The 115,343-nt window shown below is 70.0% G+C and carries 99 protein-coding genes (1 of these 99 running past the window's edge); 32 read left to right on the forward strand and 67 right to left on the reverse strand.

Going from position 1 to position 115,343, the window contains the following annotated elements; translation table 11 throughout:
• Positions 1-115 precede the first annotated feature (115 nt).
• Together HALOF300_RS08790 and HALOF300_RS08795 are read left to right on the forward strand one after the other, a co-directional pair.
• The gene (locus tag HALOF300_RS08790) at positions 116-1,900 is read left to right on the forward strand and encodes an ABC-F family ATP-binding cassette domain-containing protein (RefSeq protein WP_156740584.1); all 1,785 of its coding nucleotides are present in this window, start codon (positions 116-118) and stop codon (positions 1,898-1,900) included.
• Between the two features lie 7 nt (positions 1,901-1,907).
• Entirely contained in the window at positions 1,908-2,057 is a 150-nt protein-coding gene (locus HALOF300_RS08795) for a hypothetical protein (RefSeq protein ID WP_156740585.1), read from the forward strand.
• 7 nt (positions 2,058-2,064) lie between these two features.
• On the opposite strand, the gene HALOF300_RS08800 is transcribed toward HALOF300_RS08795, so the two are convergent.
• On the reverse strand, positions 2,065-4,287 hold the full coding sequence (locus HALOF300_RS08800) for an MMPL family transporter (RefSeq protein WP_197522415.1): 2,223 nt from the start codon (positions 4,285-4,287) through the stop codon (positions 2,065-2,067).
• Positions 4,288-4,393: 106 nt separating this feature from the next.
• Between HALOF300_RS08800 and HALOF300_RS08805 the strand changes: the two genes are divergently transcribed.
• Positions 4,394-5,068 carry a TetR/AcrR family transcriptional regulator gene (locus tag HALOF300_RS08805; protein WP_197522416.1) on the forward strand — a complete coding sequence of 225 codons (675 nt, stop codon included), beginning with the start codon at positions 4,394-4,396 and terminating at the stop codon, positions 5,066-5,068.
• Between the two features lie 38 nt (positions 5,069-5,106).
• Here HALOF300_RS08805 and HALOF300_RS08810 read toward each other — a convergent pair whose 3' ends face one another.
• From HALOF300_RS08810 to HALOF300_RS08840, 7 genes are all read right to left on the reverse strand, one after another.
• A complete protein-coding gene (locus HALOF300_RS08810; protein WP_156740588.1) occupies positions 5,107-6,039 on the reverse strand; it encodes a 4-(cytidine 5'-diphospho)-2-C-methyl-D-erythritol kinase in 933 nt (310 codons plus the stop codon).
• Positions 6,032-6,925 carry a 16S rRNA (adenine(1518)-N(6)/adenine(1519)-N(6))-dimethyltransferase RsmA gene (gene rsmA, locus HALOF300_RS08815; RefSeq protein WP_156740589.1) on the reverse strand — a complete coding sequence of 298 codons (894 nt, stop codon included), beginning with the start codon at positions 6,923-6,925 and terminating at the stop codon, positions 6,032-6,034. The genes HALOF300_RS08810 and rsmA overlap by 8 nt, the downstream gene beginning before the upstream one ends.
• Before the next feature lie 84 nt (positions 6,926-7,009).
• Positions 7,010-8,488 (reverse strand): resuscitation-promoting factor, encoded by a 1,479-nt coding sequence (locus HALOF300_RS08820; RefSeq protein ID WP_156740590.1) that lies wholly within the window; start codon positions 8,486-8,488, stop codon positions 7,010-7,012.
• Positions 8,489-8,752: 264 nt separating this feature from the next.
• Positions 8,753-9,802, reverse strand: a complete 1,050-nt coding sequence (locus HALOF300_RS08825) for an aggregation-promoting factor C-terminal-like domain-containing protein (RefSeq protein ID WP_156740591.1) — start codon at positions 9,800-9,802, stop codon at positions 8,753-8,755.
• Positions 9,803-9,963: 161 nt separating this feature from the next.
• Entirely contained in the window at positions 9,964-10,869 is a 906-nt protein-coding gene (locus HALOF300_RS08830) for a TatD family hydrolase (protein WP_156740592.1), read from the reverse strand.
• A 10-nt stretch (positions 10,870-10,879) separates the two neighbouring features.
• Positions 10,880-12,676 carry a methionine--tRNA ligase gene (gene metG, locus HALOF300_RS08835; protein WP_156740593.1) on the reverse strand — a complete coding sequence of 599 codons (1,797 nt, stop codon included), beginning with the start codon at positions 12,674-12,676 and terminating at the stop codon, positions 10,880-10,882.
• A 155-nt stretch (positions 12,677-12,831) separates the two neighbouring features.
• Complete coding sequence (locus tag HALOF300_RS08840; protein WP_156740594.1) at positions 12,832-13,527, reverse strand: winged helix-turn-helix domain-containing protein; 696 nt, start codon at positions 13,525-13,527, stop codon at positions 12,832-12,834.
• A 365-nt stretch (positions 13,528-13,892) separates the two neighbouring features.
• Here HALOF300_RS08840 and HALOF300_RS08845 point away from each other — a divergent pair, with 365 nt between their 5' ends.
• Positions 13,893-18,395 (forward strand): S8 family serine peptidase, encoded by a 4,503-nt coding sequence (locus HALOF300_RS08845; RefSeq protein WP_156740595.1) that lies wholly within the window; start codon positions 13,893-13,895, stop codon positions 18,393-18,395.
• A 103-nt stretch (positions 18,396-18,498) separates the two neighbouring features.
• Here HALOF300_RS08845 and HALOF300_RS08850 read toward each other — a convergent pair whose 3' ends face one another.
• From HALOF300_RS08850 to folE, 5 genes are all read right to left on the reverse strand, one after another.
• On the reverse strand, positions 18,499-19,689 hold the full coding sequence (locus HALOF300_RS08850) for a PQQ-dependent sugar dehydrogenase (protein WP_156740596.1): 1,191 nt from the start codon (positions 19,687-19,689) through the stop codon (positions 18,499-18,501).
• 8 nt (positions 19,690-19,697) lie between these two features.
• Complete coding sequence (locus tag HALOF300_RS08855; RefSeq protein ID WP_156740597.1) at positions 19,698-20,480, reverse strand: pyrimidine reductase family protein; 783 nt, start codon at positions 20,478-20,480, stop codon at positions 19,698-19,700.
• A 10-nt stretch (positions 20,481-20,490) separates the two neighbouring features.
• Positions 20,491-21,438, reverse strand: a complete 948-nt coding sequence (gene folP, locus HALOF300_RS08860) for a dihydropteroate synthase (RefSeq protein WP_331716217.1) — start codon at positions 21,436-21,438, stop codon at positions 20,491-20,493.
• 61 nt (positions 21,439-21,499) lie between these two features.
• Positions 21,500-22,753, reverse strand: coding sequence for an NAD(P)/FAD-dependent oxidoreductase (locus HALOF300_RS08865; protein ID WP_156740598.1), 1,254 nt, complete (start codon positions 22,751-22,753; stop codon positions 21,500-21,502).
• Positions 22,754-22,780: 27 nt separating this feature from the next.
• Entirely contained in the window at positions 22,781-23,455 is a 675-nt protein-coding gene (gene folE / locus HALOF300_RS08870) for a GTP cyclohydrolase I FolE (RefSeq protein ID WP_156740599.1), read from the reverse strand.
• Positions 23,456-23,525: 70 nt separating this feature from the next.
• Between folE and HALOF300_RS08875 the strand changes: the two genes are divergently transcribed.
• Positions 23,526-24,197 carry a helix-turn-helix transcriptional regulator gene (locus HALOF300_RS08875; RefSeq protein ID WP_156740600.1) on the forward strand — a complete coding sequence of 224 codons (672 nt, stop codon included), beginning with the start codon at positions 23,526-23,528 and terminating at the stop codon, positions 24,195-24,197.
• A 15-nt stretch (positions 24,198-24,212) separates the two neighbouring features.
• On the opposite strand, the gene HALOF300_RS08880 is transcribed toward HALOF300_RS08875, so the two are convergent.
• A complete protein-coding gene (locus tag HALOF300_RS08880; RefSeq protein ID WP_156740601.1) occupies positions 24,213-24,983 on the reverse strand; it encodes an SDR family NAD(P)-dependent oxidoreductase in 771 nt (256 codons plus the stop codon).
• 169 nt (positions 24,984-25,152) lie between these two features.
• Positions 25,153-26,343 (reverse strand): aminotransferase class I/II-fold pyridoxal phosphate-dependent enzyme, encoded by a 1,191-nt coding sequence (locus tag HALOF300_RS08885; RefSeq protein ID WP_156740602.1) that lies wholly within the window; start codon positions 26,341-26,343, stop codon positions 25,153-25,155.
• A 60-nt stretch (positions 26,344-26,403) separates the two neighbouring features.
• On the opposite strand from HALOF300_RS08885, the gene HALOF300_RS08890 reads away from it, so the two are divergent.
• Positions 26,404-26,985, forward strand: coding sequence for an isochorismatase family protein (locus tag HALOF300_RS08890; RefSeq protein ID WP_156740603.1), 582 nt, complete (start codon positions 26,404-26,406; stop codon positions 26,983-26,985).
• On the opposite strand, the gene HALOF300_RS08895 is transcribed toward HALOF300_RS08890, so the two are convergent.
• The 3 genes from HALOF300_RS08895 to rsmI all read right to left on the reverse strand — a co-directional run bounded on the left by HALOF300_RS08895 (position 26,982) and on the right by rsmI (position 28,899).
• On the reverse strand, positions 26,982-27,440 hold the full coding sequence (locus HALOF300_RS08895) for a GNAT family N-acetyltransferase (protein ID WP_156740604.1): 459 nt from the start codon (positions 27,438-27,440) through the stop codon (positions 26,982-26,984). The genes HALOF300_RS08890 and HALOF300_RS08895 overlap by 4 nt on opposite strands.
• Positions 27,441-27,509: 69 nt before the next feature.
• A complete protein-coding gene (locus HALOF300_RS08900; protein WP_156740605.1) occupies positions 27,510-27,971 on the reverse strand; it encodes a hypothetical protein in 462 nt (153 codons plus the stop codon).
• Between the two features lie 58 nt (positions 27,972-28,029).
• Positions 28,030-28,899, reverse strand: coding sequence for a 16S rRNA (cytidine(1402)-2'-O)-methyltransferase (rsmI, locus tag HALOF300_RS08905; protein WP_156740606.1), 870 nt, complete (start codon positions 28,897-28,899; stop codon positions 28,030-28,032).
• A 33-nt stretch (positions 28,900-28,932) separates the two neighbouring features.
• Between rsmI and HALOF300_RS08910 the strand changes: the two genes are divergently transcribed.
• Positions 28,933-30,747 carry a dolichyl-phosphate-mannose--protein mannosyltransferase gene (locus HALOF300_RS08910; RefSeq protein ID WP_156740607.1) on the forward strand — a complete coding sequence of 605 codons (1,815 nt, stop codon included), beginning with the start codon at positions 28,933-28,935 and terminating at the stop codon, positions 30,745-30,747.
• A gap of 10 nt (positions 30,748-30,757) precedes the next feature.
• Here the strand turns inward: HALOF300_RS08910 and HALOF300_RS08915 are convergent, their stop codons facing one another.
• The 4 genes from HALOF300_RS08915 to HALOF300_RS08930 form a co-directional block, all read right to left on the reverse strand.
• Entirely contained in the window at positions 30,758-31,543 is a 786-nt protein-coding gene (locus HALOF300_RS08915) for a nucleotidyltransferase domain-containing protein (RefSeq protein WP_156740608.1), read from the reverse strand.
• Between the two features lie 7 nt (positions 31,544-31,550).
• Entirely contained in the window at positions 31,551-32,384 is an 834-nt protein-coding gene (locus HALOF300_RS08920; protein ID WP_156740609.1) for a carbohydrate ABC transporter permease, read from the reverse strand.
• Positions 32,381-33,301 carry a carbohydrate ABC transporter permease gene (locus tag HALOF300_RS08925; RefSeq protein WP_156740610.1) on the reverse strand — a complete coding sequence of 307 codons (921 nt, stop codon included), beginning with the start codon at positions 33,299-33,301 and terminating at the stop codon, positions 32,381-32,383. Before HALOF300_RS08925 ends, HALOF300_RS08920 begins: the two co-directional genes overlap by 4 nt.
• Positions 33,302-33,390: 89 nt before the next feature.
• Positions 33,391-34,704: an ABC transporter substrate-binding protein gene (locus tag HALOF300_RS08930; RefSeq protein ID WP_156740611.1), complete on the reverse strand. Its 1,314-nt coding sequence runs from the start codon at positions 34,702-34,704 to the stop codon at positions 33,391-33,393.
• Positions 34,705-34,972: 268 nt separating this feature from the next.
• Between HALOF300_RS08930 and HALOF300_RS08935 the strand changes: the two genes are divergently transcribed.
• Positions 34,973-37,780, forward strand: a complete 2,808-nt coding sequence (locus tag HALOF300_RS08935) for a family 78 glycoside hydrolase catalytic domain (protein ID WP_156740612.1) — start codon at positions 34,973-34,975, stop codon at positions 37,778-37,780.
• A 120-nt stretch (positions 37,781-37,900) separates the two neighbouring features.
• Here HALOF300_RS08935 and HALOF300_RS08940 read toward each other — a convergent pair whose 3' ends face one another.
• The 3 genes from HALOF300_RS08940 to HALOF300_RS08950 all read right to left on the reverse strand — a co-directional run bounded on the left by HALOF300_RS08940 (position 37,901) and on the right by HALOF300_RS08950 (position 40,019).
• Positions 37,901-38,239, reverse strand: a complete 339-nt coding sequence (locus HALOF300_RS08940; protein WP_156740613.1) for an HNH endonuclease — start codon at positions 38,237-38,239, stop codon at positions 37,901-37,903.
• 193 nt (positions 38,240-38,432) lie between these two features.
• Positions 38,433-39,296, reverse strand: a complete 864-nt coding sequence (locus tag HALOF300_RS08945; protein WP_156740614.1) for an aldo/keto reductase — start codon at positions 39,294-39,296, stop codon at positions 38,433-38,435.
• A gap of 51 nt (positions 39,297-39,347) precedes the next feature.
• Positions 39,348-40,019 (reverse strand): TetR/AcrR family transcriptional regulator, encoded by a 672-nt coding sequence (locus tag HALOF300_RS08950; protein WP_156740615.1) that lies wholly within the window; start codon positions 40,017-40,019, stop codon positions 39,348-39,350.
• A 93-nt stretch (positions 40,020-40,112) separates the two neighbouring features.
• Here HALOF300_RS08950 and HALOF300_RS27305 point away from each other — a divergent pair, with 93 nt between their 5' ends.
• Positions 40,113-41,822, forward strand: a complete 1,710-nt coding sequence (locus HALOF300_RS27305; RefSeq protein WP_231955161.1) for a TIGR03086 family metal-binding protein — start codon at positions 40,113-40,115, stop codon at positions 41,820-41,822.
• 74 nt (positions 41,823-41,896) lie between these two features.
• On the opposite strand, the gene HALOF300_RS08960 is transcribed toward HALOF300_RS27305, so the two are convergent.
• A complete protein-coding gene (locus HALOF300_RS08960; RefSeq protein ID WP_156740617.1) occupies positions 41,897-43,300 on the reverse strand; it encodes a family 20 glycosylhydrolase in 1,404 nt (467 codons plus the stop codon).
• A 128-nt stretch (positions 43,301-43,428) separates the two neighbouring features.
• Here HALOF300_RS08960 and HALOF300_RS08965 point away from each other — a divergent pair, with 128 nt between their 5' ends.
• Genes HALOF300_RS08965 through HALOF300_RS08975 form a run of 3 tightly spaced genes read left to right on the forward strand, consistent with a single transcriptional unit; the run spans position 43,429 to position 45,542 of the window.
• Positions 43,429-44,019 carry a TetR/AcrR family transcriptional regulator gene (locus HALOF300_RS08965; protein ID WP_156740618.1) on the forward strand — a complete coding sequence of 197 codons (591 nt, stop codon included), beginning with the start codon at positions 43,429-43,431 and terminating at the stop codon, positions 44,017-44,019.
• The gene (locus HALOF300_RS08970; RefSeq protein ID WP_156740619.1) at positions 44,012-44,452 is read left to right on the forward strand and encodes an SRPBCC family protein; all 441 of its coding nucleotides are present in this window, start codon (positions 44,012-44,014) and stop codon (positions 44,450-44,452) included. The genes HALOF300_RS08965 and HALOF300_RS08970 overlap by 8 nt, the downstream gene beginning before the upstream one ends.
• A 58-nt stretch (positions 44,453-44,510) precedes the next feature.
• The gene (locus HALOF300_RS08975) at positions 44,511-45,542 is read left to right on the forward strand and encodes a glutathione S-transferase family protein (RefSeq protein WP_156740620.1); all 1,032 of its coding nucleotides are present in this window, start codon (positions 44,511-44,513) and stop codon (positions 45,540-45,542) included.
• A gap of 24 nt (positions 45,543-45,566) precedes the next feature.
• Here the strand turns inward: HALOF300_RS08975 and HALOF300_RS08980 are convergent, their stop codons facing one another.
• Entirely contained in the window at positions 45,567-46,457 is an 891-nt protein-coding gene (locus HALOF300_RS08980) for a glycosyltransferase family 2 protein (protein WP_156740621.1), read from the reverse strand.
• Between the two features lie 148 nt (positions 46,458-46,605).
• On the opposite strand from HALOF300_RS08980, the gene HALOF300_RS08985 reads away from it, so the two are divergent.
• Positions 46,606-48,276: an ABC-F family ATP-binding cassette domain-containing protein gene (locus HALOF300_RS08985; protein WP_156740622.1), complete on the forward strand. Its 1,671-nt coding sequence runs from the start codon at positions 46,606-46,608 to the stop codon at positions 48,274-48,276.
• Positions 48,277-48,293: 17 nt separating this feature from the next.
• A complete protein-coding gene (locus HALOF300_RS08990) occupies positions 48,294-49,127 on the forward strand; it encodes a DUF6630 family protein (RefSeq protein WP_156740623.1) in 834 nt (277 codons plus the stop codon).
• Positions 49,128-49,166: 39 nt separating this feature from the next.
• Here the strand turns inward: HALOF300_RS08990 and HALOF300_RS08995 are convergent, their stop codons facing one another.
• From HALOF300_RS08995 to HALOF300_RS09010, 4 genes are all read right to left on the reverse strand, one after another.
• A complete protein-coding gene (locus HALOF300_RS08995; protein ID WP_197522417.1) occupies positions 49,167-50,351 on the reverse strand; it encodes an MFS transporter in 1,185 nt (394 codons plus the stop codon).
• A 321-nt stretch (positions 50,352-50,672) separates the two neighbouring features.
• Positions 50,673-51,956, reverse strand: coding sequence for an MFS transporter (locus tag HALOF300_RS09000; protein WP_156740625.1), 1,284 nt, complete (start codon positions 51,954-51,956; stop codon positions 50,673-50,675).
• Positions 51,953-52,537, reverse strand: a complete 585-nt coding sequence (locus HALOF300_RS09005) for an ArsR/SmtB family transcription factor (protein ID WP_156740626.1) — start codon at positions 52,535-52,537, stop codon at positions 51,953-51,955. Before HALOF300_RS09005 ends, HALOF300_RS09000 begins: the two co-directional genes overlap by 4 nt.
• Before the next feature lie 53 nt (positions 52,538-52,590).
• Positions 52,591-53,490 carry a LysR substrate-binding domain-containing protein gene (locus tag HALOF300_RS09010; protein WP_231955163.1) on the reverse strand — a complete coding sequence of 300 codons (900 nt, stop codon included), beginning with the start codon at positions 53,488-53,490 and terminating at the stop codon, positions 52,591-52,593.
• Positions 53,491-53,584: 94 nt separating this feature from the next.
• Between HALOF300_RS09010 and HALOF300_RS09015 the strand changes: the two genes are divergently transcribed.
• Positions 53,585-54,646 carry a YeiH family protein gene (locus HALOF300_RS09015; RefSeq protein WP_156740628.1) on the forward strand — a complete coding sequence of 354 codons (1,062 nt, stop codon included), beginning with the start codon at positions 53,585-53,587 and terminating at the stop codon, positions 54,644-54,646.
• Here the strand turns inward: HALOF300_RS09015 and HALOF300_RS09020 are convergent, their stop codons facing one another.
• Positions 54,647-57,106 (reverse strand): FdhF/YdeP family oxidoreductase, encoded by a 2,460-nt coding sequence (locus HALOF300_RS09020; protein ID WP_156740629.1) that lies wholly within the window; start codon positions 57,104-57,106, stop codon positions 54,647-54,649. It abuts the gene before it with no gap.
• A gap of 107 nt (positions 57,107-57,213) precedes the next feature.
• On the opposite strand from HALOF300_RS09020, the gene fdhD reads away from it, so the two are divergent.
• Positions 57,214-58,080 (forward strand): formate dehydrogenase accessory sulfurtransferase FdhD, encoded by an 867-nt coding sequence (gene fdhD / locus HALOF300_RS09025; RefSeq protein ID WP_156740630.1) that lies wholly within the window; start codon positions 57,214-57,216, stop codon positions 58,078-58,080.
• 80 nt (positions 58,081-58,160) lie between these two features.
• Positions 58,161-60,029, forward strand: coding sequence for an ABC transporter ATP-binding protein (locus tag HALOF300_RS09030; RefSeq protein ID WP_156740631.1), 1,869 nt, complete (start codon positions 58,161-58,163; stop codon positions 60,027-60,029).
• Between the two features lie 37 nt (positions 60,030-60,066).
• Here the strand turns inward: HALOF300_RS09030 and HALOF300_RS09035 are convergent, their stop codons facing one another.
• The 8 genes from HALOF300_RS09035 to HALOF300_RS09070 all read right to left on the reverse strand — a co-directional run bounded on the left by HALOF300_RS09035 (position 60,067) and on the right by HALOF300_RS09070 (position 68,556).
• Positions 60,067-61,089, reverse strand: coding sequence for an NAD-dependent epimerase/dehydratase family protein (locus tag HALOF300_RS09035; RefSeq protein WP_156740632.1), 1,023 nt, complete (start codon positions 61,087-61,089; stop codon positions 60,067-60,069).
• Complete coding sequence (locus HALOF300_RS09040; RefSeq protein WP_156740633.1) at positions 61,086-61,757, reverse strand: PIG-L deacetylase family protein; 672 nt, start codon at positions 61,755-61,757, stop codon at positions 61,086-61,088. Before HALOF300_RS09040 ends, HALOF300_RS09035 begins: the two co-directional genes overlap by 4 nt.
• Positions 61,754-62,548 (reverse strand): glucose-1-phosphate cytidylyltransferase, encoded by a 795-nt coding sequence (locus HALOF300_RS09045; protein ID WP_156740634.1) that lies wholly within the window; start codon positions 62,546-62,548, stop codon positions 61,754-61,756. The genes HALOF300_RS09040 and HALOF300_RS09045 overlap by 4 nt, the downstream gene beginning before the upstream one ends.
• Entirely contained in the window at positions 62,545-63,816 is a 1,272-nt protein-coding gene (locus HALOF300_RS09050; protein WP_156740635.1) for a class I SAM-dependent methyltransferase, read from the reverse strand. The genes HALOF300_RS09045 and HALOF300_RS09050 overlap by 4 nt, the downstream gene beginning before the upstream one ends.
• A gap of 15 nt (positions 63,817-63,831) precedes the next feature.
• A complete protein-coding gene (locus HALOF300_RS09055) occupies positions 63,832-64,890 on the reverse strand; it encodes a class I SAM-dependent methyltransferase (RefSeq protein ID WP_197522418.1) in 1,059 nt (352 codons plus the stop codon).
• A gap of 219 nt (positions 64,891-65,109) precedes the next feature.
• Positions 65,110-66,030, reverse strand: a complete 921-nt coding sequence (locus tag HALOF300_RS09060; RefSeq protein WP_231955165.1) for a glycosyltransferase family 4 protein — start codon at positions 66,028-66,030, stop codon at positions 65,110-65,112.
• 215 nt (positions 66,031-66,245) lie between these two features.
• Positions 66,246-67,790, reverse strand: a complete 1,545-nt coding sequence (locus tag HALOF300_RS09065) for an O-antigen ligase family protein (RefSeq protein ID WP_156740638.1) — start codon at positions 67,788-67,790, stop codon at positions 66,246-66,248.
• 145 nt (positions 67,791-67,935) lie between these two features.
• Entirely contained in the window at positions 67,936-68,556 is a 621-nt protein-coding gene (locus HALOF300_RS09070) for a hypothetical protein (protein WP_156740639.1), read from the reverse strand.
• A gap of 390 nt (positions 68,557-68,946) precedes the next feature.
• Here HALOF300_RS09070 and HALOF300_RS09075 point away from each other — a divergent pair, with 390 nt between their 5' ends.
• The 4 genes from HALOF300_RS09075 to HALOF300_RS09090 all read left to right on the forward strand — a co-directional run bounded on the left by HALOF300_RS09075 (position 68,947) and on the right by HALOF300_RS09090 (position 73,479).
• Complete coding sequence (locus tag HALOF300_RS09075; RefSeq protein ID WP_156740640.1) at positions 68,947-70,251, forward strand: polysaccharide pyruvyl transferase family protein; 1,305 nt, start codon at positions 68,947-68,949, stop codon at positions 70,249-70,251.
• A 61-nt stretch (positions 70,252-70,312) separates the two neighbouring features.
• Complete coding sequence (locus HALOF300_RS09080) at positions 70,313-71,227, forward strand: polysaccharide pyruvyl transferase family protein (protein ID WP_156740641.1); 915 nt, start codon at positions 70,313-70,315, stop codon at positions 71,225-71,227.
• Positions 71,228-71,488: 261 nt separating this feature from the next.
• Entirely contained in the window at positions 71,489-72,637 is a 1,149-nt protein-coding gene (locus HALOF300_RS09085; protein ID WP_197522420.1) for a Coenzyme F420 hydrogenase/dehydrogenase, beta subunit C-terminal domain, read from the forward strand.
• On the forward strand, positions 72,634-73,479 hold the full coding sequence (locus HALOF300_RS09090; protein ID WP_197522421.1) for a glycosyltransferase: 846 nt from the start codon (positions 72,634-72,636) through the stop codon (positions 73,477-73,479). Before HALOF300_RS09085 ends, HALOF300_RS09090 begins: the two co-directional genes overlap by 4 nt.
• Before the next feature lie 168 nt (positions 73,480-73,647).
• Here the strand turns inward: HALOF300_RS09090 and HALOF300_RS26975 are convergent, their stop codons facing one another.
• On the reverse strand, positions 73,648-75,081 hold the full coding sequence (locus HALOF300_RS26975; RefSeq protein ID WP_197522422.1) for a right-handed parallel beta-helix repeat-containing protein: 1,434 nt from the start codon (positions 75,079-75,081) through the stop codon (positions 73,648-73,650).
• Between the two features lie 463 nt (positions 75,082-75,544).
• On the opposite strand from HALOF300_RS26975, the gene HALOF300_RS09100 reads away from it, so the two are divergent.
• Positions 75,545-76,432, forward strand: a complete 888-nt coding sequence (locus HALOF300_RS09100) for a glycosyltransferase (RefSeq protein WP_156740643.1) — start codon at positions 75,545-75,547, stop codon at positions 76,430-76,432.
• Position 76,433: 1 nt separating this feature from the next.
• On the opposite strand, the gene HALOF300_RS09105 is transcribed toward HALOF300_RS09100, so the two are convergent.
• Genes HALOF300_RS09105 through HALOF300_RS09125 form a run of 5 tightly spaced genes read right to left on the reverse strand, consistent with a single transcriptional unit; the run spans position 76,434 to position 84,015 of the window.
• Positions 76,434-77,969: a lipopolysaccharide biosynthesis protein gene (locus HALOF300_RS09105; RefSeq protein ID WP_231955192.1), complete on the reverse strand. Its 1,536-nt coding sequence runs from the start codon at positions 77,967-77,969 to the stop codon at positions 76,434-76,436.
• Between the two features lie 19 nt (positions 77,970-77,988).
• Positions 77,989-80,598 (reverse strand): DUF1349 domain-containing protein, encoded by a 2,610-nt coding sequence (locus HALOF300_RS09110; protein WP_197522424.1) that lies wholly within the window; start codon positions 80,596-80,598, stop codon positions 77,989-77,991.
• A gap of 59 nt (positions 80,599-80,657) precedes the next feature.
• Positions 80,658-81,605 carry a glycosyltransferase family 2 protein gene (locus HALOF300_RS09115; protein WP_156740646.1) on the reverse strand — a complete coding sequence of 316 codons (948 nt, stop codon included), beginning with the start codon at positions 81,603-81,605 and terminating at the stop codon, positions 80,658-80,660.
• Positions 81,602-82,777, reverse strand: a complete 1,176-nt coding sequence (locus HALOF300_RS09120; RefSeq protein ID WP_156740647.1) for a class I SAM-dependent methyltransferase — start codon at positions 82,775-82,777, stop codon at positions 81,602-81,604. The genes HALOF300_RS09115 and HALOF300_RS09120 overlap by 4 nt, the downstream gene beginning before the upstream one ends.
• The gene (locus HALOF300_RS09125) at positions 82,774-84,015 is read right to left on the reverse strand and encodes a glycosyltransferase family 4 protein (RefSeq protein WP_231955167.1); all 1,242 of its coding nucleotides are present in this window, start codon (positions 84,013-84,015) and stop codon (positions 82,774-82,776) included. The genes HALOF300_RS09120 and HALOF300_RS09125 overlap by 4 nt, the downstream gene beginning before the upstream one ends.
• Positions 84,016-84,339: 324 nt before the next feature.
• Here HALOF300_RS09125 and HALOF300_RS09130 point away from each other — a divergent pair, with 324 nt between their 5' ends.
• The 6 genes from HALOF300_RS09130 to HALOF300_RS09155 all read left to right on the forward strand — a co-directional run bounded on the left by HALOF300_RS09130 (position 84,340) and on the right by HALOF300_RS09155 (position 88,625).
• Positions 84,340-85,167: a glycosyltransferase gene (locus tag HALOF300_RS09130; RefSeq protein ID WP_156740648.1), complete on the forward strand. Its 828-nt coding sequence runs from the start codon at positions 84,340-84,342 to the stop codon at positions 85,165-85,167.
• Positions 85,168-85,483: 316 nt separating this feature from the next.
• Complete coding sequence (locus tag HALOF300_RS09135) at positions 85,484-85,747, forward strand: PqqD family protein (RefSeq protein ID WP_156740649.1); 264 nt, start codon at positions 85,484-85,486, stop codon at positions 85,745-85,747.
• A gap of 70 nt (positions 85,748-85,817) precedes the next feature.
• Positions 85,818-85,943 (forward strand): lasso RiPP family leader peptide-containing protein, encoded by a 126-nt coding sequence (locus HALOF300_RS09140; RefSeq protein ID WP_133107788.1) that lies wholly within the window; start codon positions 85,818-85,820, stop codon positions 85,941-85,943.
• A 104-nt stretch (positions 85,944-86,047) separates the two neighbouring features.
• Entirely contained in the window at positions 86,048-87,214 is a 1,167-nt protein-coding gene (locus HALOF300_RS09145) for an asparagine synthase-related protein (protein WP_197522425.1), read from the forward strand.
• Positions 87,215-87,216: 2 nt separating this feature from the next.
• Positions 87,217-87,663 (forward strand): lasso peptide biosynthesis B2 protein, encoded by a 447-nt coding sequence (locus HALOF300_RS09150; RefSeq protein WP_269455273.1) that lies wholly within the window; start codon positions 87,217-87,219, stop codon positions 87,661-87,663.
• Positions 87,660-88,625 carry a phosphoenolpyruvate carboxykinase (ATP) gene (locus HALOF300_RS09155; RefSeq protein WP_156740651.1) on the forward strand — a complete coding sequence of 322 codons (966 nt, stop codon included), beginning with the start codon at positions 87,660-87,662 and terminating at the stop codon, positions 88,623-88,625. The genes HALOF300_RS09150 and HALOF300_RS09155 overlap by 4 nt, the downstream gene beginning before the upstream one ends.
• On the opposite strand, the gene HALOF300_RS09160 is transcribed toward HALOF300_RS09155, so the two are convergent.
• The 11 genes from HALOF300_RS09160 to HALOF300_RS09210 all read right to left on the reverse strand — a co-directional run bounded on the left by HALOF300_RS09160 (position 88,589) and on the right by HALOF300_RS09210 (position 100,734).
• Positions 88,589-89,713, reverse strand: coding sequence for a nucleotidyltransferase domain-containing protein (locus HALOF300_RS09160; protein WP_197522427.1), 1,125 nt, complete (start codon positions 89,711-89,713; stop codon positions 88,589-88,591). The genes HALOF300_RS09155 and HALOF300_RS09160 overlap by 37 nt on opposite strands.
• 172 nt (positions 89,714-89,885) lie before the next feature.
• On the reverse strand, positions 89,886-90,563 hold the full coding sequence (locus HALOF300_RS09165) for a class I SAM-dependent methyltransferase (protein ID WP_156740653.1): 678 nt from the start codon (positions 90,561-90,563) through the stop codon (positions 89,886-89,888).
• A gap of 374 nt (positions 90,564-90,937) precedes the next feature.
• Positions 90,938-91,933 carry a dihydroxyacetone kinase subunit DhaK gene (locus HALOF300_RS09170; RefSeq protein ID WP_156740654.1) on the reverse strand — a complete coding sequence of 332 codons (996 nt, stop codon included), beginning with the start codon at positions 91,931-91,933 and terminating at the stop codon, positions 90,938-90,940.
• On the reverse strand, positions 91,930-92,589 hold the full coding sequence (dhaL, locus tag HALOF300_RS09175; RefSeq protein ID WP_156740655.1) for a dihydroxyacetone kinase subunit DhaL: 660 nt from the start codon (positions 92,587-92,589) through the stop codon (positions 91,930-91,932). The genes HALOF300_RS09170 and dhaL overlap by 4 nt, the downstream gene beginning before the upstream one ends.
• 36 nt (positions 92,590-92,625) lie before the next feature.
• Complete coding sequence (locus HALOF300_RS09180) at positions 92,626-93,399, reverse strand: HAD-IA family hydrolase (protein WP_156740656.1); 774 nt, start codon at positions 93,397-93,399, stop codon at positions 92,626-92,628.
• Entirely contained in the window at positions 93,396-94,253 is an 858-nt protein-coding gene (locus HALOF300_RS09185) for a class II fructose-bisphosphate aldolase (protein ID WP_156740657.1), read from the reverse strand. The genes HALOF300_RS09180 and HALOF300_RS09185 overlap by 4 nt, the downstream gene beginning before the upstream one ends.
• A 16-nt stretch (positions 94,254-94,269) precedes the next feature.
• Positions 94,270-95,247, reverse strand: a complete 978-nt coding sequence (locus tag HALOF300_RS09190) for a sugar-binding transcriptional regulator (RefSeq protein ID WP_156740658.1) — start codon at positions 95,245-95,247, stop codon at positions 94,270-94,272.
• Positions 95,248-95,347: 100 nt separating this feature from the next.
• Positions 95,348-97,408: a patatin-like phospholipase family protein gene (locus tag HALOF300_RS09195; protein ID WP_156740659.1), complete on the reverse strand. Its 2,061-nt coding sequence runs from the start codon at positions 97,406-97,408 to the stop codon at positions 95,348-95,350.
• A 24-nt stretch (positions 97,409-97,432) separates the two neighbouring features.
• The gene (locus HALOF300_RS09200; RefSeq protein WP_156740660.1) at positions 97,433-98,278 is read right to left on the reverse strand and encodes an HNH endonuclease family protein; all 846 of its coding nucleotides are present in this window, start codon (positions 98,276-98,278) and stop codon (positions 97,433-97,435) included.
• A 5-nt stretch (positions 98,279-98,283) separates the two neighbouring features.
• Positions 98,284-100,377: an AAA family ATPase gene (locus HALOF300_RS09205; RefSeq protein ID WP_156740661.1), complete on the reverse strand. Its 2,094-nt coding sequence runs from the start codon at positions 100,375-100,377 to the stop codon at positions 98,284-98,286.
• Between the two features lie 117 nt (positions 100,378-100,494).
• Positions 100,495-100,734, reverse strand: coding sequence for a hypothetical protein (locus HALOF300_RS09210; protein WP_156740662.1), 240 nt, complete (start codon positions 100,732-100,734; stop codon positions 100,495-100,497).
• A gap of 242 nt (positions 100,735-100,976) precedes the next feature.
• Here HALOF300_RS09210 and lhgO point away from each other — a divergent pair, with 242 nt between their 5' ends.
• Entirely contained in the window at positions 100,977-102,203 is a 1,227-nt protein-coding gene (gene lhgO, locus HALOF300_RS09215; protein ID WP_156740663.1) for an L-2-hydroxyglutarate oxidase, read from the forward strand.
• A 4-nt stretch (positions 102,204-102,207) separates the two neighbouring features.
• On the forward strand, positions 102,208-102,648 hold the full coding sequence (locus tag HALOF300_RS09220; protein ID WP_231955169.1) for a VOC family protein: 441 nt from the start codon (positions 102,208-102,210) through the stop codon (positions 102,646-102,648).
• 32 nt (positions 102,649-102,680) lie between these two features.
• Here the strand turns inward: HALOF300_RS09220 and HALOF300_RS09225 are convergent, their stop codons facing one another.
• Positions 102,681-104,789 carry an Ig-like domain repeat protein gene (locus HALOF300_RS09225; protein ID WP_156740664.1) on the reverse strand — a complete coding sequence of 703 codons (2,109 nt, stop codon included), beginning with the start codon at positions 104,787-104,789 and terminating at the stop codon, positions 102,681-102,683.
• 224 nt (positions 104,790-105,013) lie between these two features.
• On the opposite strand from HALOF300_RS09225, the gene HALOF300_RS09230 reads away from it, so the two are divergent.
• Positions 105,014-105,391 carry a VOC family protein gene (locus HALOF300_RS09230; protein WP_156740665.1) on the forward strand — a complete coding sequence of 126 codons (378 nt, stop codon included), beginning with the start codon at positions 105,014-105,016 and terminating at the stop codon, positions 105,389-105,391.
• On the opposite strand, the gene HALOF300_RS09235 is transcribed toward HALOF300_RS09230, so the two are convergent.
• The 5 genes from HALOF300_RS09235 to HALOF300_RS09255 are packed head-to-tail and all read right to left on the reverse strand — an operon-like array spanning position 105,313 to position 111,347.
• Positions 105,313-106,779 carry an ABC transporter ATP-binding protein gene (locus tag HALOF300_RS09235; protein WP_197522428.1) on the reverse strand — a complete coding sequence of 489 codons (1,467 nt, stop codon included), beginning with the start codon at positions 106,777-106,779 and terminating at the stop codon, positions 105,313-105,315. The genes HALOF300_RS09230 and HALOF300_RS09235 overlap by 79 nt on opposite strands.
• Complete coding sequence (locus HALOF300_RS09240; protein WP_156740667.1) at positions 106,776-107,576, reverse strand: ABC transporter permease subunit; 801 nt, start codon at positions 107,574-107,576, stop codon at positions 106,776-106,778. Before HALOF300_RS09240 ends, HALOF300_RS09235 begins: the two co-directional genes overlap by 4 nt.
• Complete coding sequence (locus HALOF300_RS09245) at positions 107,573-108,517, reverse strand: ABC transporter permease (RefSeq protein ID WP_231955172.1); 945 nt, start codon at positions 108,515-108,517, stop codon at positions 107,573-107,575. The genes HALOF300_RS09240 and HALOF300_RS09245 overlap by 4 nt, the downstream gene beginning before the upstream one ends.
• Positions 108,514-110,082, reverse strand: coding sequence for an ABC transporter substrate-binding protein (locus tag HALOF300_RS09250; protein ID WP_156740668.1), 1,569 nt, complete (start codon positions 110,080-110,082; stop codon positions 108,514-108,516). Before HALOF300_RS09250 ends, HALOF300_RS09245 begins: the two co-directional genes overlap by 4 nt.
• A complete protein-coding gene (locus HALOF300_RS09255) occupies positions 110,079-111,347 on the reverse strand; it encodes an MFS transporter (RefSeq protein WP_156740669.1) in 1,269 nt (422 codons plus the stop codon). The genes HALOF300_RS09250 and HALOF300_RS09255 overlap by 4 nt, the downstream gene beginning before the upstream one ends.
• A 111-nt stretch (positions 111,348-111,458) precedes the next feature.
• On the opposite strand from HALOF300_RS09255, the gene HALOF300_RS09260 reads away from it, so the two are divergent.
• A complete protein-coding gene (locus HALOF300_RS09260; protein ID WP_156740670.1) occupies positions 111,459-112,334 on the forward strand; it encodes a LysR family transcriptional regulator in 876 nt (291 codons plus the stop codon).
• 7 nt (positions 112,335-112,341) lie between these two features.
• Here the strand turns inward: HALOF300_RS09260 and HALOF300_RS09265 are convergent, their stop codons facing one another.
• The 4 genes from HALOF300_RS09265 to ribB form a co-directional block, all read right to left on the reverse strand.
• Entirely contained in the window at positions 112,342-112,761 is a 420-nt protein-coding gene (locus HALOF300_RS09265) for a PIN domain-containing protein (RefSeq protein ID WP_197522429.1), read from the reverse strand.
• Between the two features lie 20 nt (positions 112,762-112,781).
• Positions 112,782-113,642, reverse strand: a complete 861-nt coding sequence (locus HALOF300_RS09270) for a hypothetical protein (protein WP_156740672.1) — start codon at positions 113,640-113,642, stop codon at positions 112,782-112,784.
• 165 nt (positions 113,643-113,807) lie between these two features.
• Entirely contained in the window at positions 113,808-114,290 is a 483-nt protein-coding gene (ribH, locus tag HALOF300_RS09275; RefSeq protein WP_156740673.1) for a 6,7-dimethyl-8-ribityllumazine synthase, read from the reverse strand.
• Positions 114,287-115,343 carry the 3' portion of a 3,4-dihydroxy-2-butanone-4-phosphate synthase gene (gene ribB / locus HALOF300_RS09280; RefSeq protein ID WP_156740674.1) on the reverse strand. It continues 200 nt past the right edge of the window, so only the last 1,057 of its 1,257 coding nucleotides appear in the window; its start codon lies off the right edge, out of view; it ends in the stop codon at positions 114,287-114,289. The genes ribH and ribB overlap by 4 nt, the downstream gene beginning before the upstream one ends.

Genomic DNA, 115,343 nt, shown 5'->3' on the forward strand with positions numbered 1-115,343 from the left:
CCTCCCCACCTGTGTCTGGCGGCCGAGCGCGCAGTTCCCCCCCGCCCCAACGGCGGTTGGAACGTGGCAACCGCGCGTTCGGCGGTGGGCGCGGGCGCGTCTACCCTTGGTCCTGATGGCGCATCTTCTGGGGGCCGAGGCCCTCCACCTCGAATATCCGACCCGGGTCGTGTTCGACTCGGTGACCGCCGGGATCGACGAGGGCGATCGGATCGGCATCGTCGGTCGCAACGGCGACGGCAAGTCGAGCCTGCTCGGCATGCTCGCCGGAAGGATCCAGCCCGACGGCGGCCGGGTCACCCGCCGGGGTGGCGTGCGGATGGCGGTGCTCGACCAGGGCGACACGCTCGACCCCGCGCGGACCGTCGGTGCGTCGATCGTCGGGACGCAGCCGGAGCACGAGTGGGCCGGCGATGCCCGGGTCCGGGACGTCATCGCGGGCCTGGTCTCGGACATCGGGTGGGACGCGACGGTGGGTTCGCTCAGCGGTGGGCAGCGGCGCCGGGTCGCGCTGGCCGCGCTGCTCGTCGACGACTGGGACATCGTCGCGCTCGACGAGCCGACCAACCACCTCGACGTCGAGGGCATCACCTGGCTGGCCGGGCACCTGCGCACCCGGTGGGCGCCGAACGCCGGCGGGCTGCTGGTGGTCACCCACGACCGCTGGTTCCTGGACGAGGTGGCGACCGCCACCTGGGAGGTCCACGACCGGGTCGTGGAACCGTTCGAGGGCGGCTACGCGGCGTACGTGCTGCAGCGCGTGGAGCGGGACCGGCAGGCGGCCGCCGTCGAGAGCAAGCGGCAGAACCTGATGCGCAAGGAGCTGGCCTGGCTGCGCCGCGGCCCGCCGGCGCGGACGTCGAAGCCCAAGTTCCGCATCGATGCCGCCAACCAGCTGATCGAGGACGTGCCTGAGATCCGCGACCGGGTGGCACTGTCCCGGTTGGCGACCGCTCGCCTGGGCAAGGACGTCGTCGACCTGCTCGACGTGTCCGTGTCCTACGGCGACAAGCCGGTGCTGCGCGGCATCGAGTGGCGGATCGGCCCGGGTGAACGCACCGCGATCCTCGGGGCGAACGGCGCGGGCAAGTCGACCCTGCTGGCCGTCATCGCCGGCACCCTGCAGCCCGACTCGGGCCGGGTCAAGCGCGGCAAGACCGTGCAGCTGGCGATGCTCGACCAGCAGTTCACCGAGCTCGCGGAGATCGGCGGGGACCGGGTCCGCGACGTCCTCGCCCGGACGAGGACCACCTACGTGGTGGACGGCAAGGAGATGACGCCGGCGCAGCTGCTGGAGCGCCTCGGCTTCGCCCGCGAGCACCTGTCCGCCCGCGTCGGCGAGCTGTCCGGCGGGCAGAAGCGGCGCCTGCAGTTCCTGCTGATCCTGCTCTCGGAGCCGAACGTGCTGGTTCTCGACGAACCCACCAACGATGTGGACACGGACATGCTCGCGGCCATGGAGGACGTGCTGGACTCCTGGCCCGGGACGCTCATCGTGGTCTCCCACGACCGGTACCTGCTGGAACGGATCACAGACCAGCAGTACGCGATCATCGACGGCGGGCTGCGGCACCTGCCCGGCGGAGTGGACGAGTACCTGCGGCTGCGCCAGGCTCAGGCTGCCGCGCCGACGGGCGCCAAACAGAGCAGCACGCCCGAAGCGGCCGCGACGCGTCTGTCCGGCGCCGAGGAACGGGCAGCGCGCAAGGAGCTCACCGCGACGGAACGGAAACTGGAACGGCTGGGCGAGCGCATCGCCGGAATCCACGAGCGGATGGCCGCGCACGATCAGGGCGACTACGAGGGTATCGGGCGCCTGAACGACGAGCTGCGCGAGGCCGAGTCGGAGAACGCGGCACTGGAGGAGCGGTGGTTCGAGCTGTCCGAGTTAGCCGGCTGAGCAGGCCATGACGGCCCCGGACCGCTCGACGGGGCTCCCCGCGCAGGCGGTCGCGTTGACGGTGCGGTTCGTGCTGACGCTGCTCGTCGGAGCCGGCGTCCTCGCCTGGCACGCGGTACCCGGCTCGTGGCGTTGGCGCGCCGCCCTCCGAGCCTGACAGGCACTCAGCCCTGACTGGCGGCCGCGGCCGCGGACTCCTCCTCGCGGAGCCCGAACCGGCGGAAGACCGGCGTGAGGGACGCCGGCGCCCACCAGTTGGCGTCTCCGGCGAGGCGCATGAGGGCCGGGACGAGAATGCCGCGGATGACGGTCGCATCGATGACGATCGCAACGGCGACACCGATCCCGATCATCTGCAGATACATGACCGACCCGGTCGCGTAGACGCCGAACGAGACCGCGAGGGTGAGCGCCGCGGCGGTGATGAGCGGAGCACTGCGCTGCAGGCCGGCGAGCACGGCACGGTCGTTGTCACCCGTGCGTTCGTACTCCTCCCGGATCCGGGACACCATGAACACCTCGTAGTCCATCGAGAGCCCGTAGACGACGCAGAACATCAGGATCGGGAAGGCCGGATCGAGGGTGCCGACGGGCGTGAAGCCGATCACGTCCGCGAGGAAGCCGTTCTGGAACACCGCGGTCAGCACGCCGAACATGACCCCGATGCTGAGCAGGTTCAGCACCGTGGCCTTGAGCGGGATCAGCAGGCTCCCCGTGAGCAGGAACAGCAGCACGAAGGTGACGAGCAGGATGAGAACCGCGATGAGCGGAAGCCGTTCCAGCAGGGCCGCTCGGAAGTCGACGAGCTGCGCCGGGTAGCCGCCCACGAGGGTCTCCTCGAACGGGCTCTCCAGCGAGCGCACCTCGCCGACGATCCGGTCCGCATCGTCGTCGAGATCCGCGCGCACGGGAATCGCCTCGAGACGCTGCCGCGACGTTGACTCGAGCCGTTCGTCACCGTCGCCGACCCTGGCTCCGTCGACGAAGACGCCGACCGAGGAGTTCACCTGGGCGATCCCGGCGATCCGGGACATCGCCGCGGCATAGGCCTCCATCTCGGCGCCCGTGGGTGCGGCGGCACCGGCCTCGATCACCTGGAGCGCGTCGTTGGCCTCGGTGCGGAAGTCGGTGCGCAGCTGCTCATAGGTGGCGCGTACCGAGGAGCCCTGGGCGAGCACCCGGTCGTCGGGGACGCCGATCTGTACGCCGAGAGCGGGCGCGGCCAGGGTTGCCAGCGCGAGCAGGGCGACCCCGCCCCAGATGACCGGTCGGCTCATGACCCGCTGACCGAGCCGGTACCAGCGGCCCTGCTCGATCGGCTTCGGCGGTGAGACCGTGATGCCCCGACGCGTCATCCGCTCGCCCAGGACCGCGAGCGCGGCCGGGAGGATGACGAGCGCCCCGACGGCGGCCGTGATGACGGTGAGCACCCCGGCGTAGGCGAAGGAGCGCAGGAACGGGAACGGCAGGGCGAGCAGCACCGCGACCGAGGCGGCCACTGTCAGTCCGCTGAAGACGACCGTGCGTCCCGCCGTGTTGAGCGTCTCCCGTAGGGCCAGGCGGACCGTCGCACCTCGGGCGAGCGCCTCGCGGAACCGGGAGATCACGAACAGGCTGTAGTCCACCCCCAGCCCGATACCCATGACGAGAACGATGTTGGAGGCGAAGCTCGCGATCTCGACGACCGCCGTGAGCGCTCGCAGCCCGGCCAGCGTCGCGATCACCGAGAAAAGGCCCACGCCGAGCGTGAGCAGCGCCGAGCTCACGCGTCGGTAGATGAACACCAACAGGACGAGCATCAGCGGGATGATGATCAGTTCCGCCCGCACGAAGTCCTGCGTGGCCTGGGCGCTGATCTGCGTCGAGGCCGCCTCCGAGCCCGCCACCTGGACGGTGACCGTTGCGTCCGCGCGGGTGTAGTCCGGGATGTACTCGGCGATGGCCGCGCGGGCCGCGGTGGCGTCGCCGGTCACGTGGGCGAGCACCAGCGCGGACGCGCCGTCGTCGCTGCGCAGCGTCACGTCGCCGCCCAGCGACCAGTAGGACCACACGTCCCCGACGGCGCCCTCACGGGCCAGCTCGTCGGCGACGGCGGTCGCGGACTGCACTACGGCCGCATCGTCGACGTCGCCGTCCACGGCCGTGACGAGCAGGATCAGGTTGGAGTTGCCGGTGGCGAACTCCTCCCGCAGCACGTCCTGCGCGGCGACGGACTCGCTCCCAACCGCCTCCCAGCGGTTCAGCACGAACGACGACAGGGCGCCGGCGGCGACCGCGACGAGTCCGGCGAGCACGAGGAGCGAACCGATGAGCACCGGCCAGCGGCGGCGATAGGTGGCCTCGCCGAGGCGTTCGAGGGCGGTGTCGGACGGCGGTACGTCGGTCACGGGGTCATCTCCAGTGGTCTCCGGGTGGCGCAACCGGACGGCGATGCCGCGGCCCACCCCTGCTAACGTTGTGCGAGCAGATGCTCGCGTTTGACAATACGAGCAAATGCTCGTGTTGTACAGGCTTCGAGAGGCGAGAGGGTTCATGGTGGGCGAGGGTGCGGTCTCCGAGGTCACGTCTGCGCAGCCGCGGCGGCAGGCGCGCGGTCAGCAGCGGATCGAGGAGATCCTGCACGCGGCCGCAGCCGTCTTCGGCGAGCAGGGCTACGACGCGACCACCACCAACGCGATCGCGAAACGGGCCGGCATCTCACCGGGCTCGCTGTACCAGTTCTTCAAGAACAAGGACGACATCGCCCGAGCCCTGGCCGATCACTACGCCGCCCAGCTCACCGCTCTGCGCGCAGGGGTGTTCACGATCGAAAGCATCGACGGCGCCGGTCTGGAGGAGCTGGTCGATGCCGTGCTGGGACCGCTCGTAGCCTTCAACCTGGCCCACCCCGGCTTCAAGGCGCTCTTCGCCAGGACGGACATGCCCGCCGGGCTCCGCGAGGCCGTCGCCCCCATCCAGGCGACGATCCATCACCGCGTGGCAGCCCTCATCGCGCTCCTCATGCCGGATCGTGCGAAGGATGACGTCGCGCGCACCGCGACTGTCGCCATTGCGCTGGTGCGCGGCATGACTCCGCTGATCACCGAGGCGGACGAGCCGGAACGCGACGCCCTGACCGCGGAACTCCGCGCGGTCCTCGTCGCGTACCTGCGCGCGCAGCTGGCCTGACGCCCCGGAGTACCCGTGCGGCGCGAGTACCGCCGCGCCTACTCTGAGTCGCGCACGGACTCCACCAGCCTCGCACCGTGCGCCGGGCCACTCACCACGAGCACCTCGTCCGCCACGTCGGCCTGCTCGACTGCGGCGGCGATGGCGAGCGCGGTCGCGTGGTCCGGGGCCAGCGCGGCCACGGTGGGTCCGGATCCGGAGACGAGGGCGCGCAGGGCGCTCGTCTCGTCGAAGGCCTTGAACACCTCCCGCAGCCGTGGCTGCAACTCGATGGCGGGCACCTGCAGGTCGTTGCGCAGGTGCCCGGCGAGGCGGCGCGGGTCCCCCGCGACCAGGGCCTGCATCAGGGCGTCCGAGATCCTCGGCGCGAATCGGGCGCCGGAGTTCAGTTGGTCCCAGGCGCGGAAGACCTCGGGGGTGGTGAGCCCGTCCTCGATGATCGCGAGCACCCAGTGGAACCGGCCGCGAGCAAGCGCCGGGGTGAGCGCGTCGCCGCGTCCGAGCCCGACGGCGGTCTGCCCGGTGAGCGCGAACGGCACGTCCGCGCCGAGCTCGGCCGCGAGGTGACCGAGTTCCTCCCGGGCGAGCCCGGTGCCCCAGAGCAGGTCGCAGGCGAGCAGCGCCGCGGCGGCATCCGCGGACCCGCCGCCCATGCCGCCCGCCGTCGGCACCCCCTTGGTGATCTGCAGGTGCACGCCCGCATCGATGCCGGTGGCCTCGGCGAGCAGCGTGGCCGCGCGGTGCGCCAGGTTGCGGGAGTCGGTCGGGACCCGGTCCGCGTGCCGGCCGGTGACGCTGACCCGGATCACCTCGTCCGGGACCGCGAGCACGTCCTCGTACAGCGTGACCGCCTGGAACACCGTGGCCAGCGGGTGGTAGCCGTCCTCCCCCTTCGGGCCGACGGCGAGGGACAGGTTGATCTTGCCGGGAGCGCGCACGTGCACGGCACCGGCCGGGCGTGGTTCAGTCATCGCCTCGGTCCTTGGCCTGCGGCCGGTGCGCGGCGATCGCGGCGAACTGTGTGATGTCGAGCCGCTCGCCCCGTAGCTCGGGGTCCACCCCGGCGGCCCGGATCGCCTGCTCGGCGGCTGCGGCGGAGCCTGCCCAGGACGCCAACGCCGAGCGCAGCATCTTGCGGCGCTGGGAGAAGGCGGCGTCGATGCAGGCGAACACGGCCGCCCGGTCCACGGTCGCCTCCGGCGGGTCCCGGCGGACCAGCCGTACCAGCGCGGAGTCCACGTTCGGCGCCGGCCAGAAGATGCTCCGCCCGATGGACCCGGCCCGGGTGGCCTCGGCGTACCAGGCCGCCTTCGCCGACGGCACCCCGTAGGTCCGCGAACCCGGCCCGGCGGCAAGCCGGTCGGCCACCTCCGCCTGGACCATCACCAGTACCTCGCGCAGCGTGGGCTGGTGCTCGAGGAACGTGAGGAGCACCGGGACGGCGACGTTGTAGGGCAGGTTGGCCACCATCGCGGTGGGGGGCGTGGGCAGCTCACGGACGGTCATCGCGTCGGCGCCGATCACCGTGAGCCGGTCGGCGGCGTCCGGCGCGTGCTCGGCGATCGTCCTGGGCAGCCGGGCCGCGAGGGCGGGGTCGATCTCGACGGCGGTCACCCGCGCCCCGGTCTCCAGCAGCCCGAGCGTGAGAGAGCCGAGCCCGGGACCGACCTCGACGATCGTGTCCGCGGCGCTCACGTCCGCGACGCGCACGATCCGCCGGACCGTACCGCCGTCGATCACGAAGTTCTGCCCGAGGGTCTTGGTGGGCCGTAGCCCGAGCTCGCCGGCGAGGGCGCGCACGTCGGAGGCCGTCAGCAGCCGCACACCGGAGTCGGCAGGTACCGCTGGCTCAGTCACGACTGAGAGCCTAGGGGAAAGTCCGCAGAACGCGACGCGGGCCGCCCCCGCTGTGCAGGGACGGCCCGCGTCGGTGGACGTGGATCAGCGCAGGCCGAGCACGCTCGAGCAGTGCGGCCACTGGCCCCAACCGGAGCGCGCCTGAAGGATCTGCGCACGCTGGGTCTGCTCGGCCGCCGAGGCCTGGGACGGCAGGCCGGAGCCACCGACCGACTGCCAGGTGCCCACCGAGAACTGGTACAGCCCGTGGTAGAGCCCGTTCGAACTCACGATGGTCGGGTTGCCGCCGGACTCGCACTGGGCCAGGGCGGCCCAGACGTCGCCGCCCACGGTGCTCGCCGGCGGGTCGGGCTCGCTGGATCCGGAGCCCGAGCCGGAGCCGGACGAGCCTCCGGAGGACGGGGCGGGCGCCGGGGGTGGTGCGACCGGTCGCTCGGCCGTGCCCACCTCGGTGACCTCGGCGACCGCGTCGGTGACCTCGGTCCGCAGGAGCTTGGTGGAGACCACCACGCCGTCCACGATCTGGTTGGTGAAGGTCGATGTGGTGACGCCGTCCACACCCTCCTGGACCACGCGGGACTGACCCACGTAGAGGTCGTCGGTCTCCCGCTCGACACTCTCGAAGGCGATCGGCGCGGTGGTGACGGAGGGCTCGTAGGACCGACGCGTGATCGTGACGACCGGGGTCCCGTCCTCGCGGGCCGTCACGGCGACGGTGTCCTGCAGGGACAGGGTGAGCCCGGCCTGCACGAGCGCCTCGTCGAGGGTCGCCTCACCCTCGATCTCGACCGTGGTGCTGGTGCCGTCGACCTCGAACACCACGGGGCCGTCGGTGACGAGCGGGAGCTCGAGCTCGGCGCGGCCGTCCACGGAGCGCGAGGCGGTGATCTGGATGTCACGACCCGCGCCGGCCACGTCGGCGACGGCCTGCCCGGCCGTGGTCGCGGTGGTCCACAGGTCGGTGGTCTCGCCGTTGACCTCGAACGTGACCTCCTGGGCGGTGCGGACCACGACGTCGGAACCGTCGACGAGTGCCTCCTCGAGCGAGGGCACGATCAGGTCGTGCTCACCGGTGGTGATGCCCTCCTGCTCGAGCAGGCCCCCGATGTCACCCGAGTAAGTGGTCACCGTGCGGATCTCACCGTTGACGTCCACGTCGATGGTCTTGTGGGCCGAGGCGAACACGGCGCCACCGGTCCCCACGACGAGCGCGAAGGCGGCGGCGATCCCGATGATCGCGCGGCGGGACCGGCGGCGGGGCTTGGCCCCGGCAGCCGCGGCATCGTCCTCGGCGCCGGACCCGGCGTCGTCGGTGCCGAACTCGGCGGTCGTGCCGGAGTCCGGCTGCGCGGAGGCGGCGTAGCCGGCGACCACGTCGTCGAACGAGCCCTCCGGCGCCTCGGCGCCGGTGTCGTCTGCCGCGTCCACGGCCGCACCGGTTGCCGATGCCTCGCCGACGGACGCTGCGCCGTCGGGCCCGACGGCGGAGGTCGCCTCGGTCTGGGCCGTCTCGTCGGTCGGCTCTGGGGTGGGATCGGGTTGCTTCTTGGAGAACAGGCTCACAGACGTCCTAGGTCAGGCGGGTCCGATCGGGGGAGGGAGGATCCGCACTCGGTGCGTTCGCGCGGGTCGTGTGGTCGCCTCCTCGGAGCGAGGGAGGGACGCTCCGGCGGTGGTGACCGACCCGTGGTCACGCATGGTTCGACCCGTAGGGCCGGGTTGACTGTAACTCAATCGTTATGCAACGCGCCAGAAGGGTTGCTTGTGAGCCGACACACGTCGTGATACGGAGATCGGTGGCGGGTGTCCGCCGACCCCGCTTCGGGGTCAGTACCAGCCGACCGACTGCGAGTGGCCCCAGGCGCCGCAGGGGGTGCCGTAGCGGCCGGCGATGTAGTTCAGGCCCCAGGTGATCTGGGTGGCCGGGTTCGTCTGCCAGTCCGAGCCGGCGCTGGCCATCTTCGAGCCGGGCAGCGACTGCGGGATGCCGTAGGCGCCGGAGGACGGGTTCTGCGCGTACGGGTTCCAGTTGCTCTCCCGCTGCCACAACAGGTCGAGGCAGGACCACTGGCTGGAATCCCAACCGCGGGCCGTGACCATCTGCTGGGCGATCCCGCGCGGGTCGCTGCCGCTGTAGCTGCCACTCGGCGCCGTGGACGACGAGGATGAGCCCGAGTCCTCGGGCGCGGCGGCAGTGGTGGTGGCGCCGGTGCCGATCAGGACGACCTCGTCCACGGGCTCGGAGACGAGGATCACGGCGCTGTTGGTGCGCGAGACCTCCACGCCGTTCTCATATGTGGCGGTGAACGCGGTGACCTGGGAGCCCTCGACGCCCTCGGTGTCCACGCGGGTGGTCCCGGCCGGCAGTGCTGACGTCTCCCGCTCGACGGTCTCGAACGGGATCGCCTCGGTCTCGGCCCCGTACTGGGTGCCGACCCGGGCGATCGTCACGGTGTCGCCATCGGTGGCCTGGCGGTTCATCTCGGAGCTGACCTGGTCGTCGACCCCGACGACGATGCCGTTGTCGATGAGGGCGTCCGCGAGAGTGAGCGCGTTCGAGGTGATCTCGAGGTCCTGTCCGTCCACGGTGACGGTGAAGGTGACCTCGTTCTCGGCCTCGAGTGCCGTACGCGGCAGTTCGCCGCGGGAGACCTGGGCCCAGACGTTGTCGCGACCGGTGACGTCGGGGGCCGCCCCGGCGTCGCCGACGATGCTCTGGGGGTCGAGGTCATCCGCCTGGGTGGTGGCGAAGGCGAGGCTGCCGGCGAGGACGACGACCAGGCCACCGACACCGATCAGGCGGCGAAGCGGGCGGGGAATCTCGGTTGTTGCGGGTGAGTCGGCGCGGTGGCGCGACCCAGTCTTCTCAACTGACACAGGGAGTCCTCTTCTGACTGCATTCGGCCTAGGAGGGGTTGGCCGAGCCTCGACCGTAACCGATCCGTGACCTCATTGGCCACACCGGAGGGGTCAGGGTGTGGACGTTCACACCTCCTCCACAGGGTCGAAGCGCGCCCCGCGGACCTCGCTCCGACCCCTCACCAGGGCCCGTACAACTCCTCCGACGTGGCCGTGAGCGCCTCGCACAGTGTGGCCGGATCGACGTCGCGCACCTGCGCCAGCGCGCGCACGGTGAGCGGCAGCAGGTAGGGCGCGTTCGGGCGGCCCCGCCACGGATGCGCGGTCAGGTAGGGAGCGTCGGTCTCCACCAGCAGGAGCTCCTGCGGGACCACCCGGGCCGCCTCGCGCAGGCCCTCGGCGTTACCGAACGTGAGGGTACCGGCGAAGGACAGGTAGTAGCCACGGTCGGCGCAGTAGCGGGCCATCTGCGCGTCACCGGAGAAGCAGTGGAACACGGTGCGCGCGGGGGCGCCGTCGGCCTCGAGCACCTCGAGCACGTCGGCGTGGGCGTCCCGGTCGTGGATCTGCATCGGCAGGTCCACCTCCTTCGCCAGGGCGATGTGCGCGCGGAACGCCTCCCGTTGGGCGGCGCGCCCCTGCGGGCCGGCCCGGAAGTGGTCCAAGCCCGTCTCGCCGATCGTGCGCACCCGGGAGTCGGCGGCGAGGCGGGCGATCTCGGCGATCGCGTCATCGAGCCCGACGTCATGACGAGCCAGCGGCGCCGGTTCCATCCCGTCGGGCGCCACCTCGTGGATCCCGGCGTGCAGGACTACCTCGTTCGGATGGATCGCCACGCCGGCCACGACCTGCGGGTGCGCACGAGCCATCTCGACGCTGACCACCGCCGAGTCGAGGTCGCACCCGATCTGCACGATCGCGCGTACGCCCACCCCGGCCGCCCGCTCGAGGTGACCGGCCACGCCGGGGTCACCGACGCCGTCGGCCAGTACCCCGGCGATGGACTCCAGGTGGGTGTGGTTGTCGATCACCGCGGCCGGCAGCGGCTCGGGTGCCTCCGGCCAGTCCCGGCGTCGCTTGCTCATCGCCGGCGGCCTACGCCCGGCTCCGCAGCCGGTCCAGCTCCTCCTCGACGATGCCGTCGTCCAGCTTGGTGAACACCGGGGTCGCCGGCCCGACCGGCGTGCCGGCCACGACCGGGCTGCGCTCCCAGCCGGCCAGCGTCTCGCCGAGCCGGTAGTCGCCGGTGATGATCGGGTAGTGCCGGCTCGGGTCGTCCAGGTCGGTCACCTCGTCGATCCGCGGCTGCGGGGCGACGGCGGAGGTTCCGCCGAACGCGGCGTGCACGGCCTCGGCGGAGTGCGGCAGGTAGGGGGCCAGCATCGTGTTCAGGTCGCCGATCGCCTGAGCCGCCGTGTGCAGCACGGTGCCCTGACGCTCGCGGTCCTCCTTGAGCTTCCAGGGGGCGGCCTCGGACAGGTACCGGTTCGCCTCCCCGACCAGCCGCATCGCCTCGTTGATGCCGGCGCGCTGACGCTGACCGGCGATCGCCGTCCCCACCGTGTCGAAGCCGGCGGAGGTCTGGGCGAGCAGGTCCCGGTCGAGCTGGGTCAGCTCGCCCGCGGCCGGGATCTCGCCGAAGTTCTTGTGGACGAGGTTCGCGGTGCGGTTCACCAGGTTGCCCCAGCCCGCGACGAGTTCGTCGTTCGTGCGACGCTTGAACTCGGCCCAGGTGAAGTCGCTGTCCGCGGACTCCGGCCCGGCGACCGCGATGAAGTACCGCAGCGCGTCCGGCTGGTACCGGGCGAGCATGTCCCGCACGTAGATGACCACGCCGCGCGATGACGAGAACTGCTTGCCCTCCATCGTGAGGTACTCGCTGGAGACCACCTCGGTCGGCAGCTGCAGGGTCCCGAACTTCCCCGGGGCACCGCCCTTGTCCCCGAGCCCGTCGTAGGCGAGGAGCTCGGCGGGCCAGATCTGGGAGTGGAACGTGATGTTGTCCTTGCCCATGAAGTAGTACTGCATGGCCGCGGGGTCGCCCCACCACTGCTGCCACTCCTCGCCGGTGCCGAACCGCCGGGCCCACTCCACGCTCGCGGACAGGTAGCCGATGACCGCGTCGAACCAGACGTACAGGCGCTTCGCGGGATTCTCCTCCCAGCCCGGCAGCGGCACCGGGATACCCCAGTCGATGTCTCGGCTCATGGCGCGCGGTCGCACGTCCTCGAGCAGGTTCTGGGAGAACTTCAGGACGTTCGGGCGCCAGTCGGTGCGGGTGCCGAGCCACTGGCCGAGCGCCGTGGACAACGCGGGCAGGTCGAGGAAGAAGTGCTCGGTCTCGATGAACTTCGGCACCTCGCCGTTGATCCGGCTGTGCGGGTTGATCAGCTCGATGGCGTCGAGCTGGTTGCCACAGTTGTCGCATTGGTCGCCTCGGGCGCCGTCGTAGCCGCAGATCGGGCAGGTGCCCTCGATGTAACGGTCGGGCAGGGTCCGGCCGGTCGACGGCGAGATCGCACCCTTGGTGGTCTTCTCGATCATGTAGCCGTTCTTGTGCACCGTGCGGAACATCTCCTGCACCACGGCGTAGTGGTTGCGGGTGGTGGTGCGGGTGAACAGGTCGTAGGTGAGCCCCAACTGGGTGAGGTCCTCGACGATGACCCGGTTGTACCGGTCCGCGAGCTCCTGAGGGGCGACGCCCTCCTTGTCCGCCTGGACCAGGATCGGGGTGCCGTGCTCGTCCGTGCCGGACACCATCAGCACGTCGTGACCCGCCATCCGCATGTGCCGGGAGAACACGTCGGAAGGAACGCCGAAGCCGGCGACATGGCCGATGTGCCGTGGGCCGTTGGCGTAGGGCCAGGCCACGGCGGAGAGGATGCGGGTCATGCGTTCGATCTTAGGGGCGCGCCGTGGTCACGCCGATCGTGCCCGAGGGTGACGGTGGTGACGCAGTACCTCGTGCCTGAGGAAGGCCGATGCACCCTTCTTGCTCAGGGCGCACGTACTGCGTGAGCGCGTCAGGTACTGCGTGAGCGTTTGCGTCAGCTCGCGATCTTGAGCCGGTACCCGATACCGCGCACGGAGGCGACCTCGAGGCCCTCGGCCGCGAGCAGGCGCCGGCGCAGCCGCTTGACCGTCGAGACGACCACGTCGGAGTCCCCCAGATAGCCGGTCCGCCACACGTTCGCGGTGAGCTCGGCGAAGGACCAGACCCGGTCGGTCTCGGAGGCGAGCGCGGCAAGGAGGTCGAACTCGCGGATGGACAGGTGCACGCGGCGGCCGCGGATGGTGACCTCCCGGGTGGCCAGGTTCACCTGGAGCGGTCCGCGAGTGAAGATCCGAGCGGCACGACCGACTACATCGGCCCGACCGGCCGTACCGGCCCGGTCGGCCGCCTCGTGCCTGCGGACCGCATCGGCCCGACCGGCATCGGCATCCGACCGGTCGGCCACGTCCCGCCGGCCCGGCGGACCCGCGGCTGCCCAGTCCCCGACCGCGTGGCTGCCGACCCCGTGGTCAGACGTTGCCCGGCTGGACCTCGCGCGCACCAGATCGCTCATGCCATCGGCGGCGTCGTAGCGGTCGTGGGCGAGCAACTCCCTGGCGGCGTGCGTATCGGCAGCGGCGACCACGACGGCGTGCGGCCCGACCAGCCGAGCGACCTCGCTGCACACCTCGAGCGGCACCCCGATGCACAGCACGTAGTTGCGTTCGGTCTCAAGATCCCCAATAGACACCTGACTGCTACCTCCCCCGAGTGCGGTCTGCCGTGATCCTTTCCAATTGCGCAGGTCAGGTCAAGGGTTCGGGCGACTCCCGCCCCGCACGAACCCGGCGTGGCGCGCCCGACACACCGCCCGGCGACCGGTTGAACACCGGGCGACGGCCACCTGACCATCACCTGAACGTTGCCTGATCGTCGGCTGACGCCCAGGTGACGAGGTCCTGACCGTGACCTGACCGCAACCTGACCGCGTTCTGGCTGGATGCCGTCCTTGTCCGGCTACCCGGTTCGCGAAAGCGTGGCGGAATCCCCTGATCCGGGGGATCACATACGCGTACCCGAGCACCGCCCGGGCACGCGTCGTCATATGGAGGCACAGTGCGTACACCCCTGATGTTCGCCAGACGACTGGTGGTCGCCGCCTCTGCGGCAGCGGCGATGGTCGCGACGATGGCCGTCGCAATCATCCCCGCTGCCGCGGAGCCGACGACTCCGGCCGTCCCGGCCACAGCCGACGAGAAATTCACGGACGAGGCGATGTCGACACTGTCGGCAGCCGACTCCGCGGACTTCTGGATCCGCTTCGCCGACCGCGCAGACCTGAGCGCGGCAGCGGCGACCGCCGACTGGGACGCCCGCGGCGTCGCCGTCCACGACGCCCTCGTCCAGACCGCCGAGGCCGCACAGGCCGGCGTGGTCGCCGAGCTCACCGCGGCCGGCGCCACGTTCGAGACCCACTGGATCTCGAACGCGATCCTGGTCCAGGGCGGCTCCCTGGACCTGGCCCGCCAGGCCGCGTCCAGCAGCGACGTCCTCGAGATCCGGCAGACCACGACCTACCCGGCCGAAGAACCTGTCGCCGGCCCCACGGTCGAGACCTCCTCGATGGGTCGCAACGTCCTCGAATGGGGCATCAGCGCAATCAACGCCGATGACGTCTGGGCCGAGTACGGCGTGACCGGCGAGGGCATCACCGTCGCGAACATCGACTCCGGCGTCCAGGGTGACCACCCGGCACTCGCCGCGCAGTACCGGGGCCTGCAGGCCGACGGCACCGTGGTCGACGACTACAACTGGTTCGACGTCGCCGGCGCCTGTGACGGCTCCCCGTGTGACACCGATGGTCACGGCACCCACACGATGGGCACGATGATCGGCACCGACGGAGGCGCCAACCAGATCGGTGTCGCCCCCGGCGCCGACTGGATCGCCGCGAACGGCTGCTCCACCTGCGCCGACGCCGACCTGATCGCCTCCGGCGAGTGGGTCATCGCGCCGACCGACGCCGCGGGTGAGAACGCCGACCCGACGAAGCGCCCGCACATCGTGAACAACTCCTGGGGCTCGCGGAACCCCTCGAACGACCCGTTCATGGAGGACGTCATCGCCGCTTGGGAGGCCGCCGGCATCTTCGGCACCTGGTCCAACGGCAACAGCGGGCCCTCCTGCTCCACGTCCGGTTCCCCGGGCAGCCGGACCCTCACCTACTCGGTCGGGGCCTTCGACTCCGGCGGCAACATCGCCTCGTTCTCCGCCCGTGGCCCCGGCCAGGACGGCACCATCAAGCCGAACATCGCGGCTCCCGGTGCGAACGTGCGCTCCTCGGTCCCGGGCAACGCCTACGGAACGGCGTCGGGCACCTCGATGGCGGCCCCGCACCTGGCCGGGGCGATCGCCCTGCTGTGGAGCGCGGCACCGTCGCTGATCGGTGACATCGCCGGCACCCAGGCCCTCCTGGACGCGACCGCCACGGACGTCGACGACACCACCTGTGGCGGCACCGCCGAGGACAACAACGTCTGGGGCGAGGGTCGTCTCGACGCCCTCGCGCTCGTCCAGGCCGCGCCCACCGCCGAGGCGGGCACCCTGACCGGCACGGTCACCAACTCCGACGGCGGCCCGATCGCGGGTGCGACCGTCACCGTCACCGGTGAGAACGAGCGGGTCCTGACCACCGACGAGAACGGCGCCTTCACGGGCACGTTCGTCGCCGGGGCCTACACCGTGACCGCGACCGCGTTCGGGTACGGCTCGGCCACGGCCGACGTCACCGTCGTGGCCGAGGAGACGGTCGGCGTGGACCTGGTACTGGAGGCAGCGACGTCGTTCGCGGTCTCCGGGACCGTCACGCACGAGGCCGACGGCGCACCCGTGGCGGGCGCGACCGTCGCCTTCACCGGTGCACCGATCGAACCGGTCACCACCGGCGCGGACGGCACCTACGCCGTCGCCGTCGTTCCGGCCGGCACCTACACCGTCACCATCACCGGTGACCGGTGCAGCGCACCGTTCTCGACCGAGCTCGTGGTCGACGGCGACGAGACGCTCGACGCGGCACTCGTCGGCCTCCAGGACGACTACGGCTACTTCTGCTCCGTGGTCACCGACGGGTACCGACAGGGCGACACCCTGCTCGCCCTGACCGGTGACGACGCCGCGGTGGCCGTTGAGCTGCCGTTCGCGTTCCCGTTCTACGGCGGCTCGTACTCCACGGCTTACGTGGCCACGAACGGGCACGTGAACTTCCTCGCCGCGGTCACCGCGTACGCCAACGCGGCACTGCCGACGGCGGCCGCACCGAACGCGGCCGTCTACGGGTTCTGGGACGACCTCACCTTCGGCAACGGCGGCACCGCCTACACGGCGAGCACCACCATCGACGGTGAGGACGCGTTCGTCATCGAGTACCGGGACGTGAGCCCGTACTCGAGCACGGACACCGTCAGTTTCTCGATCACCCTGTTCGCCGGCGGCGACGTGGAGATCGGCTACGGCCCGGCCTCCAACGCGGAGAACCCGCGTCTGCTCGGTAACTCGGCCACGGTCGGCATCGAGAACGAGTCCGGCACGATCGCGAGCCAGTACTCGTTCAACGAGGCCGTCCTGGCCACGGGCTCCTCGGTGCGGTACGAACTGCCGCCGAACGGCACGGTGTTCGGGAACGTGACCGACTTCAACGACGGCCTGGCCGTCGCAGGGGCGACGGTCACGGCCACGCCGGACGACGGTGGTGAGCCGCGGACGGTCAGCACCGATGCGAACGGCGACTACAACCTGTTGCTGTTCTTCGGCGCCTACACCGTCGACATCGAGGCCCCGGGGTACACCACCCGCACACGGGACGTCGTGATCAACGTCGACGGCGAACGCAACCGGTTCTCCCCGGAGCTGAAGACCGGCATCGCGACGGTCGCTCCGCCGTCGTACTCCTGGACCCTCACCGAGGGCCAGACCCGCACGGCGGACCTGACCATCTCCAACTCCGGCTCGGCCCCGCTCGCCTACACCATCGGCGAGCTCCCCCGGGCGGTCAACGAGGCGGCGGCGGTGCCGGCGCTCTCGACGGCGGCCCTGGACGCAGCCGTGGTGCCTGCGGGCAACACGTCACTGGCGCAGGTCAACTCGGCCTTCGCCGAACTCGAGGAGGCGGCCGCACAGACCGACCCGAACGCCCGCACGGCGCTGGGCCTGTACACGGACGACCAACGCGACCAGTTGGCCGCACCGGTCACGCCGGACGCCGCCGGGGACATCCTGGCCCAGTGGGACTCCAACCTGTCCGGGGTCGCCTGGGGCGTCGGGTACACCGGCGACGTGTGGATCTCCGACGCGGAGGAGATCGTGAACCAGCAGTACTCGACGGCCGGCGCGCCGGGCAGCCAGTTCCCGGCCAACTGGGGCGGCACCTGGTCCGGCGACCTCGCGCAGGACTCCACGACCGGGGACCTGTGCCAGGTGAACGTCGGTGGGGACAACGGGATCCACTGCTTCGAGGAGGCGACGGGGGCGGCCACCACCACCCTCACCGGCTCCCCGTGGTCGTCCGTCTCCCAGCGCGGGCTGGCCTACAACGCGGCCGAGGACGTCTTCTACATCGGCGGTTGGAACGAGGGCATCATCTACACGGTGGCGGGCACCACGCACGCCACCCCGGGTGAGACCCTGGCCGAGTGCACGCCGGAGGACCCGTCGATCGCGGGCATCGCGTACAACCCCACCTCGAACACGATCTGGTACGTGAACAGCGCGCTGGTCACGTCGTTCTTCCAGATCTCGCCCGAGGACTGCTCGACGATCACCACGGTCGCCTACCCGGTTGCCGGTGAAGGCCCGGGCTCCGGTCTGGACCTGGACGCCACCGGTGCCCTCTGGACGGCGAACCAGTTGACCGGCGAGGTGTACCTCGTGGACGTCGGCGACCCGAACGTCACGGACGTGCCGTGGCTGACGGTCACTCCGGCCGAGGGCACCGTGCGGGCCGGTCGGTCCGCCACCCTGGACGTCACGGTGGACACCACGGGCCTGGCGCCCGGTGTGTACGGCGCGAACATCCTGGTGCAGACGAACGCCGGGCGGGTCCCGACGATCACGGTCCCGGTGACCCTGATCGTCTCCGCCTACCAGGTCGGGGTGAACGCCGGTGGCGGCGCCTACACCGACGCCGGGGAGTTCGCCTGGTCCGCCGATCAGCCGCTCTCCGCGGGCGACTGGGGCTGGACGGGGCAGCGCACCGAGACCGAGGCGACCGACCTCGCGATCGGCGGCACCACGGAGGACACGCTGTTCCAGACCCGGCGCACCGGGATCTTCAGTTACGTGTTCACCGACGCGCCGGCCGGGACGTACGCGATCGACCTCGGGTTCGCCGAGTTCGACTCGGACTACCCGGAACGTGACCGCCTGTTCGACGTGCTGGTCAACGGCGAGTACGCGTTGGTCGCCGTGGACGTCGCGGAGGAGGCCGGCGGCCTGTGGGCCGACCAGCACACCGTGATCGTCGAGCACGAGGGCGGCGATCTGGTGGTCGAGCTGGCCAACCGGCGCAGCTACGAGTACCCGATCCTGAACACGCTGGCGGTCACCGAGCGGGGTGACCTGTGAGGTAGTTCCGTAGCGAAACGCCAGCACGACGGCGGCCGGGCACCTCGGGTGTCCGGCCGTCGCCGCGTCCGGGGCCGGCCGGTCCGGCCGCCTGGGGCGGGGACTACGAGACGTCGAGCTCGACGATCCGGTCGTCGCCGTCGCGAACCTCGCCGCGACCGTCGGTGTTCGACGTCGCCACCCACAGCTCGCCGTCGGGCGTGAGCGTCACGGCCCGCAACCTGCCCAGCTGCAGATACGAGCTCGGCTCGCCCACGCCGTCGGGCGTGATCGGCACGTACCAGAGCCGCTCGCCGCGCAGCGCGGCGAGCCAGACGCCGGTGTCCGTCACCGCGATGCCCGACGGCGAGGCCTCCGACGTCGGCCAGGTCACCACGGGATCGAGGTACTCGCCGGTCCCGGCCCAGCCCTCGACGTGCGGCCAGCCGTAGTTGCCGCCCGGGGTGATGATGTTGAGCTCGTCGAGGTTGTTCTGCCCGAACTCGGAGGCATACAGCTGTCCGTCGCTGGTCCAGCCGAGGCCCTGGACGTTGCGGTGGCCGTAGCTGTACACCTCGGTGCCGAACGGGTTGCCGGGCGCCGGCTCACCGGTCGTGGTCAGGCGCAGGATCTTGCCGCCGAGGCTGTCCAGATCCTGCGCCCGGGACGTCCGGCCGGCATCGCCGGTGCTCACGTACAGGAAGCCGTCCGGGCCGAAGGCGAGCCGGCCACCGTTGTGGTTCCCGGCGGCGGGGATGCCGTCCAGGACCACCCGCGGGCCGGTCAGGGCGTCGCCGTCGAGGTCCATCCGGATCACCCGGTTGTCGGCGCTCGTGGTCAGGTACAGGTACACGCCGCCGTCCGGCCCGACGGCGATCCCGAGCAGACCGCCCTCGCCGCCGTGCTGGACGTCCGGCACGGCGCCGCCCGGCCCACTGGCATCCAGCGCGGTGACGGCGTCGCCGGTGACCCGCAGCACCCGTCCGGAGTCCCGCTCGGTGACGAGTGCGGAGCCGTCGGGAGCGAACGCGACGCCCCAGGGCGTCTGCAGCCCGGTGGCGATCGTGGCGCCGACGCGCACGTCGGTGATCTCGGCCGGCGGGCCCGACGGCGGGGGTGTCGTCTCGGTGGGTCCGTCCGGTTCGGTGGTGGTGGGCTCGGGCTCGGTGGGGCCGGCCGGGGTGGTCGCGCTCGGCTCGGGGACGGGGCCGCCCTCCGGATCCGCGGTGCAGCCGGCCGCGAGCGCGAGGGTGGCGGCCATCAGCAGCACGCGTGCAGGTCGGACGCTCCGAGAGGGCCGGCTGGTCCGTCGCATCGTCGCTCCTAGGCGTCTCGGCGCTGGTACCGCAGGAACAGCATGTCACCGGCGGACGCCGCGTGCGCGAGGCGCATGCCCAGGGTTCGCTGCGGGCCGCCTCGGGCGATCCGTCCGGCCGGGCCGCCCTCGAGGACCGGGCTCACGGTCAGGCACACCTCGTCCACGGCGTCCGCGCCGATCAGGGTGCCGAACAGGTGCGGGCCACCCTCACAGAGCATCTGGGTCAGGCCACGCCCGGCGAGTTCGCGACGCATGGCGTGGGCGTCGATGCCCCCGGGCACGCCGGCCCCGCTCGTCACCGGTGCGTTGCCGGGCCCGTCGCACACGATGACGTCGGCGACCTGCGCCAGGGCCGCACGTTGTGACTCGGGCGCAGCCGGGCCGGTGAACACGATCGGCCGCACGGGTGCGTCGGTGAACACCGCTGACGTCGGGTCCAGGGCCAGCCGTGCGGACACGATCGCGAACACGGGGTGCTCGGCCAGCCCGTGCTCCCGGCGCCAGGCGGCATCCGGCTCGGGCAGCCGCATCCCCACGTACCCCTCGGCGCGGACGGTCCCGGCGCCGACGATCACCACGTCGCAGAGCCGGCGCAGGGTGTCGAAGACCTGCTTGTCGGCCGCGTTGTTGAGGGCACCGGACAGGCCGTCGTGAGTGGCGGCGCCGTCGATGCTCGCGATGAAGTTCACCCGCAGGTGCGGCCGGTCGCGATCGGCGACGGCGTAGGCGGCGAGCAGGTCGCCGGTGTCGAAGGCCGGCTCGTCGGCGGGTTCTGGTGAGGTGCTCATCGAGGACCCATCACATGTTGTGCCGGGTCCAGGCGGGCTCGCGCAGCCCGAGCACGGCCTCGGCCATCCGGATCGTCTGCACGGTCGGCGCGACGTTGTGAGCACGCACGATCCGGGCGCCCCGCTCGATGCACATCACGGTCGCGGCGAGGGTGCCGACCAGCCGCTCCCCGCGCGGGGCATCGAGGGTCTCCCCCACGAAGTCCTTGTTGGACAGCGCCACCAGGGTGGGCAGGCCGATCTCGGTGATCTCGGCCAGGCGGCGGGTGATCTCCAGGGAGTGCAGCGTGTTCTTGTTCAGGTCGTGGCCCGGGTCGATCACGATCCGGTCCGGCGTGATCCCGGCCGCGAGCGCCACCTCGACCTTGTCACGCAGGAACTGCGCGATCTCGGCCACGACGTCGCCGTACGTCGGCCGCGGATGGTGCCGGTGCGGCTGCGCGATCGAGTGGGCGATCACCACGGTGGCGCTGGTCCCGGCGACGGCCTCGGCCATCCCGTCCACCCGCAGTCCCATCGTGTCGTTGATGACGTCGGCGCCGGCGGCCACGCAGGCCCGGGCCACCTCCGGGCGGTAGGTGTCCACGGAGATCACCACGTCGGACGCCGCCCGGATCCCCTCGATCACGCCGAGCACCCGGTCGAGCTCCTCGGCGACGCTGAGCTCGGGGGTGTCCGGCGAGAACGCCATGCCGCCCACGTCCACCCAGTCCGCGCCGTCGTCCGCGGCACGCACCGCCGCGGACACCGCCGCGTCGAGCGCGAAGGTGGCTCCGCCGTCGTAGAAGGAGTCCGGGGTGCGGTTCACGATGGCCATCACCGCCACCCGGTTCGCGAAGTCGAAGGTGCGCGAACCGATCGTGCGGGGGGTCAGGCGGCTGACCTGGTCCGGGCAGAGCGTTGCGTGCGTCATCGTGGCGCGGTCCTCCATGCCGGGATCCCCGGGTACGCGTCCCATCGTGCCATCCCGCGCCGACGTGACCGAGCTGACGTGGCTGCCACCACAGCACTCCCGACGCTCAGAGCTCGGCGATCCCGACCTCCGGGTCGGCCAGCCGGGCCACGTCCACCGCGCGGCCGGACGCGATCAGGGCGTCGATCGCCTCGTTCACGTCCCAGACGTTGACGTTCATCCCGGCGACCACGCGGGCACCGTCGTCGGGTCCGGCGACCCAGAACGCGATGAACTCGCCGCCTCCCACGTCGCCGCGGTAGACCACCCGGGAGCCGGGCATCAGGTCGCCGTATCCGGAGAACTCCATGCCCAGGTCGAACTGGTCGGTATAGAAGTACGGCGCCCGGTCGAAACTGACGTCCTGGCCGAGCATCGAGCGGGCCGCGGCGGCGCCCTGACGTTCGGCGTTCGCCCAGTGGTCCACATGCAGGTGCGTGCCGAGCACCGGGTGGAACGCGCTCGCGACGTCACCGGCCGCGTACACGTCCGCGAGGCCGTCGCCGTCGCCGTCGGCGCACAGCGCGGCGTCCACGACCACGCCGCCGTCGACCCGAAGCCCGGCAGCCTGCGCCAGTTCGGTGTTGGGCGCGGCGCCCACTCCGACCACGACCACGTCGGCGCCGACCACCTCGCCCTCGGCCAGGCGCACCCCGGTGACCTCGGACTCCCCCACGAAGCCGGCGACCTCGACCCTCATCCGCACGTCCACGCCGTTGCGGGCGTGCAGCGCGCCGAAGTACGCCCCGAGCTCAGCGCCGAGCGCAGGCTCGAGCGGGACGTCCTCGCGGCCGAGCACGGTCACCTGGTTGCCGTAGCCGCGGGCGGCCGCGGCCACCTCGAGCCCGATCCAACCGGCACCGACGATGACGACGCGACGGCCGCCGTCGGCCAGAGTGGCGCGCAGCGCCTCGGAGTCGGCGAACGTGCGCAGGTAGTACACGCCGCGCAGGTCCGGGTAGGCGTCCCCGCGCAGGTGCCGCGAGGACGCACCCGTGGCGAGCAGGACCTTGTCGTAGCCGAGCGTCTCGCCGCCGGCGAGCAGCACCTCGTGCGCGGCCGGGCGCAGTTCGCGCACCGGGGTGCCGCGGCGCAGCTCCACACTGTTCTCGGCGTACCAGGACTCCGGGTGCACCTGCGGCTCGGCCCGGTCGGCCGACCCGGCGAGGAACTCCTTCGACAGCGGCGGGCGGATGTAGGGCACCTCGTCCTCGGCGGCGAACAGCACCACCCGGCCGGTGAAACCCTGCTCGCGCAGAGTGGTCGCGGCGGTGGCTCCGGCCAGCCCGCCACCGATGATCACGAACGTCTGCTCAGCCATGACTCTCATCCTTCTCGGTATCGGACCTCAGCGCAGCCCGGTGAGGGCGAGGAACTCGCTACGCGAGCGCGCGTCGTCGCGCAACACGCCGTGCAGGGCGCTGGTCACCGTCCGCGCACCCCGCACGCCGACGCCGCGCAGGGACATGCACTCGTGCTCGGCATCGAGGACCACACCCACCCCGCGGGGTTCGAGCCGCTCGGCGAGGAAGTCGGCGATCTGCTGGGTGAGGCGCTCCTGGACCTGCAGGTCACGCGCGAAGTGCTCCACCACCCGGGCCAGCTTGGACAGCCCCACGAGCCGTGACCCGGGCAGGTAGGCCACGTGCGCGATACCGGTGAACGGCAGCAGGTGATGCTCGCACAGGGACTGGAACGGCACGTCGCGGACCAGCACGAGCTCGTTGTAGTTCTCGTCGTTGCCGAACGTGGTGAGGGTGAACGCGCGCGGGGTGAGCATCTCCAGGTAGGCGTCCACGACCCGCCGGGGCGTGTCCCGCAGGTGCGGTCCGCGCACGTCGCGGCCGAGGGCCACGAGGAGGTCGCCGACGGCGGTGATCGCCTTCGCGCGGTCGATCGGTGGATCGTCGGTCGGCCCGTGCCGGCGGTCGACGGCGTCGCTCGGGTCGACGGCGTCGCTCGGTTGCCCGGGGGCGAACCGAAGGCTCGGCGGCTCGGCCGTGAGGGTGGTCAGGTCATCCATGGACCGACCGTAGATCCGCTCCCGAACTTTCGTCCAGCAAAGTTGTTTTTAGAAGCGTAGAGTCGCGCTCATGGTCATGGACGTCACCCACCGGCTCGCTGCGCTGGAGCACCCGACGCGCCGCGCGCTGTACGACCTGATCGCCGAGTCCACCGAGCCCATGGGACGGGAGGCCGCGGCGGGTGCGCTCGGGCTGAGCCGCAGCACCGCCGCGTTCCACCTGGACGCGCTGGCCACCGCCGGACTGCTCGCCGTCGAGTTCCGGCGGCCGGGCGGGCGCCGCGGTCCCGGGGCCGGCCGCCCGACGAAGCTGTACACGCCCGCCGCCGAAGAGATCTCGGTGTCCGTGCCGCCCCGGCGCTACGAGCTCGCCGCGGACCTGTTCGCCGGGGCGATCGCCGAGTCCGCACGCACCGGCGCCGGCGTCCGGGACGTGCTCCGCGAACGCGCGGCTGCCGACGGCCGCGCTCGCGGCGAGCGCGCGGGCACGTTCGAGGCGGCGCTGGCGAGCGTGGGCTTCACCCCGCGGGAGGAGCCGGCAGGTGACCTGGTGATGGGCAACTGCCCGTTCCATCAGCTCGCGCAGGCGCACACGGAACTGGTCTGCGAGCTCAACTACTCGCTCGTGCGAGGCATGGCCGAGGGCGCCGCGTGCGGACGGCGGGTGGTCGCCGATCCCGGCGCCGGGCGCTGCTGCGTCCGGGCCGAGGCCAGCCCCGAACGGGGCGCCGGTCCACCCTGACCGAGCGCCCGGACGTCAGTCCCGGTCCTCGGAGTTGATCGACGCCGCGAACCGGCGCACCACCGACCGTGGCGCCGCCCGGGACAGGAACGCGATCGTGCGGTAGAGGGCACCCGGGACGCTCATGACGACGCCACGCTCGAGGTCCCGCAGCGAGGTGGCGACGAGGTGGTCGACGTCCACGTACATCCAGTCGGGCATCCTCGACATGTCGATCTCGGCGCGGTCATGGAACTCGGTGCGCACGAACCCTGGGCAGAGCGCCTGGACGCGGACGCCGTGGGGGGCGACGTCCGTGGCGAGGCCCTCGGAGAACTGCAGCACCCAGGCCTTCGAGGCCGAGTAGGTGCTGCCCCGGCCGGGCAGCATGGACGCGATCGAGGCGACGTTGATGATGGCGCCGTTGCCGCGCTCGACCATGCCGGGCAGCGCCGCGTGGGTCAGCCGCAGCACCGCTTCGACGTTCACGGCGAGCTGGCGGCGCAGGTCCGCCTCGTCGGCGTCCAGGAACGGCGTGCCGACGGCGAGGCCTGCGTTGTTGACGAGGGTGCGGATGTCGGGGTGGCCGAGTCGGGCGGCGACGGCGTCCATCCCGGTCGAGGTGGCCAGGTCGGCGCCGAGCACCTCAACACCCGGGGCTCCGATCGCCCGGCATTCGGCGGCGACCTCCTCGAGGCGGGCGGTGCTGCGGGCGACCAGGACCAGGGCGTTGCCCCGGCGCGCGAGGTGCCGGGCGAACGTGAGGCCGATGCCGGACGAGGCGCCGGTGATGAGAGCTGTGGGCATGCCGCCAGCGTAGGCCGGGCACCCGCCGTCGGCTCTCTCGGAGCAGGCGTGACGGAACGCGGACGCTACCGCGCAAGCGCGCCGACGTAGTACCCGGCGCACTGGCCTCGCCCCTGTCGTCCTACGAGGTCAGCATGTCAGGTACTACCTCACCGAGCCGGCTGCCGGCTCAGCCCGTCGTCAGCCGGGTCAGGCCGCGCTTGATGCCGCGGACCGCCTGCCCGATCCGCTGCTCGTTCTCGATGAGCGCGAACCGCACGAACCCCTCCCCGCCGGGCCCGAAGCCGACCCCGGGCGAGACGGCCACGTCACAGGCGTTGACCAGGTGCGTGGCGAACTCGATCGAGTCCATCTCCCGGTACGGCTCGGGGATCCGGGCCCACGCGAACATGGTGCCCTTGGGCTTGAGGATGTCCCAGCCGATGCGGGCGAGCCCGTCGTAGAGGGTGTCCCGGCGGGACTCGTAGATGGCGCTGAGCTCGGCCGGGTACTCGGTGGCCTCGTTCAGGGTGACGGTGGCGGCGATCTGGATCGGCTGGAAGGTGCCGTAGTCCAGGTAGCTCTTCAGTTGGGACAGGGCCTTGATGACGTCCCGGCGGCCGACCATGAATGCGACCCGCCAGCCGGCCATCGAGTACGACTTCGTCATCGAGTACAGCTCGACGGCCACCTCTCCTGCACCCTCGCACTGCATGATCGACGGCGGCGTCCAGCCGTCGAAGCACATGTCCGCGTAGGCGAGGTCGTGCACCAGGGCGACGTCACGGTCCCGGGCCCAGTCGACGAGGCGCTGCAGGTCCGCCAGCTCCACGGTGGAGGTGGTCGGGTTGTGCGGGAAGGACAGCACCACCACCCGCGGCTTGGGCCAGCCCAGCTCCCAGGCCTCCATGACCCGGTCGATGTACCCGGCGCCGTCCGTGCCGTCGCCGATCGGGACCTGCCGGGTGTCGGCTCCGGCGAAGTAGGGCCCCCAGATGTGGATCGGGTAGCTCGGCGTCGGCACGATCGCTGCGTCGCCGGGGGCCAGCAGCACCCACATCAGGTGGCTGAAGCCCTCCTTTGCGCCGATCGTGGAGAGCACCTCGGCGTCCGGGTCGAGGGTGACGCCGAACCGCCGCTGGTACAGATTCGCCACGGCCAGGCGCAGGTTCGGGATGCCACGCGAGGAGGAGTACCGGTGGTTGCGGGCGTTCTGGGCGGCCTCGGCCAGCTTGTCGACGGCGATCTGCGGGGAGGGCAGGTCCGGGTTGCCGAAGCCGAGGTCGATGACGTCCCGCCCGGCGCGTCGGGCCTCCAGCTTGAGTCCGTCGATGATCGTGAACACGTACGGGGGCAGACCCTCGATGCGGCGGAAGTCCATGCCGAAACGTTACCGCCGTGTGCTGTCGAGGCGCTGCGCGGCAGTGGCACAGTGGGAGTCATGAGCACCGGCAGAGCACTCCTGGTCGTGGACGTCCAACCCACCTTCTGCGAGGGCGGCGCCCTCGCCGTCGACGGCGGCAATGCGGTTGCCGAGCGCGTCGCCGAGTTCGTTCGTGGTCACCGCGCCGACTACGACCTCGTGGTCACCACGCAGGACTGGCACATCGACCCGGGTGGGCACTTCTCGGACACCCCGGACTTCATCGACTCCTGGCCCCCGCACGGCGTCGCCGGCACCCCGGAGGCGGAGCTGCACCCGGCACTGGCGGACCTCAACGCGGACGTGGCGGTGAAGAAGGGCGCCTACGAGGCTGCGTACTCCGGCTTCGAGGGCACGGACGCCGAAGGTCGCTCGCTCGCCGAGATCCTCACCGCCGCGGCCATCGCGGACGTGGACGTGGTCGGCATCGCGGAGTCCCACTGCGTCAAGGAGACCGCTCTCGACGCGCTCGATGGACACCTGCGGACCCGCATCTTCACAGATCTGACCGTGCCGGTGAGCCCGCAACAGGGAGAGGCCGCTCGCGCCGAACTGGCAGCGGCCGGGGTCGTGCTGTTGCGCTCGGAGGAACTCGGCTAGAGGCTTCCGGTGGTGCGCACCCCGAGGACCTGTCCGAAGACCCGTTCCCCGGTCGGCACGAAGCCGCACCGGAGGTAGAACTCCTCGGGCCCGCCCTCGCCCTCCACCCACAGGACGGTCATCCGGTCCCGGCCCCGCCGCCGAGCCTCGCGGGCGACCTCCTCGACGGCGAAGCGGCCGACACCTCGCCGCTGCGCGCCCGCCGCGACGTTCAGTCGCCAGATCCCGCACCGAAAGGCCTCGAGCTCGTTCTCCGGGTCGAAGTTCGCCATGACGAACCCGCCGACCTCGTCACCGTCGAGGATGGCCCGCGGCCAGGCCGTCGGCGTCACGTACGCCTCGGCGATCGAGTGCACCACCGGGGCGACGAACTGGTCCTGACCGGGGCGGAGCGGGAACTCGGTGAGTTCGCGCAGGTTCTTCTCGGTGACGTCGTGAAGCTCGAGTCGGCTCATCCACTGAACGTTAACGGCGAGCACCGACGCCGGGCCGGACCCTCCGTGTCGGATGGTCGTCCCAGCCGTCTATGCCTCGTCCGGCAGGTTCGGCTCGGCGTCGAGCTCGGGCACCCGTCCGATCCCCCGGGCGTCCTCACCCTGCTCGGCGATGAACGCGGTGAAGATCTCGGTCCGCAGCGTGGCCACCCGTGCCGCCAGCGCCTTGCGCTCGTCCTTCGTGGTGCCGGGCGCCGTGAGCAGCTGGGCCGCGTGCTCGCAGTGGGACAGGCGCTTCGACCACGCCTCCGCGCGGCGGGACTCGTCGGCGTCGTCGGCGGACTCGGCAAGGTAGGCGACCTGGTCGCGTAGTACCTCGATGGTGGCCAGCACGTCCTGGACGGCCGTGCCCTTGCGCCGGGTCAGCCGGTTGGCCTGATCCTGGATGCCCTGCCAGATCTCCGGGTTCTGCTTGATCAGGTCGATCGCCTTCGGCAGGAACGGGCCGATCCACTTGATCGTCTCGACGATCGACTTGCGGTCCACGGCCACGGGGGCCCCCTTTCTCCGGGGTGCCCGCGCACCCGACTGGCCCAAGGCTACGTCGCGCCTACCGGGCCCGCAGGGCAGCCTCGTACAGTTCCCGCCGGCTCACCCCGTGCTCGGCGGCGACGGCGGTGGCCGCCTCCTTGAGGCGTTCTCCCGCCTCGATCCGCTTCAGCACCTCGGCCACGTGATCGGCGGGCTCGGAGACCGACGGCGTGGCACCGGCGACCACGACCGTGATCTCGCCACGCACGCCCTCGGTGGCCCACTCGGCCAGCTCGGTCAGCGGGCCGCGGCGCACCTGCTCGTAGGTCTTCGTCAGTTCCCGGCAGACGGCGGCGGCCCGGTCGCCGCCGAACGCGACTGCCATCGCGGCGAGCGTGTCCGCGATCCGGTGCGGCGACTCGAAGAACACCATCGTGCGCGGCTCCGCGGCGAGCGCAGCCAAAGCCCTGGCCCGCTCCCCCGGCTTGCGGGCCACGAACCCCTCGAACGTGAACCGGTCGCTTGCCAGCCCGGACAGGGCGATCGCGGTCAGGACGGCGCTCGGGCCGGGCACCGCCGTGACCCGGACGTCGGCGTCCGCGGCCGCCCGGACCACGCGGAAGCCCGGGTCGGAGACGCCCGGCATGCCGGCATCGGAGACCACCAGGACGGTGGCGCCCTCCTGTGCGGCGGCGACGAGCACCTGCGCACGCTCGGACTCGTTGTGCTCGTGGTAGCTGATCACCTTGGACGTGAGCGTGACCCCGAGCCGGCCCGCGAGCGCCCGCAGCCGCCGGGTGTCCTCCGCGGCGATCAGGTCCGCCCGGCCGAGCAGTTCCACCAGACGAGGCGGGGCGTCGCCGGTGTCCCCGATCGGGGTAGCGGCGAGCACGATCACCCCGGTTCCACCGTCGGGTTCCGGACCCTCGGACTCGCGATCGATTGCCACGCATGCCAGTCTGCCCCACTTACACTCGTGCGGGTGAGCCGGTCAGCAGAGGGGGCGCCCGACGTCGAGCAGGACGCCGGCGCGACCCGGCACACCGAGGTGAGCGACCCCGCCACGAACGAGCGGACCGACGCGGACGGGGCCACCGGCCCGGGCCACGATGACGCAGCGGAACCTCACCCACACCACGCGGCCCCCGCCGTCGGGTGGTCCACCCGCATGCGCCAAGCGCTGCGCGCGCCGAAGCTGCAGTACGCGGGCCGTACCCAGGAGCAGATCGAACGGAGCCTGCTCGGCCGGCTGCACGTGACCTCGATCCCCGGCTCACGGCTGTGGGCGTGGCTCGGCCCGGCCCTGGTCACGGCGTTCGCCGCGGTGCTGCGGCTGGCGTACCTGGACCGGCCGGCCCGGCTCGTGTTCGACGAGACCTACTACGTCAAGCAGGCCTACTCACTGCTCGTGCTCGGCTACGAGGGCGACTGGAACGAGGAGCCCGACGAGAACTTCGCGGCCGGCGACTACTCCGACCTACAGACCACCGCCGACTACGTGGTGCACCCGTCGGTCGGCAAGTGGATGATCGCCGCCGGGATCCGGCTGCTCGGCGTGGACAGCCCGTGGGGCTGGCGGATCAGCGCGGCGGTCGTCGGCATCATCAGCGTGTTCATGCTCGCCCGGATCGGGCGGCGGCTGTTCTCGTCGACCCTGCTCGGCTGCACCGCGGCCCTGTTCCTGGCGATCGACGGCATCCACATCGTGATGTCCCGCATCTCGATCCTCGACATCTTCCTGTCCTTCTGGGTACTCGCCGGGTTCGGGGCGCTGCTGCTGGACCGGGAGCGATATCGACGCCAACTCGCCAAGGCGGCGGCGGTCGAGATCTCCACACATGGCTCACTGCGCGATCCATGGGGCCCGAAGCTAGGCGTGCGCTGGTGGCTGCTCGTGGCCGGCGTGTGCCTCGGCCTGGCGAGCGGGGTGAAGTGGTCGGGCATCTATGCGGTCGCCGTGTTCGGACTGTACGCGGTCGCGTGGACGATCAGCGCCCGCCGGTCGGTCGGGGTGCGCCTGTGGGTGGGTGCCGGCGCCCTGCGCGACGGCGCGCCCGCCTTCCTCGCGCTGGTGCCGACGGCGGCGCTCACCTATGTGCTCACGTGGCTGCCGTGGTGGCTGAACCCGAACTCCTACAACCGCCAGTGGGCCACCGAGGTGAACGCGCTCGCCGACGTGCCCGAGCGGGCGTGGATGCCGGACTGGCTGAACTCCTGGTGGGAGTACCACCTGAAGATGTGGGAGTTCCACAACAACCTCACGTCCGAGCACACCTACATGTCCCAGCCGTGGGGCTGGCTGATCCAGTGGCGACCGACGTCGTTCGCGTGGCGCGACGTCAAGGCGGACGCCGGCGCGATGGACCTGTGCGGCGCCGAGCGGTGCGCCGGAGCCATCCTGGCCGTGGGCAACCCGATCATCTGGTGGGGCGCCACCCTGGCCCTGGTCCTGGTGATCTGGGCGGCGCTGCGGCGCCGTGACTGGCGGGCCTGGGCGATCCTCGCTGGCTACCTCGCGATGTACGTGCCGTGGTTCGCGTACTCCGAGCGCACCATCTTCACGTTCTACACGGTCGCGCTCGTGCCGTTCGTGGTGCTCGCGCTGACCTATGTGATCGCCGAGCTGATCGGCCCTGCGGACGTGCCGCTGCGGGAGCGAAGGCCCGGGATCTGGACGGCGGCGGTGATCGTGGTCCTCGCGCTGGTGGTGTCCGCGTTCTACTGGCCGATCTGGAGCAACCAGTGGGTGCCGTACACGTTCTGGCGGCTGCACATGCTGCTGCCCACCTGGGTCTGAGCGGCGCCGGTCAGTAGTACTCGGCCGGCAGCGCCCCGGTCAGCCACGGGAGCTCGTTGTCCCGGATGAAGGTCGAGAGCGTCTCCTCCCGGGGCAGGACCCGTGGCAGCCACCCCTCGAGCAGCCCGATCAGAGCCGCCGCGTCGGCGGGGTCCGCCCGCGCGATGACCTGCTGCCAGAGCGTCATGAACCCGGCGGGCAGGTCCGGCAGGGTCCTGAGGGTGTCGGTCACGTACTTGGGTCCACGGAGCAGGGTGCGGTTCGCGGCGAGCACGCACCGGGCCGCGGCCAGCGCCAGGTGCAGGGCGGCGTGCCGGCGCAGGAACTCGTCACCGGACGCGTGGGCCTGCCCGAGGAAGTAGCGACCGTGCAGCCGGGCCTGAGCGAGGTGGGCGTCCACCCGCCGGTCCCACTCCTGTTCGGGCAGGACGGCCAGTGCCGTGATCGAGTCCTCGAGGCCGGGCAGAGCGCTGAACACCACCCGGGCACCGGCGAACGAGGCGCGGGTGGGATCGTCCGCGCGGTCCGCCGCCGCATCCAGGTAGCGCGGGCTGGCGAGCTTCACGTCCACGTAGCCGCCCGGGTAGTCCTCGTCGTGCCGCTCGCTCCAGGCGAGCCGGTTCTCCCGCGCTGCCGCGTCCCAGGCGGCGTCGTCGACCACGAGATAGACGTCGAGGTCGCTGTCGGGCCGCTCGGTACCGCGGGCGACGGAGCCGACGAGGACGACGGCGAGGGTCGCCTCCTGCGCGCCGGCGTCGCTCACGTACCGCGCAAGTGCCGCCTCGTGGTGCTCCACCGGCCGCTCAGCCCTTGACCGCGCCGGACGTCATCCCGGCCACGATCTGCCGGTTGAAGAAGATGTACATCACCAGCGGCGGGATCGTGATCAGGAAGATGCTCATGAACAGCAGGTTCCATTGATTCAGGGTCTGGCTCTGGAAGTTGTAGAGCGTGAGCTGGACCGTGGCGTTGTCGCTGCCGGGCAGGAAGTACAACGGCCCGGTGAAGTCGTTGAACACGTTCACCGCCTGGACCACGACGACCGTGACCATCACCGGCCGCAGTAGCGGCAGCACCACCTGGAAGAAGAGCCGCACCGGCCCGGCGCCGTCGATGATCGCGGCCTCGTCCAGCTCCTTCGGGATCGTCGAGACGAACGCGCGGAACAGCAGGATGCAGAACGAGAGGCCGAACGTGGCCTCGATGAAGATCATCCCGGGCATCGTCTTGAACAGCCCGATGGTCTGCAGCACCCAGATGGTCGGCACCACCGCGGGCGGCACGATCAGGCCGGCCAGGACGAGGAAGTTCACCAGCGGGTTCCACCGCGAGGCGCGCCGTTGCAGCACGTAGCCCACCATCGCCGCCATGACGACCATCAACGTCACGGAGACGACGGTCAGGACGGTGCTGTTCACGAACGCCCGGACCAGCATGTAGTCACGGGTCTGCATGACCTCGACGAGGTTCTGCCAGAGGAACCACTCGGTGGGCAGGGAGACGTCGAGCGCGGACGCCTCCTGCGCGGACTTCGCGGCCGTCAGGAAGATGAACGCGAACGGCACCAGGAACACCACGACCGAGATCAGGACCGCGACACCCCCGGTCAGGTTCCGACGGAGCGCCTTCGTCTTCATCGCTCCACCTCCCGCCTGCTGAACCAGAGCGAGATCGGCACCACGATCGCCGTCACGACGAGGAACAGCACCACGTTGCCTGCCGTCGACAGTCCGTAGAACCCGGCCTGGTACTGCTTGTAGATCACGGACCCGATCACGTCGCTGGTGAAGCCCGGACCGCCGCGCGTCATCGCCCAGATCAGGTCGAATGCCCGCAGCCCGCCGATCAGGGAGAGCAGCACGACGGTGGTGGTCGCCGGGCGGACCAGCGGCACGGTGATCCGCCAGAACCGGTGCCAGGCGTTCGCACCGTCCACCCGCGCCGCCTCGTAGTACTCCTGCGGGATCGCGGCGATCCCGGCGATGTAGATCAGAGTCGCGATGCCCAGGCCCTTCCAGATGTCCACCAGGGCCACCGAGAACAGGGCCAGGGACGGGTCGGTGAGCCACGCCGGTCCGGTGATGCCCAGTAGGGCGAGCCCGGAGTTGATCAGTCCTCCGAAGGGGTCCATGAGCACCTTGAACGTGATGCCGACGCCGATCGCCGACACCAGCACCGGGAAGAATACGACCGAGCGCAGGTATCCGCGGGCCGCGAGCTGCGAGGTCAGGAAGACGCCGAGCAGCAGGCCGAGCACCACCTTCGCACCCGAGGTCAGGAACCCGAACACGAACGTGTTCGTGAAGCCGCGCAGCAGCATCGGTTCGCTGAAGAACTGCACGAAGTTGTCGAGCCCGATGAACTCCGTGTCGAACAAGGTCCACCGCGTGAGGCTGAAGTAGAACGAAGCGAACGTCGGCACGGCGAAAAGCACGAAATAGAACACTCCCGCCGGGATGTAGAACCAGGTGGGGTAGGAACTCTTGATCGGGCGGCGTCTGCGTGGCTTCAGCGTGTCTTCGGTGCTGGACCGATTCGCGACGAGGGTCGTCATGCGATCTCCATTGATCTCCGGCCGCCGCCTCACTTGCCTGGCGTGAGGCGGCGGCACGCGACGGTTCGGATGTCAGGACGCCGGCGCCGTCACCACCCTTCGAGGCCGAGTTGCTGGGCCTGCTTCTCGACGTCCTCGTCATAGAGTGCGGCACCGTCCGCAGCCGGGCGGATACCCGAGCCGACCTCCACCGTGATCTGCTCCAGGTTCGGTCCCTTGATCGGGGACAGGAACTCCAGGGCCGGGAACGTCGTGCCCGCCTCGAAGTAGGCCTGCACGTCCGTCAGCGTGGGCGCTGCGTCCTCGGGCAGCTCGCACGCGTCGGTCGTGAACGGGCCGCTCGGGGTGAGGATCTCCGTCTGGACCCGGCAGCCCTCCTCGGACTGCGTGAACGCCAGGAACCGCTGCGCCGCCTCGAGCTGATCACCCTCGGTGGTGTTCGGGATGTACATGGCGTTCGGCAGCCACACCGTGAGCCGGGTGTCCGCGGCATCCTGCGCAGGCAACGCGAAGACGCCGACGTCCTCGACGTTGTCCGGGTAGTTCAGGCTGATGTTCGCGCCGGCCCCGGTCAGCATCGGGTAGTGCGCGCCCTCACCCGTGGCGAGCATCCGGAGCCCGTCATCGAACAACGCGGACGCGAAGTCCTCGTTGAAGAATCCGGCCTCGTAGGCTGCCTGCTGGTTCTCGAAGCCCTGCAGAGCCGGATCATCGGCGTAGAACCGGTTGTGGGCGGTGTACTCCGCAGCCCAATCCGGATCCTGCGCGGTGACGTTCGCGAAGTCGCCGAGGACGAAGAGCTGACTCGTCCAGGTGTCGCCGTAGGTCTGGATGATCGGGACAGCCGTTCCCGCGGCGAGGATGGCCTCGTTGTTGGCCATGAAGCCGGCCCAGTCGGTGGGCACCTCGAGGCCCAGTTCCTCGTAGATCGGCTTGTTGTACATCACGGCCCCGGCCTGGGTGGAGCCCCACGGGACGCCGTACAGCCCGTTGTCCGTCGAGACCACGTTGGCCATGTCCTCGATGAGGGTGTCGGCCCACTCCTGGTCCGAGAGGTCCACGAGGTTCTGATCCGGGTTCAGCGCCTGCAGCAGCGAGCCGGAGTTGTAGTGGAACACGTCAGGCATCTCACCCGTGGCCAACTTGGTCTTCATCAGGTTGTCGCCCTCGGTGCCGCCCGGCTGCGTCTCCAGAGTGACCGACACGTCCGTGTTCTCGGCTTCGAACGCCTCGATCAGCGCCTCTGCCGCGGCGACGTTGTCCGTATCCGACTGGGTCAGGAACGTGATCTCGATCTGGTCGCCGTCCCCTCCCCCGCCGGAACTGCAGGCGGCCATGGCTGCCACCAGTGCGGCCGTCCCGAGGACGACCGAGCCCTTGCGGGCACCTTGACGCATGCTCATCCTTTACCTCCTCGTAAAGACGCCGTCGACGATGACGACACAGCACCGACCGATTGAATCGGTTCAAAGTTACGGCTACTGTACGGCCGTTTCGCGCTGCCGTCAATGAAAGCGAGCAACGATTCGACAACGGGAGTCCGGGGCTGGCCGCGCCCGACCGGAGGTGACCGTCCGCGCAGCATTGACAACCCTCTTGGAACGATTCACGATTGCTGCCACATCCTTCCCGTCAACGAGCGGGAAGCACCGCAAAGGAGCAGTGACCCCCATGACCGCAGCACGCCCGGTGGCGCTCGACGCCGAGGCTCCACGTGGCACGTCCTTCGTCGCCACGCCGACGCCCCGGCTGACCTGGCGGACCGAGACCGACGCGAGCGACTGGACCCAGCGGTCCGCGGAGCTCGAGTTCGCCTCGGCCGGCGCGAGGCGCACCGCCACGATCGACTCGAGCGACTCGGTCCTGGTGCCGTGGCCGTTCGAACCGCTCACGCCCGGCCAGGACGGCGAGCTCCGGGTGCGCGTCACCGGCGCCGACCACGCCACCTCCGACTGGAGCGAACCCCTCACCGTGCGCGCCGGGTTCCTGGCGCCGGGCCGGTGGCACGCCGAGCCGATCGGGCTCACCACGCCCACCAGGCCCGCCGAGCCCGGTCTGGTCCGGACCGAGTTCGAGCTGCCCGCCCCGGTGCGCCGGGCCACCCTGTTCGCTACCGCGACCGGCGCCTACCAGGTCGCCATCAACGGCAACGACGTCGACGACCAGGTGCTCAAGCCCGGTTGGACGCCGTACCAGTACCGGCTCATCCACGAGACCACCGACGTGACCGCCCTGCTCGCCGAGGGCGCCAATGCCGTCGGGATCCGCTTCGCCGGCGCCTGGGCCACCGAGCTGTACGGCTTCCGCGACCGCGCCCACCGTGTCTACGCCGAGCAGCCGTCGGTCGCGCTCCAGCTGATCGTCGAGCACACCGACGGCACCACCACCGAACTGGTCACCGACGGGACCTGGCGGGCCGGCCACGGGCCGATCACGGCGAGCGGGATCTACGCGGGCGAGTCCTACGACGCCCGGCTCGCCCAGCCCGGCTGGTCCGCCGCAGGCTTCGACGACGGCGGATGGTCGCCCGCGCGCGTCGCCGAACCGACGATCGTCCCCGAGCCGCGCACGTCCCCGCCGGTGCGGCGGATCGAGGAGGTGGCCGTCGCAGAGGTGATCAGCACCCCGTCCGGGCGCACGATCCTGGACTTCGGGCAGAACCTGGTCGGGCGGCTGCGGATCACGGTCAGCGGCCAGGAGGGACGCATCATCACGCTGCGGCACGCGGAGGTGCTCGAGCACGGCGAACTCGGGGTGCGGCCGCTGCGCGCCGCCGCCGCCGCGGACACCTACACGCTCGCCGGGACCGGCGAACAGACCTGGGAGCCGGAGTTCAGTTTCCACGGGTTCCGGTACGCCGAGGTGGCCGGCTGGCCCGGTGACCTCGATCCGGCGTCCGTGGTGGCCGTGGTGATCCACAGCGACATGGAGCGCACCGGCTGGTTCACGAGCTCGCACGACCTGGTGAACCGCCTGCACGAGAACGTCGTCTGGGGCCAGCGCGGCAACTTCCTCTACCTGCCCACCGACTGCCCGCAGCGGGACGAGCGGCTCGGCTGGACCGGGGACATCCAGGTGTTCGCGCCGACGGCGAGCTTCCTGTTCGACTCCCGGACGTTCCTGTCCTCCTGGCTCGCCGACCTCGCCCTCGAGCAGCGCGCCGCCGACGGCGTGGTGCCGTTCATCGTGCCGAACGTGCTCGGGCCGGTCCGGCCGGCCGCGGCCTGGGGTGATGCCGCCACGGTGGTGCCCTCGGTGCTGCTGGAGCGGTTCGCGGACCGTGGCACCCTCGAGGCGCAGTACGAGTCGATGACGGCGTGGACCGACCACCTCCTCGACCTCGCCGGCGAGCGGCACCTGTGGGAGGGCCGGTTCCAGTTCGGGGACTGGCTGGACCCGACAGCGCCGCCCGAGAGCCCGGCCGACGCGAAGGCCCACCCGGACATCGTGGCCAGCGCCTACATGTACCGCTCCGCCGACCTTGTCGCGCACGCCGCCGCCGTCCTCGGGCACGACGCGGACGCGCGGCGCTACCGCGACCGGGCCGAGCAGGTCCGGACCGCGTTCCTGGCCGAGTACGTGACGCCGGCCGGGCGGATGATGTCCGACGCGCAGACCGCGTACGCGCTGGCCATCGTGTTCGACATCGCCCCGGCGACCCAGCACGGCGCGCTGGGGCGGCGACTGGCCAAGCTGGTCCGCGAGAGCGGCTACCGGATCGGCACCGGGTTCGTCGGCACGCCGATCATCGCCGACGCCCTGACCCGGACCGGTCACCTGGACGTGGCCACCCGGCTGCTCACCCAGACCGAGTGCCCGTCCTGGCTGTACCCGGTCACGATGGGCGCCACGACGATCTGGGAGCGCTGGGACAGCACCCTCCCGGACGGGTCCATCAACCCCGGCCAGATGACGTCGTTCAACCACTACGCTCTCGGCGCCATCGCCGACTGGCTGCACCGGACCGTCGCCGGCCTCGCGCCGGCCGAGCCTGGCTACCGCACCCTGCTCATCCAGCCCCGGCCGCTGCCCGGCTTCACCCACGCCCGGGCCGAGCACCGCACACCGTACGGAACGGCCGCCGTCGGCTGGCGTCGCGACGGCGACACGGTGACCGTGACGGCCACGGTGCCGCCGAACACCAGGGCCCGGGTCATCCTTCCGGGCACCGGCGAGGAGCTGACGGTCTCCTCCGGCGGCCACGAATGGTCCGTGTCGGTGCCGGTCGCCGCCGAGCCACCCGGCCCGGTGGGCCTGGACACCAGCCTGGCCGCCGTGATCGACGACGAGCAGGCGTACGCGACCCTGCTCCGAGTACTCGGTGAGGTGAGCCCCGACGCCGCCGAGGACGTCCGCGCGCACACCACCTGGGTACCGGGGCGGTCCCTGCGCGAGCGGCTGGATCATGCCGCGGGAGCGGACGCCGCGGACCGGGTGGCCGAGGCCTACGCGGAGCTGAGCGCCGGGCGCGGTCACTGAGGCATCGGCAGGCATGGCGTGGATCGGGTTCTCGGTGGCTGCCCACGCCGCCGAGGTCATCGACGCGCGTGCGGGCCGACCCGTCGACGGCGTACGGCGAGCATCGGCCCCGCCGGCCGGCTACGGCAAGAGTGCCCGGCGGATCTGCGCGTACCGGAGGAGGAACTCCCCTTCGTCCAGGCCCTTGCGTCGGAGCCATGAGGTCACCTCGCCGTTGCACTTGCTGGCGTTGCAGGGACCGCATGCGGGCACCACGTTGTCGACGGTGTACCGGCCCCCGCGAGAGATCGCCAGCACGCAGTCACGCTGGAGTGGGCGGTCGGCGCGGCCACAGTAGGCGCAGCCGCCCCACGCGCTGCGCAGGGTGCACCATTCCTGATCGGTGAGGTCGTTCTCGACCCGTCTCAGCCGACGCCGACGGCGGTTGGTGGCCCGAGCGCGGCGGCTCATCGACGTCATGGCAACAGCGTAGAAGGCAGTGCGCTGGGACCTATCGCGCCGCGCTGCCGTCAGTTCGGGCGAGGCGGTTGATCGGTCCGGGCGCGGTGCGCGCCGGTCCTCCGCGAAACGCGGCGACCGCCGTCGGGCCGGCATGAAACCGGACCGACGGCGGTCGGTGCGCCTGCCTGCGACGCGGCGACGGCGGGGCTGCTCAGGCGAGGTGCGCGGGCTTGCCCCAGGTCACGTTGTCCGGGTTGCCGCCGTAGCGGTGGTTGCGGTCCAGGCCCGCGATCCGGGCGATGTCGCCGTCGGTGAGGCGCACGTCGGCGGCGGCGAGGTTCTCCGCGATCCGGGACGGCGTCACGGACTTCGGGATCACCACGTTGCCGACGGCCAGGTGCCAGGCGAGGACAACCTGCGCCGGGGTGACCTGGTGCGCGGCGGCGATCTCGGCGAACTCCGGGTCCTCGAGCAGACCGCGGCCGGAGCCGAGCGGGGACCACGCCTCGGTCGCGATGTTGTGCTCGGCGTGGAACGCCTTGAGCTCGTTCTGCTGCAGGTACGGGTGGGACTCGACCTGGTTCAGTACCGGGGTCACACCGGTCTCGCCGATGATCCGCTCGAGGTGGGGGATCTGGAAGTTCGAGACGCCGATCGAGCGGACCCGGCCCTCGTTCAGCAGGGTCACGAACGCCTTCCAGGTGTCCGAGTACAGGTCCCACGCCGGCGCGGCCCAGTGGATCAGGTACAGGTCGACGGTCTCCAGGCCGAGCTTGGCGAGGCTGTCGTCGTAGGCGCGCAGGGTGGAGTCGTACCCCTGATCCGGGTTGTTCAGCTTGGTGGTCACGTACACCTCGTCGCGGGCGAGCCCGGACTCGGTGATCGCGCGGCCCACGCCGGCCTCGTTCCCGTAGGCGGCGGCCGTGTCGATGAGGCGGTAGCCGACGCGCAGAGCCTCGGCGACGGCGGTGTGCGCCTCGTCGTCGGGAACCTGCCAGACGCCGAACCCGAGCTGCGGGATGGTCGATCCGTCGGAGAGGGAGTGTGCGGGGACGTTCGCGGGGTAGCTGGTCACGGTCGTTCAGCCTAGCGCGGGGCGGTCCGGGGCCGCACCGCGGGCCGCGGTTCAGACCCGCGGCACCCAGCGGCGCCCGACCTCCTCGGGCGTCGGCCCCGGCCCCGGCAGGTCGGCGGCGCCGCGGCCCGTCGCACCCACCGGGGCACCGTCCCCGGCGATGCCGTCGAACCAGATGGTCAGGTACCTGCGGCGCAGGGCCCGGGTGCGCTCGGGGTCCGCCCCGAGGACTGCAGTGACCTGGTCGAAGAGCAGGGTCAGGTCCTCGGCCACGAGCCCGGGGCGCAGCACCCCGGCGTCGCGGGCCGCCTCGAAGATCCGCACCCCGAGCGCGGAGGCGTCCTGCGCGAGTCGCCCCAGTTCCTCGGACGGCGTGAACGTGCCGGCCAGGTTCACGGTCAGCGCATGCACGTCGGCATCGATGATGCCGGTGACGAACTCGGTGAACGTGGTCCACGGGTCGGTGCCCGCGTCCAGGCACGTCTGCGCGATCTCGGAGAACCGTTCGAGGCCATCCGCGCAGAGCCGGCGGAGCAGGTCCTCCTTGCCCTCGTACCGGTGGTAGAGAGCGCTGATGCCGACGCCCGCCTCCCTCGCGACCGCGGACATGGGTGCGGCCGCGTCCCGCAGGAACACGCTGCGTGCGGCGAGCAGGATGAGCCCGTCGTTGCGGGCGGCCTGGGCACGCCGGCCGCTGAGGGCGGGGGCGGGGGTCTGATCCATGACGACACCCTACCCCTTGTGCGGAACGGAGCGTTCCGTTACACTCAAGTCATGCGGAACAAATCGTTCCGTTCCAAGTCTGAGGAGAGTCAGATGACCGCATCGGCCACCACCACCTGGACCGTTCTCGCACAGGCCCACGCCGCCTTGCGGACCGCCGCCACCGCGGTGAGCGAAGCCCCGGCCGACCTGTGGGATGCCCCCACCCCGTGCCGGGACTGGACCGTGACCCAGGTCCTCACCCACGCGACCGGCGACCAGCGTGCCTACGCGGCGGCCCTCACCGGAACCGGCGGCCCGACCGAGGACCCGTTCTCGCCGTCGGCCGCTCGCGCAGCGGACCCGGTCGCCGAGGTGACCGCGGCCACCGAGGCCGCCGCAACGGCCTTCGCCGAGGTGGCCCCGGGCACCGAGGCGGTCCCGAACCCGCTCCCCCAGGGGCCGATGAGCGCGGAGCTCGCGGTCGGCGCGGCGGCGCTGGACGCCGCGGTGCACGCCTGGGACATCGCGATGGCGGTCGGCGCGCCCAGCCCGCTCACGGCGGATCTGGCGGCGGCGCTACTGCCCACCGCACACACGCTCGTGGAGCCGCTGCGCGCCTGGGGCGTCTACGCCCCGGTCGTGCCCGGCGCCACCGCGGACCCTGCCGACGAACTACTCCGGTTCCTCGGCCGCAACCCCGAGTGGAAGGCCTGGCCCATGTCCGAGATCACCCCCACCACGATCGACATCCCCCAAGCAGACCTCGACGACCTCTCCGACCGGCTGGCCCGGACCCGCTGGGCGGACGAGATCGAGGGGTCCGGCTCCGAGTACGGCACCAGCCTGGCCCAGGTGCGCGAGTGGGCCGAGTACTGGCGCACCTCGTTCGACTGGCGGGCGCTCGAGGCCCGGCTGAACGCCTACCCGCAGTTCACCACCGTGATCGACGGGCAGCGCATCCATTTCCTGCACGTGCGCTCACCTCGTCCGGACGCCACCGCCCTGATCCTCACGCACGGCTGGCCGGGCTCGGTCCTGGAGTACCTGGACGTGATCGACCCGCTCGTCGCGGCCGGGTTCGACCTGGTCATCCCGTCGCTGCCCGGGTTCGGCTTCTCCGGACCCACCACCGAGCGCGGCTGGGGCGTACAGCGCATCGCGGCGGCCTGGGTCGAGCTCATGGACCGGCTCGGCTACGACCGCTACGGAGCGGTCGGCAACGACGCGGGATCGATGATCTCGCCCGAGGTTGGCCGGCTCGCCCCCGAGTCCGTGATCGGCGTGCACGTCACCCAGTTGTTCTCGTTCCCCTCCGGCGACCCGGCCGAGCTGGCGGACCTGACGCCCGAGGAGCAGGCCGGCATGGAGCGGCTGAGCTGGTTCTGGGAGAACATGGGCGCCTTCAACGTGCTCCAGACCCAGGCACCGCAGACGCTGGCGCACGCCCTCGCCGACTCCCCGGTCGGCCTGCTCGGCTGGAACGGGCAGCTGCTGGTGGGGCTGGATGCCGAGTTCGTGGTCGCGAACGCGGCGGTCTACTGGCTCACCGGCACCAGCGGATCCTCGATCCGGATGTACCGGGAGATGGCGGCCGATCCCAGGCCGGCCGGACCCACCACCACGCCGACCGCGCTGGCAGCCGGCGCGAAGGACTTCCTCTCGATCCGCCGGTTCGCCGAGCGCGACCATGCCGCGATCGTGCGCTGGCACGTGTTCGAGGTGCCGGGGCACTACACGGCGCACGAGGCGCCGCAGGTGATCGTCGACGACGTCACAGCGTTCTTCGACGACCTCGCCTCCGGCGTGGGCCGGGCCGGCTGAGGCCCGACGGCGTCCGCTCGCTCGCGCGGGTCGGTCCCGCTCCCCGGTGGGTCACGCCCACCGGGGACGGCGGATCAGCCGACCGGCGCGAGCGCGTCCGGGTCGTGGGCATACCCGGCGGCGCCCCAGAACGGTTCCTGGGCGGCCAGGCGTGGCGCGAACGCCTCCCAGTCCCGGTCGGACTGGGCGGACCAGGCCACCTCGGCGACGGCGGCCAGCCGCGGCAGCAGCATGGTGAACAGGTTCGCCTCGGTGACGATCGTCTCGGTCCACAGAGCGGCCTCGACGCCAACGATCGCGGCCGGGTCCACGCCGGGCAGGTACTGCTCCGGGTCCCAGTCGTAGCTGTCCCGGACGCCGACGGTGCCGGCCCAGTCCAGGCCGAGCGGATACTCGTCGTGGTACTTCATGTCCAGGTACACGTGCTTGGCCGGGCTCAGGATCACGCCGACGCCACGCTGGGCCGCGGCCGCGATCGGCGCCGGGTCGGAGTTCGTGTCCCACAGCTGTACCAGGGTGCCCTCGGGCAGGTCCGCCGCGGCGCCCTCGCCCCAGACGATCGGGGTCTTGCCGGCGGCCGCGGTCAGCGCCGCCGCGGCCTCGATGAACTCGACGTACTCCTCGCGCTCCATGGTGTGCACCTCGTCGCCACCGATGTGCAGATGCGGGCCCGGGGTGAGCGACGCGAGGTCGCCGATCACGTCGGTCAGGAAGCCGGTGGTGGCCGGCAGGGCGAGGGTGAGCTGTGAGAAGCCGACCTCGGTGCCCGTGTAGACCTCGGTGGCTGCGCCGCCGGCGTTGAGTTCGGGGACGGCGTGCAGCGCCGCGTTCGTGTGGCCGGGCAGGTCGATCTCACCGACCACCTCGATGCCGCGTTGGGCCGCGTACTCCGTGAGGCCGGCCAGGTCCGCGGCACTCAGGTACCCACCGGCCGCGCCGCCGACGGCGGTGGCGCTGGAACGCTCGGTCAGCTCGGGGCGGCTCGCGGACTCGAAGCGCCAGCCCTGATCGTCGGTGAGGTGCAGGTGCAGCACGTTCAGCTTGTAGGCGGCCATCAGGTCGATGACCCGGCGCAGCGTCGGCACCCCGAAGAAGTGCCGGACCACATCGATCATGAGCCCGCGGCGGGCGAACCGGGGCGCGTCCTCGATCCGCAGCGCCGGGACGGCGCCGTCGGCGGCGAGCGCGCGCAGCTGGGCCAGCGTGGCCAGCCCGCGGACCAACCCGGCGGTGCTGCCATCGATGTGGATCCGGTCGGCATCGACGGTGAGCGTGTACGCCTCACCAGGCTGCGCACCCAGGGTGAGTTCGACGGTGTCGGAGCCATCGCCGTCGGCGTCCAGGCCGAGGCCGAGCAGCCGCGCGGCATATCGGGCCACCCCCGGCGGCGCGACCAGCGCCGTGTTCTCGGTGAAGACGAACCCGTCACCGGGGCGGGTCTCGAGGTGGGTGGGGGCCGGGACGAGCTGCAGGCTCACGCGGAACTCCTTGGCGAAACGTGTGGGGGGATAGGACCCACGCTACTAGGACGGACCGGAGCACCGACCAGTGCGTCGATAGCCACGGACCCTTGCGAGCCGTCCTCACCGTTTGTACCATTTGGTACATGGCGACGACGGGGAGGGACCGGCTGCTCCGCGCGGCGATCGAACACTTCGCACGCAGCGGCATCGGCGACCAGAGCCTGCGTGCCGTCGCCGCCGCGATCGGCACCAGCCACCGCATGCTGATCTACCACTTCGGCTCCCGCGAGGGTCTGCTCGCCGAGGTGGTGGGCGCCGTCGAGGCCGAGCAGCGGAACATCCTCGCCGCGCTCATGTCGCAGAACGCCGAGCCGAGCGACTGGATCAGGCAGTTCTGGTCCGAGGTGTCCCACGCAGCCCGGAGCTACGGCCCCTTCTTCTTCGAGCTCTCCGCGCACGCGATGCAGGGCAGGGATCACGCCGCGGGGCTGCGCACCAGCCTCGTCGAGCCCTGGCTGGAACCGATCACGGCCATGCTCGTTCGGGCCGGGTGCGACCCCGCGCTCGCGCAGGCGCGGGCGCGCCTCGGGCTGGGCACCACCCGCGGCCTGCTCCACGACGCCCTCGTCACCGGCGACTTCGAAGGGGCCGACGCCGCAATGGAACTCTTCATCGACCTCACCGTCGCCGACCTCGCGACGCCCGAGCCCACAGGAGGGCCTGACCATGCTTGACGCGAACATCACCGTCGAGGCGCGCATCGCCGCGCCGCCCGAGCGGGTCTGGAGCCTCGTCGGCGACGTGGACCGGTGGGCCGAGATGCTGCCCACGATCGATGCGGTCCAACGCATCGACCCCGGCGCCGAGCTCGGGCTCGGCGCCCGGTTGCGGGTGCGCCAGCCCGGGCTCCCGCCGGCCACCTACGAGATCACCCGATGGTCCCCGGGCCGGGCCTTCGACTGGGTGGCAATGTCGCCCGGCGTGCGCACGGTCGGCACGCACGAGGTGCGTCAGGACGGCTCGGGCGACACCAAGCTCGTGCTGGGCCTCGCCTGGCATGGGCCGCTGGCCGGGCTCGTGCGGGTGCTGCTGACATCCAGGGCCCGCCGCTACGTCGAGCAGGAGGCCGCGGCGTTCACGCGGCTCGCCCAGGTGCCGGCCAGGTGAGCACGGCCGCGCTCGGCAGCCGTGGTCCCGCAGTGGCGGCGCGCCTAGAGTGACCGTCATGAGTGAGGACCAGCAGGGCTACTACGTGCTGCCCGGCCAGGAGTACACGCGCGACACCACCTACATCGAGACCCGGATCACGGCGGACGGCCGCGACGGCTACCCGGTCGAGGCCGGGCGGTACCGGCTCGTGGTGGCCCGGGCCTGCCCGTGGGCGAACCGGGCGATCATCGTGCGCCGCCTGCTCGGCCTCGAGGACGCCCTGTCGATGGGGATGTGCGGACCCACCCACGACGCCCGGTCGTGGACGTTCGACCTGGACCCCGGCGGGGTGGACCCGGTGCTCGGCATCGAGCGACTGCAGGAGGCGTACTTCAAACGCACCCCGGACTACCCGCGGGGGATCACGGTCCCGGCGATCGTGGACGTCCCCACCGGCGCGGTGGTCACGAACGACTTCGCGCAGATGACCCTTGACCTGTCCACCGAGTGGACCGCATTCCACCGTGACGGTGCGCCCGAGCTCTACCCGGAGCGGCTGCGCGGAGAGATCGACGAGGTCGCCCAACTCGTCTACAAGGACGTGAACAACGGCGTCTACCGGTGCGGATTCGCCGGGTCGCAGCGCTCCTACGAGTTCGCCTTCGACCGCCTGTTCGCGCGGCTGGACTGGCTCAGCGAGCGGCTCGCCGGCCAGCGCTACCTGGTCGGGGACACGATCACCGAGGCGGACGTGCGGCTGTTCACCACGCTCGCCCGGTTCGACCCCGTCTACCACGGTCACTTCAAGACGAACCGGTCCAAGCTCAGCGAGATGCCGGTGCTGTGGGCCTACGCCCGGGACCTGTTCCAGACCCCCGGATTCGGTGACACCATCGACTTCGCCCAGATCAAGGAGCACTACTACGTGGTGCACTCGGACGTGAACCCGAGCCGGATCGTCCCCAAGGGCCCGGACCTGGCGAACTGGCTCACCCCGCACCACCGCGAAGAACTCGGTGGCCGGCCGTTCGGCGACGGCACCCCGCCGCCGCCCCCACGGCCCGGTGAGGTGGTCCCGGAGGGCGCGACGCCGCTGCGGGTCGGCTGACTCCGATCGCCTGACCTGCGAGGGCTATCGGACTCCCCCGGGCAGTTCTGCACGCACCGATGCGGAGAGCAACGCCCGCAGGGCGAGCCGGTTCCGGCTCCGGGAGACGCGCAACAGGCTGTGCAGCACTGCGACCGCGGTGAACACCGTGACCGACGGCGCAGCGTGCCACTTCTGGAAGTACCGAACCCGGTTCACCTCGAGCAATGCGTACAGCGCGTCCGAGCTCCCGGACCCGCCGCCTCGGTGACTCACGGTGGCGTCCGGGGTGAACCGCACCTGCGACCCGGCTGCGCGTAGCCGGCGGCAGTAATCGGTCTCCTCGGAGTAGAGGAAGAACCGGTCCGCGTCCCAGGGTCCCACCTCGCGCGCCACGCTCGTCGGGACCAGCAAGGCCGCACCGGTCGCCCAGTCGACCTTCACTCGACGCTCGTAGGCGGCAGGCTCCCGGATCATCTCGCTGAGCCACGCTGGTCGGTTCGGCCATCGATCACCGAAGAGCGCGTCACCGAGCGAGCCGAGGATCGCGGGCTCTCTCCGGAGCGAGGGCGCTGTCTCGCCGACGTCGTCCACGATCCGCGGGACAACGGCGTGCCGCTCCCCCGCGGCCCTGGCCATCGTGACGATCGAGTCAGGCATCAGGCGCAGGTCGGGATTCAGGAACACCGTGAACCGCGACGGCGGCGCCGCCGCCAGCCCGACGCTGATTCCACCGGCATATCCGAGGTTGGCTTCGGACTCGACGACCTCCACCCCGGCCAGCGCGGCCACGGCACTCAGGTCGTCGGCAGGGTCATTGTTCACGACGATGGCGCGCCAGGAGAGTTCGCCGACGGCCTGGGGCACCGTGGCCAGCAGGTCCGCGACATCCTGTGCGCTTCGGTAGGAGACCACGATCAGCACACAGTCGAGCATCGTGCCTCCATCTGGTCGGCGACTGCGCGAGTCGGTCGCTCGTCAGTATAGGAACGCGGCGAACACAGACGGCGGGAACGACGAATCGGGTGGCCACCAGCGGATATCCGTTCGGCCACGACCGTCCCGTCCGCATACCCTGACCATCATGTCTGCCACGCTCCAGGTGATCGGGTTCGGCGCTGCCCACGGCGCCCGTGAACTGTTCACCGACCTCACGTTCACGATCGCACCAGGGGACGTCTGGGGCCTGGTCGGTGCGAACGGCGCCGGGAAGTCGACACTGCTGGCCGCGCTCGCGGCGCGCTCGGAGGACCCCGCAAGCGGCGGCGGGGCGGAGCTGACCGGGCGCACCGTGCTCGCTCCCCCGCAGGCGACGGTCGGCTACCTCGCCCAGGAGCCCGAGCGACTGCCGGGTGAGGACATCCTGGCGTTCCTGCGCCGGCGCACCGGTGTGGACCGGGCCGGGTCGGCGATGGACGCGGCAGCTCAGGCCATGGCGGACAGCCCCGACGACGGCGCAGCGGCCGAGGCGTACAGCCTGGCACTGGAGCGGTGGCTGGGTCTGGGCGGGGCCGACCTGGACGAGCGGGTGCCGGGCGTCGCCGCCGACATCGGGCTGAAGATCGCCCTCGACGCGCAGATGACGTCTCTCTCGGGCGGTGAGGCGGCCCGGGTGGGCCTTGCCGCGCTGCTGCTGCAGCGTTACGACGTGCTCCTCCTGGACGAGCCGACGAACGACCTCGACCTGGCCGGCCTCGAACGGCTGGAGCAGTTCGTGCGCGGCTCGCGGGCGCCGATGGTGATCGTCTCCCACGACCGCGAGTTCCTCGCCCGGACCGTGACCGGGATCGTCGAGCTGGACCTGGCCCAGCGTCAGGTGAACGTCTTCGACGGCGGCTATGACGCCTACCTTGCCGAGCGGGAGGTGGCCCGGGCACGGGCGCGGGAGGCGTACGAGGAGTACGCGGACACCCTCGGCACGCTCCGCTCCCGCGCACAGACCCAGAAGACCTGGGTGGACAAGGGCGTGCGGAACGCCCGGAAGAAGGCCAAGGACAACGACAAGCATATCATCCACGCAGCGGTCTCCCGGTCGGAGAAGCAGGCCGCGAAGGTGAGCCAGACCGAGCGCGCGATCGAGCGCCTGGACGTGGTCGAGGAGCCGCGCAAGGAGTGGCAGCTGCAGATGTCAATCGCCGCGGCGTCCCGATCGGGGTCGGTGGTCGCCACCCTCGACGCAGCCGTGGTCCGCCGCGGCGGCTTCACGCTCGGTCCGGTGACCGCGCAGGTAGACGCCGGTGACCGGATCGTGATCACCGGGGCGAACGGTTCCGGCAAGACCACGCTGCTCGGCCTGCTGCTCGGGCGGATCGCGCCCGACTCCGGGCGCGCGGCCCTGGGCTCCGGGGTCGAGATCGGTGAGGTGGACCAGGCCCGGGCACTGTTCGACGAGGACGACTCGGTGCCGGTGCTGTTCGGACGCCTCGTCCCGGACTGGGCCGAGGCGGACGTGCGCACCCTGCTGGCGAAGTTCGGACTCGGTGGGGAGCACGTGCGCCGCCCGGCCGCGTCCCTGTCCCCCGGCGAGCGCACCCGCGCCGCCCTCGCCCTGCTGCAGGCCCGCGGCGTGAACCTCCTGGTCCTGGACGAGCCGACGAACCACCTGGACCTGCCCGCGATCGAGCAGCTCGAACAGGCCGTGGATTCCTTCGGGGGAACGGTGCTGCTGGTCACCCACGACCGTCGGATGCTTGCCGGGGTGCGAGCCACCCGGCGCTGGCAGCTGGACGCCGGGCGGCTCACCGAACTCGACTGACCTGCGAAGATCCTTCCGTGGCAGACATCGACACGCTGGCAGCCGTCGCACTGAACGAGCAGGGTCGGCGGGTACTCGCCGAGGCGAGCGCGCATCTGGCGCAGGTGGGACCTGAGCAGTTCGGCGAGCGCTACCCGGACCTCGCCGACGACTTCTCCGACGACGCGCCGTCTCCCATCATGCTGCTGCTGGGCGTGGGGCAGGCGCCGTACCCGGTGACGATCGGCTGGTGCGACTGGTCGGGTGAGGACGATCCGGGGCAGGTCCGCTACTTCGTCGACACTGCGTGCCGCCACCTCGGGCTGACTCCCCCGGCCTGGGACGCTGGCACCGAGGACCGCGTGATCACCGAACTCGGAGCGGACATCAAGGCAGGGAGGTACGTACCCGCGCTCCTGAGCGACATCGACTCCCAGTTGCGGGCGGCCGGACTGCGGCTGCTCATGATCGACACCGACTCGGACACGTATCAATTCGTGCCCGTCACGGCCGCGGCGTTCGGCACCCTCGACGGCACCGACGGTGACGGATACACCCTTGGCGGCGTCGCATCGTTGGGCGCCGCGGCCATCCTGCCACCCACACCTCAGAGGGCTGCGGGCCCGGCAGCCGCGCCCGAGCCGCCACCGGTCAAGGCCGCGCCGGCGGTTGCCTGGGCGGCCCCAGAGGCCCGACGGCCGGGCCTGTACGCACGCCACCTCGGCGCCGAGTACGAATTCGTACCTGCTCCGCATGGCCGCGGCACCCTGCGTGCGTACGGCCCACCACCCGGGCCGCAGTGGCGGCCGGACGGCTGGTCCTGGGTGCTGGAGGTCGCCACCGGGGACGTGCAGCTGTTCCTGATCGACTGACGTCCTACGCAGCCCCGAACCTCTCCGTGCGGACACCGCTCAGTCGGCCGGCGGCACCGAACCCGGTCGATGCGGCGGCAACCAACGACGGGCGAGCACCGCCGTCGCCAGGCTCGGCACCGTCAGCAGGGCGAGGACCGCGACGATCGACCACCACGTCGAGCCGAGCGCGACGAACGCGAAGACCGCCAGTGAGAAGACCTCGGCCCCGAGACCGCTCACCGAGGTCACGGTGGCCCGGGCCGCTCCGGAGATGCTCTCCTGAAGGCGCGCCTCACCGATGAGGAAGGCGTTGTTGACCGCCCCGTACCCAAGCGCGAGCGCCACGAACCCCGCGGGCGATCCGGCCAGCGCCCCGGCGCCGATGAGGAGCGCTCCGGTGCCGTACAGCCACGCAATCCGGCGCGAGCTCCACCCGGTGGTCCGGCCGGCGAGCGCGGTGCCGAGCGCCTGCCCGGCCACGATGACCGCGAGCAACACGGGGATCCGTTCCGCGGTGAAGCCGTGTTCGGCGAGGACCAGCGGGAAGTACTCGTCGTAGGCGGTCAGGCCCAGCATCGCGGCGGCGACCACCGCCACGCGGCGCACCCGCGGAACTCGGACGGCCTCGCCGAGCCCGGACCTGAGCATCGTCAGGTACCCGGCGAGGGCCCCGGTGTCCGACGGCGGTTGCCTGGTCTCGTGTGCGGGCTCGCCCGGGCGGTGGTCGTCGCGGGCGGCCGGTGCGTGGTCGCCCGTCGGTGCCGGAACGGCTGCCCGGGACGCGGGGAGCGTCGCTGCCACGGCGGTGTGCACGAGCGCCATCGCGACACTCACGGCCCCCACCAAGGCGTATCCGCCGAGGCTGACGAGGAGCCCCGCGACCGCCATCGCGGCGAGGGTGGCGAGCAGCGCCGCGGTCTGCGCCCGGCCCTTGATCGCAGCGTACCGATGGGCGGCGCCGGCGGCGTTCAGGTGGTCGTACAACAGCGCCTCGAAGGTGCCGGACATCAGCGCCGACGAGACACCCCAGCACACGAAACCGATCAGGTAGCCCGGGTACGCGGGCCAGGCCAGCCACATGCCGAACGCGACCGCGTAGAGCAGCCCGCTGAGCACCAGCAGGCGCCGGCGATCGACGGTGTCCGCCCACGCACCGGAGGGCACCTCGGCCACGAACGACGTCAGTGACCACACCACGAACAGCGAGGAGATCTGCGCGGCCGACAGCCGGCCGTCGGACATTGCGAGCGCGTAGACGGCGTAGAACGGGATGGCCTCCCGGGTGGCCAGGAAGCCGACCGCCCGGAACGTCAGGGTCCGGACGGTGAGTTACGGCTGCGCTGCGGGGTATCGCATCGATTCACCGTACCCCGGGGCGCACCGCCCGTGGAAGGGGATTTCTCAGGTGCGCGGGCAGGTGCACCGCTGGTCGTCGGGCACCCCGTTCAGCGCCTCGTCGACGTGGTCACCGCACCCGGCCCAGGTGGTCTTGTGGCAACTGGCACAGGGAACGGGATAGCACATCGGGTGAACTCCTGGTCGGGGACGGGATCCGGAGCGATCCTACGCCGCGAGCCCGGGTAGTTCACCCGGCCCGGTCGGATCGGGTGTGGGGTCCGGGGCATCGTCCGCGGTCTCCTCCGCCGCGTCGGAAGTCGGCGTCCGCCCGATCACGAGCACCGCAGCACAGCCGAGCAGGACCACCCCGGCGGCGACCATCACGAGTCGATAGTCCACCACGGTGATGAGCGCGGCACCGGCCGCGATCGAGGCCAGTTGCGGCAGCGACATGGCCAGGTTCGTCGCGGCTGCGGTGCGGCCCTGCAGCCGGGGCGGGGTGAGCCGTTGCCGGGTGGTGATGAGGGCGACGACCAGCCACGGCACGCTGATCCCGGAGATGGCGATCGCCACCACGGACACCGGGAGCAACGGGATCGGCAGCAGATCCGCGGCGAGGCCGAAGGCCGCGACGCCGAGCCCGAGCAGGGCGACGCCCACGGTGCGGGCCGGCCCGAGCCGGCGCAACGCCGTCGCCGAGGTCAGGCCACCGACGATCGCGGCCGCACCCTGGATGCTCATCAACACCCCGAAGAACGCGGCCTCCATGCCGAGGCCCTTCTCGACCACCTCGAACAAGGCACTCTCGAACACGCCGAGCACCCCGAACGCGATGGCCGTGACGATCACGATCCGGGCGAGCAGCGGGACGCTCGCGACGTGCCGAAACCCGCCCGCCGCCTCGGCCCAGAACCCGGCCCGCTGCTCGGGCGACTCCGGTGCGGACTCGACTACGTGCACGGTGAGCAGCGCCAGCGCGGTCAGAACCAGGATCGCGGCCACGCCCAGCCCGAGCGCACCGCCGCCCCAGAGCACGTACAGGCCGGCGCCGATCGCCGGGGTGATGATCCGCAGCCCCTGGTCGATCGTGGACAGCAGGGCGTTCGCGTTGTCCAGGTGCTCGTCCGGAAGCAGGTCGCGCAGCAGCCCGGACTGGGCCGAGCCGTTCAGGATCCCGAGCGCCCCGTAGGCGAACGCGACGGCGTAGATGATCCAGAGGTCCGACGCGCCGTCGACGAGCACGAGGGAGGCGGCGACCACGGCGGCGGCGAGATTGGCCGCGATCAGCAGCGACCGCCGTCGGGCCCGGTCGGCGAGCAGCCCGAGCAGGGGTGCGGTGAGAGCCGGCAGGCCGAGGGCCAGGAACACGAGCCCGGCCGCTCCGGAACTGCCGGAGAGGTCCTTCGCCCAGATCGCAAGAGTGAGGAAGAGGGCACTGTCGGCGAGGTTGCCGATGGTCCAGGCCCCGAGGAGCCGGCGGAACGTGGCGATGCGCAGGACGTCCTTCATGACTGGGCTCCATCGGCGGTCTCGGACTGCTGCCCGGGCTCGGGCACCAGGTAGCTCGTGGCGAACACCCGGACCAGCTCGCCGCCCTCGGGGCGCGTCTCGGGGTTCTTCCAGCGGGGCACGTAGCGCATGATGATCTCGCCGATCTCGTCACCGATCGCCCGGGCCTCCTCTGGCGTCACGTAGAGGGTGGCGCCGGACTGGAAGAGATTGCCCTGCCAGCGCTCGGGCGGCGGGACGTGCTGCGTGGCCTTGATCCGAGTGGTCTCCCACTCCAGGAACGTCGCCCCGAGGGCACGCACCGCGGCGGTGGACTCCTCATCGGGCCCGTTGTCGTCCCAGCTCTGCTCGATGTCGACCACCCGCCACGGTCGGTCCCGGCCGGTGTGCCCGGGCACCCGTTCGATGTAGCCGAATTCGGCCAGGGTGCGCAGGTGGAAGGAGCAGTTCGACGGCGTCGAGTCGGTGAGCGCGGCCAGTTCCGTCGCGGTCGCCTCGCCCTCGATGGCGAGCCGTTCGAGCAGCGCGAAGCGCAACGGGTGCGCCAGTGCGCGCATGGCGCGCGGGTCCTCGATCTTCATGTCGACGACTGTAGACTTGAAAGAACTCTTTCGCAAGAGTTCTTTCAGATGTGTCAACGTCTCCCGAGGACGACGGCGAGGAAGTCATCGATCGCCGCCGGCGGACGCCATCCTCGGCGCCAGATCGCGTGCAGGGTCCGGGTCAGGTCCACGCCCGTCACCGGGACCGAGACCAGGCGCCCGTCCCGCAGTTCCGCGGCCACGGCGAGCTCGCTGATCACCGCGGGGTACGCGCCCGAGGCGACCACCACTTTGACGGCGGCGTTGGAGTCGAGCTCGACGCCGGGTTCGAGTTCGCGACCGAGGGCCCAACCGAGCGCGTCCCGGGTGCCGGACCCCGCCTCGCGGGAGGCCAGCCGCAACTGCGCCAGTTCCTCGGCACCCACCGGCCGGCGCCGCCGGGTCAGCGGGTGGCCGGGGGCGACCACCAGCAGCAGCCGGTCGGCACCGACCCGGCGCCGGACCAGGTCAGTCGGCACCGTCGGGCCCTCCACGAACCCGAGGTCGATCTCCCTCCCCCGGAGCGTGGCGATCACGTCACGGGAGTTCGCGACCCGCAGCCGCACCCGTGCGTCGGGGTCCAGCGCCCGGAACCGCGCCAGCCAGATCGGCACCAGGTACTCGGCGACGGTCTGGCTTGCCGCGATCGCCACGTCGCCCTCGTTCTCGGCGGCCAGTGCCCGTGCCCCGGTGACGAGCACACCCGCGGCCTCCACGACGGCGCGCGCCCAGCCGGTGACCATCCGTCCGTGCTCGGTGAGTTCGGCGCCGCGGCTGCGCCGGTCCAGGAGCTCCAGGCCCAGGCGGCGCTCGAGCTGCTTGATCCGGTTGCTCGCCGAGGGTTGCGAGATCTGCTCGACGCGCGCCGCTGCGGAGATGCTGCCATGGTCGGCGACCAGCACCAGCAGGCGCAGGGCGTCGAGGCTGAGATCGGTGGGCACTGTGGTGGGCACGGCCGGTCCTCCTCGTCTTCCCATAGCCTATGCCTATGGATATCTCCTGAACTACTAGGTACCGCCGTGCCGCCGGTGGCGTCACGCTGGATCGGTGCTCCGCTCCCCCACGCCGACGGCGCAGACCGTTCGTTGGCACCGCTCCCGCCTCCCTGGTCTACTTCTTGCGGCCTTGATCGCCACGGTGGCGACCGCCGTCGGGCACGTGCTGCCGCTGATCGGTGGCCCCGTGTTCGCGGTGCTGGTCGGCGCGCTGGTGGGGGTGTGCGCGCCGAGGGTCGCCCACCACCCAGCGATCGGGCCGGGGCTGGCCACGGCGAGCCGGCTGCTGCTGCAGTGTGCGGTGGTGCTGCTCGGCGCGCAGCTCTCGATCCGGCAGGTGCTGGAGGTGGGCGCGAGCGGCCTGCCTGTGATGATCGGCACGCTCGTCGCCGCGCTCGCCGGTGCCGCGCTCCTCGGCCGGGCGCTGCGTGTGGACTCGGACCTGCGGACCCTGATCGGCGTTGGCACCGCGATCTGCGGCGCTTCGGCGATCGCCGCCGTCACTCCGGTGCTGCGGCCGGCGGGAACGAAGGTGACCTACGCCCTGTCCACGGTGTTCGTGTTCAACATCGCGGCCGTGCTCGCCCTCCCGCCGCTCGGCCACCTCATCGGGATGAGCCCGGAAGGCTTCGGACTGCTCGCGGGCACGGCCGTGAACGACATGTCCTCGGTGGTGGCCGCCGCGACCAGTTTCGGCGACGGCGCCGCCGACACCGCCGTGGTGGTCAAGCTGACCCGGACCCTCGCGATCATCCCGATCGTCGCCGTCCTGGCGGCGCTGGTCAGCCGGCGCGATCGGCTGGCCGCGGATCCCACCGAGCCCGGTGACGCCACATCGCCCCGGTTGTGGCGCCTGGTGCCGTGGTTCCTGGTCGGCTTCCTCGCGGTGGCCGCAGTGAACGGGCTCGGTCTGATCCCCGCCGCTGCCCAGCCGCCGATCGCGTCCGTAGCGGCCTTCCTGATCACCATGGCGCTGGCCGCGATAGGCCTGGGTACCGACCTGCCCGCGCTGCGCCGGGCCGGCGCCACCCCACTGCTCCTCGGCGGCCTGCTGTGGCTGATCGTGATGGGCACGAGCCTCGGGTTGCAAGGGCTGCTCGGCACACTGACTTGATCAGGGCGCGTCGACTGCCGGCTCGATGCGGATGATCACCGACTTGGACGTCGGGGTCCGGGAGGTCTCGGCGAAGGAGCCCAGCGGCACCAGCACGTTCGTCTCTGGGAAGTAGGCCGCCGCGCAGCCGCGGGCCGTCGGATAGGCGATCGCACGGAATGCCTCCGCACGCCGCTCGACACCCTCGAACTCCGAGATCAGGTCGACCAGATCGCCGTCGGCCACACCCGCCTCGGCCAGATCGTCCGTGTGCACGAAGACCACCCGGCGGCCGCCATGCACGCCCCGGTACCGATCGTCCTTGCCATAGATCGTGGTGTTGAACTGGTCGTGGGAGCGGATGGTCTGCAGGATCAGCCGGCCAGGAGGCACCCGCGGATAGTCGAGGGCGTTCGCTGTCATCTCGGCACGGCCCGACGGCGTCGCGAACGTGCGCGAGTCGCGCGGCGGGTGGGGCAGGGCGAACCCACCCGGTTCGTCGATCCGGGACTCGTAGTCGGTGAAGCCGGGCACGACCGCCTCGATGTGTCGGCGGATGCGCCGATAGTCACCCTCGAGCGCGGCCCAGTCCACCTGTGGGGGCGTGTGGGTGGGCGAACTGCCACCGACGCTCGGGGTAGCGCCAGATTCCGGGCGCCAGGCGTCCGGCGCGGCACCGCCCATGGGACCGGTTGCGGCGCCGTCGGCTTCGGTGGCACCGGAGCCGGTGGACGCGCCACGGCCGTCCGCATCCTCTGGCCGGGCGAACAATCGCTGCGCCAGCCGGCAGATGATCGAGACCTCGGACAGGACGTGCCGGCTCGGCGGCTCCAGCCGGCCCTGGGAGGCGTGCACCATGGACATCGAATCCTCCACGGTGACCCGTTGGTCGCCGCCGGCCTGGGTGTCCCGGTCGGTGCGCCCGAGGGCGGGCAGGATGAGCGCGCGGCGGCCGGTGACTGCATGCGACTTGTTCAGCTTCGTGGAGACCTGGACGGTCAGCCGCATCCGGGACATGGCCTCCTCCGTCACGGCCGAGTCGGGCGTGGCCCTGACGAAGTTGCCACCCATGGCCAGGAACACCTTGGCGCGGGAGTCCCGCATCGCCTCGATCGCGGCCACCGTGTCCGCACCCGGCTCGCGCGGGGAGGCGAAGCCGAACTCTGCGTCCAGTGCGTCATGGAAGCTGGCGGGCATCCGCTCGAAGATGCCCATCGTCCGGTCACCCTGCACGTTCGAGTGCCCACGCACGGGGCACACGCCCGCACCGGGTCGGCCCATGTTGCCCTGCAGCAGCAGCACGTTCACGATGTCGCGCAGCATCGCCACCGAGTGTCGGTGCTGGGTCAGCCCCATCGCCCAGCAGACCACGGTCGCGGGCGAGGCGAGTAGCCGTTCGCCCAGGCCCTCTATCTGCGAGCGGGTGAGGCCGGTGGCGGTCTCCACCTCAGCCCAGTCCAGCGCTCCGACGTGCGCCGCGTACTCCTCGAACCCATTCACCGAGCTGCGCAGGAACTCGTGATCGAGCACGGTGTCGCGGCCCGCTGTCGCACGCCCCTCTGCTTCCGCCTCGAGGAGCAGCTTGCCGAGCGCCTGGAACAGCGCCTGGTCCCCGCCGAGACGGATCTGCAGGAAGTCGTCGGCGAGTTCGATCCCCTTGGTCAACCCGAGCGCCGTCTGCGGATTGTGGAAACCGAGCAGGCCCGCCTCGGGCAAGGGGTTGACTGCGACGATCACGGCGCCGTTTCGCTTGGCCTGCTCCAGCGAACTGAGCATCCGAGGGTGGTTCGTGCCGGGGTTCTGCCCGGCGATTATCAACAGGGACGCGTTCTCCACGTCCTCGAGCGACACCGACCCTTTGCCGATCCCGATCGTCTCGCCAAGGGCCGAACCCGAGGACTCGTGACACATGTTCGAGCAGTCCGGCAGGTTGTTCGTGCCGTAACCGCGCACCATCAACTGGTAGAGGAACGCGGCCTCGTTGGACGTGCGGCCAGAGGTGTAGAAGATCGCTTCGTCCGGGTCGCAGGCTCGCAGTTCGGCCACGATCTCGTCGAACGCGTCGTCCCACGAGATCGGCCGGTAGTGCGTGGCGCCGGCGTCGAGGATCATCGGGTGTGCGAGGCGGCCCTGTTGCCCGAGCCAGTAGTCGTCCTTCGTGCGCAGGTCCGCGACGGAGTGCTCGACGAAGAACGACGGCGGTACACGCCGTCTCGTGGCTTCCTCCGCGACAGCCTTGGCCCCGTTCTCGCAGAATTCGGCAGTGTGCCGCTCCTTCTTCTCGGGCCACGCGCAGCCGGGGCAGTCGAAACCGTCGGTCTGGTTGACGCGCAGCAGCGTCCGCGCCGATCGCACCGGTCCCATCTGATCCAAGGCCACCGACATCGCGTGCGCGATGCCTGGTACCCCGACCGACGTGCGCTTCGGCGGGCCCACCCGCAACTGGCTCTCGTCGATGCCCGTACGCGGCGCCTGCGCCATCGGTCCTCCTCAGGGATGTCCTCCGATCGTAGCGACGACGGGTGACGCCCGCCGGTGCAGACGCGGCGTAGCGTTGCCCTCGTGACCGCAGCAGGGTGGAGGCGACGATGACTCGGGCGACGAGTCGCTCGCGGGTGCGGACGATGCTCGCGGACGGCACCGAACGGGTGCGCACGGACACGCTCGCCGGCGAGGAGCCGATGGAGCTGCGGGTGGACGGGCGTTCGCTGACCGTGACGATGCGCACACCCGGCCACGACTTCGACCTGGCCGCCGGCTTCCTCGTCTCCGAGGGCGTGCTGCACCGTCCGGACCACGTGACCAGGATCGGGTACGGGCCCGGGGTGGCGGCCGGCGGTGAGGCCACCTACAACATCGTCGACGTCACGCTCGCGCCTGGCGTGCCCGGCCCTTCCGTCACGGCCGAACGCCGCGTGTACACCTCGTCCTCGTGCGGCATCTGCGGGACAAGTTCCATCGAGGCTCTCGGCCGAGTGCCGCAGTTCGACCGGGCGGTGCCGCCACCTTCCGCAGTGTTCGACTTGTCCGTACTGCTCGACCTTCCGGATCGCCTGCGCGCTGAACAGGCCATGTTCGGGAGGACCGGCGGGACCCACGCCGCAGGACTCTTCGACGCCACTGGCAGGCTCCTGTGTGTGAGGGAGGACGTGGGCCGCCACAACGCCGTGGACAAGGTCGTCGGGTGGGCCTGGCGCGAAGGTCGACTGCCGCTGACCGACACCGTCATGCAGGTCTCCGGCCGTGCCTCGTTCGAGTTGGTGCAGAAGGCGCAGATGGCCGGCATTCCACTGCTCGCCGCGGTCAGCGCACCCTCGTCGCTGGCCGTGGACCTTGCCGAGGAGGCGGGGTTGACGCTGATCGGCTTCTCGCGGACGGACCGTCTGAACGTGTACAGCCACCCCGAACGGATCCGCCCGTCGACCGGACCGGACCGCCAGCCAACCTCCGCGTGAATCTTGGGCCCGATACCGGGCACGGGCCGCTACTTCTGTTGATTCAATGAGAGCCGGTCCATACGGCGAGGAGAACGTGGATGGCGGCTGCCGAGGGTGACGACTACGTCGACCCCGTGACGCTGCGCGCCCAAGCGCGCTCCCAACGCAAGTCACTGGGCCGGCTGTCCATCCTCATCCGCCAGAGCGTCCGTCTCGTGTGGGCGTCCGGACGCGGGCTGTTCGTCGGGCTGCTCGTCCTCCAGGTCGCCGCGGCGCTCGCGCTCGCCGGTCAGGTGCTCGCGGTGCAGGCGGTCCTGACCGCCATCCTCGATCTGGAAGAGGCCGCCGGTGCGACGGCGTCGCTGTGGGCGCCCGTGCTGGTGTTGGCAGGGCTGACTGCGGTGACGTCGATCATCGGCGCCGTGCAGGGTCACATGCAGCGGATGCTCGGGGAACTCGTCGCCCGCTCGATGTGGGACCAGGTGCTCGACGTCTCGACCGGGGTCGGACTCGGCAACTTCGAGTCGCCCGACTTCTTCAATCGCCTCCAACGGGTGCAGTCGAACGCACTGTCGCGTCCGTACCAGGTGACCCAGGGCCTGATCGCCATGGGTGGTGCCCTCGCTGCCAGCATCGGCGTGGGCGCGGCGCTCGTGAGCATCAGCCCGCTGCTGCTGCCACTCCTGTTGGTCGGCGGGCTACCGGTGCTGCTGACCAGCCGCCGGGAGAGCAGGCTGGAGTTCGACTTCTCGGTGGCCCAGACCCCGGTGCTGCGGATGCGTCAGTATCTGACGCTTGTCCAGACTGGGCGAGACCAGGCCAAGGAGATTCGCGCCTTCCACCTCGCAGACTGGCTCCACAGCCGGTTCGACGCCGCCTACGCGACGTACCTGGGTGCCCTCGGCACCCACCTGCGCCGCCGTGCAACCCTCTCCGCTCTCGGGAACCTGGGCAGCGCGATCGTGCTGGTGCTCACGCTCGCCGCGCTCGTATGGCTGATCCTCGACGGTCAGGTCACAGTCGCCGGCGCGGGCGCGGCCATCGTTGCGATCCGGATGCTCGCGAGCCAGGTCCAGGCCCTCTTCGCGGGGGTCCAGCGGATCTTCGAGTCGGGTCTGTTCCTCGAGGACCTCCAGGGATTCCTCCGGCTCGCAGAGCCGGCCAAGGAGGACTCGCAGGGCCCCGAAGCGCCGACCGGCTTCGCCGTCGTGGCCGCGGACAAGGTCCACTTCACCTACCCGGGCTCGGATCAGCCCGCCGTCCGCGGTGCCACCGTGGAACTGCGGGCAGGCGAAGTGGTGGCGATCGTCGGCGAGAACGGATCCGGTAAGACCACCCTCGCGAAGATCCTCGCCGGCCTGTACACACCGGACGAGGGCGCGGTCCGATGGGACGGGACCGACATCCGAGCCTGGTCGCTCGCCAGCGTGCGCAGCCGCATCGCAGTCATCTTCCAGGACTTCGTGCGGTACGCGCTCAGCGCCGAGGACAACATCGCGATCGGTGACGTGTCCCGACCGCCGGACCCGAACCGTCTGCGCGCATCCGCGCGGGCCGCAGGTGCTGCGGGGGCGATCGAGTCCCTGCCGGACGGGTATGCGACTCCGCTCTCGCGTCTGTTCACGGGCGGACGGGACCTCTCCGGCGGTCAATGGCAGCGGGTGGCGATCGCGCGGGGCTACTACCGGGACGCGCCGTTCGTGATCCTGGACGAGCCGTCGGCCGCTCTCGACCCACGGGCCGAGTACGACCTGTTCGCGAGTCTGCGGCACACCCTTGAGGGTCGAACGGCACTGTTCATCTCCCACCGGTTCTCGACGGTGCGCAGCGCGGATCGGATCTACGTCATGGAGGCGGGGAGCGTGGTGGAGCACGGCAGCCACGACGAACTCATGGCCGCCGGTGGACAGTACTCGGAGCTGTTCAAGCTCCAAGCTGCCGCCTACCTCAACGCCGATCAGACCTGAGGCCGCGCAGGGCTCCGCCGCGGCCAACTCAAGTCCGTCACCGCCAACGCAGGTCCTCGTCGAGGCGCCCGGCCTCCTTGTGGTCGAGGACGGTCCGGATCCGCAGGTACTTGGCCGAGGTGAACTCCTCGGCGGTGAGGCCGTGGTCCCGATAGGCGCGGTAGAGCTCCTCGACCCCGGCAGGCACCGTCCACTTCGCTTGGAAGGCCGGCAGTTCGGCAGCGATCCGGGTGAAGTCCACCCGATAGTTACGTGCATCCGGGCTCGCGCCGGGCGCGTACTCCACCACCGAACCGGGCACTACCTGGGCGACGATCTCGGCGACCTCCTTGACCCGATAGTTCTCCGAAGTGACCCCCACATTGAAGGCGCGGTCATGCACCACCTCGCGAGGCGCCTCAAGCGCCGCGAGGAATGCGCGGGAGATGTCCTCGATGTGGATCAGCGGCCGCCACGGCATGCCATCGGACTTGATGAGGACCTTGCCGGTCGTGATCGCGTAGCCGACGAGGTTGTTCACCATGAGGTCCGCCCGAAGGCTCGGCGAGACGCCGTAGGCGGTCGCGTTGCGCAGGTAGACCGGGCTGAACGTCTCGTCGGCCAGGTGGGTCAGATCCTGCTCCACCTTGATCTTCGACTCCCCATACGGGGTGAGCGGGTTGAAGCCCGCCTCCTCGGTCAGGTGCTCGTCCCCGGCGGCCCCGTACAGGCTGCACGAGGAGGAGAACAGGAAGCGGCCGACTCCGGCCTGCTTCGCGGACTCGGCCAGTTGCACGGTGCCGAGGTGGTTGATGTCGTAGGTCAGTTGGGGGCGCAGGTCGCCGAGCGCGTCGTTGGACAACGCGGCCAGGGCGATCACTGTGTCGAAGCCCTCGAGATCGGTCGGCTTGACGTCGCGCAGGTCCTTGCGAATGACCTCGGTGGTGCTGACCTCGTCATCGAACTGGCACCCCTCGTAGTAGAAGGTGTCCAAGCCGACCACGTCGTGACCGGCCGCCCGCAGCAGTGGCACCATCACCTGCCCGATGTAGCCGTTGTGGCCGGTGACCAGGACCTTCACGATGCGTCTCCTCCGAGTAGTACCGCCTTGCGGCTGTAGAACGCCTCGGCGTGGCGGCCGGGCGCGTGGCATTCCATTCCGCGTAGGCGCATGAGCCCGCGGAAAGTGTCGTCGTCATACCAGGGCTTCGCGAACTGCGAGGCGTAGTGCTCGCCCAGCACTCGCAGTTTGTTGGCCACATCGTCCTCCGAGAGCGGCACGAACACGTTGGGCGAGCCCATGTCCCCGTCCCACTTCGGGATCTCGTACTCAAGGATCAGGTGGTCGCGGAAGGTGTTCCAGGTCAGGTCCGAGATGGTCCGGTGATCCTGGTGCCGGTCGTGACGTTGGTGGGTGAGCACGAGGTGGGGGTCGAACTCCGACTTGACCAGCTCGAACCGGTCCTTGATCGCGTCACCGACGTAGGGGAAATAGGACTCCCGGTACTCCCCCACCCAGATGCTGACGTCTCGGGCCTCGCGCAGCAGGTCGGTCGCGGCAGCACGTGCCTCCTCGGCGCGCTGGGGGTTTGAGGAGAACACCTCGTACCGGACGTCGAGGCCGCCGGGTCGGCGGGCGAGTCGACCGAGCGTTCCGCCGCAGCCGATCTCCACATCGTCGCAATGGGCGCCGAGTGCCAGCACTCTCAATGGTTGGCCGTCGTCGACGCCGAGGTCGAGACCGATCATGCGGGCGCCGCCGGATCCTGCTCCCAGACTTTCCACGGTGCCTCGCCGCGGGCGTTCATCTCATCCATGACCTGTCGGTCCTTGAACGTGTCCATCCCTGCCCAGAAACCGTCGTACTTGTAGCCGACAAGCTTGCGGGCCTCGAGGAGTCGCCCGAACGGCTCGTAGACCAGTTCCTCACCGGGTCCGATGTAGTCGAAAATCTCGCGACGTAGCACGAAGAACCCTGCGTTGACCCACATCCCGGCGGCGCTTGACTCAGTGATCCCGGTGACGTGTGAGTCCTCGCCGAGGCCCACGATATGGAAGGTCTGACTCGGCCTCGTGCACAGGAACGTCGCGATGGCCTCATGCGCGTGCGCGTGGTCGATCAGGGCCGGCAACGGGACGCTCGAGAGTCCGTCGCTGTAGTTCGCGAGGAACTCCTCATCATCGCCGAGGAAGTCCTTGACCTTGACCATCCGCTGACCGATGTTGGTTGCCAGACCGGTGTCGACGAAGGTGATCTTCCAGTCCTGGGCGTCGGTGTGCAGCATCGTGATCTCACGGCCACCGCCGGAGAGCACGAAGTCATTGCTGAGCCACTCCTTGTAGTTGAGGAAGTACTCCTTGATGACCTCGCCCTTGTAACCGAGGCACACGATGAACTCCGTGTGCCCGTAGTGGGCGTAGTACTTCATCAGGTGCCAGATGATCGGCCGCGAGCCGATCGGCACCATCGGCTTCGGCACGGACTCGGAGAACTCGCGCATCCGCATCCCCATACCGCCGGCGAACAGCACGACCTTCATTGCGAGCTCCCGACGGGCCAGTCGACGATCGCTGCCTCCGGGATCGGCACGACACACTTGCCGCCCCACTCCCTGATGTAGTCCAGCTGCGCGACGATCTCGTCCTTGAGGTTCCACGGCAGGATCAGGACATAGTCCGGCTTGGTCTCGGCGATCCGGCCCGGCTCGTGGATCGGGATGTGGGTACCGGGCGTGTACCGGCCGTGCTTGTAGGGGTTCCGGTCCACGGTGTAGTCGAGGAAGTCGGGGCCGATCCCGCAGTAGTTGAGCAGGGTGTTCCCCTTGCCGGGGGCCCCGTAACCGACCACCTGTGCGCCGTCGCGCTTGACCCCGATGAGGAAGTCGAGCAGTTTGCGCTTGGTCTCGCGGACCTGCTCCGCGAACAGCTCATAGGTCTCCGGCTGCTCCAGCCCGGCGTCCAGTTCCCGCTGGCGCAGCGCCAGCAGACGCTCACTCAACGCCGGCGCGTCCGGTCCCTCGTGCGTTGCGTGGATCCGCAATGAGCCACCGTGGGTCCACAGTTCCTCGACGTCGTGGATCACGAGGCCGTGCGCGGCGAAGATCCGCTCGGAGGTCACCAGCGAGAAGTACGAGAAGTGCTCGTGATAGATGGTGTCGAACTGGTTCTCCTCCATCAGCCGCAGCAGATGTGGGAACTCGATCGTGATCAGGCCCCCGGGTGCGAGCAGGAGCTTCATCCCGGCCACGAACGTGTTGAGGTCCGGTACCTGCGCGAGCACGTTGTTGCCGGCGATGAGGTCCGCCCTGGTGCCCTCGGCGACCAGCCGCTGCGCCAGTTGCTCGTCGAAGAACTCCACCAGGGTCGGCACGTTGCGTTCGTCGACGGCGACCTTCGCCACGTTCGCCGCCGGCTCGATGCCGAGGACCGGCACGCTGGCTTGGACGAAGTACTGAAGCAGGTAGCCGTCGTTGCTGGCGAGCTCGACGACCAGGCTGTCGGCGCCGAGGCTCTGCTCGGCGATCATCTTCTCGACGTAGGTACGAGCGTGCTCGAGCCAGGCGTCCGAGTAGGACGAGAAGTACGCGTACTCGGTGAAGATGTCCTCGCGGGAGACGTACTCCTGCAACTGCACGAGGAAGCACTGGTCACAGACCCAGGTGTGCAGGGGATAGAACGGCTCCATGGCGTTGACCTGGTCCGCCGGCACGAAACTCTCGCACAGCGGGGACATGCCCAGGTCGGCGAACGTGCGGGTCAGGATGGCCCCGCAGAAGCGGCACGGGCCGCCGGTCAGGTCTTCGGACATTCGTGGTTCTCCGGATCAGACGGTCTGGACGTTGGCGTCGACACCGAGGTCTGCGAGCATCTGCCCGATCTCGGTGGCGTAGTACGGGTTCATCACCAGGACGGTTCCTGGGGGGTCGGTCACGAGGGCGTCCGGCGGCACCACGGCCTGCCCGGTCCCGGCGAGGAAGGTGCCTTGCTTGCGGGGGTTGACGTCCACCACGCGGTCGACGTCGGTGGTCACGCCGAGCACGTTGAAGAAGCCGACGGCCTTCGCTCCGGCGCCCCAGGCGACCACGCGCTCGTCGGCAGCGGCGAGACGATCCAACAGGTCCGCCCATTCCGTCACTCGTTTCCGGGCGTGCTCGTCGAAGGCCTGGATGTCCGCCAGGACGTCGGGGTCCGGAGCGGTCGGTCTCGGCGCCTGCGGCACCTGCGTCGGTCGGGCCTCCACGGACAGGAACTGTCCGTCGTAGGACTCGCGCAGGTCAAGGATCTCGAAGCCCGCCGACTCCACGGCGGTGCGCAACGATGACGCCAGGAAGTAGGACACGTGCTCGTAGATGAGGTCGCCAACGGACAGTCGGCGTAGCGCCAGGAGGCCGTTCGGGACCTCGAGGTACAGCACGGTGTCCGAACGGTCGCCGATGCCCTCACGCAGGGAGCGCAGCATCCCGGCCGGGTCGTCGACGTGCTCCAGGACGTGCCGGCAGACCACCAGGTCGGCCTTGGCATCCACATGCTCGCGGGAGAAGTACTCGTTCACCACCTGCACTCGGGCCGGGAGCGGCTCGGCGTGCTCCGCGTCGTAGCTCGGGTCGAAACCGGTTCCGCGGTTCTCCCCGAGCGCGCAGACGAGCCCGAGGAAGTGCCCACTCCCACTGCCGATCTCTACAACGTCCGAGTCTCGAATGTCGTAGGTGTCGATGAGCCGCTGGGCCAGGTCCTGCTCGTAGGCCTGGAACACGGCCGAGAAGTGCAGGGCGTTGTCGTAGCTGTGTCCGTAGGCGTTCAGGTCAGCGTCGAAGCCGGTGTTGTAGACGAACCCACACGCAGGGCAGTAGCCGAGGTCCAGGTCTCCGCGCGGACAATCCACTGCCTCCTCGCGGGTCGGCCAAAGGATCCCGACGTGTGTCGGAACGCCCAGCTGCGCATAGAACGGGCGGAGGTCCGCCGTGTCGCACACCGGGCAGCGCAAACCCGGGTTCCCCGTTGCTTTCACCCTTGAAACCCTAGTGAAGGAGTGGTCGGCACGTTGGGGTTTCGAGAGACCGAACCGGGTGAAGTGGGGACCTCACCCGGCGACCCGCCGGCCTCACCCTGAGGGTGCGTCGCCCGCGTCGACCCGGCCCGCCACGTCGACCACCTCTTGCGCCGCCCGCCCCCACGAGTAGTGCTCCGCCCGCTCTTGCGCCAACCGTCCACACTCCTCGTACAGAGAGTCGTCGGTGAGTGCAGCAACAATCGTGTCCGCAAGCTCGCCTGGCTCTTCGGTACGGATCAGCCGTCCGCCGGTCTCGCGGTCGATGATCTCGGGCATCGCGCAGTCGTCACGGCCGATGCAAGGCAGACCGCGAACCAGGGCTTCGGCGAACACGATTCCGAAACCTTCGAAGAGGGAGGGCATGACGAAGAGGTCGTGCGCGTCCATGAGGGGGCCGATCCGATTCGCGGGCTGTGCACCGAGGAACTCCACACCGGCCGGCACGGCGCCTCGCATCGGCCACTCCGATGGCCCCACGACCGTGAGCGACACGTCGCGATCCCACCCCTTTTGCAACTGATTCAGAGCGGCGACCACCTGTGGTCCGCCCTTGCGATCGAAATCCCGGCCCACCATGAGTAGCCGCAGACATGGGCCTTCGCGGCGGACAGGCATAGGACGGTCGGTGTCCATCGGAACGTTCATGGCCGGGTTCACCACGCGGATCCGTTCGACCGGGATACCGTGCCGCTGGAGCGACGAGGCCAACCATTGGCTCATCGGCAGCAACGCTGATGCCTGTGCGTAGATCTGCTCCTGACGGCGCCGGAGTTCGTCGAGTCGCCGCGATCCGATGGCATGGAAGTGGGGAAAGTCAGCGCCGAAGCGCTCGAACAGCAGTTCGTAACTGAGATCCTGCAGCACGAGGAACGGCGTCTCGACTGCTCCAAGATCCTGGATCTCCAGCAGCACGTCCGCTCTCGCTTCCGTCACCTTCCGCCGCAGATCACGCTCCAGCAGGTCCACCGCCATCCGCTTGTGATGCCACTGGGATCGCAGACCCGTGGCGGTCGGGCGGACGGATGCCAGGCGGAGTCCGTGCCTCATAGCCGCGGGCACTTCGACGCCGGCATCCACGGTGTCCACACGCGCGCGGAGAGCCTCACGAAGGTTCCAGGGCGTGCCGGACCAGGTGTGGACAGGATCCTTACCCCAATGACACGCGAACCCCAGTCGAAGTGCCACGCTCAGGGTGCTCCAGCCCCGCTGAGTGCGTGCCGACCGCGAGAGGGCGCCGAACCCTCGGCGCCGACGCCGTCCGGATCGGCGACCTCGACGGTGGTGACCTGAGAGGACGCTCCGTCGTAAGTGACGTCCTCGCGGTCCAGATCCCTGCCCGCGATTGGCATCATCGGTTCGAAGGCGGTCCTGATCCCGGGGCGCTCGCGAGTCGCTGCGAAAGCTGTTCGGATCCTATCTCGCAGATGGGCCGTCATCGGGGTCGCAACCCACTTGTCGCCCGGCTGGGCGGCTTGCATCGGGCGCGTCGGACTTGCCCCGCTCAGACGCCACAACGCGCCGACTGCGCCGACTGCGATGAAGACAACACTCAGGAAGGTGGCGAACCCGAAGGAGTCGAACGTTCCGCTCGCGACGAGCGCTGCCGGGAAGACGACGGCTAGAGCCTGACCGAGGTGTCGGGTCTCCTGATCGGAACCACGCAGACGCATGCTCCGGCCCATCAGATACGGAACCATGAAGAGCAGCAGGAGCGCCAACATCCCGAGAACGCCACCGACGATGAGGGTTCCGTACAACTGGTTGTCGAGCAAGCGGTACGACGCCGGCAGAAACGTGCCCGGTCCCCGTCCCAACCATGGTCGGTGGTCGAAGAGTTGCCAGACATACGCGGTGTCGCCGAGCCGGTTTTGGATGCTCGGGTCGTTGTCGAGGTTCGTGAACAGCGATCGAATCGTGCCGAGGAGGCCACGGTTGACCACATGGAAGGCCCCCATCGCCACCACGATGATCACCGCAGCGTTGTACCGAGTTCGCCAGGTCCACACAGTGACCATTAGGAGCATCGTGACCGCCACGGTGACGATCGCGGCGCGGGAGATTGAGAACGGGATGGCGCTGCCAATCAGCGCCACCAAAACCCAACTGAGCACCCTGCGCACACCCTTGGGTGAGAACACCGCGTAGTGAATCGCCAGCGGCAAGACGAGCGCCAGAACAACACCGAACTCGATGTAGTGGTTGGCGGTGCCCGCAACCCTTGAGAACCCGCCATCGCCCCGAGCCGCAACACCGATCAGATCGGAGTTCGTCCGGAGCCCAGGGATCCTGATGTATTGGGTCAGGTCGACGAGCCGGAAGTACTGGAGCGTCCCCACGAAGGCCATGAATCCAGCGAAGCCGACCAGGCCACGCAGTACTGTGTCGAGCTGCCTGCGGGTCTTCAGACCTTCAGCCATGGCGAGCGCTACGCCGATCATCGAGACGATGTAGATCGTCCAGCGTTGTGCACTCGTCGCCTCTGCCTCAGGCAGACCGCGGTCATATCCGACTGCCAACCCGACCAACTGCACCATCAGGTAGAAGCCGATCAGCCACCGAATCGGCTGACGACCCGCCGGCAGTTGTCGCTGGCGAACGGCCGAGACGAGCCACACGAAGGCCAACAGAATTCCGACAGCGACTGACGGGCGGCCGACTGCTCCCAGGCCGCCGATGACAAGACGCGCAGGAATGAGGAACTGGAGCGCCAGGAAGAGGAACAGCAGGATCACAATGCTGAGGCGCCAAACCCGAATGACCACGGGGTGCCACTCCTCCGGGCGTGGCCCTCGTGGGAGCCGGGGCCGGCGGAGCAGGATGGGCTTGAAGTCGTCGTCCCCTGGCTTCGCCGCTGTGTCGGCGATGGCGGACACGTGCCTAGGCCCGAGCGGAAGCGACCGTGTCGACGGTTCGGACCACGTCATCGTCTGGCGTGCCGAACTCGTCTGCGACGGTCTGTCGCTCAACCGGCCGCTCACCCTCGCTCACTTCGCTGACATCAACGTCTTCATGCGATGGCTGGGCGTCATCATGAGGGGTGACCTCCGGCTCGTCCGCCGTTCCGTCGATCGCGTCGCCCGGTCGCGCGCTCCGTCTGAGCCGGCGCTGCTTCAGTCGACGCTTGATCAGCCCGACGATGTCATCGAACAGGAGCGCCGCGAGTAGTGCGACGGCTGCCCCAACGACGCCCACGACCGCCTGGATCTGCGTCTTCCCGTCGTAGACAACCGAGTCGACCGCAGGCGGTGAGATCACAGAGAGTCCGTATTGGGCACCGGGTGGGATTCCTGCCTCGGACTGCCGCGTCTCAAGTTCCTGCCTGGTCATCTCGATCAGGACGTTCCCAGTCTCGATGGTCGCTTCTCGGTCACGCCCAAGAACCGAGACCGTCATGATCGTGCTGCTTCGACCACCGCCCGCGACCGTGTAGTCCGGCTCCAGGCCCATCTCGACGATCTGCTCACGCGTCGTCGGACTGTTGAGGACGATCGCGATCACCTGCGTCGCCTGTACCGCGCCGCCGTACGGATCCGGGATCTCAGTCTCCTCCAGCGACGGAGTCAGGATGAACGTGCCGGAGACCTGGTATTCGGGGTCGATCTGATCACCCACCGAGAGCACACCCCAGCCGGTCAACGCGAGTAGCGGCACGAAGATGTACCAGCGACGCAGTGTCGCAACGGTGATACGCCAGACATCCATGTACTTTCCCCTGCAATCTGCGGTACGAGCGTGTGTCGGAACTCATCGTGGCACTCTTGCGGACGCCGCGAGGGTCAACGACGGAGATCCACATTCTCTCCACGTGCGATCCACCAGCCCTCTACGGGAGCGATCGTGGCCAGTCGAGCGGCCGACGTGGTGCGGGGTTCGAAAACGGCACCTCCCATGGGCGACCTCACCCATACTTCCTACATGCCTGAACTACGACTCGTCCTCGCCGGCACCGGACTGGACAATGACAACCGGGGCGTCGAGGCGCTCGGTCGCTCCGTGATCGATGCCGTCGTCAACGATGGTCGAACCGCCCGTCTGAGCATCCTCGACAATGGCTGGGGCGTCCGACCGAGCGGAACTGTGGCCGGTTCCTTGCCCGCCGAGTTCGTCGGCGCGAGGCTCTCACGACGATGGCACCGTCCGGAGAGCTGGATGCAGATACGCGTCGCCCAAGCAGTCGGGGGTCTGAGCAACCCGGTTGCTCGACGGTTCTCGGAGGCCGCCGCCCTTCTCGACCTGAGTGCCGGAGACAGTTTCACCGACCTCTACGGCAAGACGCGACTGGACATGATCGCCGCACCGAAGTCCGCCGCGATCCGTGCCGGTCTGCCTCTCGTCTTCCTCCCGCAGACATACGGACCCTTCAACACGACCTATGGTCGCCGCACGGCGCGGCGGCTGGTTCGTTCAGCGGCGCTGGCATACTCACGGGACGCATGGAGTCATCAGCAACTCCTGGAACTGGCCGGGCCAGAAGCAGATGTCAGCAGGCTCCGCGAGGGAGTGGACGTGGCGTTCGCACTCGATCAGCAACGGCCCGCCGAACCCGTCGCTGCGGAGATCGAAGCTCGCTCGGATGACGTCGTAGCCGGAGTCAACGTGAGCGGGCTGCTCTACGGGCGCGAGCGGCAGGAGCGTTTCGGCATTGCTGGTGACTACGCCGCGACCATGACCACGCTCGTCCGAGCCCTGATCAATGACGGAGCCCATGTCATGTTCGTTCCCCACGTCCATGGCGGTTGGGGCGAAAGTGACCTCGCTGCAGCCCGAGGGATCGTGGAGAACCTCACAGAGTCCGAGCGCGTCCGAACCTCCCTCGTGCCGTCGGAACTACGGGCATCCGAGCTGAAGTGGTGCATCGCCCGATCAGCTTGGTTCATCGGAAGCCGGATGCACGCCACGATCGCCGCCCTGTCGTCTGCGACGCCTGCCTTCGGATACGCGTACAGCGACAAGACCCTGGGCGTGTTCGCGACCTGCGAGATGCAGGATCACGTCGCCGATGCGCGCGCCGTCGCTGGCGACGAGGCGGTCCGCCGCGCAGTCCAGTCCTTCAGGTCCCGTGAGCTCACGCGCTCGACCTTGCAGCGCACGACGCCGCCTGTCATCCAACGCGCACGCGCACAGATCCATGAGGTGCTCGATGACGTCGCCGAATGGAGCGGCAGTTCCCAGAGCGCTAGGACGATCGCGTGAGTAGTCGGGCCAGCGTCGCCAACTGCCAAAACCTTGGCCCCGCCAGCGTCATCCAGGAGGCATGAACGTGGAGCTGGTGTACTACAAGGCTCAAGGTGGCAACTTTGGTGACGACCTCAACGAATGGCTTTGGGACGACCTCCTGCCGGGATGGCGTGCCTGGGACCCAGAGGTCGCACTCGTCGGCGTCGGCACGATCCTGAACGCCGGCCTTGTGCCTGCGGGAAGGAAGTTGGTCATGGGCTCCGGCGTCGGCTACGGGCAGGCGCCGAACGTCCACGAACAACCCGGCGACTGGGACATCCGGAGCGTTCGCGGTCCGAGGTCGGCAACAGCACTCGATGTCGTGCCCACACTCGGAGTGGTCGATCCAGCTGTGATGATCTCGGGGTTATCCGAGTTCGAAGGCCTGGTCCGCGGCGACGATGTGATCTTCATCCCGCACCATGGCAGCAATCGATTCGACTGGACCACGATCTGCGCGGGCACCGGCGTTGTACACGTCAGCCCGACCGGCGACTCGAAGGAGGTCATCAAGCGAATCGCAACGGCGCGTGCGGTGATCGCCGAGTCGATGCACGCAGCCATCATCGCCGATGCATTCGGCGTGCCCTGGCATGCCGTAGCGATCAGCAACGCATTCAACACCTTCAAGTGGGGCGACTGGGCGGAGAGCCTCTCACTTGAGCTGCGGACAACCACCTTCTTTCGGTCGTTCCGTCAGGCACAGAGGATGATTCGCGCGGTGCGTCGTCGACCTGCACCTGCGGGTGGGATCACAAGCACCACCCAACGGGTCGACCCCGCATCCAGTAGAGACCAACAGGCCGGCCACCCGCTGCTGGCATCCATCGCTCGACGGACCATCCAGCGCGTCGCGGCTGGCGAGTTCCAACTCTCCGACCGGACCGTGCTGAACGAACGTCGGGCAGCATTCAGTTCGATCCTGGACAGCACGAAGCGCGACTACGGATGAACCTCCGGGCGAAGTGGTCGCGAATCACCAGCAAGGTGGCCGTCCGCGACTCATACTGATGGCAAGAGCGCTGCCGAGCCACGTGGTCTCATCACCACAGTGGGCCGCCGCAACAGGCAGGTCGCAGCGCCGATCCGGACATCTGGGAAATGGAGACCACCCGTGGTTGATCGGGGACTCACCACCATCGGGGCCGTGGTGGACGCTCACCTGTGCACTGGCTGTGGCACATGTGCGTACCTACGACCGGACGCGCTGGCCATGACTGACATCCCCGCCGTCGGCCGCCGACCACTTCCGATCGCGGGGATCACGGGCGGCGTCAGTGGTGCGGCGCTCGACGCATGTCCCGGCCGTCGTTTGGAGCATTCCCCGGGAGCTCTGGACGGGGCGCCGTTCCGTGGCGAGTGGGGGCCGATTCTTGCACTGTTCGAGTGCTGGTCCACCGACGACGCTGTCCGATTCCGGGGTTCCTCCGGCGGTGTCGTCAGTGCGGTTGCGGCTCACGCCGTGACGTCGGGCGCGGCTGTGGGTGCCCTCCAGGTTCAGGCCTCGAGCGAAGATCCACTACGCAACGAAACGGTGCTGAACCGCACCTACGACGCGATCGTTGGCGCCGCCGGATCCCGGTACTCACCTGCTAGCCCCGGTGAACGATTGGACCTGGTCGAGAACGCGGAGGGGCCCTGCGTGGTGATTGGCAAGCCCTGCGACATCGCCGGGGTCGCGATGGCGGCTGCCGCTCGACCCGCGCTCGCCGACAAGGTCGCGCTCTCGATCGGCATCTTCTGCGCAGGAACCCCGTCCACGAAGGGAACCGAAGCTGTCATACGCCGGTTGAATCTGGAGCCACGAGACGTCACGAAGCTCGACTATCGAGGAGAAGGCTGGCCGGGTCGATTCCGCGTGAGGACACGCGGCGGCGAAACTGCATCGTTCAGCTACGAGGAGTCATGGGGCGAGACCCTGCAGAAGCACCGGCAGTGGCGGTGCATGATCTGCCCGGATCACACAGGTGAATTCGCGGATCTGTCGATCGGAGACCCTTGGTACCGAAAGCTCCTCGAGGGCGAGGCCGGGCGGTCACTCGTCGTCGTGCGCACCGAACGCGGTCGTCAGGCGCTCCTCGCGGCCCTTGCCGACGGCGCGATCGCTGGCGGTGAACTGCCGCTGGATCGGCTGCCACAATCGCAGCCGAACCTGGAAGGCACCCGGGGCGCGGTGTGGGGTCGGGTCCTCACCATGCGACTGCTTCGGCTAGCCTCCCCCGCGTATCGTGGGATGCCGGCCTTCCGCTTGTGGTGGAAGCTTCCGCTGCGGGGAAAAGGCACGTCGCTCGTGGGAACCTGGCGCAGGATCGCTGCTCGGGGTTTGCGTCGCCCTGAGTCTGACACTTGGGTGGATCAGTGACCCACCGCGCAGACATCCTGATGATCACGTACCGCAGTGCCGGCTACCTTCATCTGAGTTTGCCGCGACTGCTTGAGTCGGTCGGCGAGCAGGACCGCGTCTGGCTCTGGCACAACGGTGACGACGAGGCGACCATTGAAGCGCTCCGACCGTTTGTGACCGACCCGCGGGTACACCGGTATCACCACAGCCGGGAGAACGTGCGGTTGCGCGAGCCAACGTCCTGGCTCTGGGGCGAATCGAGCGCCCGGTTCGTCTCGAAGGTCGACGATGACTGTCGGATCACCCCGGGATGGCTGGACACATTCACAGAAGCACACGATGCCAACCCTCAGTTCGGCGTGATCGGGAGTTGGCGGCACCCAGCCGAAGACTTCCGCCCGGACCTCGCAGCACGAAAGATCGAGACGTTCGCAGGCGGGCACCAACTGATGCGCAACCTTTGGGTCCAAGGTTCCGGCTACCTGATGGCTCGGAGCTTGGTCGAGAGACATGGGTTACTCGGAGCCGACGAGTCGTTCACGGGCTACTGCATACGTGCGGCTCGGGGCGGGGCCGTGAACGGCTTCTACTACCCGTTCGTGGCCGAGGATCACATGGACGACCCACGCTCCCCACACACCCTCATTCACACGGATGGGGACCTCATCGACCGCATGCCGCTCTCCGCGAGGGCAAATGGCGTTCGCACTGTCGCGGATTGGACCGCGCAACTCGTACAAAGCGGAGTCGTGTTGCAGTCGGCATCGCTGGACCCGCGCGCCTACGGGGGCTGGCGAGCCAAGGTCACCTCGGCCAGACGTCGAGTCGCGAAACAACTCGGCCGGAGCGCCAGGTGGTGACTCCGAATGACCCGTTAGGCAGCGCAGCGGTTGTCGCCGATTGATAGTTGCGGCCGCATTTGGCCCAAATTGCGACGATGCTCTCCACCTCGCTGAGAGATGGAGAGCATCGCGTGGCTAGGAACGGATCCGCGATTCAGTCGACGCCGTGCGGTGACGAGTCCGGCACTAGTTCGCCGGCGTCAATGTGTCGAACCAGACGTTGGAAGAGTCCCACCAGTCGGACCGGACGCTCGCAGCAATGCCGTATCGGAAGTCACGGCCGAACTGGTTGTCCTGGTAGTTGGCGCTGTCGACAGTTCCGCCACCACCGCCGTTGATCGTGTAGTTCCCGCCGTTCATGAGGTTTCCGACGACGACCAGGTTGGAGATCGGATCATCGCCGAGCAGGGAACCAATCTGGAGTGCGGCGTTCATGGGGTCGCGGGTCGAGGCCACGTACGCCTGGAGGTTATTTCCCCTGAGGGTGATGTTGTCACCTCTGCGGATCTGGACACTGTCGTGATGTCCGCCAGCAGCGCGCTGCAGATCATGGACATAGGAGTACTCGACGGTGACGTTGTCGGCCTCGATTCGGATCCCATCCTCTGCCGAGTGCACGTCGGTGTACCGAACAGTGCCGCTGCCGCCATTGAAGAAGATTCCAATTCCAGTGCTACCCATGTTGTCGACCTCAACATGCTCGATCAGTGCACCCGTCACGCCGCTCGTCACCCGAATCGGGTACCCGTTGCCGCCACCTTGGATCAGGGTGTTACGCACAGTGACGTTGTCGGCAGCGATCGTGATGGTCCCGCGGACGAGCAGGCCATCGATCACGGTACCCGGCTCCCGGACGGTGATGCTCCCGGAGTTGGTCAACGTGACTCCACTGGGCACGCCCGTGTTCGATGCGTTCGGGAAGCCGCTGAATTCAGGTGTCTCCGGTGCCGGCTCGGGCTCCGGCGCGGGTGTCGGCTCGGGCGCGGGTGTCGGCTCCGGCGCAGGCGTCGGCTCCGGCTCAGGCGTCGGCTCCGGCGCAGGTGTCGGCTCCGGCTCAGGCGTGGGCTCCGGCGTCGGCTCCGGAATCGGAGGAGTGGTGGGGTTCTTGATGCCTGTGTCTTCGCTCTCGAACGGCACGCCATCGACCGTGCTATCGATCACGGTCGCGGGACTCGACCCAGAGAACATGAATCCGTTTCGGCAACCCTCAAGGTCGACGCGCTCGGCGGTGTAGTTGCCGAACACCACCCCGTTCGTCCAGGAGCTCAGGCAGTTCACGGTCGTGTCGATGATCTCGGTGCCCTCAACACCCGGGAAGACACGGATGCTGTGGAACCCACCGTACGCGATGACGGTGTTGACGATCGTCACGTTGTCGGCGCGGACGTTGATAGCGCCCGTCACGTACATCGAGTCGACGACGGTGCCCGGTTCGGTAATTGTCAGTGTGCCGGTTTGCTCAAGACCCGCGGTATCGGCTGCACGTGCCTGTGGCCCCGTGCTCGTGTCGGTCGGGGCGGGATTCGCGCTTGCGGACGCGACGCCCCCCATGAGAAGGACGGTTGCTGCCGCCACCATGGCGTGCAGTCCCGCGCGGCGACTTCGGACTTTGCTGACCACTTGTCAGGATCTCCCTCGGTGTGTTCAGATCGGCCGCCCATCGGACTCCGACCTCGGACTTACCGACGCACCGCGTACTCGACTGATCATCGCATCCCGGGGGGTCCCGGTGCCAAGGTATCGGTCGACCTTGCTTCGCGCCTGGGTCCCCCGACCCCGAGTGCTTGGGCCCAAATCGCGACCGCTACGTTCCACTCGACAACCCATGCCGTGACTCAGGGGTTCAGCCCACGTCCCAGCCGGTGATCACGAAAACATAACAGCGGGTGTCGCCAGCTGCACAACCACGGCTGCCGGTGCCTGGATTCATCGCGATCCAGGGGCACGAACCGAGGTGAACTGCGCCCACCACGCGTGAGAGGTTTCACGGAATGGGATCGCCTCACTGACGACCAACCGACTGACAACTCCCTGCCGGACTGTGACAATCTGGATGGGTCGAACCCCGGATTAGGAGCCACGCGTGCCCACCAGTGATCTGCCGTTCGTCTCGGTGATCGTGCCGGTACGGGACGATCCCAGACTGTCCGCATGCCTGTCTCAACTCATCCGACAGACGTACCCCACGAGCCGCTTTGAGATCATCGTTGCTGACAACGGCAGCCGCGAACCTGTCCGTGCACGCGGGGACGTCCACGTCATCCAGGTTCCATCGCCTGGGTCCTACAGTGCCCGCAACGCCGCAGTCGAGCAAAGCCGCGGGACGATCCTTGCGTTCACCGACTCAGACTGCCTGCCCGCGGATGACTGGCTCGCGGAGTCGGTCGCGGGCATCGCCGCCGGGGCTGGCGTCGTAGCCGGGCACGTGCAGGTGTACGCCCGGGATGCACGCAGGCCGAGTCCGATCGAGGCCTACGAACTCGTGCACGCGTTTCCGCAGGAACGTTACGTCGCACGTCGCGGGGCTTGTGTCACCGCCAACATGACGACCACTCGTGAGGCTTTCGACGCGGTCGGCGGCTTCAAGTCCGAACTCTTGTCGGGAGCCGATATCGAGTGGTCTCAGAGGGCCAATGCGGCTGGATACCTCACCATGTTCAGGGCCTCGGCAGTCGTGCGGCACCCCGCTCGCCAGACCTTCGCTGCCATGAGCGGCAAGCTGCGGCGTGTCATCGCTGGGCGCTACGAACGTGATGCGCTCGAAGGAAACCCCGCGCTCGCACCCTGGCCAAGGCCACGGTCGGTCCTGCCGCCGCTCGGCGCATTTCGACGTGCCGCTGAGGCGGGGGAACTCCGGACGGTGCGGGCGCGTGCGTCGTTCATCGTCGGCGAGTTCTACCACCGCTACGCAAGTGCGTGGATCGCGACCGAACTCGCCTGGCGCGCTAGGCGTTCGCGCAGGGCCAGCTGAATCACGCCCCGTCAGGTCCGCCTTCCTCGCCCGCTGGAACGGCCCGAGACTTGCGCCCTCGCCGGACCACTGTGAGCAGCTCGGATATCTCGCGGCGTGCACTCGGCCATGCGAACACAGCACCCGCCCAGACCGCGAGGCCCGTCGCGACTTCGGCTGTGAGCAGGGAGATCGGCGGCAGATCGGCGGCCAACGCTCGCATGCCGATCACTGCTCCCAGGACGATCGTCGAGATCACCACCGGGCGCACCATCGCCAGCAGTGGGTCAGCCACCTTCACTGGGGTCCCATGGGTCGCGACGGCGAAGGCGGGCACGAACATCACCACCTGACCGATCGCGTACGCAATGGCGACGCCCTCGATGCCCCACCGCACTCCCAGAATGAATGAGGCGATCGTGACGACGCTTGCGGCAATCGACCAACGCGCGTAGGACGTGGTGTGCCCAGAACTCACCCAGAGCCACCCCGCGGTGGTCGAGACGAGTTGGACAAAACTCGCGATCGCCAGGATCTGGAAGACCGGTGCCGCCGCCGTCCATTGGTGACCGAGAAACACTTCGATGACCTCGAGCGCGCTGACTGCGAGTATGACGACGAATGGCATTCCGAGGTGCGCAAGTCCGCTCACCGTCTTTCGGTAAGTCGACCGGTAGCGCTCTGGCTCATCCTGGAGTGCGGAGAGGGTCGGAACCATCACAGCGCTGATCGGAGTCTTGAGCTGCCTCAGCGGCAGCGTCAGCAACGAGTAAGCCTTCGTGTATAGACCCAATGCTCCAGCATCCATGAAACGCCCGATGATGACGTTGTCCGCCTGCCTGGAAAAGGTCGAGAACAGGTTCGCAATCGTGACATTCGAACCGAACTTGAGCAGGGAGAACGAATCCCGGAACCCTCGCGGTCGGGATGGTCGCCACGGAACTGCGAGCCACAGCACGAGGGTGCCGAACAGAACAGCGGTCAAGTTCTGGATCACCAGTGCCCACACGCCCAGCCCGGCGAATGCAGCGATGACCGCAGCTACGCAGGACAGGAGACCCGCTGTCGTGTTACGGATCGCGAGGGTTCGGAACTGCAGGCGTCTATTCAGAAGGGCTCCATGCTGCACGGCCAGCCCAGAGAACACGTAGCCTCCCCCGAGCGCAACACAAACCCACACCAGATCCGGCTCGCCGTAGAACGCCGCCAATCCGAAGCCGCTGAGGCCGACCGCGACGCCGAGAACTACTCCCACCACCGCATTGATCCAGAAGAGCGCATTGACCTGCGACCAGGTGAGACTCTCACTCTGAACGACCGCTTGACTGAGTCCGAGGTTGCGGAACTGGTTGACGACGACCGTGAGCGTGAGCGCCATCGCCATCAGTCCGAACTGATCCGGAGTCAACAGGCGTGCCAAGATCATCGTGGTCCCGAGTTGGATCGCGTAACTGGACCAGACACCCAGGAACGACCAGCTCATCCCGCGAGTGACCGTCCGGCCGACGCCACCCGAAGGAAGGCCCCGTTCGAGACCCTCGTCGACTTTCGGTTGCACGTCCGTCAACTCAGGGACCCTATCTCGGCTCGATGACGACGTCGCCGAACGTCGCATCTACGTGGTGCGCGATGAGGGCGAACGAACCGGTGCTTGGGCCGGCGCCCGTGTAGGTCACCGTCCAACCATCTGCTTCCGATCCTCCGGCCGGATAGATGGTCAGGGTGTAGGTGCTTGTCGTGCTCGAGACCGTGTCGACGACTCCATGCATGATGTAGTCCTCGCCGATAGTCAGGGGCATCGCCTCCCAATCGCGACGAACGTAGCCATTGCCCCACAGTTCGAGCTTCGGCACGTCGTAGAAGCGATAGAAGGCGTATGCGCCGACTGTCCTGAAGTTTGAATCGGGCTGCGCTGTGCTTGAGGAAAGATGCCCCTGCCATCGAAGCGCCAACCCGACCATCGCCTCGTTGCTTAGGTAACTGCCCGCGCCCGGTCCAATCGCGTTCACGGTAAATGGAACCGTGACCTCATAATCCGTCCAGGAAAGCTCCCCGATCGCGACTAGTCGGTCATAGCCCGACGCACCGGCAGCAGTCCGCAGTCCATTGGCACCTACCGTCCATTCACCGTCGACAACTGTCGCCTGGTCGGTGAGCGGAGCGTCCGACCAGTCCACCGTGTAGGGCAAGGACAGCGTCGGCTCAACGACCCGCGTGATCGTGACGGTGGTCTGGGTGACGTCTCCCAGCTGGTCCTTGGCCGTCAGCACAAGGGAGTTGTTTCCGACGTTCAGGCCAGCCAGTGTCACCTCGGCATTGAAGTCTCCCGGGTACTGCAGACGTCGGTTGTCAGGTCCGATGGTGAGCGGCTTGGCCGACCCGCCGTTGAGCGAGTAGGTGAGACTGACGACACCGTCGGGGTCGGAGACCGTTCCGAGGATCGGCACCGCCGGCTGCGTGATGCCGTTCGCACCGTAGGTCTGGTGGTTTCCGTACCAGACATCGATCGTCGGGCCGCTGCTGGCCAGAGTCACGAAGGCCGTTTCGCCGGTCGTTGTCGCGTTGCCGGCGAGGTCTGTCGCCACGACTCGCGCCCGGTAGGAGGTCTGCGGCTGCAGCCCCGTGACGGTCGCGGAGTGCGTGAGGGCTGGGGAGTCGCTGGCGACCGATGCCCACGTGTTGGTGCCGCTTCGTGCGACCTGGACTACCCCCGTCGTCAACTCATTCGTGGTCCAGTTGACGCTCACGGCCCCGGAACCTGCGGTGACACCGGTCACGCTCACGCTCGGTGGAGTGGAGTCGGGCGGCGCGCCACCGTCCTCAGGGGTGATCGGTGAGTCGGCGTTGAAGGCGTAGTCGACGAGTGCAGTGAACGCAGGGTTGTTGCCCTCGATGCCCGCATAGGGTCCGACCGCCGTCACGCTCAGCTGTTGATTCGCAGTACCGATCGTCGTCCAGGTCGTCCCATTGGATGAAGTCCGGAATGTCCACGTGGACCCTGACCGACTCACCTGAAGGTATGCCTCGCCCGTCAGGGTGATCTTCTTGCTGAGGACTTTCACCGACGCAGAATTGGTCGTTGACGCCATGTACGCGAATGTCGAACTCCCGTCGCTGTACACACTGAACCGGAGCCACCGAGAAGCGGACTCCTGCACGAGGAGACCCTGATCCTGATACCGCTGGGTCGGCAAGGAGTCGAAGTTCAGAATCACGCTGAAGTCCTCATCCGCCACCGACTGCAGCACGCGCGTCGCTCCGTTCGAGCCCCAAGCGCCGCGCGTCTCGCCTGCGGGCAACGAGATCGCGAGTCGCGCGTCCTGGGTCCCCGCGCCGGCCACGGCCACCTGAGCCCCACCGATCGGATCGACGACCTGCCACATCGGATCCAGGGCCGCCGACGAGAAGTCGTCTGAGACGAACCCATCACCGGTTGTCGGGTCCGGTTCGGGGGTCGGGTCCGGGTCAGGGGTCGGCGTCGGGTCTGGGGTCGGCGTCGGGTCTGGGGTCGGCGTCGGGTCCGGGCTAGGAGTCGGATCCGGCGTAGATCCGTCAGAAGTCAGCGCGAAGTAGTCGACGATAGCGCTCCACGGTGGCGCAGTGCCATTGCTCGTGGAAGCCGTCGAGCCGGCATACGGCCCGGCACTGGTGACTGTGAGAGCCGCCGTAGCGGTTGCCACTGTTGACCATGATGAGCCGTTCGAGGACCACTGGAACGTCCATGAGGACCCTTCGCCCGTGACGCGTAGCCAGACGGAGGAGGCAGACGTCCGAATGACCGGATTGGCGACTGTGGTTGTCTGCCCACCAGTCGTCGAGCCGACGTAGGCGAGAAGCTTGCTTCCGTTGCTGTACACGCTGAACCGCAACCAGCGACCGTCATCCTGCCGGATCAGGAGTCCCTGGTCCTGGTACTTGGCAGTGGGGATCGAGTCGAACTTCGCCTCGACCACAAGGTCGCTGCCACCCACCGGGGTCATCAGCCGGGCCGCCGTGTTGTCATCGGAGGCGTCGCTGCTGGGCCCAGCCGGGAGTTCGATCCGCAGTTGCCCGCCACCGACCGATGCTGTGGCTGTTTCCTGCGGGTGTTCCAGCGTCCAGACGCCGGAGTTGAGCGACGTGCCGTTGAAGTCATCGCGGAGCGTGGCTGCCGACGCCGGTGTCGGTGTCGCCGCGACACCTGACACCGCTAGCGCGAGGGCTGTCAGGGCCAGGAGCACTGGCCTGGCGTGGGCTGGTCTGGTCCTCATCGTGCTACCTCAGTCCTGCTCTGGTCGGAAGCGGTTGCTACAGATGCATAGAAGCCGCGAACGGCACCACCACGAAGGCGCCGGCGTGCCCGCCATAACGCCACACCCGCGTTCCGCTTCATCCAAGCGGCACTGAATGCTGCCGCCGTGCGTACTCTCGGCACTATCGCCTCTCTGCGGGTAAGGATCCAACGATTGATGTCCACGAACACACGCGTCATCGGCGGCACCACGCCGGCCGAGCGATGCGGGTCGAAGAAGGCGGCGACGGCTCGCCGGTTGTGGGCGCCTAGGCTCGCGCTCTCTCCGACCACGCGTCGGTAGAAGAGCCGGTCCGGAACCTCTCGAATCTGGCCGGCCACCGCCATCTGGGCGAGATAGGTGACATCCGAGGACCGGTTCGCTGTGATCAGCGTCGTGTCGCTGCGCATGACCGCGGTTCGCGCCACTCCGAAGCATGGATTGCAGAGCCACCGCTTCGCAGCGAACTGGCGTAGCCGTTCCCACGGCTGAGGCTGGGTGAGGTGCAGCCCATCGGCGTGATCACGGATCCGCACACCTCGATCGTCGATGAGGGTGGTCCCGGCATACGCGAGGACCGCCTCCGGGTGTCTGTCGAGTTCGTTGATGCAGGCCGACACATACGTCGGAGCGATCAGGTCGTCGGCGGCAGCCCACTTGAAGAGTTCGCCACGGGCGGCGGTCACGAGTCGGTTGTAGTTCCACGCGGCCCCGTGGTTCTCATCGCTGAGTTCGAGGATGATCCGCTCGTCGCGTGTGGCGAAGTCACAAAGGATGTCTCGGGTGCCGTCGGTCGAGGCGTTGTCTCCGACGATGAGTTCGAAGTCGGTGAAGTCCTGCGCCAGGATGCTTTCCAGCGTCTCGGCGAGGTGGGCTTCGCCGTTGTAGACGGGGAGCCCGATGGTCAGCCGGGGCGTGCTCACAGTGCCTCCACGGTCGGCGCGAGTCCGAGGTCGGTCAGTTCGGTGACGATCTCCGTGCGGTAGGCGCCGTTCATCACGATCACGAGTGCGGGCTCCGCGTCGGTGAGGTCCTTCGGCGCGAGCACACGGTGGCCGGTGCCGGCCATGTACTGGTTCTGCTTGAACGGGTTGATGTCGACCACGCCGTCCACGAGGGCGGCGTCCGCACCCAGTGCGGCGAGGAACGCGACCCCCTTCGACCCGCCGCCCCAGATGACGGTTCGGCCGCCCCTCGCAGTCACGGTCCGGATCCGGTCCCGCCAGTGCTCGACCATCGTCCGGTGGCCGCGCGCGAATCGCGCGGCGGCCTCGGCGAGCGCTGCCGGGTCTTCCTCGATCGGGAGCGCCACTGCTGCGCCACCGGCCGTCGGCCGGGCCTCGACGAGCAGGGTCTGGTCGGAGTACGCCCGCGTGATGCTGAGCACGTCGAACCCGGCAGCACGGAACAGCCGGCCGACCGATCCCGCGGAGAAGTAGGAGCTGTGTTCGTAGTAGACGTCCCAGAACGCGACCTCGTCCAGGACCCGCTGCACGTCGGGCACCTCGAACAGCAGCACGGTGCGCTCGACGTCGGTGACCGCGGACCTGATGGACTCCAGGAAGTCCCGGACCGGGGCGATGTGTTCGAGCGTGTGCCGGCAGATGATGGCGTCCGCGTCCAGCTCGGGCAGGTCCTGCGGGAAGAGTCCCTGGATCCAGGTGACGGGGACGTCGTCGGTGATCCGGGCGGGCTGCACGCCCGGGTCCACGCCGATGCCGGCGCCGATCCCGGCGCGAGCCATCTCCACCAGGAACTCGCCCTTGCCGCAGCCGATCTCGACGACGGTCCCGCCCGTCAACGCGTAGCGCTCGACCCAGTCCGTGGCCAGGTCATGGATGAAGGCCTGGAACGTCGGCGAGAATCCCTGCGTCTCCTCGTAGTCCTGCGAATACGTGGTCAGTGCCGGGTCGTAGCGGCAGTTCCAGATGAGTCCGCAGACAGGGCACAACGCCAGCTCCAGGTCCCCCTTCGGGAAGTCGACGGCGGCGGCCCGGTCCCCGAGAAGGAGGCAGCTGTTGACCGGCACCGGTTCGCCCACATGGAAGGGCTCGGGTGCCGCGGCACCGCAGGCGGGGCAGGTGCGGGCGGTCACGGGGTGACTCGTTCCGCGAGGTCACGGCGCTGGGTCTCGTCACTGCGGGGTGCGCCCGAGCGCCTTCTGCGACCCAGGAGGCCGTCGAAGACGCCCACGTAGGCACGCGCCTGGATCGACCAGGCCAACTCGTTCTCGATGCGGCTCCGACCGATCCGTCCCATCTCCGTCCGCCGCTGGGGATCGTCGAGGAGGTCGGCAATCGCCTGCGCGGACTGCGCGGGATCGTCACCAGAGACGTACACGGCCGCGTCACCGGCGCAGCGACGGGTCTCTCGCAGGTCCGTCGCGACGACCGGGATCTCGTGGGCCATGTACTCGAGGGTCTTGTTCATCGTCGAGCGGTGGTTGAACTCGTTCTGCGGGTCCGGCGTCACACCGAGGTCGGCGGTGGACAGCCAGCGGCCCAGCTCGTCGTGGTCCACCTTGCCGGTGAACGTCACCCACGCATCGAGGCCACGGGCGCTGGCGTCAGCCTTGAGGTCCTCGAGGCTGTCACCGAAGCCGAGCAGGGCGAACCGGGTGTCCTCCCGGCCGAGGTCGTGCACGTAGTTGTCGATGGTCGCCAGGAGTCCGTCGACCCCGTCCTGCGGACCCATGATGCCCACGTAGCAGACCAGGTGCTCGCGTCCGTCACGCAGTTCCGGATGTGGCTCTCTGCGGCGCATCCGGTCCGCGTCAGGGGTGCTCATCACCACGGCGGTCCGGCCGGCGGGCACGCCACCGCGTTCGAGGGCGACATCCCGATAGGCGGGGTTCGGTGAGATCACGCGGTCCGCGACCCGGTAGGTCATGGCCTCCAGGAACAGCAGCGCGCGGTGCAGCACGCCACGCGTGCCGAAGCGGGCCTCGTAGACCTCCGGGCAGAGGTCGTGCTGATCGAACACGTATCGCCGGCCACGCAGCTTCCAGAGCGCCCCGAGGAGCCAGTAGGTGTCCGGCGGGTTGCAGGCCTGAAGCACGTCGAAGCCACGCTCGCGGTTCACCTTGATCGACAGCCGTGCGGTCTGCAGCCAGCACAGCGCGAACTCGCGGAAGTAACTGATCAGCCCGGAACTCTCGGGCGGCGGGGCGTAGGAGTACACGTGGACACCGTCGGCCACATGCCGGTCGGCCTCGCCGGCCGTCTCCTTCGGGCAGATGACGCTCACCTCGTAACCGGCACGCACCAGGGCGGCGCACTCGGTCCGGACCCTACGGTCGATCCGAAGCGGCAGATTCTGGATCACGATCAGCACGCGTGGCTTCCGCCCGGAGGCCACGCCGGCAGCGACCGACGCCCTTCCGTTCCGGCGATTCCACATGTGTCCGCTCTCCTGTCATTGGTTGCAGGTGGCGGGGGAACTCACCGACGCGAGTGTGCACGGCCCAACGGGCCGCGACCTCACCTCGCTCGATCCCCCGAACGCAGTGCTGCTCCTTGCAACGTACTGAGGACGCCCAGCCCTCGATAGGTGATGGACGGGTGAACTTCCCCCACCTTCAGCCATCACCCCGGGGTGAGGGGAGGATGGGGACGCATTCCCTCACAAGCCCTCCCATGGGCGGGGGATACTCAGCGCGTGGTCTCAATCATCATTCCGGCGCACAACGAGGAGCGGTCGCTGCCTCGGCTGTTGGATGCGCTCCAACGCGCCGGCGGATCCCCGTCCGAGATCGTGGTCGTGGCGAATGGCTGCTCTGACCGGACCGCGGACATCGCCCGTGACCGCGAGGTCACCGTGATCGAGACACCGGTGCCGTCGAAGATCCGCGCCCTCGCACTCGGAGACCAGCAGGCCACGTCCTTCCCACGGATCTATGTCGACGGCGACGTGGTGCTCGGCGCCGACGACGCGCGCGCCCTCTGCGACGCACTCACCGGGCGGATCCAGGCCGCGGGTCCGACCAGGCACCTGCCGATGGACGGGGTGTCAGCACCGGTCCGCTGGTACTACGACGTGTGGCAACGGCTGGACGGCGTCCGGAGCGAGTTGTACGGACGCGGTGTGATCGCCGTGAGCGAGCAGGGCCACGCCCGGATCCGGGACTGGCCGGAGACCATGTCCGACGACCTACACCTGGCCATGAGCTTCGCCCCCGAAGAGCGCACCGTGGTGCCCGGAGCCCGGGTCACGATCAGGCCGCCGAAGACCTACGGCGACCTGTTGCGCCGGCGGGTCCGTGCGATGACCGGAAACACCCGCATGTCGGCTGCGCCCGGCGCACCGCCAGTCCGTGGCGCCGGTGCGACTCCGGCGGCGCTCGCCCGGATGGCCATGGCCGAACCTCGACTGCTGCCCGGGATGATCGTCTTCGTGGCCACCGCGGCGATTTCGAAACTGCTGGGCCGCCGAGCGGCGCGGCGCGGTGACACCACGTGGCTACGGGATGAGAGCAGCCGCCGCTGACGCCCCACGGCCCGCGTGTGGGCCAAGCTGCGCTCCTCGGCAACGGCTGCGTTGATGACGCGCTGCCCGTCAGGTCCACTCCCGTCCGCGGCGTCTGCCGCCAGCAAGAGGCACGCAGAAGGACGTTCCGAACCGCATCGGCACGACTCTCAACCGCCGCGTCGGTGGCCTCACACCCTCTCACCCCCTGGTGAGCGGAATTCCCACCAAAGGTCACCCCCCAGTCACCCGACGCTTCTTCACCCGCTCCCCTAGATTCCGGAGTGTTCGAGCAGCAACTACCGGCTGTAGCCATCGGGGCATGGGGAGATACGACGTGAAGTTACGTAGAGACGGCGTCACCTGGCGTGAGATCGACGGGGAGATGGTCATCCTCGATCTGAAGACGTCCAAGTACCTGACCACGAACCGCGCCGGCACCACGCTCGTCAGGTTGCTCGCCGAGGACCGCAGCACCGGTGATCTCACCGACGCGCTGGTCACCGAGTTCGGTATCAGCACCGATCAGGCCGCCGGCGACGTAGCCACGTTCGTGGACTCCCTCGAGCAACGAGGGCTGCTGCAGGACGCCGCGCGCTGATGCGCTCCAGATTTCCGGCACATCCAGGCCGGGGCCACACCGCTACACCGCGAGGGGAGGTGACATCACCATGTACGAATCTCCGATGATCCAGGAGGTCGGCTCCGTCCGCGACCTCACGCTGGGCGAGGGCTGGGCCGGGAGCGACGACACGTTCCTGTACTTCATCCGGTACGGGACCGACCCGTCCTCCTGACCGCGATGGGAGCGGGCTCGTTGGCCGATGCTGGTCAACGAGCCCGCTCCATTTCTCAGCGCGACCGGCGCGAACAACCCAGATCGACTCGATTGGACCATGACATGACGGAAGCGCCCCCGGTGGACGGCTACGTCCGATCCGACGCTTTCGAAGTGGCGACCTGCTGGAAGTACGGACTGACTGAGCCGACGCCGCTCCCGTCCCCGCTGCAGTCTCCGCGCTCCGCGCTGGAAGCGGCAATCCTGCCCACGCTGGTGGACGGCACCTGCTACGTGACGTTCTCCGGCGGCCGCGACTCGTCGGCGATCCTCGCGGTCGCGACCGATCTGGCCAGGCGGGAAGGGCTGCCCGACCCCGTTGCTGTGACGCGCCGCTACCCGAACGTCCCGGATTCGGACGAGTCCGAGTGGCAGGACCTGGTCATCGAGCACCTCGGCCTCGGCGACTGGCTCAAGCTGGAGTTCACCGACGACGAGACCGACCTGCTCGGCCCCGCCGCCCAGGCGAGCGTGCGACGTCATGGTCTGCTCTGGCCACCCGCGGTCCACAGTCACGGCCTGGTCTACAGCCACCTGACCGGCGGGACGATGCTGACCGGCGAAGGCGGCGACGAGGTACTCGGCGCACGTCGAGTCACGCCGCTCACCCTGCTGCGCCGCCGCCGCCGCCCGACCCGCACCCTCCTGCGCGGTGCGGCGCAAGCACTCTCACCGTCCGTGGTGCGCCGGCATCAGATACGCCGCGACCTGGAATCGGCGCGGCTGCAGCACTGGCTCCGCCCCGAAACCAAGGACCGCCACCTGCGGCTGATGGCCGCCGACGAAGCCACGGAGCCCCTGCGCTACGACGCCGCCACCTGGTGGATCACCAGGCGCCGCAGCTGGACGACGATGGCGACGAACCAGGCCCTGATCGCGGGGACCTACCAGGTTCGCACCGCGAACCCGCTCCTCGACGCCGGCTTCGTCGCGGCCCTGGCCCATGCCGGAGCCACCTGGGGATTCAACGGCCGCACCGCGACGATGAAGGCGCTCTTCTCGGACGTGCTGCCACCGGCGTTGCTGGCCCGGCGGACCAAGGCCAGCTTCAACAAGGCCTATGCCGGCAGGTACACCCGCGAGTTCGCCCAGGGCTGGGACGGCTCGGGGGTCGACGACAGCCTCGTGGATCCGGAGATCCTGCGGGACGTCTGGCTCTCGGACGCCCCGACCATGTCGACCGCGATGCTTCTCCATCAGGCCTGGCTCTCCACCGCGGTGGCACAGTGAGCGTGCGTCGGCCCCCGTTCGGCGAGTGGCCGTGGATCGTCGCAACGCTTGCCCTCGCGATCGTGGCCGAACTGGGCCTGCGCACCGCGGGCCTGCCACGCCTCGCCCGCGCGTTCGGAACCCCGCTTCGCACTGAGGAGCCCACGCGCGCGGAATCGGCTCACCCCGCTGGCCCTCCGGTCCTGGATGACCGGGCCCGGCGCCAGGTGCGCGCCACTCGCCGGGTGATGCGTCACTGGCCGTTCGGCGACACGTGCCTGCGCCAGGCCCTCATCAGCGGCGCCCTGCTGCGCCGGCTCGGGCCGGAGTTGCTCGTGGGCGTGGCCAAGATCGATGGCCAGGTGCGCGCGCATGCCTGGCTCGAGATCAATGGCGGCATCCTCGACCCGCTGGGTGCTGCCTCGTCCTACACACCGTTGCTCTCACTCGATGCCATGGACACGAAATGAACATCACGAAGCTGTACGGCCTAAACCTCGACTCCGAACTGCCACTGCATCAGACGAGGCCGGCCGACGGTCCGACCGACGTGACGATCCGGCTCGGTGCACCCATGGAGGCCACCGAGGACGTACCTCCCGGCCGCGTGCTGCTCCATCTCGACGGCGACAAGCAGTACTACTCCGCCACGGACACCGGATCGGGCTACCTGCTCCGGTTCTACCGGACCTGCGACTTCGAACTCGACCAGGACCTCACCACGGTGACGGTCCGACTCGTGCACGGCGCCGACCCCGCACGTGCGGGCGTACTCGCCGCGGGGACGATGCTCTCCTTCCTCCTGGCCATGCGCGGTCGGCCGGTGCTGCACGCGAGCGCGGTACAGATCGGCGACTCCGCTCTCGCATTCGTGGGCCGGTCCGGCATGGGCAAGTCCACGATGGCGACGCTGATGTGCGCCGACGGAGCCCGTCTCATCACCGACGACGTGCTCCACCTCGACCTCGAGGCGGCACCGCCCCGGTGTCACCTCGGCGCGACCGAAGTTCGTCTGCGCAAGGCGGCCGGCGACCTCGCGGCCCGGTTCACCGTCCCGCCCGTGCACCGGGTCACCGGCGACGACCGGGACGCGCTCGCGACACGTCCGGCTGAGACCGATCGACTGCCGCTGCGCGCGATCGTGATACCGGCGCCAGACCACTCGGACCAGGAGCGGGAGCCCGAGTTCATCCGCGTGTCTCAGCGGGACGCGCTACTGCATCTCCTGATGTTCCCCCGCATCGTGGGCTGGGAGGATCCCGCCGCCGTGGACCAGCAGTTCCAGCACCTCAGCGACGTAGTCGAGACGGTTCCGGTCTACGTCGCCCGGCTGCCCTGGGGGCCGCCCTTCCCGACTTCCATCGCCGCGCAGGTGCTTGCCGCGGTGGGGCTCGATCAGCCGGTCGCCTCGGTCTCGACACCAGCCAGGTAGACCTCGAGCGCTGCCTCATCCGCTCGGAGCCGGGCGGACTTCGGGACCGCAGGCGTCCGCCGGGTCCGTTCGCGCACGCCGAGCAGCGCGTTGTGGCCGGCTGCGGCAACCGTGCGCGTAGCGCCCGGCTGCGCGGCCCGGGCCACCAGCCGCGCCAGGCCCGGTTCCTGACGTGCGTCCGGTACTGGGGCGACCCGATCCACGACCGCCGTCAGGGCACCGAAAGCTCCGGACAGGCCCAGACGACGGTTCAGGTCCTCGGGTGCGGAGGTGGTGCCGAGGACGCGCCGGGCGCGTGCCAGGACCAGGGCGACGTGCGGCTCGGCGCGCCAGGCCTTCGCTCGGCGAGCCACCTCGTCCCAGTCCTCGATCTGGGCCGCCAGCCGGTCCGCGTCCACGAGGAGGAGGAGTCTGTTCGCACCGGTCAGCGCTGCGTGCAGGCAGACATGCACCAGTGCGTCGGCCGGTGACAGGGCCCAGGCCCGGTTCAGGCCCAGCACGACCGCCGCCTTCCGATCCAGGAGTTCACTCGTCGGTACCGCGAACCGCGCTCGCCGCACCGCCATGTTGATCATGGACCAGTGCAGGTCCATCAGCAGGCCGGACGGACTGACCCAGTGCATCTCCCCCGGCGTCCGGGGGTTGCGGAGCATGTCGTCATAGTCGGCGATCGTCCAGCCGGCCGCGAGGAGCCGGCGCGCGACCTCACGCAGGTCGTTGGGATCAACCAGGGTGTCGACGTCGTGGTAGGTCCGCAGCCCCTGCGCGGGATGGGCCGTCTCGGACAGGAACGGGCCCTTGAACGTCACCCAGTCGATGTCCTCGAGGATGCTGCCGAACTCGTCGAGCATGATCGTGGCCCGGATGTGCACCCCCATGGCGTGGTCCCTGTCGGGCCTCAGGAGCGCCGCATCCTCCGGGGCACGGTCCCTGAGCGCGAGGTGCACGAGTGGCGCCACCCGGTGGTACCGAGCTGCCTGGATCAGGTCCGACCGTGCGGCCTCCCCTGGCGAGGCGAGGCCGCGCTCGCCCCGACCGACGGCCACCAGCAGGTCCGAGACCGCCTGCTTCGTCCGGCGATCGACCACAGGAACTCCCGGCGTCTTCGGGCGGTCCCCGGGCGGGGGACGGCGATGATCGGTGGCCCTGCGCTCATCCGGCAGGTGACGAAAGGCTAGCGTGGGCTGCCCTGTCGCGAGGCTGGAATGGCGCGGATCCGCGCACCCGGACGGCGACACCAGCTCTCGGCACCGGCGTCCGTCAGGACGTCTTGATCACGTGCACGAGACAGCCCGGGACGGCGGCGTCCGGACGCCGGTCCGCCTCCGGGGTGGCCCGGGCGAACCGTGCCACCTCGTGCTGGACGGGGAGCAGGTGCGGCAGCTGCGCTCGTCCGTCCCGGAAGATGGCGTGCCCGCCGACCGCGAGCGCGGGCCACCAGTTCTCGATCTCGGCACGGATCCCGTCACCGGAGACGGAGGCGTCGAAGAACACCAGGTCGAACGGGTCCTCACCCGGTTCGTGCAGTCGCGTGTCACCGACGACCAGCTCGACCTGCTCCCGCAGCCCCAGCCGGTCGAGTACCTGCTCCAGCTCCGGTCCCCAGACGTCCTGCTTGGGATTGCCGTCGATCGAGGTCACCCGAGCACCGCTCGCCGCGTAGAACACGGTGGAGCCACCACGGAAGCGGCCGAGTTCGGCGACCCGCGGTCGGTCGAGCGCGGTCAGGATCCGGTAGAGGTACGCGGCCTCGTCGAGGTCCAGCCGGGTGAACCGGTGGTTCAGCCAGTTCGAGGAGAACAGCCAGACCAGGTCCTCGAAGTGTTCCACCGGCGCCCGGAAACCTGGCTCCGCCTGGGCGACGTCCCAGTCCGCAACGCGCGCCATCCGGTCCGAGAGCGAGAGCAGGAGCTCCGCACGCACGTGTGGGTCGCGCATCGCTGCTCTGACCACGGCGAGGCCGACGCGGCTACCGACCAGAGCCGAGGCGAGGCTACGTCCCGTCGAACGCACCCCGGAACCGGCCGCTCTCGGCGGCCCGAGCCAGATGCGGTCGGAGACGGGTGATCCCGCCGAACGCGACGGCGGGAAGCTGCGCTTGAGTGTCGATAGCACCACGTGGGCTCCCCCAAGAGTTCGGTCATGTCGCGGCGCGGGCGCGCCGAGACGATTTCGACGGTGGCCCCGCCATCACGTTCCTGACGGGATGAACGCTAACGCCGACTGGGGCAACCGGTGGGCCGAATGCTCGGCTGACGCAAACCAGATCCTGCCGGGGCCGATCGGCCCCGGCAGGCAGGCCCCGGTGCCGCTCAGAAGATTCGGTTCGACACCTCCGCCGGCGCGAGCAGCAACTCCTTGAGCTCGTCGTCGACCTTCAGCAGGGTCAGCGAGGCGCCGGCCATGTCCAGGGAGGTGCAGTACTCCCCGACGTAACTGCGGAACACCGAGATGCCCTGGTCCGCGAGCTTGCGGTGGGCGATCCCGTAGAGCAGGTACTGCTCGCTGATCGGGGTGCCACCGAGACCGTTGACCATCAGGGCGACCTCGTCGCCGGAGGAGTACGGCAGATCCGGCACCACCGCGTCGAGGAGGATGTCGACGATCTCGTCGGCACTGGCGAGCTTGACGCGTTCGCGGCCCGGTTCGCCGTGGATGCCGATCCCGACCTCCATCTCGTCGTCACCGATCTCGAACAGGGGTGTGCCACGTTCGGGCGGGGTGCAGGAGGTGAGCGCGATGCCCATGCTGCGCACGGACGCGATCACCTTCTCCCCGATCCGGACCAGTTCCTCCAGTTCGGCGCCGTTCTCCGACGCGGCCCCGGTGGCCTTGATGACGAAGAAGTTACCCGCCACGCCACGGCGCCCGACGGTCCAGGTGGAGTCCTTGACAGCGACGTCGTCATCGACGAGCAGGGCGCCGACCTTCATGCCGTCGGCCTCGCACATCTCCTTGGCCATTTCCCACGCGGTGCGGTCGCCGGTGTAGTTGTTGACCAGGTGCAGGATGCCCTTCGGGGAGTAGAGCAGCTTGGACGTCTCGTAGACGAACTCCACGGGAGGCCCCGCGAACACGTCGCCGGGGCACGCGCCGTCGAGCATGCCCTTCCCGACGATCATGGTGTGCGCGGGCTCGTGACCGGAACCGGAGCCCTGGATGATGCTGACCTTGTTGTCGTTCGGCGCGTCGGCCCGGTAGATGAGGTTGTAGCGCGGGTCGTAGTCGAGTGCCCCGCCACTGGCGAGCTGGATGCCGGTGAGCATCTCGGGGACGAACTGCCGTGGGTCGTTGACGAACTTCTTCACTGTCCGGCTCCTTGCCGTGAGTCGCGCCACGCGGCGCTGATGTCCTGCAGGATCACCCCGATGGCGGTCGCCCCCGCGTCCACCGATGCGCGGCTGCGTTCGCCCGTGTAGGCGGCGCGGCCACGTTTCGCGAGCATGCCCAGCGTCGCCTCCGCGGCGGAGACGGCCACGTCGGCTGCCTTCTGCACGGCGGCGACACCGCCGTCGTCGAACCCCTCCGTGATGCTGGCCTCCAGCGAGTCGACCGCAGGCACCAGGGCATCGAGCAGGGTCTTGTCCCCCAGTTCTGCCTGCCCCCGCTGGGAGATCCCGGTGATCGAGGCCCGCAGGACCTCGATCAGTTCCGGCCCGGTGAGGCTGGTGCGCTCCCCCGCCGTCGCCGCCGCACGCATGAACGCCGTGCCCCAGATCGGCCCGCTGACTCCGCCGACCTTGCCGGCGATGACGAACCCGACCTTCTTCAGCAGCGCCCCCACGCTGGTGTGGTCGAAGGAGTCGAGGTCGCTGCCGACCACCTCGAACCCGTTCCGCAGCGAGAACCCGAAGTCGCCGTCCCCTGCCACGGCGTCCAGTTGGGCGAATTCCTCGGCGTTGTCCACGATGGTCCGTGCCATCGTGCGCAGGACGAGGTCGACGTCGTCGTTCGTATCCGTCATGCCTACCCTCCTTGGTCGGTGCGGTGCTGGTGTGATTCACTCCAGGCAGCTGAGCAGGTCGGTCAGTCCGATCACGGTGTCGGGCCGCGCGGCGCCCCGGTTGGCCAGGACGAGGGCGGGCTCCCCGCCGGGGTCACCGAGCGAGGTGACCACCAGGACGGCTTCGTCGTTCGGTTCGGTTCGCGTGTACCCGTTCACCGTCAGCACGCACCGCAGGCCCGCGCCGGTGGCGGCGAGCAGCCCGTTGCGGGAGTCCTCGATGACCAGGGTCCTGCTCGGGTCCGCCCCGAGCCGCTCGAGCGCGAGCAGGTAGATGTCCGGTGCCGGCTTCTTCGCCGGCACCACGTCACCGGCGAGGATCGCGTCGAACGCCTCGGCTCGCCGCTGCCCGACCGCCTGGGTCAGGATGGCGCGCACGGACGCCTCCGCGGAGGTGGAGGCGACGGCGAGCGGCCAGCCGGCGTCCTGGGCGGCGGTGATGATCCGGGTGATGCCGGGCCGGGGCGGCAACGCGCCATCGGCGACCAGCCGCGTGTACCGAGCCGTCTTGTCCTGGTGCCAGGCCGCGATCATCGCCGCCTGCTCGTCGCGGTCGGTGGGCAGGTTGTTCGCGGCGACGAACTCGGGGGTGAGCTCGCTCGCCATCCGCTCCTTGCCGCCGGCGATCTGCAGCTTGGTGGCGTAGTCGGCCTCGCTCCAGTGCAGGGGTACCCCGAAGTGTTCGAACGTGGCGTTGAACGCGACCCGGTGCCCGTCCCGTTCGGTGTCCGCGAGCACGCCGTCGCAGTCGAAGATCAGGGTGGCGCTCACGAGACCCAGGCCTTCCCGGCGCTGCCGAACATCCGGATGTGCTCGGCCGCCATCTCCTCAACCGCCTTGGTCTGCGCCCGGAACAGCGACGGCGGGTCGTACTTGCCCGGGTTGGCGCTCATGTAGTCGTAACCCGAGGCCATGAACCGGATCTTCAGGGCCGTGGAGATGTTCACCTTCGCGCAGCCCCGGGCGATCAGGTCGCTGAACTGCGCCGCGCTCATCCCGGTCCCGCCGTGCAGCGCCACCGGGATCCCGGCCGCCTCGACGATTTCGGTGACCCGCTTGTTGTCCAGGGTGGGCGCGGCCCGGTACATGCCGTGGGCGTTGCCGATGGCGGGCGCGAAGACGTCCACGCCGGTGGCCTCGATGAAGGCCAGCGCGGTCTCCAGGCTGAGTTCGGGCGGCGGGGCGTCCCCGGCCAGATCCTCCACCCGGGCGAACGGTTCGATCTCGCCCTCGACGAGCGCGCCGTACTCCCGAGCCTGCTCGACGACCTCGACGCACTGCCGCTGGTTCTCCTCGACGCTCAGCTTCGAGCCGTCGAAGAGCACCGAGTTCCACCCGGCCTCCAGGCACGCGGTGATCAGGTCCCGGTCCGGGCAGTGGTCCAGGTGCAGCGCCACCGGCACGCTCACCCCCTCGGCGAGCTCGGCCCAGAGCGCGTACAGCACGTTCACGCCCATCGCCTCGACGGTCTTCACCGAGGTCTGCACGATGAGCGGCGCCCGCAGTTCCTGCGCCGCGGCGAGCACGGCCGCCATCGTCAGGTCGTTCACGACATTGATCGCGGCGACCCCGTACCGGTCCTCGAATGCACGGTCCACGATGTCCTGCGTGGGCACGATCGGCATCATCCACCTCCGATTCTCATGACCCCTGCGCCCGGTCGGTCACTGCCAGCTCGAGGACGGCCCGGGCGTTCGGCTCGTCCACCACGAGCGCGTCGACGATGCCGGCGCGCAACACCCCGAGAATGGCGAGCGGCTTCTCCGGCCCGCACGCGACGGCCACGACGGCGGGGATCCGCCGCAGCTCCTCCAGCGACAACGCCATCACCCGTTCGAGGTGCGGCGCGGTGATCGCCCGCCCCGAGGCGTCCACGTACGTGCCGAGCACGTCCCCGACCGCACCGCGCGCCCGTAGCCGCGCGATCTCCGCGGCGGACAGGCACCCGGACCGCACCATGGTGCACTCGTCGTCGGTCCCGCCGATCCCCACCAGGGCCAGCGCCGCTCCCGCGGCAAGATCGAAAACGCCGCCGACGGCGTCCTGCTCGCGCAGTCTGTCCCGCACCTGTCCGTCGGCGACGTAGGCGGGCGCGTACAGGCTGTGCGCGGTGCCGTCGGAGGCGTCCGCGAGCGCCCGGGCGATCTCGTTCGGGTTGGTGGGGGCGTCCACGAGGGGCGATCCGCCCATGGCGCTGACGAAGACGCAGCCGGTCGCGGCCGGTCCTCGGAACGCCCCGGCGAGCGCGGCCAGGTCCCGGCCGTGCCCGACGGCCACCCGGACCCCGTCGGTGAGCCGTCGCTCCAGGTACCGGGCCGCGCTGCGACCCACGAGCGTGCGTTGCTCCGCTGCTCCCTCGGCGGCCGGTGCCACGATCGCGTGCCGGAGCCCGAAGGCCTCCGCGAGGCGGTCCTCGAGGTCGAGGTCGAGGCCCCGCGGGGTGTCGATGTGGATGTCGACCACGCCGGTGGTGCGGGCCCGCTCGAGCAGCCGGCCGACCTTGGGCCGGGACAGCGCGAACTCCTCGGCGATCTGTCCCTGCGTGCGGGCGTCGACGTAGGACCGGTACGCGATCCGGGCGAGCAACTCGTGCTCGTCAGGGTTCAGTCCCACGGGCATGGCCGCCTCCGACACCTGAGCATCCGCTCACCACTGAGCAGATGCTCGCCAAGGTAGCACCGTGCGAACGCTGAGCGGTAGGGGCGGACGCCGGAAGGCTTCAATACGGGAGACGACCCCCGCCCGGCCCGCCGCCAGGACCGAGCCCGGCACCGCCGTCGGGCATCAGCTCTTTCTCGGTGTCGGCGGCGAACGCGGCGTCCAGATCGGCGACCGTGGGCGCCTCGAACGTGGCCACGCCCTCCTCGGGGACCAGTCGTAGCCGCGGGGTGGGCCGTGGCGAGCCCTTCGCGACGGCGTCGTCGGCCCCCCAGTCGTCGATCAGCGTGAGCAGCTCGCCGACCAGGTGGTTGATCCGGTCCCGGGCTCCCGCGCCCGGCTTGTAGGAGGGCAGCGGCGCGGCCGCACCCGGCCCGGCAAGCTCGGCGTAGTCGGTCGCGCCGGCCACCGGCGTCCGGTAGCCGGCGCCCCACGCCCCGAGCCAGTTGCCCAGCCCGGTGGCCGAGGTCCGCATCCGGATCCACCGGTGGTTCTCGAACCCGAACCCGGGGGTGCCGCCCGGGTCGTCGCCGGCGAACTGGTCCACGAGTTTCGCGGCGCCGGCCCGGCCGCGGGCGGCGAGCGCGTCGACGATGTCCTTCGGCATGGACAGGTTCATCCCGCCCTCGTCGCCGGAGTGATAGATCGTGACCACCCGATCCCGGTAGCCGGGTAGCACGAGCTGGGCGTTGTCGACCCACACCTGGGACGTGGTCACCAGCGCGTGGGCGAACCCGAGCAGCCCGCCAAGGCCCGACGGCGTGAGCGTGTGCCAGTGCCGCAGCGCCCCGACCGCGTTGTGCGTGGGCAGGAACGTGTTCTTGGCCTGGTCGTCCTCGGGTTTGCGACCGGCGGCCAGCTGGCCCAGGTTGATCGCGAACGTGGGCCGCCGGGGCAGCGGGCTGTCGAAGAAGTGCACGGGCAGGTTCGCGCACAGGCCGCCGTCGGAGAACCAGTTCGGCTCGAACTCGGGGGCGGCGCCGATCGCCGCCAGCGCCTCGTCGATGCCTGCGTCCGGGTGCTCGCCCAGCCAGGCCTCGGCCGTCTTCCGGTACCTCGTGTTCACGCCCCTGCTGAAGTCGATCGACTCCAGCGGCACGGCGGAGATGAGCACCGGGAAACTCAGGCTCATCCGGGTCGCGACCACGACGGGCACGTCCCGCGGCGCCGGGAACGGCACCAGTGCGCGCCTACCGGCGTGCGCCCGGGTGAGCGCGGCGTAGCGGTCCTTCACGGTGCTCCCGGTCACGGCCGACGGGTGCTGCTCGATCCAGGCGACCACGTCCTCGGGGAAGTAGCGGCGCCACACCGCCGGGTCGATGTAGTAGCCGCCGCTGTCCCACGGCATCGCCATTGGCTGGTACCGGGTCACGTTCGTGGTCATCATCCGCAGCGTGATCCCGGCGTCGGCGAGCTGCCCGAACGTCACCGGGGCCTCGCCCGACGAGCCGGACCCGCTACCGCCGCGCCCGGCCATGGTCTGGATCCGCTCGTGCAGCCACGGCGTGAGCGCCGGCGCACCCTTACCGCCGTAGCCGGCCATCCCGGTGCACATCCCCCACCCCTGCAGCCGGCCGAGCAGCCCCGCGGCGCAGATCACCAGGCCGAACACCGCGCCGAGCAGCGCCAGGACCACCCCGGCCGCGACCCCGGCCCACCGGCCGCCGCCACCGCCCGAGACCCCGGCGAGCACCGCGAGGACCACGCCCGGCAGGGCGCCGAGCACCAGCGCCCACCAGAACCAGCGCAACGTCGCGAGCGCCTTCGCACGCACCGCCGTCGACCCCTTCGATCCCATCCCGGCGGTGGCGACCCCGAACAGCGGGGCCGCCGCCCGGGTCGGCTGGAACAGCCGGAACAGGGTGGACCCGCCGGCCGGCGAGGGCGCGGTGATGTCGTCCGGCATGCGCTCCAACTCGGCGAACCCGCCGGTGCCGCGTCCGAGTTCGGCGGCGGCGGCCGCGGCGGCGGCGATGGCCCCGGCGGACGCGCCGCCCACCGACCGGAGCCGGTAGGTGCGGGCGAGCTCGGTGACGGCCCGCGGGTAGATCACCCCGGAGGTGATCCCGCCCTTCATGACCAGGTCACACTCCAGTGTGGGGTCGGACCAGTCCGTGCTCATGACGACCTCCTCGGGTGGGGCGGTTCAGTCCGGCGGGAACAGCCGGTCGTAGTAGGCGGCGACGACCTGCCTGGTCATCGCGGTGTAGGGCGCGTCGTCGGCGACGAAGGTGGCCACGTCGGCGACGCCCCGTTCGAACTGCTCGCGCAGGCCCTGGTCCTGCGGGTGCCGGCCGATGGCCGCCTTCAGTGCAGCCAACGACTCGAGGTGACCGACGAGCTGGCGCACCACCCGCCGTCGGGCCTCGACCAGACCACGGCGCTGCAGCGCGCAGACCTTGATCGTGGTCTGCCCCTTGCGGCTCTCCCGGCCCGAGGCGTTGCGGCTCGCCCGCACCCAGCCCTCGTCGATGCCGGTGGTCTGCCACACGAACTCGAGGTGCTTCTCCGGGTGGTCGAGGTAGGGATGCAGCAGCAGCCGGTCCTCGCGGTCCTCCTGCCCGGGCCGGGTGGCGCGGCGGGACTCGGACGCGATCGGGAACGCGTTCGCCTTGCCGGCCGTCTCCTTGATGCCCGGCAGCTCCTGCGCCCGCGGGCTGTTGCAGTCGGTGCAGGAGGGCAGCAGGTTGTCCCAGTCCGAGGCGAGCCAGTAGTAGCCGGGCGGGGTGCGCGCCCCGTTGATGGTCACCTCGCCCTTGGGCCGATAGTGCTCGACGGCGAAGGGCTGGGTCGCGCCGTACGTCGACTCGCAGTAGGCGCACTTGTTCGCGAAGGCCCGCTCGAGCGCCTCCTTCACGTCGGGCGCCTTGTAGACGGAGTACCTGCCGTACTTGGCCGCACCGTCCCAGGTCGAGTAGAACGCGGCGGCCGCCGCACGCTCGCGCTCGGCCTTCGCCGAGGAGAGGGTCGGCGGCGCGGGCGGACGCGGCACCCGTCTCATCGCTGTGCCCCCGGCGCCCCTGGCAGCCGCGCCGTCCACAGCGCCGCGAGCTCGGAGGTGACCTCCGCCGAGGTGCGCGTCGCCTCGTCCCCGACCTGACGCCGTCGGGCGATGAACTCGTCCGCCGAGGCGAGCAGCAGCCGGTCCCGTTCGGTGCTGCCGAGCACCCCGATCGCGTCCAGCCGGGCGCGCACGTGCGCCAGCTGCGCCTCCTGGTCGGCGCCCCGTTCGGACAGGCCCTGGAGCTGGTAGTACTGCGCCCAGAGGTCGTCCAGCTCCGGGTCGTCGGTGCTGCCGAGGCCGAAGTGCTCGGAGGTGAGCAGCTGGTCCACGCGCATGCCCTGCACCGAGGGCAGGTCGGTGATCGCGATGACGTCGGCCTCGGCGTTGCGGCGGATCACCGTGACCTCGCCGTCGAGCAGGCCACGCAGGCAGAGCGGGTCGTGGGTGGACACGATGAACTGCACCCGCGGCATCAGGGTGCGCAGCGCGGTCACGATCCTCATCCGCCAGCGCGGGTGCAGATGGGCGCCGAGCTCGTCGATGAGCACGATCCCCTCCGCCAGGCCCACCTGTTCCCAGCGGGTCAGGACCGTGCGCAGCACATCGCAGGCGAGCACCAGCATGGACTGGTACCCGTCGCTGAGCTCGGTCAGCTCGGCCACGGAGGAGTGCTGGTGGATCCGGACGACCTTGCGGCGCCGGTCCGCCTCGATCTCGGCGGTGTCCTCGAGCGCGAGCAGATCCGCGAGGCCCGCGGCGACGTCGGTGAACACCGGCTCCGGCAGGGACAGCAGCCAGCTGGTGGGGTCGGTGAGTGGGCGGAACGGGTCGAACAGGTTGTCCACCCAGGCGCCGGAGCGGTCCGGACGGTCCGGACGCGCGGATGCCGGACCGCGGGGCAGCATCCGGGTGGCGCCGTACCCGAGGAGCAGCACCGGCGCGGCCTCGGGGCCGGTGAAGTCGGTGTCGCCCGTGCCCCAGGTCAGCTCGAACGGCTGCGGGTCACCGGTCAGGTAGACCTGCACCCGGCCGACCCGAGCGCGGTGGCGCAGGTACGCTCCGGCGTCCATCGCGAGCTCGCGCCGGTAGGCGCCGCCGATCAGGGTGAGCGCGATCGCGTGCAGGATCGAGGACTTGCCGCACCCGTTCTCGCCGAGCAGCACCGTCCACGGCCCGTGCTCGCTCGTGGACGTCGAGAAGTCCAGGTCGAGGTCCCGGATCGGCCGGAAGTTGCCGATGACCACCCGGTCGATCCACTTCGTGGCGCCGTAGTAGCTCGTCGCCTGGGTGGGGGCGAGCGGGAGGTTCAGGTCGTAGCTCGCGCGGGGCAGCGCCATGGCGGGCGTGTGCCCGACGCCGCGCTCGGTCATCGAGGGGAACGCGTCCGGGGTGAGGTTCGCGGTGGGGTCGCCAAGGCCGGGGCCGGCGGCCCCGGGACCGCCGCCGGGGGCCGGTGCGCCCGGGCCGCCAGGTCGCGCGCCGGGCCGCCCGCCGGCGTGCGGCCGGCTCATGGGCCGTTCGGGCTCGATCGAGCTGGCCCGCCGCGCCACCAGGGAGGACCGGTTCAGCGCGAGCACCTCGATGGTGACCCGGCCCCGTTCGGTGGTCCCGGCCACCGTCCCGTCCACCTGGTAGAGCAGGTGGGCGGCGAGGTCCTCCCGGCCGGGATCCAGGAGCAGCGCGTCCTCGACGGTCCACGGCTCCGGCGCGTCGGAGCGGACGCCGCGCACCGGGAACCGGCTGCCCTTGGCCCGGACACAGTCCGCGCACGCGGGGAGCAGGTTCGACCAGGTGTACTCGAGCCAGCGGTAGTGGTCCGGGCTGACCGTGCCGTCCTCGCCGACGGCGTTCCCGGGCGGGCGGTGGTGCGTCACCACCACGCTGTCGGAATCGATCGGGGTCTCGCAGTAGGCGCACCGCTCGCCCGTCATCGCCAGCAGCGCCGCGACCACCGCGGGTGCGGGCTGGACGTCCTCGCGGGCGCTCTTGGCAAGGGGTCTGTACTCGCCGGCGGTCTCGGGCGAGGTCGGATGCTCCGAGCGCGCGCGGGCGAACTCCTCGGGTTCTGCTGGGCGCACCAGTCTCATGGGACCTCCGCCGACCGTTGGGCGACATCATCCCACCGGGCCAACTCCTGCGGTGGGCGTTCGCTCAGCGAAGAGGTGCGTGCGGCGGCCGTGATACCGGCCGCCGGTAGGCCCGGGTCAGGACCGGCTGATGTTCGGCAGCGCGGCGAGCGCCGTGTCGCCGGCGGCGTCGCGCTGGAGCATCGGCACGATCACCCATCCGGTGCCGGAGCGGCCCGGGCCGACCACCTGCGCGGACGTGCCGTCCGGAGCGGTCCAGTCGGAGCGGCGCCATTCGGCGACGACCGAGTCGGAGACGTCACCCAGCTTCATCACGTGGTCGAGATCGCAGACCCACGCACACGATGTCTCGCCCATGTGCTCACTCCCCGGTTCGGTCCAATTCGTTCCCTTGAGCGCTCTTCACGCTAGTCCGCGATGTGATACAGGGCACTAGCCAGATCGGGTGATCTTGGGGCCGAGGCGTGCTCACCCCGGGGTGAGCGCAGGGTGAGGCGTCACCCCCCACCCGGATCGGCCTCGCCGGTCCGGCCACCGGCCGCCGTCATCCCTGGCACGATCACCGGAGGCGGACACGAGGTCATGACGAGGGAGCAACGATGGTGAAGGTCCTGGTGGTGGGCGCGGGGATCCTCGGGCTGGCGACGGCGGCACGGTTGGTCCGCCGTGGCGACGAGGTGATCGTGGTGGACAAGGAGCTCTCGGTGGCCCGGCACCAGACGGGTCGCAACTCCGGGGTGATCCACTCCGGCCTGTACTACGCGCCCGGCAGCCTGAAGGCGCGCCTGGGCACCGCCGGTGCGGCGAGCATGACGGCGTTCGCGCAGGACCACGGCGTGGCGGTGCGCACCTGCGGCAAGCTCGTGGTCGCCGTCGACGACGCGGAGCTGCCGGGCCTGGCCGAGCTGGCCCGCCGGGCGGTGGCGAACGGGGTGCCGGCGCGCCTCCTCGACGCCGCCGAGGCCCGCGAGTACGAGCCGAACGTCGCGTGCGTGCGTGCGCTGCGGGTGGAGAGCACCGGCATCGTCGACTACGTCGGCGTGTGCGAGGTACTGGCGCGCCAGATCACCGACGGCGGTGGGCAGCTCCGCTTCGGCCGCACCTTCCACGGTGCGCGCACCGTGGGCGGGCGCGTGCGCGCCCGGGTGGACGTGACCGGCGACGACGGCGGGACGGAGCGCGAGGACATCGTCGCCGATGCCCTCGTGGTCTGTGGCGGACTGCACGCGGACCGCCTGGCGGACGCCTGCAACGTGGTCCCGCAGGCGCGGATCGTGCCGTTTCGTGGCGAGTACTTCGAGTTGGTGCCGGACAAGGCGGATCTGGTCCGTACGCTCATCTACCCGGTGCCGGACCCGCGGTTCCCGTTCCTGGGGGTGCACCTGACCACGATGATCCATGGAGGTGTGCACGCCGGCCCGAACGCGGTGCTGGCCCTGGCCCGGGAGGGCTACACCTGGCGGGACGTGAACCTGGCGGACCTGCGCGGCTCCCTGTCCTGGCCCGGGCTGTGGCGCCTCGGACGCCGCAACATCGTGCCCGGCGCCGGGGAGATCGTCCGGTCGCTGTCCCGCGCGCGGTTCGCGGCCAGCCTTTCCCGGCTGGTGCCCGGCATCACGGCGGCGGACCTGGTGCCGGCCCCGGCCGGGGTGCGCGCGCAGGCGCTGCGGCGCGACGGGTCCCTCGTGGATGACTTCCTCGTCCAGCGCGCGGACCGTCAGCTGCACGTGCTGAACGCACCGTCACCGGCGGCGACGGCGTCCCTTGAGATCGCCGCGCACCTCGAGTCGGAACTGGACGAGGTACTCGCCGACGCGTCAGTCTGAGCGGATGACCCACATGGACCAGCAGGTGCACTTCATCACCCTCGCCACCGCTGACCTGGACGCGGCCCGCCGGTTCTACGCCGAGGCCCTGGGCTGGACGCCCACCCTGGACGTGCCGGGCGAGATCCTGTTCTTCCAGGTGGCACCGGGCCAGATGCTCGGGCTATTCGACGCCGAGAAGTTCAACGAGGACCTCGGCGCCCCGGCCGGGCCGGCCGCGGTCTCCGGGGTGACGTTGGCCCACAACGTGGCCGGGCCGGACCAGGTGCGCGACCTGGTCGGGGCGATGGCCGCGGCCGGCGGCACCGTGCTCACGGCGCCCCAGCCCGGGGCGTTCGGCGGGATCTTCCACGCGCACGTCCAGGACCCGAACGGGGTGATCTGGGAGATCGCGCACAACCCGGGCTGGTCGATCGATGCCGACGGAACCGTGCGGTTCGGCTAGGTCGTGGCCGCTCGTGGCGTGACCTCCTCCGGTCAGCGCAACGGGCGGCTCGTCCGCTGCCGTCCGACGAGCACCAACAGCGTGCCGAAGCCGAGCAGCACCAAGCCGGCGACGAGCAGGCCACCGACGGTCGCGCCAGTGGTAGCGAGCCCATCGGCGCTCGGCGGTGCGGGCGCCGCCGGTTCGGTGCCGGCCGGGGACCCGCTGGTCGGTGACTGCGTCGGAACCGTAGCCACAGGCGAACCGGGAGTCGGTGTCGGCACCGGCTCCGCTGCGACCACGATGGGCACGGCGAGCTGCGCCGCGGCCAGAACGGCGGTGCCACCGAAGGAGATGGTCAGTTCCGCCGGGTCACCGGCGGCGGACGGAGTAAGCGAACAACTCGCCACGCCGTCAGCATCGGTGATGCCCTCGCACTGGGCCGAGCCAAGGGTGAACAGGAGCGGCAGCCCGGCCAGGTCCGGGGCGGCGGCTGCTGCCGCTGCCGCCCGGATGCCTTCACGCTGCGCATCGCCGGACGTCGTGGCCACCCGCAGACTGCTCAGCGGCGGGCCGGCGAGTGCGTCTGTCACGATCGCGGACAGCGCGAGCGGGCCGCCGACCATTCCGGTCGAGGGGCCACCGAAGGCCAGGTCGATCGTCCGCTGGTTGATCTGGACGGTGGTGGAGCCGCTGGACCCGGCGACGTCGGCGTCGCCGGAGTACGTCGCGCTGACCTGCCGGGATCCGACGTCGAGCCCGTCGGTGACACAGCCGGCCGCTCCCTCGGCCACCGGCACGGCGGCACACCCGGGGAGCACGGTTCCCGCGACTTCGAACGCGACGGTTCCGGTCGCGCCGGCGGGCACCGTGGCGGTGAGGGTGACGGGCTCGCCCCACGGGGCAGGGTTCGGCGTCGCCTGCAGTGTGGTGATGCTGGGTTGCGGTGCGATCGTGGCGGCGCCGTCGACCTGGGTCGGCAGGTAGCGGACGTCGCCACCGAACAAGACCGTCACGGCGAGTCGACCGACTCGGTTCGGCATCAGGGTGCACTCGGCGACGCCGGCCGCGTCGGTGACCGCCGTGCAGCTGAGGCCGTCAGCCATCCCGAAGCGCACCGACTCGCCGGGAATCGGACCGGCGGCACCGGCCGCATTGTTCGTCAGCTGCGCCGATACCTGCAACGGCACCCCGACGTCGCCCGAGTCGGCCCCGGTGTAGGTCACCGATGTCGGCGCGGCCAGCACGAGCGTCGTCGCCGGTGCGCTGATGGAGGGCAGTGCATCACCGGCCCCGGAGTAGTGGGCGGTGAACGCGTGGGGGCCCGGCTCGAGAGGCGCATCGAGAGTGCACGTGGCTGCCGAGGCGACGATCGGGAGGTCAGCACACTCGGCGACGTCGGTCGCCGACGCGGCGAAGGTGACTGTGCCGCCGTCGACCGTCGGAGCAACGGTGGCTGTCAGTGCAGCGGGTTGACCGAAGAGCAGGATGCCCGGCCCGGCCAGGGTGGTGGTGGTCACGACACCCACCTGCCCGGTGACGGTGAACGTCACAGTTGCCCGATCGTCGGACAGGCAGGTGGCCTGGTCCGGGGACAGGCAGTACTCGAAGGAATCGACGCCGACGTAGTCGGTGTCCGGCGTGTACGTGAACGACCCGTCTCCGTAGTTGAGCACCATGGTGCCGTGCTCGAGGTCGGTGGTCTGGAGCGGCCCGAGGTCGGGCGACCATTGGCCGTCCGTCACGTTGCCGGTCGCTGGGACGTTCACCTCGACCGGGTACTCGCGGTCCTGGGGTGCAGCGCCGACGTAGAGACTCGCGACACCGTCACCGGCGAGACATCCAGCATCGAGCGTCAGGCAGTAATGGAAGGAGTCGACGCCGACATAGCCAGCGCGCGGTCGGTACGTGAACGACCCGTCCGCGTTCAGGACGATGGTGCCGTTGACCGGCGCCACCGTCAGCGAGACCCGGTAGCCGGGCGGCTCCTGGTCCGCCAGCACATTGCCGGAGAACGAGGTGTCCGGGACCACGTAGTAGTTCGGGTTGGCGGGCACCGGATCTGCGGCCCGAGCGGGCGCGACGCCCACCGCAAGCAGACCGCTCATCACCAGCAACGCGACCGTCACCGTGACGCCGAAGCCTGGTGCCGCCCGACTCATCAGGGCGGACGACAAGGAGATCGGCCGCCGGCCGGTCCGGTGGGTGGACGACGTCACAGGATGCCTCTCGGACGACAGCACCGAGAGGCTGTTCCCCCCGGAAGTTGTGCGGGCCCCATCTGGACACGGGCCCTGCCGGGTGCATCGTTTCAGCGCCGGGGTCCTTCGTGCAAGGGTGCTGATCTCGATGGCGACTGTCGGTGGGGCGTGCCATCGTCGCTGCCATGACCACTCACACGCACGGCATTCCGTTCTCCATCGACTACATCGAGATCTCGGTGACCGACCTGCAGGCCGCCAAGGACTTCTACGGGCAGGCCTTCGGCTGGGAGTTCACCGCCTACGGAGACGGGTACGCAGGCATCCGCACGCCGGCCGAGTCCGGCGGGGACGAGGCCGGTGGCCTCGCCCTGGTGCCGGAACCGAAGCCGGCGGGCGGTCCGCTCGTGCTGCTCTACAGCGACGACCTCGACGCCTGCGTGACGGCCGTGACGCAGGCCGGCGGCACGGTCGTCAACGGACCCTACGAGTTCCCCGGCGGCCGGCGGTTCCACTTCACGGACCCGAGCGGCAACGAACTGGGCGTCTGGGCCGCGGCGTAAACCAATCCGGGCAGTTCGAGCGAGAGCACGCGGTCGGCGAATCGGCGTACGACCCGATTCTCATGCGTGATGATGACGAGCGCCATGCCGCCGTCGACCATGCGCTCGAGCAGGTCCAGCACGACCTCTCGCGTCACGGCGTCCAGTCCGGTGGTGATCTCGTCGCAGATCAGCACGTCTGGGCGAGTGAGCAGGGCCCGAACGAGGGCCGCGCGTTGCAACTCGCCACCTGACAGCTGACTCACTCTCCGGGCGAGGTGGTCCGGCTCGAGACCGACCTGCCCGGCGACGTCCGCGAGCTTCGCGGCGACCGCCGCGCGGCCGTCGCCGCGCAGGTTCACGACCGGGCGGATCACTTGCGCGCCGATCGGGCGGAACGGGTCAAACGCGGCACGCGCGTCCTGGAACACGTACTGCACAAGCGCGCGGTCGGCGCTCGTCCGCGCGCGCACCGCCCACGGCGTCACCCGGCCGGCCAGGCGCAGCTCGCCGCCGTGGGGCTGATGCAGGCCCGCGAGGCAGCGTGCCAGGGTCGACTTGCCGGCGCCTGAGGGACCGCGCACCGTCAGGGCGCTGCCGCGCTCGAGCAGGAGGTCGACCTCGTCCAGCACCGGGTCGCCCCGACGCCCGTATCCCGCCGTCAGCCGGTCGACCCGGAGCACCGGCGATGACGTCGGCGCTGCGGCTGTCCGGCCGGCCGGCGGCTCGCCGAGGCCGGCTTCGATCAGCTGTCTCGTGTACGGCTCGCGCGGATGGGCCCACAGGTCCCGGCCCTGCTCGACGACCGCGCCGAGGCGCAGCACGAGGGTGTCGTCGGCTAGGCGGCGCACGAGGGCGAGGTCGTGGCTGAGCAGGATGATCGCAGTGCCCCCCTCGCGCAGGGACTCCAGCTCGGCCGCGAGCGCATCGCGGTGGCCGGGATCCTGACCGGTCGTGGGTTCGTCCACGACCAGGCAGTCCGGGTCGCCGATCAGGGCCAGCGCGAAAACCGCGCGCTGCTGCTGACCGCCCGAGAGCTGGTGCGGGAACCGTCTCAGCAGGGCGGGGTCCAGGTGGGCGCGCGCCACCGCACGGGCGACCGACTCGGTGCCCGCGCGTCCTCGCACCCGGGCCACCTCACGAAGCAGGGACCCCACTCTACGGCTCGGCGTGAGGACCGTGCCGGGGTGCTGTGGCACGTATCCGATGCGGCGCGGATCGCTGCGCACGACGCCGGCGACGCTCGCGCCACTGGGGAACTCGCCCATCACGGCGAGGCCGGTCGTGGTCTTGCCGCTACCGGACTCCCCCACGAGCGCGATGACCTCTCCGGGTCTCGCGGCGAACGAGATCGGACCCACCACGGTCCGGTCGTCGAGCCGTACGGTCAGGTCCTCGACACCGATCACCGGGTGGCGCCTTCTGTGCGGGCGCGCAGTCGCCACTCGTCCATCGCGAGGTTCAGCCCCACGGCCAGGGCCGTGATCAGGCACGCCGGCAGCAGGGTCGCCAGCGGTTGCAGCAGCAGCCCGTCGCGGTTCTGCTCGACCATGACGCCCCAGTTGCTCCGATCGGGCTCGACCCCGACCCCGAGGAAGCTCGCCGAGGCGACCAGATAGAGCGCGCCGACGAACCGCACGCCGGCGTCCGCCATGATCATGCCCATCGCCGACCTCCCGAGGAACCAGCCCACGCGCCGCCACCGTGGCTCGCCGGCGAGCAGCATCGCCTCCGCGGCGGGTCCGTTCGCGGGCCCCAGGGCGGCGGCGCGGATGACCCGCGTCGCGTCGGGCGCGAGCACCACCACGACGATCCCGATCAGGACCAGGTCGTGCTGCGGCGCGATCGAGGCGAGCAGGATCAGGACGAGCAGCGACGGCATCGCGAGCACGACGTCGAACGGCCGCATGATCAGCTCGTCCAGCCAGCGTCGGCGGGTGGCCGCTGCCGTCAGGGCGAGCGGCACGGCCAGCACGTAACAGAGCACCGTGGCGCCGACCGAGGTGATCACGATGGGGGCACCGCCGAGGAGCAGCTGGTCCAGCACGTCGCGCCCGGCGAAGTCGGAGCCGAACGGTCCGGCAGCCGGGTCGAACGCCGTCGACCGGGGGCCACCGGAGGTGGCGAACTGCGGCCCAGCGAGCGCGAGCATGCCCGGGATCGCGAGGAGGGCGATGACGACGCCGCGGCGGACGAGACGATTCACAGCGTGACCGCCGCGGGATTCATCCGGTAGCTGACGGCGTCGGCGACGACGTTCACCACCACCGTGACCAGCCCGAAGAACACGGCGAGACCCTGCACGACCGGGACATCGCGCGTGCCGACCGCGTCCACCAGGGTGGTCCCGAGGCCGGGGATCACGAACACCGCCTCCACCACGATCACGCCGCCGAGCAGCCAGTCCACGGCGCGCGCCACCTGTTGCACCGCAGGTGCCCCGGACGTCGGCAGTGCGTGCGCCCAGGTGATCCGGCGCTCGCTCAGCCCGATCCTGCCCAGGTGACGCGCGTAGTCGCTCTGCCGGGCGTCGACCAGCCCGGCGCGCACCAGCCGGGAGACCGAGCAGAGCGGCCGGATCAGAAGGACCGCCACCGGCAGCACGAGCACGGACGGCTGGGCGAGCAGGTCCGAGACACCGAGGGCGTTCGCGGGCAGCAGGCTGAGCTGCAGGGCGAAGAGCGAGATGAGCAGGATGGCCGACGCGAACTCCGGGACGGAGTAGAACCCGAGGCTGACGCTGCTGATGAGGCGATCGACCACCGAGCCGGGTCTGCGGGCCGCGGCGACGCCGAGCATGGTCGCCAGCGGCGGCAGCAGCAGGAACGTGACGCCGGCGAGCAGCGCGGTCGGTGCCAGACCCGCGCGGAGGGTGTCGGCCACCGGTCGCCCGGAGACGAGGGACGTGCCGAGGTCCCCACGCAGGAGTTCGCCCCACCACCGGATGTACCGCTGCCCCAACGGATCGTCCAGTCCCAGCGCGGCGCGAAGCTGCGCGATCCGCTCCGGATCGGGGGCGTCGCCGGCGATCACGACCGCGGCGTCGCCCGGCAGGGCCTCGGTGAGCAGGAACACGATCGTGACGACGCCAAACACCTGGACCGCACCGAGGGCCATGCGGCGGGCGAGCAGACGGGTCAGGCTCACGCGAGCCAGACGCGGTCGAACCGCGCCCAGTCGAGCGAGTTCGCTGGGGCCTCGACGATGCCTGCGACGTTCGCGCTCGTCGCGACGATCCAGTCCGCGAACCCCCAGATCAGGAAGCCGCCCCGGTCGTGGAGCGTGGTCTGCATGTCGTGATAGATGCCGGCTCGCGCAGCGGGGTCCGCCGTGGCGATCGCGTCAGCGTAGAGCGCGTCGAACTCCGGATCACGCCACGCGGTCGCGTTCGTGCTGGAGTCGCTCAGCAGTCGCTGGGAGACATGTGACTCGATGGGCATCCCACCCGAGCGGTACGCGCACAGGATGCCCTCGTCGAGGATCTCGGACCAGTAGGTGCCGGCGTCGCGCTGATGCACGGACGCGCTGAGCCCGGCGGCGCGCAGCTGGTCCGCGAACACGTTCGCGCTGGCGATCAGGCCGGTGCCCGCGTCCGCGGTGTCGATCACGATCTCGTGATCGCCCAACCCGCTGGAGGCGATGAGCCGGCGCGCGAGGTCCAGGTCCTGCTCGCGCTGCGGGAGGTCGTCGGCGTAGTACTCGTACCCCTTGCCGAAGAGGTCGTTGCCGACGTTGCCCGCTCCTGCGAGCGCGGCGTCGACCAGTTCCTGCCGGTCCGTCAGGGCGAACAGCGCGCGCCGCGCGTCCGGGTGGTCGAACGGCGCACGGTCGGTCTTCATCGCGAAGCCGTTCATGCCACTGTTCGGCAGCCGGGTGAACACCAGGTCCTCGCGCGCCGCGTACGTCTGCGCGGTCGAACCGGACACGTCGTGCGCGTACTGGACCGTCCCACTCACGAGCGCGTTGATGCGGGCGGACTCCTCGTTCGCGATCAGGTACTCGAGACGGTCGAGGTAGGGACGTCCCTCCCAGTAGTCGTCGAACGCGTCCAGGGTCAGGGACCGCCCGGGGTCCCAGCCGGCGAAGCGGAACGGCCCTGATCCGACCGGCTCGTCGAAGTTCGTCGCGTCCTCGGGCACGATGAACGCTCCGAACGCGGCCAGGGAGTTCGGGAACTCCGCGTAGGACCGGGACAGGTGCAGGCGCAGTGTGCGTTCGTCCTGGACCTCGGAGGCGTCCAGGTCGAGCATGGCGAAGTTGCTGCGCGCGCGGAAGCCTTCGGCCGGGTCGGTGATGCGTCGGTAGCTGTAGAGCACGTCCTCCGGGCGGACCGGTCGCCCGTCGTGGAAGACGGCCTCGCGCAGCCGAATGGTCCACTGGGTCAGATCGGCATTCGGCTCCCACTCCTGCGCCAGCCGTGGCACCGCGGACATGTCCTCGCCGAGGTCGGCGAGTTTCTCGAAGATCATCTTCGAACGCGATCCCTCAAGGAACAGGTTCGCCCTGTGCGGGTCGAGGGTCTCCTGGGCGCCGCCGCCCGCGAAGGCCGCGCGCAGCACCCCACCGGGCACGGGTGAGGCACTCGCGGCGGGGGCCGATCCGGTGGCGGGTGAGCGTGGTGCGCACGCGGCCAACCCGGTCGTCACGGCAGCGAGCGAGGCGCCGATCAGCAGGGTTCTGCGGGAGGGACGCAGTTCGGGTGATGTGGTCATCGGGGGATGCTCCTCTCGGAGGGCTTCGAAGGGCCCTGGTTCTGGTCTTGGGTACTGGTCGGGATCGGAGTGCTCGGGCCGGGTGCCCGCGGGGCCGTCAACGGCAAGAGCGAAAGTGCGGCGGCGGCGAGCGCGGCGATGCCGCAGGCGAGCCAGGACAGCGGCGCCGAGCGCTCGAGCAGCGCGCCGAGCCCGGCACCAGAGGCCGCCGCGATCACCCCGGAGAGCAGATAGAAGGCGCCGTAGTAGGTGCCGGTCATGCCGGTTGACGCGTGCTGGGCGATCCGCTCCAGCATGAAGGGCTGCGCGATCACCACCCCGAGGCCGAGGGCGGCCGCCGCGAGCAGGATCGCCGTGAAACGCACGGCCGGATCAGCGGCCGCGGTCGCCGCCGGCCCGAGCAGCCCGACTCCCATCACCGCATAGCCAAGCGCGATCGAGCGGTGGGCCTGCCAGCGGGCCATCGCGTACCGGGTGAGCGGGCGCTGGCACGCCACGGCCACGACGGTCGAGACCACGAACACCGACACGGTGCCGGCGTTCCCGCCGAGCACCGGATCGGCCTCCCTGGGGAAGATCAGATACAACTGGTTCTGGAGGGCGAAGAGGGCGCTCCCGGCGAGCGCGAAAAGCCAGAACCGGCCGTTGCGGAGCAGTCCGAGCATGCCACCACGTTCCGGGGCGGCCCGGCCCTCCGACTGCGCCGGGAGCCAGATCGCCTGCGCGATGGTCAGGACCGCGAACACGCCGGCGGCGACGGCCGCGACGATGCGGAAGTCGACGAGCATCAGCAGTGCTCCGAGAACGGGACCCACGAACATGCCGGCGTTGCCGGCGAGCGCGAACCAGGCGAACGCCTCCGCGGTACGCCCCTGCGACGCGGTGGCGACATACGAGCGGACGGCCGGGTTGAACAGCGCGCCGGCGACGCCGCTGAGCAGCGCGGCCGCGAGCAGCCCCCAGAGATTCTCGGTCAGGGCGAACATCCCGAAACCGATGACGCGCAGGAGGCACCCCGCGAGGATCATCGGGCGGCTGCCGATCCGGTCCGCGCAGATCCCGCCGACCAGGAACAGGCCCTGCTGGGCCAGGTTGCGGGCACCGAGGACGAGGCCGACGGCAGCCAGGGTCAGTCCGATGGATTCGGTCAGGTACGCCGCCAGGAACGGCAGGAGCAGGTAAAAGCCGAGGTTCACTCCGAACTGGTTGAGCACCAGTACCTGTACCGGGCGCGAGAAGGAACGCAGGCTCGATCGGTCGGTCATGCCGATCTGCGGGCGGGGGCGGAGGAGGTCTTCATGCTGGGCACCAGTGTCGGCGAGAACCCAGACTATTGGTAGTGCTTTTCATTATCGTCTCGGTTATAGGCTGGGCATATGGCGAATCACGCGGACGCGGTGAGTTCGGTCGACGAGCTGCGCCTTGCGGTCGCACTCGCCGACCACGGCTCGATGCTTGCGGCGGCCGCGAGCCTCCACATCGCGCAACCATCCGCATCCCAGCGGCTGCGCCGCCTGGAGTCACGGGTCGGCCTCGCCCTGTTCGACCGGGACACGCGCGGGACGCGTCCCACGGCTGCTGGGCTCGAGTACGTGCGCCTCGCGCGCCGCGCCCTGGAGACGATCGAGTCGGTGACCGATGGCGCACGCCGCGCCGCCGGCCGGCCCAGGTCGAGGTCCGGGACCTTCACGAGCCTGTCGGTGCCGGTGTTCACGGCCGTGCAACGGCTCCTGCCGCCACCGGCCACCGTGGAACAGCGGATCGGGAACGGCCGCCTGCTGTTGCAGATGATGGACGGCGGCGAACTCGACGCGTCGGTCATCATCGCGCCGCACGCGACGTGGGCGCCGGCCACGTCCGACGTGACTCAGCTCGGTAGCGATCCGCTGCTGCTCGTCGCTGCCTCCGGGGTGGAGGCTATCGCCTCGCCGCGAGAGCGACGGAGGGCGTGGCCCCTTCCGGTCTGGCTGGCGACCTACAGCTCGCAGCCGGACGATGTGGCTCAGGACTTCGCCGCGATGGGTGCCCACGTGCGCCTGGCCGGCTCCGCTCCGGTCGCCCTCGCGATCGCGCGCGAACGCGGTGAGCTCGCGGCGGTGCCCCGGACTGCCTGGTCCGCCGATCGCCGTCCGGGCGAGCACGCTCAGGCGCTGCCTGGCGCGTTCTCCATGCCGCTCGCTCTCGTCACGACCCGAACGAGCCCGCTGTCCGGTCGCGGTGGCGAGCTCGCCACCGAACTCGGGCTCGCCTGAGCGTGAGTCAATGCGCGCTGTCAGTCAGAATCTCAAGTCCTGGCGCGCCGGCGTAGATGCCATCGCCGGCAAGCAGCGGCACGCCGACCGCGATCGCCGTCGCGGCGACCCAACGGTCTCCAGTGTGCTGCTTGGCATACAGCGCGTGCCCGGCGCGCTTGCAGTCCGCTGTAAGGTCGGCGTATGCCACGATGACGTCTTCGGTGACAGGCACCCGGCTCGTGCCTGCGAGCTGAGACAGGATCGACTCTCGTCGCTTTGCACCCAGGTCGTTGATTGCGAGGCCGGCGAGCACCTCAGCCTTGGTCTGAGTTGCTATGACCAATCCGCAGCCGACCAGCAGGTTCCGCCAGGTCTCGGTCCGCGCATCCGGTGTCCGCGTCGATCTCGCGAACAGCACGCTCCACACGTCGGTGTCAAGCAGCACCCACCGCTGATCTGCCAAGGTCACTCGCCCTTGATGGCCGCCAGGAACCTGGCCCACTCGTCATCGTCGAAGTCGACGCCGCCGTCGGGATCCGGTCCTGACACGTTCTCGGGCAACAGCCACGCCGTCGGCTCAGCGTGGCTCCTCCATTGTGCCGGCACGGGGGCAGGCTCGATCGTGGGTGCGGTGAGGGAGATCAACCGGCCTTTCGCGCCATGGGTCGGGACCCCGCTCGCAGTCGCGCGCTTGCCGACCAGATCGCGAGAGATTGCCTCCGCGTTCTCAACATCCTCGAGCATGATCCTGTTGCCGACGTCATCAGCGATCCGGAACTTACTGTTCCTCAGGTCGACCATCTCAAGCCGTCCGGCGATGGTGATCTGCTCGATGCCGACCTGCTTCCGCTGTACCTGCCAGACCGCTCGATCGCGGTTGCCCGGCCGAAACTCGACCCGGCCACCGCTCGTCCGGACGACAGTCACGAGCGGAGCTGCACGCTCCAACGCGTCGAGCAGCGCAATTGCGCTCTCTCGCACCGCTGCGGGAGCACCGGAAGGTGGACGATCTGCGCTCAGACCCGAGATGACGTCCCAATATTTGGCCGTCACGTCACGCTCGAACGGCATGTCGAAATCGAGGGCGTCATGCATGCCGCGATCGATCATCAGAACGGTGCTTCCCTCCTCGACTCCGGACAGCCGCAACGCAGCCGCGGCTTCAACGATCCGAGGGCCACGCCCAGCACCGTCGATGTCCGCAACCCAGCGGCTCACCCGAGTCGAGAGTTCCTGGAGCCTGCCCGCGATCGCCGCGACGTCCGCCAACGTGATCTCCCCGGGGGCGAGCGCCGTCTCTTGCAGTCGAATCTTGATCCGATCCACGAGTCCCACCTCCATCCGCGTGCCCAAGCCATCCACGCGATTGTCTCGCACCCTACAGACATGCGGGCGGGACCACCCCTCATTGATCCACTGCGGTCGGCGCACGCTCCAACCGAGTCTGGCGACGGACGCGAAGAGTCTCCGGCGTCGACACTTCCCACGACCTCAGTGCGCTCGCGAGACCCAGTCCGCGAGCATCCGGGCGGTCGCGAGTGCCGCGGCCGCGGCCTCGTAGCCCTTGTCCTCCCGGGACCCGGGCAGGCCCGCGCGGTCGAGCGCCTGGGCCTCGTCGTCGCAGGTCAGCAACCCGAAGCCGACGGGGACGCCGTGGTCCAGGGCCACCCGGGCGAGCCCGTCGGTGGCCGCCGAGCACACGTAGTCGAAGTGCGGCGTGCCGCCGCGGATGACCACGCCGAGGGCGACCACGGCGTCGTGGCTGCGGGCCAGACGGTCCGCCGCCACCGGCAGCTCGAAGGATCCGGGCACGCGCAGCACCGTCGGCTCGGTGACGCCGGCCTCCAGGCAGGCGCGCAGCGCGCCGTCGAGCAGGCCGCCCATGACCTGCTCGTGCCAGGACGCGGCGACGACGGCGACCCTGGCCTGTGGCAGGTGGGGAATCTTCTGGTCGGGGCTTCCGTGTCCGCTCATGCGCTCTCTCCGGTCCGGTGGGGCAGGCCGACGAGGTGGTGACCCAGTCGGTCCCGCTTGGTGGTCAGGTAGGCCAGGTTCTCGGGTGTGGGGTGGGTGGTCAGCTCGACGGTGCCCCTTACGTCGACGCCGCCGGCCCGTAGCGCCTGCGCCTTGGCCGGATTGTGGGTGAGCAGCCGGACCGAGCACACGCCGAGATGGTCGAGGATCCGCGGGACCACGGCGAAGGACCGCGCATCGACCGGCAGCCCCAGGTCGAGATTGGCGTCGACAGTGTCGCGACCGTTCTCCTGCAGCGCATACGCTCGCAGTTTCTCGATGAGGCCGATGCCGCGGCCCTCGTGCCCGCGCAGCAGGATCAGCGCGCCGCGCCCCTCGCGATCGATCCGGGCCAGGGATTCCTCCAGCTGGGGCCCGCAGTCGCAGCGTCGGCTGCCCAGGACGTCACCGGTCACGCACTCGGAGTGCACCCGGACCAGGACGGGTTCGGGACTGGTGACGTCGCCACGGACCAGTACCAGGTGCTCGGCTCCCGGTCCCGCATCGGGACCGCTACCGGCCTCCCGCACCGCGAGCGCGGTGAACTCGCCGTGTCTGGTGGGCAGCCGCACCGGCTCGGTGACCTCCAGCGGGGCCGTCTTGGCGAGGCGGTGGGCGGCGAGGGCCTCGATGGAGATCATCGCCAGGCCGTGGCGGTCGGCGAAGTCCCGCAGGGCCGGGCCGCGCATCATCGTGCCGTCGTCGTGGACCAGTTCGACGAGCACGCCCACGTCCGGTTGGCCGGCGAGCGCCATCAGGTCGACCGCGGCCTCGGTGTGCCCGCGACGCTCGAGCACCCCGCCCGCGCGGGCCCGCAGCGGGAACACGTGACCGGGACGGGTGAGGTCGGCGGCGGTGGTGTCGCCTCCCGCGAGCAGGCGCAGAGTGCTCGCGCGGTCGGCCGCGCTGATTCCGGTGCTGACGCCCTCGCGCGCGTCGACGCTCACCGTGAAGGCCGTGCGCAGCGGGTCCTCGGTGCGTTCGACCATCAGTGGCAGACCGAGCCGGTCGGCG

Origin of the sequence: Occultella aeris, from assembly GCF_902703175.1 — a bacterium.
In the GTDB taxonomy this organism is placed as follows: domain Bacteria; phylum Actinomycetota; class Actinomycetes; order Actinomycetales; family Beutenbergiaceae; genus Occultella; species Occultella aeris.

Bases quoted from the DNA above. Each gene is read 5' to 3' on its own strand.
- HALOF300_RS08790 (WP_156740584.1), top strand. From the start codon at position 116: ATGGCGCATCTTCTGGGGGCCGAGGCCCTCCACCTCGAATATCCGACC.
- HALOF300_RS08795 (WP_156740585.1), top strand. From the start codon at position 1,908: ATGACGGCCCCGGACCGCTCGACGGGGCTCCCCGCGCAGGCGGTCGCG.
- HALOF300_RS08805 (WP_197522416.1), top strand. From the start codon at position 4,394: ATGCTCGTGTTGTACAGGCTTCGAGAGGCGAGAGGGTTCATGGTGGGC.
- HALOF300_RS08810 (WP_156740588.1), bottom strand. From the start codon at position 6,039: ATGACTGAACCACGCCCGGCCGGTGCCGTGCACGTGCGCGCTCCCGGC.
- HALOF300_RS08830 (WP_156740592.1), bottom strand. From the start codon at position 10,869: ATGAGCAAGCGACGCCGGGACTGGCCGGAGGCACCCGAGCCGCTGCCG.
- metG (WP_156740593.1), bottom strand. From the start codon at position 12,676: ATGACCCGCATCCTCTCCGCCGTGGCCTGGCCCTACGCCAACGGCCCA.
- HALOF300_RS08850 (WP_156740596.1), bottom strand. From the start codon at position 19,689: ATGCGACGGACCAGCCGGCCCTCTCGGAGCGTCCGACCTGCACGCGTG.
- HALOF300_RS08855 (WP_156740597.1), bottom strand. From the start codon at position 20,480: ATGAGCACCTCACCAGAACCCGCCGACGAGCCGGCCTTCGACACCGGC.
- folP (WP_331716217.1), bottom strand. From the start codon at position 21,438: ATGGGACGCGTACCCGGGGATCCCGGCATGGAGGACCGCGCCACGATG.
- HALOF300_RS08865 (WP_156740598.1), bottom strand. From the start codon at position 22,753: ATGGCTGAGCAGACGTTCGTGATCATCGGTGGCGGGCTGGCCGGAGCC.
- folE (WP_156740599.1), bottom strand. From the start codon at position 23,455: ATGGATGACCTGACCACCCTCACGGCCGAGCCGCCGAGCCTTCGGTTC.
- HALOF300_RS08875 (WP_156740600.1), top strand. From the start codon at position 23,526: ATGGTCATGGACGTCACCCACCGGCTCGCTGCGCTGGAGCACCCGACG.
- HALOF300_RS08880 (WP_156740601.1), bottom strand. From the start codon at position 24,983: ATGCCCACAGCTCTCATCACCGGCGCCTCGTCCGGCATCGGCCTCACG.
- HALOF300_RS08885 (WP_156740602.1), bottom strand. From the start codon at position 26,343: ATGGACTTCCGCCGCATCGAGGGTCTGCCCCCGTACGTGTTCACGATC.
- HALOF300_RS08890 (WP_156740603.1), top strand. From the start codon at position 26,404: ATGAGCACCGGCAGAGCACTCCTGGTCGTGGACGTCCAACCCACCTTC.
- HALOF300_RS08895 (WP_156740604.1), bottom strand. From the start codon at position 27,440: ATGAGCCGACTCGAGCTTCACGACGTCACCGAGAAGAACCTGCGCGAA.
- HALOF300_RS08920 (WP_156740609.1), bottom strand. From the start codon at position 32,384: ATGAAGACGAAGGCGCTCCGTCGGAACCTGACCGGGGGTGTCGCGGTC.
- HALOF300_RS08925 (WP_156740610.1), bottom strand. From the start codon at position 33,301: ATGACGACCCTCGTCGCGAATCGGTCCAGCACCGAAGACACGCTGAAG.
- HALOF300_RS08930 (WP_156740611.1), bottom strand. From the start codon at position 34,704: ATGAGCATGCGTCAAGGTGCCCGCAAGGGCTCGGTCGTCCTCGGGACG.
- HALOF300_RS08935 (WP_156740612.1), top strand. From the start codon at position 34,973: ATGACCGCAGCACGCCCGGTGGCGCTCGACGCCGAGGCTCCACGTGGC.
- HALOF300_RS08940 (WP_156740613.1), bottom strand. From the start codon at position 38,239: ATGACGTCGATGAGCCGCCGCGCTCGGGCCACCAACCGCCGTCGGCGT.
- HALOF300_RS08950 (WP_156740615.1), bottom strand. From the start codon at position 40,019: ATGGATCAGACCCCCGCCCCCGCCCTCAGCGGCCGGCGTGCCCAGGCC.
- HALOF300_RS27305 (WP_231955161.1), top strand. From the start codon at position 40,113: ATGACCGCATCGGCCACCACCACCTGGACCGTTCTCGCACAGGCCCAC.
- HALOF300_RS08965 (WP_156740618.1), top strand. From the start codon at position 43,429: ATGGCGACGACGGGGAGGGACCGGCTGCTCCGCGCGGCGATCGAACAC.
- HALOF300_RS08970 (WP_156740619.1), top strand. From the start codon at position 44,012: ATGCTTGACGCGAACATCACCGTCGAGGCGCGCATCGCCGCGCCGCCC.
- HALOF300_RS08975 (WP_156740620.1), top strand. From the start codon at position 44,511: ATGAGTGAGGACCAGCAGGGCTACTACGTGCTGCCCGGCCAGGAGTAC.
- HALOF300_RS08980 (WP_156740621.1), bottom strand. From the start codon at position 46,457: ATGCTCGACTGTGTGCTGATCGTGGTCTCCTACCGAAGCGCACAGGAT.
- HALOF300_RS08985 (WP_156740622.1), top strand. From the start codon at position 46,606: ATGTCTGCCACGCTCCAGGTGATCGGGTTCGGCGCTGCCCACGGCGCC.
- HALOF300_RS08995 (WP_197522417.1), bottom strand. From the start codon at position 50,351: ATGTCCGACGGCCGGCTGTCGGCCGCGCAGATCTCCTCGCTGTTCGTG.
- HALOF300_RS09000 (WP_156740625.1), bottom strand. From the start codon at position 51,956: ATGAAGGACGTCCTGCGCATCGCCACGTTCCGCCGGCTCCTCGGGGCC.
- HALOF300_RS09005 (WP_156740626.1), bottom strand. From the start codon at position 52,537: ATGAAGATCGAGGACCCGCGCGCCATGCGCGCACTGGCGCACCCGTTG.
- HALOF300_RS09020 (WP_156740629.1), bottom strand. From the start codon at position 57,106: ATGGCGCAGGCGCCGCGTACGGGCATCGACGAGAGCCAGTTGCGGGTG.
- fdhD (WP_156740630.1), top strand. From the start codon at position 57,214: ATGACTCGGGCGACGAGTCGCTCGCGGGTGCGGACGATGCTCGCGGAC.
- HALOF300_RS09030 (WP_156740631.1), top strand. From the start codon at position 58,161: ATGGCGGCTGCCGAGGGTGACGACTACGTCGACCCCGTGACGCTGCGC.
- HALOF300_RS09040 (WP_156740633.1), bottom strand. From the start codon at position 61,757: ATGATCGGTCTCGACCTCGGCGTCGACGACGGCCAACCATTGAGAGTG.
- HALOF300_RS09045 (WP_156740634.1), bottom strand. From the start codon at position 62,548: ATGAAGGTCGTGCTGTTCGCCGGCGGTATGGGGATGCGGATGCGCGAG.
- HALOF300_RS09050 (WP_156740635.1), bottom strand. From the start codon at position 63,816: ATGTCCGAAGACCTGACCGGCGGCCCGTGCCGCTTCTGCGGGGCCATC.
- HALOF300_RS09060 (WP_231955165.1), bottom strand. From the start codon at position 66,030: ATGGCGGTGGACCTGCTGGAGCGTGATCTGCGGCGGAAGGTGACGGAA.
- HALOF300_RS09075 (WP_156740640.1), top strand. From the start codon at position 68,947: ATGGGCGACCTCACCCATACTTCCTACATGCCTGAACTACGACTCGTC.
- HALOF300_RS09080 (WP_156740641.1), top strand. From the start codon at position 70,313: ATGAACGTGGAGCTGGTGTACTACAAGGCTCAAGGTGGCAACTTTGGT.
- HALOF300_RS09085 (WP_197522420.1), top strand. From the start codon at position 71,489: ATGACTGACATCCCCGCCGTCGGCCGCCGACCACTTCCGATCGCGGGG.
- HALOF300_RS09140 (WP_133107788.1), top strand. From the start codon at position 85,818: ATGTACGAATCTCCGATGATCCAGGAGGTCGGCTCCGTCCGCGACCTC.
- HALOF300_RS09145 (WP_197522425.1), top strand. From the start codon at position 86,048: ATGACGGAAGCGCCCCCGGTGGACGGCTACGTCCGATCCGACGCTTTC.
- HALOF300_RS09155 (WP_156740651.1), top strand. From the start codon at position 87,660: ATGAACATCACGAAGCTGTACGGCCTAAACCTCGACTCCGAACTGCCA.
- HALOF300_RS09165 (WP_156740653.1), bottom strand. From the start codon at position 90,563: ATGCGCGACCCACACGTGCGTGCGGAGCTCCTGCTCTCGCTCTCGGAC.
- dhaL (WP_156740655.1), bottom strand. From the start codon at position 92,589: ATGACGGATACGAACGACGACGTCGACCTCGTCCTGCGCACGATGGCA.
- HALOF300_RS09185 (WP_156740657.1), bottom strand. From the start codon at position 94,253: ATGCCGATCGTGCCCACGCAGGACATCGTGGACCGTGCATTCGAGGAC.
- HALOF300_RS09190 (WP_156740658.1), bottom strand. From the start codon at position 95,247: ATGCCCGTGGGACTGAACCCTGACGAGCACGAGTTGCTCGCCCGGATC.
- HALOF300_RS09195 (WP_156740659.1), bottom strand. From the start codon at position 97,408: ATGAGCACGGACTGGTCCGACCCCACACTGGAGTGTGACCTGGTCATG.
- HALOF300_RS09205 (WP_156740661.1), bottom strand. From the start codon at position 100,377: ATGAGACTGGTGCGCCCAGCAGAACCCGAGGAGTTCGCCCGCGCGCGC.
- HALOF300_RS09210 (WP_156740662.1), bottom strand. From the start codon at position 100,734: ATGGGCGAGACATCGTGTGCGTGGGTCTGCGATCTCGACCACGTGATG.
- lhgO (WP_156740663.1), top strand. From the start codon at position 100,977: ATGGTGAAGGTCCTGGTGGTGGGCGCGGGGATCCTCGGGCTGGCGACG.
- HALOF300_RS09220 (WP_231955169.1), top strand. From the start codon at position 102,208: ATGACCCACATGGACCAGCAGGTGCACTTCATCACCCTCGCCACCGCT.
- HALOF300_RS09225 (WP_156740664.1), bottom strand. From the start codon at position 104,789: ATGAGTCGGGCGGCACCAGGCTTCGGCGTCACGGTGACGGTCGCGTTG.
- HALOF300_RS09230 (WP_156740665.1), top strand. From the start codon at position 105,014: ATGACCACTCACACGCACGGCATTCCGTTCTCCATCGACTACATCGAG.
- HALOF300_RS09250 (WP_156740668.1), bottom strand. From the start codon at position 110,082: ATGACCACATCACCCGAACTGCGTCCCTCCCGCAGAACCCTGCTGATC.
- HALOF300_RS09255 (WP_156740669.1), bottom strand. From the start codon at position 111,347: ATGACCGACCGATCGAGCCTGCGTTCCTTCTCGCGCCCGGTACAGGTA.
- HALOF300_RS09260 (WP_156740670.1), top strand. From the start codon at position 111,459: ATGGCGAATCACGCGGACGCGGTGAGTTCGGTCGACGAGCTGCGCCTT.
- ribH (WP_156740673.1), bottom strand. From the start codon at position 114,290: ATGAGCGGACACGGAAGCCCCGACCAGAAGATTCCCCACCTGCCACAG.